Source organism: Listeria valentina, assembly GCF_011800755.1.
Taxonomy (GTDB): Bacteria; Bacillota; Bacilli; order Lactobacillales; family Listeriaceae; genus Listeria; species Listeria valentina.
This window is the reverse complement of the sequence record NZ_JAATJW010000001.1, coordinates 1-115,343: the sequence shown is the minus strand read 5'-3', so window position 1 is coordinate 115,343 and position 115,343 is coordinate 1. Positions and strand designations below refer to the sequence as shown.

Here is a 115,343-nt window from a genome sequence, read left to right as displayed (position 1 = left end):
AGAGAACTGGACAAATTTACCAGTAGCTGAACAGCTTGAGTTCTTGCAAAAAATTAGGTTTGAATCGATCGAACCTTTTTTGGACAGCTTTCATGCAGTTTTGGCAGATAAATCAGCTTCGCCGTTTGTTCAGTCCATCATATTTGAATTATTGCAAGAACATGAAGTAAACCAACCTTTTAAAGTATGTAAACTAGGGATGGAGGAGGAGTTTAACCCTGTTGATGTTTCCTTCTTAGGAGAAGATGCGTTTGTCAATGTGATTTTGGATTTGTTGAAGGAACGCCTCGAGAATGAAAATCCAACGCTCCTCGATCAACTTCTCCAAACTGTTCAACATCATGCGTTCATGTTATATCCTTTTACGTTTAAGCCAGGGGAAGCGAGTCTTTGGAAAGATGCCTATTTACTTTTTGCAAGCGACCTTTATGGGGCTTTTTTGGAGATCGAACCAACGGCAGAACTTGAAAAGGCTCTTTCATTTATTCAGAATTTAGAGGAACATCAACAAAATTATTTGCTCTAAATCGGCTTTCCTGTTTTCATCATGTGGGTTTTATGTTAAAATATACGGGTATGGCTGAAACTTGTCATGAACTTATTTACATTTAATTAAATAGATGATGGAGGGAATAGAACCATGTCAGTAAAATGGGAAAAAAAAGAAGGCAACGTAGGAACCCTTTCTTTTGAAATTAATCAAGAAGAAATTAAAACAGGTCTTGACCGAGCTTTCCAAAAAGTTCGTAAAACTTTAAATGTACCTGGATTCCGTAAAGGAAAAGTGCCACGTCAAATTTTTAATCAACGTTTTGGAGAAGAAGCGCTTTATCAAGATGCACTCGATATCATTCTTCCAGAAGTTTACACACGGGCTATAGAAGAAGCAGGAATCGATCCAGTTGATACACCACAAGTAAATGTGGAATCAATGGAAAAAGGTGAAAACTGGAAGCTAACAGCTGAAGTAACTGTAAAACCTGAGGTGAAACTTGGCGATTACAAAGGACTAGAAGTTGCGAAACAAGATGCTGAGCTTAAAGACGAAGAAGTAGAAGAAGAACTTAAAAATCTAACTGAGCGTCAAGCTGATCTTGTTGTAAAAGAAGACGAACCAGCTGCAAATGGCGATACTGTAGTGATTGATTTTGAAGGATTTAAAGACGGGGAACCATTTGAAGGCGGACAAGCTGACAACTATTCTCTTGAACTTGGATCTGGTCAATTCATTCCTGGCTTTGAAGAACAATTAGTTGGCACAAAAGCTGGTGAAGAAAAAGAAGTAGCGATCACTTTCCCTGAAGAATATCATGCGGAAGATCTAGCTGGACAACCAGCCACTTTCAAAGTGAAAGTTCATGAAATCAAAACAAAAGAAGTTCCTGAACTAGATGATGAGCTTGCAAAAGACATCGATTCCGAAGTGGAAACAGTGGCAGAACTTAAAGAAAAAACAACAAAACGTCTAAAAGAAGCAAAAGAAGATACTGCTAGTCAAGCAAAACAAGATGAAGTGATTGAAAAAGCGGTGGCAAATGCAGAAGTGGATATTCCACATGCAATGATCCATCATGAAGCAGATCATTTGATGAGCCATTTTGCTCAAGACTTGCAAGCTCAAGGTTTGACACCAGAACTTTACTATCAATTTACTGGACAAACTGAAGAAAAAATGCACGAACAAATGGAAAAAGACGCTGAAAAACGCGTGAAAATGAATTTAGTTCTTGAAGCGATTGCTGATGCTGAAAACATCGAACCGGCAGAAGCTGAAATCGATGAAGAAGTAAGCTCGCTTGCAGAAAAATACGGAATGGAAAAAGAAGCAGTTCGTCAAGCACTTGGTGATTTGAGTGAACTTAAAGCAGATCTTAAAATCCGTAAAGCGATTGATCTTTTAGTAGACAGTGCTGTCGAAAAATAAAAGGACACATCGGTTTTTGTAACAGAAGGACACGAGAATGCTCTCATGTCCTTTCTTTTTTATAAATCAGATGAGTAGTATTTTTTGAGTGGTGGTGCTATGATTAGTATCACAAGGAATTGAAAAACCTCGATTCCATTGATATGAAGGGGTGAAATGAATTTGTTCAAATTTAATGATGAAAAAGGTCAACTTAAGTGCTCCTTTTGTGGAAAAACTCAAGACCAAGTTAGAAAACTTGTTGCTGGCCCAGGCGTATATATTTGTGATGAATGCATCGAACTTTGCAACGAGATCATTGAAGAAGAACTGAACGTATCGGAAGCGGTTGATTTTGGCGAGGTTCCAAAACCACATGAAATCCGTTCGATTTTAAGTGATTATGTCATTGGTCAGGAGCGTGCGAAAAAGGCGCTTTCTGTTGCTGTATATAACCATTATAAACGTATTAATTCCAATGAATCGGCAGAAGATGATGTAGAACTTTCAAAGAGTAACATTTGTATTATCGGTCCAACAGGAAGCGGGAAGACACTTCTTGCACAAACTCTTGCACGCATTTTAAATGTTCCGTTTGCAATTGCTGATGCCACTTCACTTACCGAAGCTGGATATGTTGGAGAAGATGTTGAAAATATCTTGCTTAAGTTGATTCAAGCGGCGGATTTTGATGTAGAAAAAGCTGAAAAAGGCATTATTTACATTGATGAAATTGATAAGGTTGCCCGCAAGTCTGAAAATCCTTCGATTACTCGAGATGTTTCAGGGGAAGGGGTTCAACAAGCCTTGCTTAAAATTCTAGAAGGTACTGTTGCAAGTGTTCCTCCGCAAGGGGGCAGAAAGCATCCGCATCAAGAATTTATTCAAATTGATACAAGCAACATTTTATTTATCGTCGGCGGTGCTTTTGACGGGATCGAACAAATCGTCAAAAACCGTATGGGAGAGAAGGTAATCGGATTCGGCACTGAAAACGAAGTGCTTGATGAAGATGAAACTTATTTGTCTAAAGTGGTACCGGAAGATTTGCTTAAATTCGGTTTGATTCCTGAATTTATCGGACGTTTGCCGGTTATTGCAACACTTGAACAACTTGACGAAGAAACACTAGTTTCTATCCTGACACAACCTAAAAATGCGCTTGTTAAGCAATATCAAAAAATGTTAGAACTTGATGATGTAGAACTTGAATTTACGGACGGAGCACTTCTTGAAATTGCGAAAGAAGCGATCCACCGGAAGACAGGTGCGCGTGGTCTTCGTTCGATCATTGAACGCATTATGCTTGATGTGATGTTTGAAATTCCATCTCGAGATGATATCGCTAAGTGTATCATTACGAAAGAAGCCGTTACGGGAGAAGAATATCCACAGATGCAGTTAGACGACGGCTCTGTAATCCCGACGAAAACTTCAGCATGAGGAAAAGCCAGCATCTTTTTAAGGTGTTGGCTTTTTTAGCTTCCAAAGCATTTCTTGGACACACTGATTTTTCATGCTATACTTTAATAAATTCATTTAGAGAGGAATTGAAGGGATGAAAAAAGAACAAGGAAAAGGTACTTTTTTTTCGTCTATCTTCGGTTGGCTGAAAGTCATTCTGATCGCTTTAGTTGTGGCTTTTGCGATTCGTTATTTTTTGATTTCACCGGTAACGGTTTACGGGGATTCAATGGATCCAACGCTTCATGATGGTGAGCACTTATTTATCAATAAACTTTCAACGCCGAAAAGGTTTGACATTATTGTATTCCCTGCACCTGATGAAAAAGGAGCAGAGTATATTAAACGAGTGATTGGACTTCCTGGAGATACAGTGAAGTATAAAAAAGATACGCTATATATTAATGGCAAGAAGTATGATGAACCGTATTTAGATGGTGAAAAAGAAAAAATTGCAAATGGCTATTTAACAAATAATTTTAAACTTGAAGATTTGCCTGCAGTTAAAAATGCGAAAGTCGTACCGAAAAATCACTTATTTGTTTTAGGCGATAATCGGCGAATTAGTAAAGACAGCCGCTATATCGGATTTATTAGTGAAGATGATGTGATTGGCAAAGTCATTTCATTTGGAAGCTCACTGAAAAGGTGAGGGTTAGAATATAGACTTGTTTTCTTTACAATCAAAATAATTAATGGGATTATGAGAAAAAATATCTGACTAGAAGCAGGCTTATTCGAGAGGAAGTAGAAATTTTATGACAGAAGAAGTAAAGAAAAAATCCGTTTGGCGACAAATACTGAGCTGGATCCTTGTCATTTTGGTAGCAGTTGGGATTGCAATGCTCGTACGTACTTTTGTATTTGCTCCAGTAAAAGTTGATGGCATGTCAATGTATCCTACTTATGAAGATGGCAATCGGATTTTTATTGAAAAAATAACCAAACCAGATCGGTTTGATAAAATTGTTTTTGATGCTCCGGTATCGACAGGCGACGAAGGGAAATATTTCATCAAACGTGTAATCGGAGTTCCAGGTGATAAAATTGAATTTAAGAACGGCGAACTTTATGTGAATGGTAAAAAGCATAATGAGTCTTACTTGGCGGATGGTATGAAGACTTACCGGGAACCGGGAGATGGTGATGGAGACTTTACCCTGAAAGACATCACGGGTTCCAAAACTGTCCCTGATGGCAAGCTTTTCGTACTTGGAGATAATCGCGAAGGAAGCATGGACAGTCGAATATTTGGTTTTATTAATGCATCCGCTGTGGATGGCGTTGTCATGAACTTTGGTAAGAAATAAAATGAAAAGTAAAATCCGTGAAGCTGCTTCACGGATTTTTGGCTATTCAGCGAGCTTTTTTTCGTTTATAATACGGATAGAGGTTTGGAAGTTTGATTGAGGCGGTGCAGAACGTGAAAGAGAAAAATTTGAAAATGCTTTGGGCGTGGATTTGGGCGCTTGTCGTGGCCGTTGTTTTGGCGATGATTATCCGCTTCTATTTATTCATTCCAATCATGGTAGACGGTGTTTCTATGATGCCGACCTTGCGTGATGGGGACCGAGTAATCATTAATCGCTTTGATAAAATTGAACGATTTGATGTGATTGTGTTTCGAGAAGGGAAGACAGATTATATTAAACGTGTGATTGGACTTCCCGGCGATGAAGTTGAATATAGATCTGATGTGCTCTATGTAAATGGAAAAAGATATGAGGAGCCGTATTTAGATACGTATCGTAAGAAAATGAAGGAAGGCTATTTGACAGAAAACTATAGCACGAAAGAAATGCTGAAAGATGGTAAAGTTCCAAAAGATACTTATTTTGTATTAGGGGATAACAGGCGAGCTAGTCGTGATAGTCGCATTGTTGGTCCAATCTCAAAAAGTAAAGTGCTAGGAACAGCCCCGCTAAGTTACTGGCCAATTGATAATGCCAAAATTATAAAGTAGGAGTATAAATAGATGACAATTCAGTGGTTTCCTGGTCACATGGCGAAAGCTCGCCGTGAAGTGACGGAAAAATTAAAATTAGTAGATGTGATTTTTGAATTGGTTGATGCGCGCATTCCTGTTTCATCTTCCAATCCTATGCTTGAAGAAATTATTCATCAGAAAAAAAGAGTGATTATCTTGAATAAAGCTGATATGGCAGACGAAAAGACAACGCAAGCTTGGATTCGACATTTTAAGGAAAAAGGGCTCATGGCTGTTGCGGTGAACGCGCAGCAGGGAAAGAATATGCATGCGATTGAAAAAGCAGCTGAGGCGCTTATGGCTGAAAAATTTGCGCGCTTAAGAGAACGTGGAATGAGACCGCGTGCGATTCGAGCAATGATTTTAGGGATTCCGAATGTGGGGAAATCCACGCTCATTAACCGGCTTGCTAAGAAAAATATTGCCAAAACAGGAAACAAACCGGGTGTAACGAAAGCCCAACAATGGATAAAAGTGGGGAAAGCGCTTGAACTACTTGATACGCCTGGTATTCTTTGGCCAAAATTTGAAGACCAAGAGGTAGGCTATAAATTAGCTTTAACGGGCGCTATAAAAGATGACTTGCTGAATATGGAAGATATCGCAGTTTTTGGGTTAACGTTTATTCATACTCACTACCCAAGTCAATTTCACAAATGGCATCAAGTAGAGTCGGAAAATGAAACGGGAATTGAATGGTTGAAAGAAATTGCGGAAAGAAGAGGATTCTTGGACAGATACGGTGATGCCGATTATGGGCGTGCTGCAGAATTTGTTGTACGTGAAATTCGCACACAAAAATTAGGAAGACTCTCCTTTGACTTTCCAGAAAAAGAGGACGCGGAAGATGCAGAAACTATCGATAGCTGACGTGAAAAGCTTGCTCGAGAAGGTGCAGACTGAGGACGAATTGCTCTTATTTCGAGAGGATTCCAGAAAAGGGGTAGCCAAACTAGTTGTTGCTGCTGAAAGGCGTTTAGAAAAGCAAAAAAAACTACAGGAACAATTTCAAGAAATGAAAGCCTATGAGTTGTTTTACCGGGAGCAAGGCTATCTGCAAATTGCAGGTGTGGACGAAGTGGGAAGAGGCCCACTTGCCGGTCCAGTGGTTGCTGCAGCTGTGATTTTAAAAGAGGATTTTGAATTACTCGGAATGAATGATTCCAAACAGCTTAGTGAAGCAAAGCGTCTTTTTTATAGTGAAGAGATTAAAAAACAAGCTGTTTCATATGGAATTGGTGTAGTTTCGCACGAAGTGATTGATGAAATTAACATTTATGAAGCGACAAAATGCGCGATGAAAGAGGCTTTGGATCAACTTTCTGTTACGCCTGATTATACGTTAATTGATGCGATGCCACTTGGTCACTTTGAAAATGAATGCTCAATCATTAAAGGAGATGCGAAAAGTATTTCGATCGCAGCGGCTTCCATCTTGGCTAAAGTAGAACGAGACCGAATGATGTGTGAATTTGAAGAGCTCTATCCAGGTTATGATTTTCAAAATAACATGGGCTATGGAACGAAAAAGCATCTTGAAGGCTTAGAAAAACTTGGACCATGCCCGATTCACCGAGTAAGCTTTGCTCCCGTAAAATCGTTTTTTGCTTGAAAAATTGGGTGTAGAAAACTAAATAAAAGTCTGATAATGAGCTGTCTGTTTGCAGGCAGCTTTTTTGCTTGCTTGAAAAACTTATTTTGTGGATTTTACCTTGATGATAACTTTCAGTAAGATAGCTAAAAAGGAGGTTGAATTAATGGGTTTTAAAATGGATCATTCTGAATGGAGGCGGCTGGCTAGGTTACCTGCTAGGAGGCGCGCAGAACTATTTGATCAGTATCGTAATCAAAAAACGAGCAAAGGAATTTTGACGTGCTTATCTAGGGAGGAACGAAAGTGCGTGGAGAGCGAAACGATAGGCTTTCCCATTTTTTTTGAGGAAGGTGGGCGACTCGTTTTTTATGATGAAGATTGCTATCCTTATCTGTTACGCGAGATTGCTTATCCACCTCCGTTTCTGTTTGCGAAAGGAGACTTTTCATTGTTAACAAAGGACTTGATTACGGTGATTGGAGCACATCAGATGCGCCCTTACGGAAAGGCAGTGGCTCGTTTTTTTACAAGAGGCTTGATGAAATCGAAATTTGGAGTGCTGACTGGTACTTTGAACGGAAGAAACTGTTTTGAGAACGTCAGTTGGACTAGGTGGCCACGTAGTGTGTGTATTAGCGTCAGGGCATCACTCCATTTTCCCGAAAAACAGTCGGTCTTTGCTTGAAAAAGTTGAGCAGAAAGGGGTAACAATTTCTGAATATGCGCCAGACACTGTGTTTGACTCTAAATTTTTGGAGGAACGAAGCAGGCTGCTAAGCGGACTTGCGAGAGGAATACTGCTTACGGAGGAAAAATTGCGAGGAGGGTCACTTCTTACTATTCAGTATGCAGTTGAACAAAATCGGGAAGTTTTTGTGGTTCCTGGAAATATTTTTTCAGATGGCTCAGCGGGCGCACATTCACTGATTATGGAAGGGGCAAGGCTTGTGACAAACCCTAAGCAGGTTGTGGAAAGTTTCATATTTTGACTCAAAGAATTAAATTTTCATGAGAAACAGGGGATTTAGCTTGCATTTCTAAAATTTTTAAGATAAGTTTGCTAAGGGACGGCATAAACCTTCTATATTAAGTGCGTAAAATTTAGTTTGAGAAATATATGGATTGACAAACTATTTTTTACGGGCTATGATTGACTACTGAATCAAGTTGTTCGAACACTTTGGATAATTTGAACAGTACAACGAGGCAAAAAATAAAAGCTTCATCATTTATTTAGCCCGTTTATTTGACCCAATTAGGGAGGAAATGAATACATGGCAGACTATCTTGTTATTGTAGAATCACCAGCAAAAGCTAAAACAATTGAAAAATATCTCGGAAAAAAATATCAAGTTAAAGCTTCAATGGGACATGTTCGCGATTTACCGAAGAGCCAGATGGGCGTTGATTTTGAACATGACTTTGAACCTAAATATATTACGATCCGTGGTAAAGGACCTGTTTTAAAAGAATTGAAACAAGCGGCTAAAAAAGCTAAAAAAGTTTATCTCGCAGCTGACCCCGACAGAGAAGGAGAAGCAATCGCTTGGCATTTAGCGAATAGCTTAGAACTTGATCAATCAGACGATCTGCGGGTCGTTTTTAATGAAATCACGAAAGATGCTGTTAAGGAATCTTTTAAACATCCGCGTAAGATTGATATGGATCTTGTTGATGCCCAGCAAGCTCGGCGTGTACTTGACAGACTTGTAGGTTACAACATCAGCCCCATTCTTTGGAAAAAAATTAAAAAAGGTTTGAGTGCAGGACGTGTACAGTCGATTGCACTTCGTTTGATTATTGATCGTGAAAAAGAAATCAATAACTTTAAACCTGAGGAATACTGGACGATTGATGGCAACTTCAAAAAGGGTCGTAAGGCTTTTCAAGCTAATTTTTATGGCGTAGATGGCAAAAAGAAAAAATTACAAAATGCTGCAGATGTTAAAGAAGTTATGGCCAAAATCAAAGGTAAAGAATATGAAGTGGTAGAAGTTACGAAAAAAGAACGGCTTCGTAATCCAGCTGCACCATTCACAACTTCTTCGCTTCAACAAGAAGCTGCGCGTAAACTGAACTTTAGAACGCGTAAAACAATGATGCTTGCGCAACAACTTTATGAAGGAATAAAACTGGGGAGACAAGGAACGGTTGGTTTAATTACCTATATGCGTACGGACTCAACTCGAATTTCCGACACAGCAACAAATGAAGCTTACAACTATATTGAAGAAAATTATGGGACTGATTTTGCACGCAAGAAAAAGCGGCAAGATAAGAATCAAAAGGGTTCACAAGATGCCCATGAAGCGATTCGGCCAACGAGTGTTTTACGTTCACCACAAGAAATGAAAGAATACTTAAGTCGCGATCAACTTCGACTTTATCGTTTGATTTGGGAACGCTTTGTTGCAAGCCAGATGACACCTGCTGTTCTTGATACGATGCGTGTGGATATGGAAAATAACGGGGTTCGCTTCCGAGCAAATGGTTCGAAAATCAAATTTGCTGGTTTCATGAAAGTTTATGTTGAAAGTAACGACGATAATAAAGAAGAAAAAGAAAACATTTTACCAGAGTTAAAACAAGGCGATAAAGTGACCTCGGAGTCGCTTGAACAGCGTCAACATTTCACACAGCCACCTCCACGCTATACAGAAGCGAGACTTGTGCGGACACTTGAAGAGATTGGTGTGGGTAGACCTTCTACTTATTCACCAACGATTGATACCATTCAACGTCGTAATTACGTTTCACTAACTAATAAACGTTTTGCGCCAACTGAACTGGGAGAAATCGTCAACGAAATGATCGCTGAATACTTCCCGGAAATTTTAGATGTTAGCTTTACGGCGGACATGGAAAACGATCTGGATGAGATTGAACATGGGAAAATGCAATGGATCAAAGTAATTGATGAGTTTTATAAGCAATTTGAACCGCATGTGAAACGCGCGGATGAAGAAATGGAAAAAATTGAAATTAAAGATGAGCCTGCAGGGATTGATTGTGATGTTTGTGGTGCTCCTATGGTATATAAAATGGGAAAATACGGGAAGTTCTTAGCTTGCAGTCGTTTTCCTGAATGTCGCAACACAAAGGCGATTGTAAAAGAAATTGGCGTTACTTGTCCGAAATGTCGTGAAGGGCAAGTTATCGAAAGAAAAAGCAAGAAAAACCGTATTTTTTATGGCTGTAATCGGTACCCAGATTGTGATTATGTATCTTGGGATAAACCGGTTGAACGTCCTTGTCCGAAATGTGGTGAGCACGCACTTGTTGAGAAGAAATTGAAAAAAGGTGTTCAAGTGCAGTGTACGAACTGTGATTACAAAGAAGAAGCACAAAAATAAGTTGGAAGTCGTTTTGAAGGAGGAAGGTTAGTTGGAGAAAACAGTCAATGTAATTGGAGCAGGACTAGCAGGAAGTGAAGCTGCTTGGCAATTAGCAAAGCGTGGCATAAAGGTACATTTGTACGAAATGCGCCCTGTTAAGCAAACCCCTGCGCATCACACCGATAAATTTGCCGAGCTAGTTTGTACGAACTCACTTCGTGCAAATGGCTTAACAAATGCTGTTGGTGTGATCAAAGAAGAAATGCGAATGCTCGATTCGATTATTATCAAAGCAGCTGACCTTGCTTCTGTCCCTGCGGGAGGAGCGCTTGCGGTTGATCGCCATGAATTTTCTGGATATGTAACGGAACAAGTGAAAAATCATCCGCTTGTTACAGTCTTTAACGAAGAAGTAACAGAAATTCCAGAAGGTCCAACGATTATTGCTACTGGACCGCTCACAAGTGAGGCTTTGGCTGAAGAAATTCGCAAAGTGACCGGAGAAGATTATCTGTATTTTTACGATGCAGCAGCACCAATCATCGAAAAAGATAGCATTGACATGGATAAAGTTTATTTGAAATCGCGTTATGACAAAGGGGAAGCAGCTTATCTCAACTGTCCAATGACACAAGAGGAGTTTACTGCCTTCTATGAAGCTTTGATCAGTGCGGAAACAGCTGAATTAAAAAGCTTTGAAAAAGAAATTTTCTTTGAAGGCTGTATGCCGATTGAAGTGATGGCAAAACGGGGAATCAAAACCATGTTGTTTGGTCCTCTTAAACCAGTCGGATTGGAAGATCCGAAAACAGGCAAGCGTCCTTATGCGGTACTCCAACTTCGTCAAGATGATGCAGCTGGGACGCTCTACAATATGGTAGGTTTCCAAACGCATTTAAAATGGGGCGAACAAAAACGTGTTTTCCAAATGATTCCTGGTTTAGAGAATGCTGAAATCATTCGTTATGGTGTGATGCACCGAAACACCTTTATCAATTCCCCAAAGGCGATGCAAAATACGTATCAACTAAAAACGCGAAAAGATTTGTTCTTTGCCGGTCAAATGACAGGCGTAGAAGGCTACGTGGAATCAGCTGCTAGCGGTCTTGCTGCTGGAATTAATGCAGCACGTTTTGTTTCAGGAGAAGAGCCAGTTGTATTTCCAAGAGAAAGTGCGATAGGCAGCATGGCGAGTTATATCACTTCGACGAATACGAAAACTTTCCAACCAATGAACGTCAACTTTGGATTGTTCCTGGAACTTCCTGAAAAAATCCGTGCAAAACAAGAACGAAATGCTAAATTAGCTGAAAGAGCATTAGAGGCTATAAAAAGTGTTGCAGAAGAATTGTAAAACGACTATAATGGATAAGGGCTAGTCTGCTTCTGCTAGCCTTTATTCTCTTTTGATTTCATTTGTTTGAATAGTCCAACTTTTATACAGTAGCTTTGACAGTTTGGCTATAGCTTTTCAAACCCTTGAATTGATGCGGATTCTAATTTAATTGGAAATGTTGTGAAAAATGCGTAAAATTATTGCAACTCGCTTTCCCTTGTGTTACGATGGAATTGTTTGAGAGGTGGATTTATCATGAAAGAAGAGCAATTTTTACCAAAGTTTATGGATTATCTTCGAGTAGAAAGAAACTATTCGGATAATACGGAAATTGCCTATTTTGAAGATATTCATGATTTTCAAACTTTTTTAAATCAACAAGCAATTGAAAGCTTCACAGAAGTAGACTATATGGTAGTCCGTTTGTATCTAACGATGTTAAATGAACGACAATTTTCACGCACGTCTGTGGCACGAAAGATTTCGAGTTTGCGCAGTTTTTATCATTTTTTGATTCGTGAGAGTGTACTTTCCGATAATCCATTTACATATGTCTCACACGCAAAAAAAGATCTTAGGCTTCCAAAGTTTTTCTACAATGAAGAAATGGAAGCTTTATTTCAGGTCGTTTATCAAAATGATGAACCGCTTACGCTTCGTGATCGCGTTATTTTAGAACTTCTTTATGGAACTGGAATACGTGTTTCTGAAGCTGCGCAAATACAGCTTTCTGACATTGATAATGCCTATCAAGCTATTTTGATAAAAGGAAAAGGAAACAAAGAAAGATATGTTCCATTTGGCTCTTTTTTGGAGGATGCACTGCAAACGTATCTAGAAAATGGCCGGAGCATTCTCTCAAACAAATATCATAAACATCATGATGCTTTACTTATAAATCATTACGCTGACCCGCTATCAACTCGCGGAATTCGCTATTGTTTAACGAAGATTATTGAAAAAGCAGCTTTAACTAGAAAAATTCATCCACATATGTTGCGACATACTTTTGCAACGGATCTTTTAAACAACGGAGCGGATATGCGTACGGTTCAAGAGCTTCTAGGCCATGCGAGTTTATCTTCTACACAAATCTATACCCATGTGACTAAAGAGCATCTTAAAACTACTTACATGAAGCATCATCCTCGGGCATGAAAAATAGGAGGTAGTTGACTAATGGAATTGCATGCAACGACAATTTTCGCTGTTAAGCATAATAGAAAAGGTGCGATGGCAGGAGACGGGCAAGTAACACTTGGTGAATCAGTGGTTATGAAACACACAGCACGAAAAGTAAGACGTTTGTTTCACGACCGTGTCATTGCTGGATTTGCTGGATCAGTTGCCGACGCATTTACATTGTTTGAAAAATTTGAAAGTAAACTAAATGAATATAATGGAAATTTAGAACGTGCAGCGGTGGAACTTGCTAAAGAGTGGCGTAGTGATAATGCGCTTCGAAAACTAGAGGCGATGTTAATTGTAATGGATGAAGAAACACTGTTACTCGTTTCCGGAACTGGGGAAGTGATTGAGCCTGATGATGGGATACTCGCGATTGGTTCTGGCGGAAATTATGCACTGGCTGCTGGTCGAGCGTTGATGCGTCATAATGGAAACGACATGGAAGCAAAAGAGATTGCTAAACATGCGCTTGAGATCGCTTCAGAAATTTGTGTTTTCACAAACGGCAATATTATCGTAGAAGAATTATAAAGAGGTGATAGAGGTGGAAAACGGAGCAACTTTAGAGTTAACGCCACGTCAAATTGTTGAAAAGCTAGATCAATATATTATTGGTCAAACGGGTGCTAAGAAATCAGTCGCCGTAGCCCTTAGAAATCGCTATCGCCGAATGATGATGGAAGAAGCGATGCGCGATGAAATCGTTCCGAAAAACATTTTAATGATCGGACCAACTGGTGTTGGGAAAACGGAAATTGCACGTCGAATTGCAAAAATAGTAAAAGCTCCTTTTACAAAAGTAGAAGCTACGAAATTTACAGAAGTCGGTTATGTTGGACGTGATGTCGAATCGATGGTTCGTGATTTAGTAGAAGTTTCTGTTCGTCTTGTAAAAGAAGAAAAAATGCAATCAGTACGTTTTAAAGCTGAAAAAAATGCTGAGAAGAAAATTATTAAATTGCTAGCACCAGCAGAAAAGAAAAAACAAACAACTTCGCAAAACCCATTTGAAGCACTCTTTCAAAACGCTTCTCGTTCGGCAGAAGAAGAAAATGAGCCCGTTGATGAAACGCTGAAGCAAAAACGGAATCAACTTGAGTATCGGCTAGAACGAGGCGAGCTAGATGATGAAATGGTGACAGTTGAAGTGACCGAACAACAAACCCCAATGTTTGACATGATGCGCGGTGGGGGAATGGATCAATTAGCAGGGATGCAGGAAGCTTTTTCCAGTCTCTTACCAAAAAATAAAAAGAAACGCCGAGTGACGGTAAAAGAAGCGAAGCAAATCTTGTTTGAGGATGAAGCTTCAAAATTAATTGATCAAGAAGAAGTAGCAGCATTAGCTGTGAGAAGAGCTGAACAGACGGGAATTATCTTTATAGATGAAATAGATAAGGTAGCGGCAAAAGAAGGCGGAAACGGCGCCCAAGTTTCACGAGAAGGCGTGCAAAGGGACATCCTTCCGATTGTTGAAGGCTCCCAAGTGGCAACGAAATACGGACTTGTTAATACAGAATTTATTTTATTTATTGCCGCTGGAGCGTTTCATATGTCTAAGCCATCTGATTTGATTCCTGAACTTCAAGGTCGCTTTCCGATTCGGATTGAACTGGATAAATTGTCGCAAGAGGACTTTGTCAAGATCTTAACTGAGCCGGATAACGCACTAATCAAGCAATATAAGGCATTACTTCGCTCAGAAGGCATTGAACTTATTTTCACCAAAGAAGCTGTTGCAAGACTCGCTGAAATTGCTTTTCAAGTTAACCAAGAAACAGACAATATTGGTGCAAGACGACTCCATACGATTCTTGAAAAACTGCTTGAAGATCTGCTTTTCGAAGCACCTGATATCAACTTAGACCAAGTAACGATCACAGAAAAATATGTGAATGAAAAGCTTGATTCGATTATGCAAAGTAAAGATTTAACTCAATTTATTTTATAAAACTTTAGGAGGAGCTAATTATGAGCTTATTAGAAAAAACAAGAAAGATTAATGCAATGTTACAAAACACGTCAGGGAAAACTGTAAACTTCAAAGAAATGGCTGATACACTGAGTGATGTTATTGAAGCCAATACTTATATTGTTAGTCGTAAAGGAAAACTTCTTGGTTATTCCGAAATTTTACCGATTGAAAATGAACGGATGAAGCAAATGCTTTCTGAACGTCAATTTCCAGAAGAGTACACACAAAGTTTATTTAATGTTAATGAAACTTCTGCAAACCTGGAAGTTTCCAGCCAATACACAGCTTTTCCAATTGAAAATAGCGATTTATTTACAAAAGGCTTAACGACAATTGTTCCTGTTGTTGGTGGCGGAGAACGTCTTGGAACTTTGATTTTGTCCCGTATGGAAAGCAACTTTACAGATGATGATCTTTTACTTGCTGAATACGGAAGTACAGTAGTGGGTATGGAAATCCTTCACGAAAAAGCAGAAGAAATCGAAGAAGAAGCGCGTAGCCGTGCGGTTGTACAAATGGCGATTAGCTCGCTTTCATACAGTGAACTGGAAGCAATTGAACATATCTTTGATGAATTAAATGGAAAAGAAGGTTTGCTAGTTGCTTCTAAAATTGCTGACCGTGTCGGAATTACTCGTTCTGTCATCGTCAATGCACTTCGTAAATTAGAAAGTGCCGGCGTTATTGATTCACGTTCACTTGGAATGAAAGGGACATTCATTCGTGTCTTAAATGACAAATTCTTAGTTGAACTTGAAAAGCTAAAAAATAACTAAATGTAAAATATCGGCCTCTTGTTTTTTAGAATTGCTTCTGGTAATTAGAAAACAAGAGGCTTTTTATTATACTTAGATTTCTTTTTTTAGTGATAATTTGCTAAAATAGAGAAGGATACTGTTTTTTGGAGGGACGATTGGATGTCATACACAGAAACCAAAATAGAAGTTCGTTACGCAGAAACGGATCAAATGGGCGTTGTTTACCACGCGAATTACCTCGTATGGATGGAGCTCGCGCGAAATCACTTTATCGAAGAAAGCTTAGGACTCCGCTACTACGACATGGAACAGCGCGGCTTTTTATCACCGGTGATTGACGTTTCGGTTCATTACGGAAAACCACTGCGTTACGGGCAAGAAGCAATAGTTAAGACTTGGTTAGTCGCTTACGACGGATTACGCGTCACATACGGCTATGAAATTCGTTATGCAGATAGTGGCGAAATTGCCATTACCGGAGAAACAAAACATGTTTGTGTCACTAAAGAAGATTTTAAACCGGTTGCGCTAAAGCGAGAATTAAAAGATTGGCATGAAAAATACTTGCAAGCACTCGAGGAAGGGTGAGCGAGATGGCCTTTGGGGTAAAGCGTGATGAATTAATGGCGTTTAAAAAAAAGGCAGAACGAGGCGAAATTGCACTTTTAACGCATTACTGGATTGATGAACGGTTCCCAAATTCTAAAACAGTTACAAAAGCGGCGAGCGCTGATGTTGAGGCCTTAAAAAAATGGGGACGAAGCTATCACTTGCCAGAAAACTATATTGATTATGGACATAAGAATTTACCGCATTATGATTTATTTGGAGATATTCAACTAGAAATTCTAGAAAAAGAAGGAAAATGGGATCAAATTGAACGATTTCATTTGAAGGGAGACAAGGAATGATTAAATTAGAAAATGAGGCGCTACTGGTTGAGTTAACCGAGCAAGGAGCAGAACTCACGAAGATTTATCACAAGAAAACGGAGCTTGATTACTTGTGGGATGCCGATCAAGCGTTTTGGGGGAGACACGCTCCTATTTTATTTCCAACAGTAGGTCGCTTAGTGGATGATACATACTACGTAGATGGTGAGGCATTTCATTTAACGCAACATGGCTTTGCGCGAGATAAAGTGTTTACCGTAGTCAAATTAGTTGAAAATCAAGTTGTTCTTGAGTTGCTCGCTGATGACAAATCAAAAATTATCTACCCTTTTTCGTTTCGCTTAAGAGTCACTTATACTTTACTTGATGATCAAATCCGAGTGGAATATCAAGTTGAGAATACAGATAATCGTCGCATTTATTTTTCAATTGGGGCACACCCTGCCTTTAACGTTCCACTTACTGAAGGAACAAAATTTGAAGATTACTATCTTGACTTTGGTCAAAAAGAAAAACTGGATACGCTTTTACTTGAAGGCCCGTATCGTAGCGGAGAGTTGAAAGCTCTCTCTACTGAAAAAACGGATACGCTCGATTTAGATTATTCTTTATTTGAAAATGATGCCTTGATTTTTGAGGGGCTAAGCGGGAATGAAATCGCGATTCGCTCGAAAAAACATCCTCATTTTGTTAAAGTCTCCTTCCCACATTTTCCTTTTGTAGGCATCTGGACACCAGGGAATGACGCACCATTTTTATGTATTGAACCATGGTTTGGAATTGCAGATGGCGTTGGGAATTCCGTTGAGCTTCGAGATAAAGCAGGCATCGAGCAGCTTGATCCAGAAGCCATTTTCACGTCTGAATATCGCATTCAAATTGGATAAAAAAAGGAATTCAGCGTACAATGAGTACGCTGAATTCCTTCGCTTTACATCCAAGTGATTTTAGGTTCCTCACCATTTCGAATTCGATTAATATTGGCACGGTGTCGCCAAATGATAAATAGGGCTAAGCAAGTGATGAGCACAATTAAAATTAGATCGCCCATAAAAAGAGAGATTATAAATGCGGCCACAGCTGCAACCATCGAACTTAATGATACATATTTGCTGATTTTCAGCGTTAAAAGAAAAACAAGAATCGCTGCGATGAATAAAAGCGGTGCATAAGCAAGGACGACCCCTGCCGACGTGGCAACAGCTTTACCACCTCTGAAGCCAGCAAAGATGGGAAAACTATGCCCAATGATTGCAAAAACCCCCACGAGTAGCATAAAATGTCCATCAAGTTGCGGTAAAAAGAAGAAAGGAAGAAGCGTTGCAAGCGATCCTTTTAAAATGTCAAGGACAGTCACAACAGAGCCTGCCTTTACGCCAAGAACGCGAAACGAGTTTGTCGCGCCTAAATTTCCGCTACCAAATTCGCGAATGTCTTTTTTGTAAAATATTTTCCCGATCCAAAGACCGGATGGAATCGATCCAATGATGTATGCAGCAAGGCACAATAAAACCAATTTGGCAATCATATTAAAACCCCTTTTGTAACGGTATTTTCTGTTATGAATTATAGCATAGTTTACGCATAAATGGTGAAAAAGCGTGGAATTTGGTTTCTCTTTTTAGTCAACTCTTGGCTAGTGGCTTTACAATGAGGAGTTTAAACGATAAAATAGTATTTTGAATGAAACGTTAAACAACGAACGAACTTCTTGTTAGAACGAAAGGAGTAAATGGCGTGCAAAATCCGAGTAAACAACAAATTGATACAATTCTAAAATCTGCTAAAACGATTGCAGTTGTTGGTTTGAGTGATAAACCAGAACGAACGAGTTACCAAGTTGCAAAAGTCATGCAGGAAGCGGGGTACCGAATAATTCCCGTCAATCCGAATGCGTCAGAAATTCTTTCGGAGAAAACGGTAGCGAGCCTTGACGAAATTGACGAGCATGTAGATATTGTCAACGTTTTCAGGCGTTCTGAGTTTTTGCCAGAAGTTGCACGCGATTTTCTAAAAATGGATGCTGATGTTTTCTGGGCACAACTGGGCCTTTTTAACGAGGAAGCCTATGAGCTTTTAAAAGATAGCCATCCCGTAATCATGGATAAGTGTATCAAAGTGGCTTACCGCGAAATGGAACATTAACAGGTGAACAGGTTCTTTCCGGGCCTGTTTTTTCACGGCTTTCTAGAGCAGCTTAAGAAAATACGACTTACTTGGAATTGAAAGGAGTTATGGATAGATGAAAAAAAGTGAATACAATGATGATTCTATTCAGGTGTTAGAAGGACTGGAAGCAGTTCGAAAAAGACCTGCCATGTATATCGGCTCAACCGACGTACGCGGACTTCATCATTTAGTATATGAAATTGTCGATAATTCGGTCGACGAAGCTTTAAATGGATATGGAAAAGAAATCAAAGTTATTTTACATGAAGATGGTAGTGTCAGTGTAACAGACCACGGTCGGGGAATGCCAATCGGTATGCATAAAACGGGGAAATCAACTGTCGAAGTCATTTTGACCGTTCTTCATGCTGGTGGTAAATTTGGCCAAGAAGGCGGCTATAAAACAAGTGGTGGATTGCACGGTGTGGGTTCATCGGTTGTTAATGCGCTTTCAGAATGGCTAACAGTCACGATTCACCGGGATCAAGCTGTTTATGAACAACGCTTTGAACATGGCGGGAAACCGGCCAGCAAGCTCACTAAAATCGGCAAGGCAAAAGATACAGGAACGACACTCCGGTTTAAGCCCGATCCAGAGATTTTCCCAGTTACATCGTTTAACTATGAAGTCTTGTCAGAACGTCTGCGCGAATCCGCGTTCTTGCTTAAAGGTTTACGTATTGAACTGATTGACGAACGTGTTGGCATGGGCGAAGTGTTTTATTTTGAAGAAGGCGTTAAAAACTTTGTTGAGTATATCAACGAAGGAAAAGACGTTTTACATCCAGTTGTAGCTTTTGAAGGCGAAAGCAATGATATCGAAATCGAAATGGCTTTTCAGTTCAATGACGGCTACTCGGAAACCGTTCTTAGCTTTGTTAACAACGTCCGCACCCCTAATGCAGGGACGCACGAAGCAGGAATGCGCTCAGCTATGACACGTGTGTTTAATGAATATGCCAAACGTGTTGGGCTGTTAAAAGAAAAAGATAAAAATCTTGAAGGAAGCGATATTCGTGAAGGCTTAGCTGCTGTTTTGTCTGTTCGCGTACCAGAACGCATGCTTCAATTTGAAGGACAAACGAAAGAAAAATTAGGAACGACCGAAGCCCGTGCGGCAACGGATGCTGTGGTTGCGGAGCATATTGCTTATTTTCTTGCAGAAAATCCTGATACAAGCAGTTTGCTCATTAAAAAAGCAATCAAAGCGCGTGAAGCACGTGAAGCCGCTCGAAAAGCGCGTGAAGAGACACGGAATGGCAAGAAGCGGAAACGTTCAGAAACACTTCTTTCTGGGAAATTGACGCCCGCACAATCGCGTAATGCAAGTCGGAACGAACTTTACTTGGTGGAGGGGGATTCGGCCGGTGGTTCGGCTAAGCAAGGTCGAGATCGGCATTTTCAAGCGATTTTGCCACTTCGAGGAAAAGTGATTAACGCCGAAAAAGCGAAACTTCAAGATATCTTGAAAAATGAAGAAATCAATACCATTATTCATACAGTAGGCGCTGGTGTTGGACCAGAATTTGAAGTCGATGATTGCAATTACGATAAAGTGATCATTATGACGGATGCGGATACGGACGGAGCGCACATTCAAGTGCTGCTCTTAACTTTCTTCTACCGGTATATGAGGCCGCTTGTTGAAGCTGGGAAAGTGTATATTGCTTTACCTCCACTTTACAAAGTGAGTAAGGGCAGCGGTAAAAAAGAAGTAATTGAATATGCTTGGACGGATGACGAACTAGATGGAGCTATCCAAAAAATTGGGAAAGGCTACATGATCCAACGCTACAAAGGTCTTGGGGAAATGAATGCCGATCAACTTTGGGAAACAACTATGAATCCAGAAACGCGGACTTTGATTCGTGTTCGGATGGAAGATGTGGCAAGAGCTGAACGCCGCGTTGCAACCCTTATGGGAGACAAAGTAGAACCGCGCCGGAAGTGGATTGAATCTCACGTGGAATTTAGCTTGGAAGATGATTCCAATATCCTAGATAACGAAAATATGGTAGAGGGGGCGGATGAATCTTGAGTAATACACCTGGACAACAAATTCAAGATTTAGCGCTTGAAGAGGTAATGGGCGACCGTTTTGGACGCTATAGTAAATACATTATTCAAGAACGTGCGCTTCCAGATGCGCGTGATGGCCTGAAACCCGTTCAAAGACGGATTTTATTCGCGATGAATGAAGAGGGCAATACAGCTGAAAAAGGATTTCGTAAGTCGGCCAAAACGGTCGGAAACGTAATCGGGAATTACCATCCGCATGGGGATACGTCTGTTTATGATGCGATGGTTCGGATGAGTCAAGACTGGAAAGTGCGCAATGTGCTGATTGAAATGCACGGAAATAACGGGAGTGTGGATGGAGATCCGGCTGCTGCGATGCGTTATACGGAAGCAAGGCTTGCTCCGATTGCTGCGGAACTTTTACGTGATATTGAGAAGGAAACGGTTGATTTTGTACCGAACTTTGATGATACATCAAGCGAACCAACTGTGCTTCCAGCTCGCTTTCCTAATTTGCTAGTTAATGGCTCGACTGGGATTTCTGCTGGTTATGCGACAGATATTCCGCCGCATAATCTGAGCGAAATCATTGATGCGGTCATTAAACGACTTGATGCTCCTGATTGTGATCTTTCGGCGTTGCTTAAAATCGTGAAAGGCCCGGATTTCCCAACTGGTGGGATTATCCAAGGTGCTGATGGCATCCGGAAAGCTTATGAAACCGGGAAAGGTCGCGTTGTCGTTCGTTCAAAAACAGCAATTGAAGATATCCGTGGGGGTAGAAAGCAAATTTCGGTTTATGAAATTCCGTATGAAGTGAATAAAGCAAATCTTGTCAAACGGATTGATGAACTAAGACTGGATAAAAAAATTGAAGGGATTTCAGAAGTTCGTGATGAAACAGACCGGACGGGCTTAAGAATTGCAATTGAACTGAAAAAAGAAGCCAATGCAGAAGGTGTCTTGAATTACTTATTCAAAAATACGGATCTGCAAGTGAGCTATAATTTCAACATGGTAGCCATTTTCAATAAGCGACCTGTTTTGATGGGGCTAATTGGGTTGCTAGACGCTTATATTGCGCATCAAAAAGAAATTATCACAAAGCGTTCGGAGTTTGATATTCGGAAAGCACGTGCGCGTGAGCATATCTTAGCTGGGCTGATAAAAGCTCTCTCGATTCTTGATGAAGTCATTCGCTTGATTCGTGAATCGAAAGATAAGCGTGATGCAAAACTAAATTTACAAGATCGCTATGATTTTAGTGAAAAGCAAGCAGAAGCGATTGTTTCGTTACAACTTTATCGTTTAACTAATACAGATATTACAGAACTGAAAGAAGAAGCGAAGGAATTGCAAGAAAAAATCAGTCGCCTAGAGAAAATTTTACAGAATCCAAGCGAACTTATCGCTGTTTTAAAAGATGAGCTAAAAGAAATCAAGAAGAAATATAAAACAGCTCGCTTGACTGAAATCCAAGCTGAAATTGAAGAAATTAAAATTGATACAGAAGTGCTTGTCGCAAGTGAAGATGTGGTTGTTTCGGTGACGAAAGAAGGCTATGTCAAACGTACGAGTATGCGTTCTTATAGCGCTTCAAATGGTCAAGATTTGGCGATGAAGGATTTAGATCACCCGATTTTTATCGAAAAACTGAATACGATGGACTCGCTTCTAATGTTTACAAGTCGCGGAAACTTCATTTATCGACCGGTGCATGAGCTTCCAGAAATGCGCTGGAAAAACTTGGGTGACCATATTAGTCACTTAGCAGGTGATTTAGCTCAAGGAGAAGAAATTATTGCTGCAAAAGGCATTTCGAAATTCGACGATGCGCATTACTTCCTGTTTGTGACGCGAAATGGGATGATCAAAACCTCGCTTATTTCAAATTACAAGCCGCAGCGCTACTCTAAATCCATGATGGCGATTAAACTCAAAGCGGACGATGAGCTTTTAAGCGTTGATGTGATCGATCAGTCAGAAGATGTGTTCCTTGCAAGCAAATTTGGTTATGGCTTACGTTATGCTGTCAGCGAAGTACCTGATTCTGGCACAAGAACGGCGGGTGTCAAGGCGATCAATTTGAAGAGCGGTGACGAGGTAAGTGGAGCCGTTGTTATTCCAAAAGAGGAGACGAAAAAACTCTTCTTGCTTACGCAGCGTGGCTCACTGAAAAAAATGAAGCTTGCTGAATTTGAACCAATTTCACGTGCTAAGCGTGGTTTGATTATGCTTCGCGAATTGAAAAACAGCCCGCATCGCGTTTTCGATGTTTTCCTTGCGGCCGATGATGAATTGTTGATGATTGAAACGGATAAGGAACAGTTTGTCGAAGTCGAGCTGAAAAATGTGCGGACGGCTGATCGCTATTCGAATGGCTCGTTTGTTGTCGATGAGGCACTGGAAGGGAAACCAGCCGATGCTTGGTTAGAGATTCCTGAGATTAAAGAAGAACCTAGTGAAACAAATTCGTAACAGCTAAAAATCAGCTATTCTAGCAAAAGATTGTGGAGAGGAGCTTTTTTATGAGTGAAAAAATGAATGTAGAAAGTTTTAATTTAGATCACACGAAGGTGAAGGCGCCCTACGTGAGGCTTGCTGGGGTGAAAAAGGGTCTCAACGGAGATGAAATTTATAAATATGACGTGCGTTTCAAGCAACCCAACAAAGCGCATATGGAAATGCCGGCACTTCATTCACTTGAGCATTTGATGGCAGAGCTTTCGAGGAACCACTCGGATAAAGTGGTAGATATTAGTCCGATGGGATGTCAGACAGGATTTTACGTTTCCATGATTAATCATGACAATTATGAGGACTTTCTCCGAATTTTAGAAGCGACACTTAAGGACTGTCTTGTGCAAAATGAAGTACCAGCATGTAATGAAGTGCAGTGCGGATTTGCGGCAAGTCATAGTTTAGAAGGTGCAAAAGAACTAGCCCGTGAATTTTTAGATGAACGAGAAAATTGGCAGCATATCTTTGCGTAAAAAAACGCTTTTCCAGCAACGAGCTGGAAAAGCGTTTTTTATTTTTTGATTGTTTGCATGAGCAAATTCACATAAGCTTGCGCGCCTTCTTTTTTCAAATGTACACCGTCTGGTTCAAAGTAGCTGCTGTTGACTTTAGCAAGCGAGTACCAATTGACGACAGTTAAATTTGGATAATTTTCAGCTGCAGCATTAATCGCTGCATTAACTTCTTGTTCCCAACCACGTGGAACACGAGAGTTTACAAAGTAGATATTTGCCTGATCGAACTGATCTAATAAACGATTTAATTGTTTTTCAGTAAATGGTCCATTGGTTCCAAGCTCGATAATTACTGCGCTATCACTCGTGTTATATTTTTTATAACTTGATGCAAGGTCGATCGCATCAGATAATTGTCTACCAATTTTTCCGTCAATTGTTACATTTGGAACGGTTTCTTTTAAATAGGGTTCAATGTCAATCATAATCGAATCGCCTAGAGCTAGTGTTTGCTTATAAGGATAAGGCTGCTCTTTTTTTGGAGGGACAGTTGCTTGATTAGGTTTGTTTTCTGGTTTGTTTTGCTGCGCTCCATTATTGGATGTTTCCGATTTGTTTTTTGTATCTTGTTTTTCCTTCTTCGGAGGGACTTTTGTTTGCTCGCCATGATTGGAACTTTTCACTTCTGTTTTTTTCGTTTCGGCTTTTGTTTCGGTAGATAAAATGCCAGTCATTCCGAGTGCAAAAGTGCCGATTGAGAGGACGAGGACGAAAATGGATGCCCAAAGTCCAACGGGTTTATTTTTAAAGACAAAATAATTTTTGTAGCGGAATGAACGAATAAAATTGAAAAAGCCATGTTTGCGAATAGGCGTTTCCAAATAACGATACGAAAGTTCAGCAATAATGAAAGTTGCTGCAACTTGTAAGATCGGTCGAATGATACTTAGTTGGCCGATTTCAGTTACAGGCGTAGTGAGCGTAATAATGGGATAGTGCCATAAGTATATACCGTAAGAACGTGTTCCGATCCAGCGAAGTGGCTTAAGACTAAATACACGGCTTAAGTAACAAGATGGATGCGAAATCGTTGCTATCATCACTACTCCGAGAAGAGCGACTAAAAAGAGGCCGCCACGATAGAGAAAAGTTTGATATTCATTTAAAGCATAAACAAAGACAAAGAATAAGATAACGCTGATAGTTCCTGCAATATTCAGTGTGAGCCGACTTTTAGCCGGTATTTTAGGACTGAGTCGATTGAAAGGCCATAAAAAAGCAAGGGCACAACCACTGAGTAAATCAAATAAGCGAGTGTCGGTGCCATAGTAGACGCGGCTTGGATCGCTACCAGGTGTGTAAAGAATACCCATTAAGATCGCAGATAGCAGGGCAAGGATAATAATAGTTCGTAATAGCCATTTTGGATTCTTGATGAAACGGAGGAATCCATATAGGAAAAGCGGCCAGATTAAATAGAATTGCTCTTCAATCGCAAGAGACCACAAGTTTTTCAGTGGGGAGGGAACTCCGAATGAATCAAAATAAGAAACATTGTGGAAGATAAACCACCAATTGCTCACATAGAAAAAAGAAGCAATGCTATCTCCGCGAAGGTTATGCAGTAAATCACGATTGAATAGAACTGCAAAAATAACAACGCAGATGATCATAAAATAAGCGGCCGGAAATAATCGTCGAAAGCGTCTAAGCCAGAATTGTTTCAAATCAATGGTATTTTTAGTTTCCCATTGTGTCAGCAAAATATTTGTAATTAAATAACCAGATAATACGAAAAATATGTCAACGCCAATAAAACCACCCTTGGCCCAAGAAAAATTCAAATGGTAAGCAATGACTGCTAGAACGGCCAATGCGCGAAGCCCGTCAATACTCGGCACGTATTTCCTACTGTAACGAGCAGTTCTTTTCAAAATAACATCTCCCAATCCAGTAATTTCAAATTAAGTAATTTTTAAGTCACAATCAATAATACCACAGAAGCGGGATACTGTAACGGATAAAGGTGTTATTTTTAACATTTTGAGACCTTAGATATAAAAAAGGAAAATCCACCTAAAATAAAGCGCTTTTAAACATTGCATTTGGGTTGTTTATTGCTATTCCGCGCCTTTTGCTAGTTCCATTTTACTATAAAATTTTACAGAAGATTTTTTCTAAGACAAAATACTTTCTCTTTCTTGGAAAATTGGTTATAATGGGTACAAGTTAATAGTTAAATTGTCTATTTGAGATTAGAGAGACTGCAAGCGACGAGTAATTCGTCTGTTTTGTGGTCTCTTTTTTTCTGTTCGCGTAAGCTTTACTTTGTTTTTGCGTTTCAAAAGGAGCATTTGGTGGAAAAAGGCGAATAGATCAGTAGATGCGTTAACAAGATATGAAGGGGGAAAAAACATGGTACAATTATTTTCAGCTTTTGACAGAGAAACGATCGAAAGAAAAATGCAAGATGAGAAATTTGATGTTGTAATCATCGGCGGAGGCATTACAGGAGCAGGGATCGCATTAGACGCCGTTTCACGTGGAATGACAGTTGCTCTTGTTGAGATGAATGACTTTGCTAGCGGAACATCAAGCCGTTCTACAAAGCTTGTACATGGCGGTTTGCGCTATCTACAACAGTTTGAAGTAAAAGAAGTTGCAGAACTTGGGAAAGAACGAGCGATCGTGTATGAAAATGGACCTCACGTCACGACTCCAGAATGGATGATGCTTCCATTCCATAAAGGCGGAAATATGGGGAAACTCACGGCTTCTGCTGGTATTCGGCTTTATGACTACTTAGCAGGTGTAAAAAAAAGCGAGCGACGTAAAATTTTGTCGAAAGCAGAAACGCTTTCTAAAAATCCGTTTGTAAAAAAAGATGGTTTGAAAGGATCCGGTTATTATGTAGAATATCGGACTGACGACGCGCGACTAACGATTGAAGTGATGAAAAAAGCTGTAGAGCTCGGTGCAAAAGCAATTAATTATACGAAAGCTGAACAATTTATTTATGATGATAAACGCCAAGTTTCTGGCGTGACGGTGACAGACCGACTTTCTGGAAAAGTGTATGATATTTATGGACATCGTGTGATTAATGCTGCCGGCCCATGGGTAGATAAAGTTCGTAAGCTTGACTATTCGCACAACAATAAACATTTGCGTTTAACTAAAGGGATTCACTTAGTTATTGATAAGAAAAAATTCCCAATGGAACAAGCTGTTTATTTTGATACACCAGACGGACGAATGGTGTTTGCGATTCCACGTGATAAAAAGGTATATGTCGGAACAACGGACACTTTTTATGATGAATCGCCAATCAATCCAAAAGCACTTGAATCCGATCACAATTATGTCATTAAAGCCATCAACTATATGTTCCCAGATGTACATGTGACGGAAAAAGATGTAGAATCGAGCTGGGCAGGTGTTAGACCGCTTATCTATGAAGAAGGAAAGGACCCATCTGAAATTTCTCGGAAGGATGAAGTTTGGTTTTCGGATAGCGGCTTGATCACAATGGCTGGTGGTAAATTGACAGGTTACCGGAAAATGGCTGAAAAACTTCTGGATGATATTTCGAAAGACTTAAGTAAAGAAACTGGGAAAACATTCAAAGCGGTGCAAACGAAACATTTACCAATTTCTGGCGGAGATATCGGTGGCTCAGAAAACTTGGAAAGCTTTATTGACAAGAAAGCTAAAGAAGCAATTAACCGTTTTGGATGGTCACTTGAAGAAGCGCGTGAAGTGGTAAAACGATTTGGAACAAATATCGACCAACTGTTTACTTATGCGCAAGAACATAAGGAAAAAGGAATGGATACACTACCAAATAGTTTATATGCTGAGCTGCACTACTCGATTTATCATGAATCGGTCATCGATCCAGTTGATTTCTTACTCAGAAGAACCGGCTATTTACTTTTCGATATGCCTTATCTACTAGAATGGAAAGACGAAGTATTTGAAGAAATGAATCGGTTATTCCATTGGGACGAGAAAACACGAGAAAAATTACAAGCAGAATTAGATACACAAATTAAAGATGCTCGTGAACCCGCAGATTGGCATGACCGAAAAAGCAAATAAATGACAAAAGACATAGAAAAGCGCGAGCACGTTCCCAAGTTGAATGAGGAACGTGCTTTTGCGTTAGACAAGCATTGTTAGGCAAAAAAGAGTTCCCAAGCCGTCGTTTTCATGATAAATTAGTAGTAGACGAAAAGGAGGTTTTTTCGTTTGGCTAAAATACCAGTCATTGTTCTTGTCGGTCCGACTGCTGTTGGAAAAACCGAACTGAGTGTATCACTTGCTGAAAATTGGCAAGGGGAGATCATTAGCGGTGATTCTATGCAAGTTTATAAGGGGCTTGATATCGGAACAGCCAAAATTACGGAAAACGAAATGCGTGGGATTCCTCATTATCTGATTGATGTTGTACAATCAAATGAATCTTTTTCAGCTTCAGCATTTCAAGATGAAACAAAAAAGAGAATTCGAATGATTCATTCAAAAGGCAAACTTCCTTTTGTCGTAGGTGGAACTGGCCTTTACATTCAATCGGTTTTTTACAATTATTCTTTTGGAAAAGCCTCTGAAGATCCTGAGTACCGGGCTCGGTTAGAAGAAATGGATGCGTCTAAGCTCCATAACTTATTGCTTGAGAAAGATCCGAAAAGTGCTGAGCAGATTCATTTGAATAATAAACGACGTGTAATTCGGGCGCTTGAAGTGATGGAACTCACTGGGAAACCTTTTAGTGAGTATCAAGTAGAAACGGAGCTGTCGGATGAATTTGAGCCTCTCTTTTTGGGACTTGAATTAGAGCGTTCTGTGCTTTACGACCGAATTAATCAACGTGTGGATCTGATGATGGACGCAGGATTAATCGAAGAAGCAAAAGCGTTATATGATCTGTCTTTGGGCGATGTACCTGCCACACGTGGGATCGGCTATAAAGAATTGTTTCAATATTTTGATGGAGAGCTTTCAAAAGAGGATGCGGCCGAATTGATCAAGAAAAATTCACGCCGTTTTGCAAAAAGGCAGATGACTTGGTTTAGGAACCGAATGAAGATTCACTGGATTCATGCACTAGAAGAATCAACTGAAAGACAAGCAAACGCTTGTATTAGTCGATTTTTAAAAGCAAATCTGTTTGATTCTTATAAATGAGGGTATAATTTTTAGAAATAGAAGACAATGTTCTTCTAGCAATCCTTTTTGTGTGATTGATTTTAAAGAGAGATAGGAGAGAGAAACATGAGCAAAGGTGGACAAGCGTTACAAGATCAATATTTAAATCAACTTCGTAAGGAGAAAATTCTAGCTACGGTATTCTTAACAAACGGCTTCCAACTACGTGGACGTGTCGTAAGCTTTGATAATTTTACGGTGCTTCTTGATGTTGAGGGCAAACAACAACTCGTTTTCAAACATGCGATTTCAACATTTTCGCCACAAAAAAACGTAACCCTTAGCCAAGAAGATTAAAAAATAAAGCTTAAAAGGCAGGTTTCTCCTGCCTTTTTTTGTGTTGAATCACAGAAAAAGCGAGAAAGGAAAACGAATGAACGAAAAAGTGAGAAAGCTAAAGCAACAAGCTGAAGAAATGATTCAAGAATGGAATGAAGAAACGGACCAAATTGCAGAAGAAAATCAAGCTAAAGTTCTCGCTGCATTTCGAGACAATAAAGTGAGCGATTTTCATTTTAATCCATCAACAGGTTATGGTTACGATGATGAAGGGCGCGATACACTTGAACGCGTTTATCGCTCCGTTTTTCATGCGGAAGCAGCGATTGTGCGTCCGCAGTTAATTTCAGGAACACATGCAATCAGTACAGCGCTATTTGGGGTGCTTCGCCCGGGTGATGAACTAATCTATATAACAGGGGCACCATACGACACATTAGAAGAAATTGTTGGTGTTCGCGGACAAACAGGAAATGGTTCGCTACGTGACTTCAACATTCATTATGAAGCGATCCTGCTTTCTAATAATCAAGTGGACTGGCAAATGGTGAAGCAAAAAATGTCGAATAAGACAAAAATGATCGGGATCCAGCGTTCGAAAGGCTATGCAGAGCGTGATTCTTTTTCAGTTGCTGAAATTGAGGAGATGATTCGTTTTGTGAAATCCCTTTATCCAGATGTGATTGTCTTTGTCGACAATTGCTACGGAGAGTTTGTAGAACCACTTGAGCCAACAGATGTTGGGGCTGATTTAATTGCAGGCTCTTTGATTAAAAATCCGGGAGGTGGACTTGCGAAAATTGGTGGTTACTTAGCCGGAAGGCAAGATTTGATTGATCTTTGTGGATACAGGTTAACAACCCCTGGTATTGGACTTGAAGCTGGGGCATCGCTTTATAGCCTGCTTGAAATGTATCAAGGTTTCTTTTTAGCTCCACATGTTGTTGCACAGGCCGTAAAAGGAGCACGCTTTACAGCTGCGCTTCTTGAACTTTGTGGAATTGAAACAAAGCCGAAATGGAATGTAAAACGAACGGATTTAATCCAAAGTGTATCTTTTAAGGAGCAAGCGCAAATGGTAACTTTTGCTCAAGCTATTCAAAAGTTTTCTCCAGTTAATGCGCATGTGCTTCCAGTAGGTGCTTATATGCCAGGTTATGAAAATGATGTGATCATGGCAGCAGGGACCTTTATTCAAGGCGCAAGTCTTGAACTTACAGCAGATGGGCCAATCCGTCCGCCTTATGAACTTTATGTTCAAGGCGGTTTAACCTATGAACATGTTAAAATTGCTGTTTCAGAAGCGGTGAATGAGCTATTTTCAGATGAACCTTACTAAGTTTAATGCGAGCAAATGTTGCTCGCATTTTTTATCGAAAAAACAATGTTAGATAATCTTACATAAATTTGACAAAAGAAATGACATCCTATATAATTCAACTATCCTAAAAAGATGGAGGGAATGATTGGCTATGGGTGAGAAGGAAATACGTAGATCTATGCCGCTTTTTCCGATCGGTCCAGTAATGAAACTAACCAACTTGACTGCCAGACAAATTCGCTATTATGAAGATCAAGGCTTAATACATCCAGCGAGGAATGAAGGAAATCACCGCCACTATTCTTTGCAGGATATTGATACACTACTTGAAATCAAAGATTACTTAAATGATGGATTAAACATTGCGGGAATCAAGAAAATGTACAAAATGAAAGAACAAGAAGCGAAGGTTCCGCTAACAGACGATGATGTTCGTAAAATCTTGCGAAAAGAAATGCAACAAGCGGGTCGCTTTGTAAAGGAAACTGATATTCGAAAGAGTCAATATCCAAAGCTTTAAGATTGTCGAAATCGGTATTTACTTTTTTAAAAAGTTGATATAAAAAATGATTCGGGAGGACTTACTATGGCAAAATATACAAAAGAAGACATTTTCCACTTCGCAGATGAACAAAATGTAAAATTTATTCGTCTACAATTCACTGACATTCTTGGAATAATCAAAAATGTAGAAATCCCAGTTAGCCAACTAGAGAAAGCGTTAGATAACAAAATGATGTTTGATGGATCATCGATTGAGGGATTTGTACGTATTGAAGAATCGGATATGTACCTATGCCCAGATTTAGATACATGGGTAGTATTCCCTTGGACAGCCGAAAAAGGAAAAGTTGCTCGTATGATTTGCGATATTTATAATCCAGATATGACACCTTTCTCAGGAGATCCTCGTGCGAATTTAAAGCGTGTTCTTGAAGAGATGCACGAGTTAGGTTTTACTGATTTTAATTTAGGGCCTGAACCAGAATTTTTCCTATTCAAATTGGATGAAAACCGTAAGCCTACGCTTGAACTCAACGATTCAGGTGGCTATTTTGATTTAGCACCAACAGATCTTGGCGAAAATTGTCGCCGTGATATTGTTCTTGAATTAGAAGAAATGGGATTTGAAATTGAAGCTTCTCACCATGAAGTGGCTCCTGGTCAACACGAAATTGATTTTAAATATGAAGATGCAATCACTGCTTGTGACAACATCCAAACTTTTAAACTCGTTGTCAAAACGATTGCTAGAAAACATGGCTTGCATGCAACCTTTATGCCGAAACCGTTATTTGGAGTAAATGGCTCAGGCATGCACTTTAATATGTCGCTTTTCAAAGGAAAAGAAAATGCTTTTTATGATAAAGATGGCGAGTTGCAATTAAGTGAGACAGCTTATCAATTCCTAGCGGGTATGATGAAGCACGCAAGGGGCTATACCGCAATTACGAATCCAACGATCAATTCATATAAACGCCTTGTTCCAGGTTATGAAGCGCCTTGCTATATCGCATGGAGTGGGAAAAACCGCAGTCCACTTATCCGAGTTCCAAACTCTCGCGGATTAAGCACACGTCTTGAACTTCGTAGTGTCGATCCTTCCGCAAATCCTTATCTTGCAATGGCTGTTCTTCTTAAAGCTGGACTTGATGGGATAAAAAATAATCTAACGCCAGTAGCTCCAGTTGATCGCAATATCTATGGAATGGATGAAGAGGAACGTCATCAAGCTGGAATTTATGACCTCCCGGAAAGCCTTTCTCTTGCGATGAAAGAACTTTCAAAGGATGAAGCCGTTCGTGACGGATTAGGAGAACATATTTTTGAACACTTCATTGAAGCAAAAGAAATTGAATGTGAAATGTTCCGAACAGCCGTTCACCCTTGGGAAAGAGATCAATACTTAGAAATTTATTAAAATAAAAGCAGCCATTCGTAAAGGGAATGGCTGCTTCTTTCTTTCAGATGAAAATAAAAAAAACGCCCATATTGCGGGCGTTTTTTTATCGTATGTCACGGAATAAACCAATAACTTTTCCAAGAATGGTTACATTATCCAAAATAATCGGCTCAAGACTGTCATTTTCAGGCTGCAAGCGGAAATGATTTTGTTCTTTAAAAAAACGTTTGCAAGTAGCTTCGTTTTCGTCAGTCATCGCAACAACAATTTCACCATTCGTTGCGTTGCTTTGTTTTCGAACAATAACACGGTCCCCATCAAGAATACCAGCATTGATCATACTCTCTCCATCTATTTCCAACATGAAAATATCTGTTTCGCTAGGCGCCATACTTTCAGGAAGCGGGAAATAATCTTCAATGTTTTCAACAGCAGTGATTGGCATCCCAGCAGTTACTTTACCAATTAATGGAATATTGACAACCGCAGGTGCAGGAATTTCGTCTTCCATTGAAAGAATTTCAATCGCACGTGGTTTCGTCGGATCTCGCCGAATCAAGCCTTTTGTTTCAAGTCTCGCTAGGTGTCCATGAACAGTTGAACTTGAAGCAAGTCCAACAGCTTCACCAATTTCACGGACGGATGGTGGATAGCCTTTTTCTTTCACTTCAGATTTAATAAATTCGTAAATGTCTTGTTGTCGTTTGGACAGTTTCATGGTCTCACCCCGTTATTTATAAATATTAACTAGGTTAAGTATAGCAAATCTTTTTGATAGATGCAAACAAAGGTTCGATTTTTTTATTGACAAAACCGAACAACTGTTCTATAATAATAAAAAAGCGAACATACATTCTTTCGGAGGGATAAAAATGACTGTTAAACAATTTTGGGATAAATATTATATTGCTGTTATTTTCGTTATTGTATCAATCGTGATGGGGGTTGTTTTTCTGTTTGTCACAAGTGCGACAGATCAGTCTAATTATTCAAAAGTGGATATTTTATCAGGGGATTCGCTTTGGCAATTAGCGGAGCGACATGCAGAAGAAGCTAAAATGGATAAAGCGAGCTTTGTTGCTTGGGTAGAAAAAAATAATAATCTAGATTCTAATGATATAAAGGCGGGGGAAAGTCTCGTTATTCCTGTAAAAGAAAAACAGATAAAAACGGATACAACTATTCAACTTGCAAATGAGTAATCCATAACAGACAAGAATGAATCATTCATGTATAATGAAGAAAGTAGTGAAAACTACTTTCTTTTTTGATGTTGTAGGGAGCTATTTTTTAAATAAAGGATGAGGATTATGCTAGAAAAAGCAAAAATTGATCGAATTAATGAACTTTCACGTAAAAAGAAATCGGAAGGGCTATCGGCAGAGGAAAAAATCGAGCAAGAAGCACTTCGAAAAGAATATGTGAAATCGTTTCGGTCACATATGCGTCAAACGATTGAAAATACGAAGATCATTGATCCAAATGGGAATGATATTACACCGCATAAAGTGAAAGAATTAAAACGCAAAAAGAAATAAATTTATCAAATGAGCAAAAACGCGCAAATGAACAAAAATAATGATCATTTACGCGTTTTTAGTTGAGTAATTCCTAGTTTAGGAATAAAATAAGATAGAGTTGATAATAAAACAAGAGAGGATGTTTCAATTGTTTGATAAAACAGATCAATTAGCGATTAACACAGTTCGTACTTTGTCAATTGATGCGATTCAAAAAGCCAACTCAGGTCATCCTGGTTTACCAATGGGAGCAGCACCAATGGCATACACATTATTTTCACGTGTTTTGAAAGCTAATCCAGCGAATTCGCATTGGTTTGACCGCGATCGTTTTGTACTTTCTGCAGGACACGGATCAATGCTATTATATAGCTTGCTTCATTTAAGTGGTTACAAGGTTAGTTTAGAAGACTTGAAAAATTTCCGCCAGTGGGGAAGTAAGACGCCTGGACATCCAGAGTTTGGTCATACTGATGGCGTCGATGCGACAACTGGACCGCTTGGACAAGGAATTGGGATGGCAGTTGGAATGGCGATGGCAGAACGCCACCTTGCTGGTCTATATAATAAAGATAACTTTAATATTGTTGACCATTATACGTTTGCTTTATGTGGTGATGGTGATTTAATGGAAGGTGTCTCTTCTGAAGCTTCTAGCTTTGCGGGACATCAAAAATTAGGTCGCTTGATTGTGCTCTATGATTCCAACAATATCTCGCTTGATGGTGATTTGGATCGTTCATTTTCTGAAAACGTCAAGGCGCGCTATGAAAGCTATGGTTGGGAACATCTTCTTGTTAAAGACGGAAATAATACCGATGAAATTCTTGCAGCGATCGAAAAAGCAAAAGAAAATACATCGCAACCTACTTTGATTGAAGTGAAAACGGTGATTGGTTTTGGAGCGCCGAATGCCGGAACAAATAAAGTACACGGTGCGCCACTTGGTGAAGAAGGTACTGAAGTGGCGAAGAAAGCTTACGGATGGGACTACAAAGAAACTTTCTATGTTCCGGATGAAGTATATGAACGCTTCGGTAAAACGATTGCGGATCGCGGTGCTAAAGCAGAAAAAGATTGGAGCGATTTATTCGTTTCTTACAAACAAGCATACCCTGAACTTGCGAAACAATTTGAACAAAGCGTGGATGGTGAATTGCCGAAAGACTTTGCTGCTGGATTTACGACTTATCATGAAGGTGATAAGGCGCTTGCAAGTCGTGCTTCGAGCGGAGAAGCAATCAATGCACTTGCTGAAAAAATTCCATACTTATTTGGAGGATCTGCTGATTTAGCAGGTTCGAACAATACAATGATTAAATCGGATGGCGAATTTACAATGGAACACCCAGAAAATCGTAATATATGGTTTGGTGTTCGCGAATTTGCTATGGGGACAATGCTAAACGGAATGGCTTTGCACCAAGGCTTAAAAGTTTATGGAGGGACATTCTTCGTGTTCTCGGACTACTTACGTGCTGCTATTCGGTTAGCTTCTCTTCAAAAACTACCGGTTACTTACGTGCTTACACATGACAGTGTGGCCGTTGGGGAAGATGGTCCAACACATGAACCGATTGAACAACTTGCTTCCTTGCGTGCGATGCCTGGCTTATCCGTGCTTCGTCCAGCTGATGGAAATGAAGTCAATGCGGCATGGAAAGTAGCGATTGAATCAAATGACAAACCACACGCACTCGTGCTTTCAAGACAAGGGCTTCCTGTTCTTAAAGGTAGCGATAAGCTTGCCGAAGAAGGAGTGAGAAAAGGAGCGTACGTGCTTTCAAAATCGAAGAAAGAAACTCCTGACGCGATTCTTTTAGCAAGTGGTTCAGAAGTTCATCTGGCAACAGAAGCGCAAGTGGCATTAGCTGATAAAGGAATTGATGTATCAGTGGTTTCTGTGCCTTCGTTCGATTTGTTTGAAGCACAATCTGCTGAATACAAAGAAAGCGTCTTACCAAACGGGGTTCGTAAACGTCTTGCTATCGAGATGGGGGCAAGCTTTGGTTGGGAACGTTATGTTGGTTTAGACGGAAAAGTGCTTGGAATTGATCGTTTTGGTGCTTCTGCTCCGGGCGAAACCGTTATTGAAAATTATGGTTTCACAGTAGAAAATATCGTAAAATTAGTCGAAACTCTTTAATTGGAAAAGTGGAAGTTAGGCTTGTACGGCTTAACTTCTGCTTTTTTGTTTGTAAAAAAAGAGTTGTTTGTTCAAGTTAAATCAAGTACAATAGAATAGGTATATTCGTTCAAGGAGGAGAAAGAAACTATGTGGATTTACATTCTTGTTGGTCTTGTGTGCTTGCTTGCTGGACTAGCTGGTGGCTTTTTTATTGCAAGACGCTACATGATGAACTATTTGAAAAATAATCCGCCCGTCAATGAGCAAATGCTTCAAATGATGATGGCGCAAATGGGACAAAAACCGTCTCAAAAGAAAATCAATCAAATGATGAATGCGATGAACAAACAATCTGAAAAAGAATTAAGCGGGAAGAAAAAGAAAAAATAAGCGACTAGTTATAGGGAGTTTGAGGTCTAGCACTTCGCGAACTGATATTATTTATTTTTCGTTGAACCTTTCTTGATTGTTTATTTAAGTATGAATCTGTGACACCGTTAGTTGTTGTAGTTAAACTACGACAACTAACGGTGTTTTTATGTTCTATAAGAGAAATTTTAAGTTTAGTTGTTGCTCTCTTTCTAATTTCTTAATTTTTAACCATTAAAATGAAGTTGAGAAGGAGGCAAAAGACAATGGAGGAGTTGGATTGGTATTTGTTTACCGGTTGTGGAGCGATTCTGTTACTACTTTTTGGGAATGCTGTTTTCCATTTTGGCATTCGTTCGAAGTATGGTTTTATCATGGTTGCCGGGAGCTGTATGATTTTTTTAGCGAGTCTAATAACACTTTTAATGCTTATTCATAATATTTGGGAACGAAACTTATTCATGTAAGATGAAAATCTAGGTGTTTCCCTAATGGTATTTTCATACATAAAAATTTATGATCAAACTTGAAAAAGAGGTGTCAAGATGGCAAAAACGGGTATTTTATTCGTGGCTCACGGGAGCAGGTCCCCGGAAAATAATCAAGCAATGAAAAATTTTGTCAAAGAAATAGCCAGTGAAGTTCCTTGTTATAAACAAAAATTGGCTTTTCTAGAAGGAAATGAAAAAACAATAGCTGACGGTGTTTGTGATTTAAAAGAAGCGGGCGTCAAACGAATTTTTGTAGCACCACTTTTACTCTTTACAGGAGTGCACGTCGATCAAGATATCCCCCGTGCAATTGATGCTATTAAGCAAAACGAGACAGAGTTAACTTTTCAAATTTTACCACCTCTTGCTGAAGCCAATGACGGACTCTTATCCATTCTTGAAAGTCGTATTCCTCAAGCTAATTCTAAAGAGCGAATGGTTGTTTTTCTAGTCGTTCATGGTTCTCTAAAATATCCAGCGATTGTTCAGCGTATGCATGAAATCACGGAAAAGTTAATTCAACAAACGAAAAAACAGGTAGAGTTTGGCTTTTTGCATGATGAGGAGACCTATTTAGAAAAATTAGTGCAAATGGATTTTTCAAAGATAGATCGACTTGTTATTTGCCCGTTTTTCTTAATGGAAAGTAGCTTTTTAGTCGGAAAAATTCGGCGTGAAGTACCAAAAGTGTTAGATACTCAGAGCGTTAACTATGAAATCACAAAGAGTCTTGCACTCGATTCGCGAATTGCGAAAGGAATTAGTTCGGAAATTCGAAAGGAGATTGAAAATGAGTTATTTGGTTAATTTGAGCTTAGCCGACAAGAAAGTTGTCGTTATTGGTGGCGGCAGGATTGCTGCACGAAAAGTTCGGCGCTTAACAGAACTTGATGATATACCAGATATTTTAGTTATTTCTCCTTGTTTTTGTTCGGATTTCCCAGAGCATTTCAAAATTGAAAAGAAACAGCGCGACTACCAAAAAAATGATTTGAAGGGGGCTCACCTAATATTTGCTTGTACTAACGATCAAGAAATCAACCAGAGAATTACGAACGATGCCGAATATTATCAATGGGTAAATGATGTCAGTTCGCCTGCAAACAGTGATTTTACTAATACCGGTTTGGTGAAAACGGGAGATTTTACTTTAGGCATTTCGCACCGCTTGAAAGATCCACGTGCGACTAAAACATTTTGTGAAGACTTAGAAAAACACTTCCTTTCGAAATAGGCATTTCCCTAATGTATCTGCTATTTCATTCGTGCTATTCTTTTGTTGCGAAGTTATCGAAGTGAATGTTCACTTTATCACAATAGGAGGATGACAGATGGAAAAAGAAAAGTTAGTACTAGTCGGTAATGGAATGGCAGGAGTCCGGACGATTGAAGAGATCCTTGAGCGAGATCCAGAGCGATATCAAATGACAATTATCGGTGAAGAAAAATATCCGAATTATAATCGAATTATGCTTTCCAATATTTTACAGAAAAAAACAACCATTGAAGAAATCATCACGAATCCATTTGACTGGTATGAAGAAATGGGAATCGAGCTTTTTATAAATAACCCAGCTACTCGGCTCGATACCAAAAAGAAAGAAATCGAGCTTCAAAACGGGGAAAAAATTTCTTATGATAAATGTATTTTGGCTACAGGCTCACGTGCATTCATTTTACCAATTTCTGGTTCCAACTTGGAAGGCGTTGCAGCTTTCAGAATCATTGAAGATACGGAAAAAATACTTGCTGCTACAAATACATATAAAAAAGCAGCGGTTATTGGTGGCGGTTTGCTCGGCCTCGAAGCTGCTAAAGGACTTGTCGATCAGGGAATGGATGTTACTGTCATCCATCTTGAAAATTGGTTGATGGAAACTCAATTGAATGAAAAAGCGGGCGCACTTTTGAAAGAAGATTTAGAGAAACAAGGCTTGAAGTTCCGCATGGGCGCTAAAACGGAAGAAATCCTTGGAGAAAAGCGTGTCACAGGTCTTCGTTTTGCGGATGGAACCGAGCTTGAGACAGATCTTGTCATCATGTCCATTGGGATTCGTCCAGAAACAACGCTTGCAAAAGATGCGGGACTTGACGTAAGACGAGGGATTTGCGTAGATGATTATTTGGCTACTAGTGATCCTTTTATTTTTTCTGTTGGGGAATGTGTCGAACATCGCGGGACTTGTTACGGCCTTGTGGCACCACTTTATGAACAAGCTAAGGTGCTTGCGGATTGGCTAACAGATCGCGAAACAAGTGGCTACGAAGGGAGCATGACTTATACAGCGCTGAAAGTTTCTGGATGTGATTTGTTTTCTGCCGGCTGTATCCAAGCTGGTGAAGATATTAAAACGATTGAAGCCTATGATGAGTGGAATCATTGCTATAAAAAAGTTTTCATCCAAGATAACCAAGTCATAGGGACAATCTTGTACGGGGATACGACAGAAGAAAATCGCTTTTTGAAATTGATTACGCAAAAACTAGATATCTCGGATTTGAATCCAATTGCTTTACTTGCTGCTGCAAATGGAGAAGAGGATGCGTCAAACGATGTGACCAGTTGGGATGATTCAGAAACCGTTTGTGGATGTAATGGTGTCTCAAAAGGGACGATTTTGCACGCAATTCAAGATAAAGAACTAACGAGCGTTGCCGATGTCACAAAGCATACCAAAGCAGGTGGCTCTTGCGGGAAATGTAAAGACAAAATTGCAGATTTACTAGGCTATGCACTCGGTGGAGAAGCGCCAGTGTCTTCTAAAGGAATTTGCGGCTGTACAGATTTAACACGTGATGAGATTGTGCTTAAAATCCATCAAAACGGTTTGAAATCTGTTGCGGAAGTCTATCAAGCATTGCACTTTAAAAATCCAGAAGGCTGCTCAAAATGTCGGCCGGCCATCAATTTTTACTTAAATGTTGCTTTTCCGAAGGAACATCAAGATGAAAAAGCCTCGAGATATGTCAATGAGCGTCTTTATGCGAATATCCAAAATGATGGTACTTATTCTGTGATTCCGCGCATGCGTGGTGGGAAAACGGATCCACAACAATTGCTTTTGATTGCGAAAGCAGCGGAGAAATATGATGTTCCCCTTGTTAAAATTACAGGGAGCCAGCGAATTGGCTTGTATGGGGTTAAAAAGCAAGATTTACCGAAGATTTGGAAGGATTTAGATATGAGTGCAGCAGAAGCCTATGCAAAAGCAGTTCGATCGGTCAAAACCTGTGTGGGCAAGAATTTTTGCCGATTTGGGACTCAAGATTCCATGGGCTTAGGTATCAAATTAGAGGAGCGCTATGAATTCATTGATACGCCACATAAATTTAAAATGGGTGTTTCAGCTTGCCCTCGGAGTTGTGCGGAAAGTTGCGTGAAAGATTTCGGCGTTATTGGTGTCGAAAATGGCTTCCAGATTTATATTGGTGGAAATGGCGGAACGACTGTGCAAGAAAGCCGCTTCCTTGCGACAGTAGAAACGGAAGAAGAAGTGATTGAGATTTGCGGTGCTTTTCTTGAATACTATAGAGAAACAGGGATTTATGCAGAGCGAACGGCACCTTGGATTGACCGGCTTGGGTTTGACCATGTGAAGGACGTTCTTTTAGACGAAGCAAAGCGAGCTGAATTGCTTGCGGATTTAGAACAAGCAGGAAAACGCGATGAGCCTTGGCGTCAAACGGTTCAAGACAAAGAGTTGCAACAAAAACTGTACACGGTGGGAAGCGGGGAATCCAAATGACGAAACAGAAAAAATTTATAGCAAATTTTGATGATTTACCTGAAAAGATGGGCTATGAATGTTTGATTGATGGAGAAAAATTGGCTGTATTCAGGTTAAACAATCAAGAAGTTCGTGTTATTAGTAATGTTTGTCCGCATAAGCAAGGCCCACTTGCTGAAGGAACGGTATCCGGAGAATTTGTTTTTTGTCCGCTACATGACTATAAAATTTCGCTGATAGACGGACAAGTTCAAGAACCAGATGAAGGCTGCGTTAAAACATATGATACTCAAATTGAAGATAAGAAAGTTTATGTATGGGTGTAAACGAGATGGGAAAAGTTTATCTTGTTGGTGCGGGTTCTGGAGATCCAGAATTACTCACGTTAAAGGCTTTACGGGTACTACAACAAGCGGATGTAGTCTTATATGACCGATTAGTTAATCCACTTTTGCTTTATCATACGAAACGAGATGCGAAACTTGTTTTTTGCGGGAAATCGCCTGATTGTCATGCGATGCGTCAAGAAATGATTGGAAAGAGGCTTGTCATGGAGGCGGAAGGAAATCGTGTCGTTGTGCGTTTGAAAGGGGGAGACCCAGGGATCTTTGGAAGGGTAGCGGAAGAAATTACACAACTTGAAAAAGCAGAAATGGCCTATGAAGTTGTTCCTGGAATCACAGCCGCATCTGCTGCTTCCACATACGCAGGTATTTCGCTGACGGACCGGGAAGCAAGTAGTCACGTTACTTTGTCAACAGCACACCGGAAGTCGGGGACGCTCATGGAAGACGATTTTGCTTCTTTTGTAAAACATGGCACGGCTTGTTTTTATATGGGAATGGAAAATTTGTCACATATTGTCCGCCAACTGCTCGCTGGCGGAATTTCAAGTGAGATGCCGATCGCTGTAATTTCGTGGGGGAGTTACGGGAGGCAGAAAATGATAAAAAGCACACTTGCAAGAATTGAAGCGGAAGTGGCGTCTAGCGATTTAAGCAATCCAGCTTTAATTCTAGTAGGTGAAGTGGTGGACCGGTCTAGTGCTGCCAGTTGGTTTATGAAGCTGCCATTATTTGGCAAGCGTTATCTGCTGATTTCAAAGAATCCAGTTGATTTTGAGGTCATTACTCGTTTTACTGGGCAAGGGGCGGACGTGTGGTTCGTGCAAGTAGGAGAAAATCGTGATCTGCGCTTCGATGAAATCACTAAACGTTACTTAAATGAGCAATGCTATCCCGAGCTATTATTTTTAGAACCCGATGCCAAAATGCTCTGGGAGTTTCAGACTGAACTTAAGAAGCAACGTCTCTAAACAAGAGTAAAAATGAAAATTTACTGATTGTGACTATTCAAAGAGACTCCATTTCGATATAATGTGTGTATGACATTTAGAAAGAGGTAGACAAAATGAATAATCGAAAACCGGAATTTGTAATGACAATCATTGGAGCGAGTTTAGCAGCGTTTGGTATTTTGATAACTGGACCACTTTTGATTTTCTTTCTTTTTGCGGCTACTGCTAGCAGCGTGGATCATATGATGATGTCAAATGATGATATAATTGGCTTTACATTTGGCATTGGCTTCATCGCTCTTTCATTAATACTTGCAATTGCAGCCTGTGTATTTGGATTTATTGCTGCTTTTAAGATGAAGAAAGGAACAATGGCCATCAAAGGTTGGTCGATCGCACTTATTGTAGTGGGAGCGCTTTGCATTTTCAGCTACGGCTGGATTACCGGGATTTTGTTCTTGATCTCAGGAATTATGTCGCTTGTTAAAGCTTCTAATGAAAAAAATCAATTCGACTCTTTTTGATAGGCGTTCAATGAAAAAACACTCGTGTGAATGAAACGGGTGTTTTTTCATGGCATTTTGTTGTTTTGGTTGACAAACAAAAAGGTTTCTTTTAAACTGGTAGTAACCAGTTAAGGATGCGAGGAAAACTATGATAAATAAAAACGATAAACGACCATTATATGATCAGCTTGTAAATGTATTAAAAGAAAAAATTGAAAATGAGATGCAGGCAAACGATAAAATGCTATCTGAAAGAGAAATTTCAGAACGTTATGGCGTTAGTCGGACGACTGTGCGTCTTGCGATGGCTGAGCTTGAAAATATGGGATATATCTACAAACGACACGGTAAAGGAACGTTTGTTTCGGCTCTTCAAAGTCAAAAGCAAAATTTGATGGACAGCTATAGTTTCACTGATCATATGCGTGAACTGGGCAAGAAACCAAAAACAAAGGTTTTATCGTTTGAAATGATTTCGAGCAGCCAATTTTTCGCAGATAAACTTGGGATAAAAGAAGGTGAAAGCTTAATCAAAATTAAACGTTTGCGTTTGGCTGATGATTTGCCGATGATGCTCGAACGTTCTTATTTGCCTTTTAACGAATTTGCGACATTGACGAAAGAAATGGTAAAAACGAAGCCGCTTTATGAAATTTTTAAAGAAGACTTTAATGAAGTGGTGAAAGTGGCAGATGAGGAATTTTCTGCTGGAATTGTTTCGGATTATGAAGCTGATCAATTAGAAGTTCTTCGCGATTCGCCTTGCTTAAGACTGGTTCGAACAACGTATAACACTGAAAACAAAGTGATTGAATACACACTGAGTATTGCAAGAAGTGACCAGTTTGTGTATCGTGTGAGACATGAGAGATAGGAGGTAGGTATTTTGCTTGGATTGTTAATTTGTGGACATGGTTTGTTTGGATCAGGCGTTTTTTCAAGCCTGCAATTGATTGCGGGAGAACAGGAACGCCTTGATTTTCTGGATTTTAAAGAAGGGATGAGTGCCGAAGAGCTGGCCGAAAGTTTAGAGTTTAAAATGAAAGCGCTAACTACTTCAACTGGAATGGTAATTTTGACTGATATCCCAGGAGGGACACCTTTTAACGAGGCGGTGAAAAAGTCGCTAAACAAAGAGAAGGTTCGAGTTGTAGCAGGAGTGAATCTACCAATGATTTTAGACGGCTTATTTAAGCGAGATCTGCCATTAGATGAATTTGTGGAGGCGATTTTGAAAAGTGGTAAGACGGGTATCCAAGAATTTTGTTTAAAGCAATAAACGTTTAACTGGTAGTAACATCATTACCATAAAGAAATGAGGGAAGACAATGTTCCAATTAAAAGAATCAGATTTGAAAAAACGAGGAGCTGAAATAACAACCCGAGAAATCAAGCAACAGCCAAGTTTATGGCAAGAAACATGGCGGAATTTTGAAAAAAGAGCAGAAGAAAGTAAGGCTTTTTTAGAGCGACTAGAAAAAAAGCATGCTGCTCTACGCATTATTTTTACAGGAGCTGGGACTTCTGCATATGTGGGCGATATGATTTTACCACATCTAAAAGGCGAAAATGAGATGAAGGAACGGATTTTTGAAGCCATTCCAACAACGAATCTAGTATCAAATCCAGCTCAATATTTTCAAGCAGATTTTCCGACGCTTCTTGTTTCATTTGCGAGAAGTGGAAATAGCCCGGAAAGTATTGCTGCCGTGGAACTTGGGAAAAAATGCGTACAGGATTTTTATCAAATTACGATCACTTGTGCAAAAGATGGAAAGCTAGCGCGAAGTGCGGAGGAAGATGAAAATCATTTGCTACTGTTAATGCCAGAAAAGGCAAATGACCAAGGTTTTGCGATGACGGGAAGCTTCACCTGTATGGCTTTAACGGCTTTACTTTTGTTTGACACTTTTTCTAGCAAAAACCACGCAAAATGGGTGAGGGAAATCGTAGAAATGGGCGAGCAAGTCATTCAAAAAGAATCTTTCTTACAAGAGTTGGTGGATTTAGACTTTGAACGAATTGTTTACCTTGGATCCGGGAGTCTTGCTGGACTCGCAAGGGAAGCGCAGCTTAAAATTTTAGAGCTTACGGCTGGGAAAATTGCGACGCTGTTTGATTCTTCGATGGGATTCAGACATGGACCAAAATCATTTGTGAATCAAGATACACTCGTGATTGACTTTGTATCGAACGATGCGTATACAAAGCAATATGATGTGGATATAATTTCAGAATTAAGAGAGGATGAGGTTGCTAAAGGAGTTTGCGCAATTAGCGCTTCAAAACTTCAAGATGCTCATCGAACGGATTTTGATTTTGGAGGCTTAGGGAATGATTTGCCGGATGCATACTTAGCGCTGCCTTTTGTGATGATTGCACAAACACTTGCCTTACTCACGGCTGTTAGAGTTTCTAATCTACCGGATACCCCTTCACCATCTGGAACGGTCAATCGAGTGGTCAAGGGAGTCACTATTCATTCATTTAATTAAAGGAGGAAAACAAAATGGGAACACCTAATATTTTGCTTACGCGGATTGATAATCGGTTAGTTCACGGCCAGGTAGGAATGACTTGGGTGAATACGCTTGGAGCTAATTTAGTGATTGTTGCAAACGATGAAGTTGCAAACGACGAAGTTCAGCAAAATTTAATGGACATGGTTTTGCCCGAAACCGCAGAAAGTCGCTTTTTTACGATTGAAAAGACGATTCGAATTATTGGGAAGGCCGCTCCGCATCAAAAAATTTTACTTGTGATAAAAAATCCAGAAGATGCGTTAAAGCTTGTCCACGGAGGTATACCAATTCAAAAAATCAATGTAGGGAATTTGCATTACGCTGAAGGAAAAAAGCAATTATCTGCAACCGTTTCAGTTGATGAAGCCGATATCCAAGTTTTTCAAAAATTACATGATTTAGGTGTTGAACTAGAAGTACAAGGTATTCCAAATGAGCGAGCACGTGATTTAATGGAGCTATTAAAACAAGATTAAAGGAGGGAGCAATATGCTAATACAGGCAATACTCATTGGTTTATGGGCGGGGATAGCTGGCATTGATTTATACAACGGTTTGACACATATTCATCGTCCAATTGTTACAGGAGCAGTGATTGGTTTGATTTTAGGAGATTTTCAAACAGGGTTAATTGCTGGTGGAACGCTTGAGTTAGTTTGGGCAGGAATGGTACCGCTTGCAGGAGCACAGCCGCCTAATGTGGTGATCGGGGGTGTGATTGGAACGGCTTTTGCTATTTTGTCCCATCAAGATCCTAAAATTGCGGTTGGGATTGCCGTGCCGTTTGCGGTAGCAGTGCAAGGACTTATTACCTTACTTTTCACAGTATATTCCCCAATCATGCATAAAATGGATGCGCTTGCATCGAGAAGTGATACGCGAGGGATTGATCGGCTCAATTATATGGGACCGCTTGTCCTTTTTGTATTTAACTTTATTATTGCTTTTTTACCGATTTATTTTGGCGCAGAACAAGCACAAACGATTGTCCAAGCTCTTCCAGAATGGATTTTAAATGGTCTCAGTGTAGCTGGTGGAATCATGCCAGCAGTTGGATTTGCGATGTTATTAAAAATCATGTGGAAAATGCCTTATGCGCCGTTTTTTGCAATTGGCTTTGTAGCGGCAGCGTATTTAAAAATGCCGGTTTTGGCGGTTGCAATTGTCGGTGTTTCAATTGCCGCCTATGACTTCTTTGTTTCTAAAAACAATGACCGAGATGGTGGAAATGGGGATGCACTTTTAGCGACAAATAAAAATTCTCAAGTCGAGGAAGAAGAGGAGGATTACAGCAATGGCATCTGAAGAAAAAGTTTATGAAATCCAAGATGAATATAATGACCCAAGTGTTGAAAAAGTGATAACAAAGAAAGATTTGAATAAAATGACTTGGCGTTCGCTTTTGCTACAAGCATCCTTCAACTATGAGAGAATGCAAGGTGGCGGCTGGACGTATAGTTTAATACCGGGACTTAAGAAAATTCATAAAGATAAAAAGGATTTATCGAGCTCACTTTTAGATCACTTGCAGTTCTTCAATACGCATCCATTTCTCGTTACTTTTATTCAAGGAATTATTCTTGCAATGGAAGAAAATAAAGAAAACCGGACAACGATTCGCGGGATAAAAATCGCTCTAATGGGTCCGCTTGGCGGAATTGGTGATGCCATGTTCTGGCTTACTTTGCTTCCGATCACGGCCGGGATAGGGGCTTCGCTTTCTATGCATGGAAATGTAGCCGGGCCAATTCTTTTTCTTGTTATCTTTAATGCAGTCCATTTTTCACTTTTGTTTTGGTTGATGCATTATGGCTATAACACTGGGACGCGTGCCATTAGTGGATTAAAGGAAAATACGAAGAAAATTTCGCGTGCAGCAACGATTGTTGGGTTAACGGTTATTGGAGCGTTAATTGCTACTTACGTCAACTTCAATTTAGACTGGACGATTCACGCTGGAAAAGTTAATTTGGATATTCAAAAAGGCGTTCTTAATCAAATTATGCCGAAACTGTTGCCTTTACTCTATACTTTCTTTTGTTATTGGATGCTTAAGAAAGGGCGCTCGCCCATCACGCTTATCGGCATTACAGTTTTGATTGGACTTGTTGGAAGTTTCTTTAAAATTTTCTAAGAAAGCGGGATTTTGATCGTGAAAAAATATATTTTAGCAGATCGATTTTTCTTGAAAAATCAAACAGAAAATCGGGGCTATTTAGCTATTGAAAACGGAAAGTTTGAACTTTTTTACCGCGAAAAACCTGCGGATGCAGATGAAACCAATACTTTAAATTATGAAGGAAAATGGATCGCACCCGGGCTTGTTGATACGCATATTCATGGGCTTTTAGGACAGGACGTCATGGATAATAGTGTGGAGGGACTTGAAAGGATTTCGGACGGGCTTTTAGCTTGTGGAGTTACCTCTTTTTTGCCGACGACTTTAACAGCTTCTACAGAGACTTTGAATGCCGTTGTGAAAACGATTGGGGAAAACTATCACAAAGTAACGGGCGCTAAAATTCAAGGGATTTTCTTAGAAGGCCCTTTTTTCACTGAAAAGCATAAAGGTGCACAAAATACGGCTTATTTTTCAGATCCAGAAATCGAGGCACTTAAAAAGTGGCAAGAGCTTTCAGGCGGACTTATCAAAAAAATTGCCATTGCTGCGGAACGAGAAGGCGTTCCAAAGTTTACAGAACAAGCTACTGCTTCTGGAATTAAAGTCGCGCTAGGGCATAGTGATGCGACTTATGAAGAGGCCAAAAAAGCTACCGAAGCAGGTGCAACTATTTTTGTTCATACTTATAATGGCATGAGTCCGCTTCATCACCGTGAACCAGGGATGGTAGGGGCGGCTCTCACGCTTGACCAAGTTTTCGCTGAATTAATTTGTGATGGGCACCATGTCCATCCAGCAGCAGCTAAAGTTTTGATGCAAGCGAAAGGTAGTAATCACGTTGCACTCATCACAGATTGTATGCGAGCAGGAGCGATGCCTGATGGAGAATATTCACTAGGCGAATTCCCAGTTAGAGTTCAAGATGGAATGGCAAAACTGCATTCGGGTAGTCTTGCGGGTAGTATTTTAAAGCTGAACGAAGCGGTTAAAAATGTCGTCGAATGGGAAATTGCTTCTCCTGAAGAGGCAATTCGGATGGCAAGCTTTACGCCTGCAATGAGCACTGGGATTGAAATAAAATGCGGCTCGATTTCACCAGGTTTAGATGCAGATTTCATTGTGCTTACACCTGAACTGGATTTACTTGAAACCTATCTAGATGGGGAAAAACGTTTCTGCTCGAAGGCGAAAAAATCATGATTTTGACAGTGACGCTAAATCCATCTGTCGATATTCGCTATCAAATTCCTCATTTTAAAGAAAATAGTACCAACCGAGTGCCTGCCGTTCAAATTGGAAAAACGGCAGGCGGAAAAGGTTTGAATGTTAGCCGTGTGATTCACGCGTTTGGTGAACCACTGCTTGCAACGGGTCTTCTCGGCGGTTCATTAGGTGCTTTCATAGTGAAGCAACTTTCTGACCAAGGAATTCCTTATGATTTTACAAATACCGAAGCAGAATCACGGAATTGCATTGCCATTTTACACGACGGGAAGCAAACTGAAATTCTTGAAGCCGGTCCCGCTATTCTTGCAAAAGAAAAAATGACTTTTCTACAACATTTCCAGGCATTACTAGAAACAACAAGTGTTGTGACGCTTTCCGGGAGTTTGCCAAACGGCTTGCCGCAATCTTTCTACGCACAATTAATTGCCCTTGCTGCTGAAAAAGAGATTCCTGTTTTGCTAGATACATCGGGTCCCAGTTTACGTGAAAGTTTGTCAGTAAAAGAAAAGCCTTATTTGATTAAACCGAATCAGGAAGAGTTGATCGAGTTAACTCATAGCGACGGAGAAAATCTTGAAGAAGCGCTCCAAAATCCAATTTTTAACGGGATTCCAGTCGTTTTAGTTTCGCTTGGAAAAGATGGCGCACTTGTGAAGGCAGAAGATCACATTTTTCGAGTTCGAATTCCTCGAGTCGAGGTACAAAATCCTGTAGGTTCAGGAGATGCAACGCTTGCTGGTTTTGCAGTTGCTTTAAATCGTCAGCTTTCTTTCATAGATCAGCTCCGCTATGCCATGACGGCTGGGGTTTTGAATGCGATGCAAGTGGAAACGGGTGCTGTAGATCTGGAAAAGGTTTCTTTGATTTTGGAACAAGTGAACGTAGAAAAATAAAAATGAGGTGAAAAAAGTTGAATTTAAGTACAAAAAAACGCAAAGCTCTTGAAAGGATGTCTAATGAAGTGGGGGTCATTGCTGCGCTTGCAATTGATCAGCGCGGTTCGCTTCAAAAAATGATGGCTAAAGAAAAGAAAAACGTAAGTGATGAAGACATTATAACGTTTAAAGAGCTTGTTTCTGAGGAGCTAACTCCCTTTTCTTCTGCTATTTTATTAGATCCCGAATATGGCTTACCGGCATCTCGGCGACGTGATTCAAATGCAGGGTTACTTATTGCTTATGAGAAAACAGGTTACGATCAATTGGCGCCAGGACGTTTGCCAGATCTCTTGCAAGACTGGTCGGCAGAACGAATCCAAAAAGCAGGAGCAGACGCTGTAAAATTTTTGCTGTATTATGATGTGGATGAAGATGAGGCAATTAATCATTTGAAACATGTTTTCGTTGAACGAGTGGGAACAGAATGTCTAGCACTTGATATGCCCTTTTTTCTCGAGCTAGTTTCGTATGATGCACGGCAGAGTGATGTCCATTCTAAAGAATATGCTAAACAAAAGCCGCATAAAGTAATTGAAATGATGAAAGAATTTTCTAAACCCACTTATTTTGTTGATGTACTGAAGGTTGAAGTTCCTGTAAATATGTCTTTTATTGAAGGTTTTGGAAAAGACTTTGTTTTTACAGAAAAACAAGCGCTGGATTTTTATAAAGAACAGAGTGAAGCAACTGACCTTCCGTTTATTTTTTTAAGCGGCGGCGTTACGGCGGAACAATTTCAAGAAACACTTCGTTTTGCCAAAAAAGCGGGTTCTACTTTTAATGGGGTCCTTTGCGGGCGTGCAACTTGGAAAGATGGTGTCGAGCCGTTTGCAGAAAAAGGAATAGATGCTGCTCGTAACTGGCTTAGGTCGGTAGGGAAAGAGAATTTAGAAGCACTTAATCGTGTCCTTGAAGTTACAGCAAGTAGTTGGTTTGATAAAGTGAAATAAAATAAGAAAAAATCGCTGGCTTTTGGTCGAGCGGTTTTTTCTTATTTCAAAGAAACGCAGCATGTGTGTTATACAAGGCTTGCTGCTTGTGTTAAAATAGCAATGAATCTTTTAAGCGACATGAATTTCGTGCGCATCTTTTTTTAGAAAGGAATTTAGCGATGGCTGAAATAAAACATTCTCGCAGTAAAAATACTGCGGTTTACATTCATATTCCATTTTGTGAGCATATTTGCTATTATTGCGATTTTAATAAGGTATTTTTAGAAGGACAACCAGTCGATGAGTACGTAGATCTTTTGATTCGTGAAATGGAACTGCGAACAGAAGGGCAAGATCTAGAGACGATTGAAACCGTTTTTGTAGGTGGGGGAACGCCGACAACTTTAACACCTAAACAAATTGAAAAGCTTTGTGAAGCGGTGCGACGCATTTTCCCGCTTTCAGAAGACGTTGAATTTACGTTTGAGTCAAATCCAGGGGATCTCTCTGTCGAAAAACTGCGGGTTATGAAGGAAAGTGGTGTCAATCGTCTGAGCATGGGCGTGCAAAGCTTTAATCAAGAGTTGCTGAAAAAAATCGGTCGAATTCATACGGTTGAGGACGTGTATGAGTCTATTCGAAACGCTGAAACGGTAGGGCTTGAAAATTTGAGTATTGATTTGATTTTTAGCTTGCCTGGGCAGACGGAAGCGGATTTTAAGGATACGCTTAGCAAGGCTCTTGCGCTTGACTTACCTCATTATTCCGCTTATTCACTCATTGTTGAGCCAAAAACCATTTTTTATAATTTAATGCAAAAAGGTGAGCTCATTTTGCCAAGTCAAGACGCAGAAGCCAACATGTATGATTATTTAATGTCAGAAATGGAAAAAGCTGGTAAAAAACAGTATGAAATCAGTAATTTCGCTAAGCCTTGTTTTCAATCGCGTCATAATCTAGTATATTGGAGTAATGATCATTATTTTGGATTTGGTGCCGGGGCACACGGGTATTTACAGGATACGCGTTACAGTAATTTTGGTCCATTAAAGCAATATATGACTCCTCTTGAACAAGGGAATCTCCCCGTTTTTCAAACCAAAGAGCTATCACTAAAAGAAGAAATGGAAGAAGAAATGTTTTTAGGGTTGCGAAAAGTCTCGGGGGTAAGCAAAGCGCGCTTCTTAGAAAAATTTGGTAAGGAGTTAGAAATAACTTTTGAACAAGCGATTGCAGTGACAAGTGAAAAAGGCTGGTTAGATGCTCAAACAGATTTTGTGAAATTAACAAGAGCTGGACGTTTTTTAGGAAATAATGTTTTCCGTGAGTTTCTCTAAATCGCATGGTTGACCAATTTTGACCAAATAAGTCGGTCTTCGGTCTGAAAATAAGTGTTTTCAGTTGACGAGCGCCGATTTGTTTGGTAAATTTATACTTGTATTTAGCACTTAAGTTATTCGAGTGCTAAAAAGAGGTGATAGATTTGTTGACGGAAAGGCAATTACAAATTTTTCGGGCAATCATCGATCATTTCACTTGGACCGTCCAACCAGTTGGTTCAAAAAATTTGATAAAAGAAAGCGAGTTGCCCTATAGTTCGGCAACAATCCGCAATGAAATGAGTGTGCTTGAAGATTATGGCTTTATTGAGAAGACACATTCTTCTTCTGGACGCATTCCTTCCGAAAAAGGCTATCGTTTCTATGTGGATTATTTATTGCAACCTAAAGCATTATCGAAAGAAGATAAGCGGTCGATTCGTTCACTTTTCGCTGCTGATCACTACGAGGCTGAGCAATTAATCCAAAATTCAGCTTCGATGCTTTCGGAACTTTCGAATTACACTTCGATTGTTCTTGGTCCTGAAACAGCGAAAAATAGACTGAGCGGATTTCGGTTTGTCCCTATCAGTGATTCACAAGCAATGCTAATTTTGATCACAGATCAGGGTCATGTTGATAATCACTTAGTGAACTTACCGGCGGAGGTCACACTTTCTGATGTCGAACGAACAGTTAACATCTTAAATGACCGTTTAGTCGGGGTCCCGCTGAATGAGCTTTCGAACCGAATTTTGACAGAGGTTAAGGGACTTTTAAGCTGGCATGTTGAAAACTCGGAACGCCTAGGTGAAATCGTGTTTGAGACTTTAAGCAATGTTAGTCCTTCAAAAATTTATTTTGGAGGAAAAACCAATATTTTAGATCAGCCAGAATTTCACGATGTTGCAAAAATCCGCGATTTTTTACGATTAGTTGAGGAAGAAGAGGGAATACATGAATTGTTCCGCGACATTCCGGATGGGATTCAAGTGAAAATTGGTCGTGAATGGAATAATGACTTGCTGAATGATTTCAGTATCATCACAGCGACTTATCATATTGCAGACGAACGAGTTGGCGGGATTGTTTTACTTGGACCAACGCGGATGGAGTATGCTCGAATGATGGGACTTGTGGATGTTTTCAGCAAAGATTTGACATCGGTTTTAACCAAATTATATCGAGATAACCAAAAATAGAAAGGATTAGAAAACGATGGTTTTTCTAAGAGGTGATTTCTGTGTCTGAACCAAAAGATAAGCAAACTAAAATTGAAGAAGAAATCGAAAAAGAAGCAACGCAAGAAACAGAAGAAACAGTTGAAGAATTAGATGAGCAAAATCAAGCAGCAGAACTTGATAAGAAAGTGGCTGACTTAGAAACAAAACTTGAAGAAGCAGAAAATCGCTATTTACGTTTACAAGCTGATTTTGAAAATGTAAAAAAACGAAATATCCTTGATCGCGAAGCGGCAATCAAGTATCGCTCTGAAAGCCTTGCGATGGATTTGCTTCCTGCGTTGGATAGCTTTGAAAAGGCACTTGCGACAAGCTCTGATAGCGAAGAAGTAACAGCGCTTTTGAAGGGGATGGAGATGGTGCATAACCAAATCTTGACTGCTCTTCAAAAAGAAGGAATTGAACCAATCACAGCACTTGGTGAACAGTTTGATCCCAATTTCCATCAAGCGGTGATTCAAGACCAAGATGAAACAAAGCCAAGCAATGAAGTAACGGCTGAGCTTCAAAAAGGTTATAAAATTAAAGATCGAGTTATTCGCCCTTCAATGGTGAAAGTAAACGAGTAAAATCAGAATTTGAATTTTCAGGAGGAAAAGAATTATGAGCAAAATTATTGGTATTGACTTAGGAACAACAAACTCTGCTGTTGCAGTCTTAGAAGGTGGAGAAGCAAAAATCATCCCAAATCCAGAAGGTGCGCGTACGACACCATCTGTTGTTGGATTTAAAAATGGTGAACGTCAAGTCGGCGAAGTTGCTAAACGCGCAGCGATTACAAATCCAAATACAGTTATTTCAATTAAACGTCACATGGGAACAGATTACAAAGAGACGATTGAAGGTAAAGACTATTCACCACAAGAAATCAGTGCGATTATCTTGCAATATCTAAAAGGATACGCAGAAGATTATTTAGGTGAAAAAGTGGATAAAGCTGTTATTACAGTTCCAGCTTATTTCAATGATGCACAGCGTCAAGCAACAAAAGATGCTGGTAAAATTGCTGGTTTAGAAGTAGAACGGATCATTAATGAACCAACAGCAGCAGCGCTTGCTTATGGTATGGATAAAACTGATAAAGATCAAACCATTTTAGTATTTGACCTTGGTGGTGGTACTTTTGACGTTTCAATCCTTGAACTTGGTGATGGCGTATTTGAAGTACATTCCACTGCTGGTGACAACCACTTAGGTGGCGATGACTTCGACCAAAAAATCATTGATTATTTAGTTGCTGAGTTTAAAAAAGAAAATGGCATTGATCTTTCACAAGACAAAATGGCTTTACAACGACTTAAAGACGCTGCTGAAAAAGCGAAAAAAGACCTTTCAGGTGTCATGAGCACGCAAATTTCCCTTCCATTTATTACGGCTGGAGAAGCTGGACCACTTCACCTTGAAGTGAACTTAACACGTGCTAAATTCGATGAACTTACAAGCGATCTTGTAGAACGGACAGTTGGTCCAACTCGTCAAGCACTTAAAGATGCTGGTCTTTCAGCAAGTGATATCGATCAAGTTATTCTTGTTGGGGGTTCTACACGTATTCCTGCTGTTCAAGAAGCAATCACTAAAGAACTTGGCAAAGAACCTCACCGCGGGGTAAACCCTGATGAAGTAGTAGCAATGGGTGCTGCTATTCAAGGTGGTGTAATTACAGGTGATGTGAAAGACGTTGTTTTGCTTGACGTTACTCCGCTATCTCTTGGGATTGAAACTATGGGTGGCGTGATGACACCGCTAATTGAGCGGAATACAACGATTCCAACTTCGAAATCTCAAACATTCTCGACGGCTGCTGATAATCAACCAGCTGTAGATATTCACGTTCTTCAAGGGGAACGTCCAATGGCGAAAGATAACAAAACGCTTGGTCGATTCCAATTAGCTGATATTCCAGCTGCACCACGTGGCGTGCCTCAAATCGAAGTTTCATTTGATATTGATAAAAATGGTATTGTAACGGTTCGTGCGAAAGACCTTGGAACAGGTAAAGAACAAAATATCGTGATCAAATCTTCTTCAGGCTTAACAGATGATGAAATCGATCGCATGGTGAAAGATGCGGAAGCGAATGCAGAAGAAGATCAAAAAAATAAAGAAAACGTGGAAACACGTAACAACGCGGATCAATTGATCTTTACAGTTGATAAAACTCTTAAAGAGCTTGAAGGAAAAGTGGATGCTGAGGAAGTGAAAAAAGCTGAAACTGCACGTGATGAACTTCAAGAAGCCTTGAAGGGTGAAGATTTTGATGCAATTAAAGAAAAATCGGATGCGCTAAACGAAATCGTTCAAAGCTTGTCGGTTAAACTTTATGAACAAGCGGCTGCAGCGCAACAAGCTCAAGGTGAAAACCCGGAAGCAAGTGCAGCTGATGGTAGTGATGACGTAGTGGATGCTGACTTTGAAGAAATCAACGATGATGATAAAAAAGAAGACAAATAAGTAAATAGTATGCTCGAAATCGGATGAAGAGTCAAAGTCTACTATGGCTTTGGCTTTTTATCTGAGATGCGCTATATTTATTTAAATATCTATGGTACAATACCCTAGGATTAAAACAAAGAACAGGAGTGATGGCGGATGGCGAAACGCGATTATTATGATGTGCTTGGTGTTTCGAAAAGTGCAACTGCGGATGAAATAAAAAAAGCCTACCGGAAACTTTCGAAAAAATACCATCCGGATATCAATAAAGAAGAAGGCGCGGATGAGAAATTTAAAGAAATCTCGGAAGCTTATGAAGTGCTTAGTGACGAAAACAAACGGGCACAATATGATCAATATGGTCACGTCGATCCTAACCAAGGTTTTGGTGGAGGAGCAGGCGGCTTTGGTGGTGGATTCTCATCGGCTGGCGGCTTTTCTGGATTTGAAGATATCTTTGATACATTCTTTGGCGGGGGCGGCGGAAGACAACGCGATCCAAATGCACCGCGTCAAGGAAATGATTTACAATATACGATGCAATTGAAGTTTAAAGAAGCTGTCTTTGGAACGGAAACGGAAATTGAAATTCCACGTGAAGAAAACTGTGAAACTTGCCACGGGTCTGGTGCAAAACCGGGAACACATCCAGAGAAGTGTTCACACTGTGATGGCAAGGGAAGCATTAATGTCGAGCAAAACACACCATTTGGTCGGGTTGTTAACAAGCAAACTTGTCCTTATTGTCATGGCACTGGAAAAGAAATCAAGGAAAAATGTCCAACTTGTCATGGTTCAGGCCGTGTAACGAAGAAAAAGAAAATCAAATTGAAAGTTCCTGCAGGTGTGAACGACGGGCAACAAATGCGTGTTGCTGGTGAAGGCGAAGCAGGGATCAATGGTGGACCAAATGGAGACTTGTTTGTCGTCTTTGTGATTGCACCAGATGACTTCTATGAACGAGAAGGCGACGATATTTTTGTTGAAGTGCCACTTACTTTTGTGCAAGCAGCACTTGGTGATGAAATTGATGTGCCAACTGTTCATGGTAAAGTACGCTTGAAAATTCCTGCTGGTACGCAAACGGGTACAACATTCAGACTCAGGGGCAAAGGTGTGCCGCATTTACGTGGAAGTGGAACAGGAGATCAGCATGTAGCTGTGAAAATCATTGTGCCGAAGAAACTGGATGATAAGCAAAAAGAAATCTTGCGTGAATTTGCTGGAGCAACTGGAAGCAAAGTAGATGAACAAAATGCTGGTTTTTTTGATAAAATGAAAAAAGCTTTTAAAGGCGAGTAAAAAAATGAAAAGCGGACGTTGAAAAAGGTTGTTCAACATCCGCTTTTTTATCCGAGGAGGCTGGTTCGTGATGGAGTGGGCAGAAGTGGAAGTACATACATTAAACGATGCGGTGGAACCAATTGCTAATTTATTGAATGAACACGGGGCAAGTGGTGTTTCAATTGAAGATGTGGCAGATTTTTTCAAGGAAAGAGAAAATCAATTTGGTGAAATTTATGCATTAAATCGGGCTGATTACCCTGATGATGGTGTGATTATCAAGGCCTGTTTTTTGAAAACAGAGGACTTTGTTGCTGGGATTCCTGCGCTTGAAAAAGCACTATTTGACCTTGCGAAATTTGATATTCCACTTGGAGAAATCAAGTTTTTTGTAAATGATGTTAACGATGATGACTGGGCGACTGCTTGGAAAAAATATTATCATCCAGTTGCGATCACGGATTCGATTACGGTGGCCCCAACATGGGAAGACTACCGGCCGCGAGAAGATGAACTGGTAATTGAACTGGATCCTGGCATGGCTTTTGGTACAGGAACGCACCCGACAACGCAGCTTTCGATGCGTGCCATTAGCGAGTTTGTAAAGCCAGATGATCGCGTAATTGATGTTGGAACGGGGTCTGGCGTGCTTGCAATTTTGTGTGCTAAGCTTGGAGCAGAATCAGTTTTAGCTCTTGATTTGGATGAAGTGGCAGTTCGCGCTGCAAGAGAAAATGTGTTGCAAAATCATGTCGAAGCTAAAGTAGAATTGCGCCAAAATGATTTGTTAAATGGCATTGAAGAAGAAGCAGATATGATTGTCGCGAATATTCTAGCAGAAGTGATTTTGTTATTCCCACATGACGTTTATCGTTTGCTTAAGCCGGGTGGTTATTTTATCGCGTCTGGAATTATCGAAAACAAGGCGGAGCAAGTTCGCGAAGCCCTTATTGAAGCTTCTCTTGTTGTGCTTGAAACAAGGCAGCAAGGTGATTGGGTAGCCATTATTACTAAGCGGAGTGAGGATTAAGCGATGCAACGGTATTTTATCGACCAAGTAATGGAGAAGGGGATTCCGGTCCAAGTGTCTGGCGCGGATTTTCATCATATGGTCCGTGTTATGCGAATGAAAGCGGGCGACCAAGTTTGGCTTGTGGATTTAAATGAAAAGGTTGCACAGGCTATCATACAGGAAGTTTTGGAAGACAAAGTGATACTGGCTGTTTCTAGCTTTCAGGAAAAAACGAGTGAGATGCCGGTTGAAATAACGGTGGCAAGTGGGCTTCCAAAGGGGGACAAGCTCGATCTTGTGGTGCAAAAAGGGACGGAACTCGGCGCGACTGAATTTTTACCGTTTCAAGCGGAACGATCGGTTTCGAAATGGGATGCTAAAAAAGTGCATAAAAAGATAGAACGACTGGAGCGGATTGCAAAGGAAGCGGCCGAGCAATCACATCGCGGACGAATTCCTTCTCTTCGCCATTATTTGAGTTTGAAGGCGTTGCTTGCATCTGTGGGGCAATCGTATGACTTTATAGTTTGTGCATATGAAGAAAGTGCGAAGCAAGGCGAGCGCTCGAGTCTTGCGCAAGTGTTTCAGAACATGCCAAGCGGTTCGCGGTTACTTGTCATCTTTGGACCTGAAGGCGGCGTTTCGGAACAAGAAGTAGCGGAACTTAAAGGTTTAGGAGCGATATTTGCTGGACTAGGGCCACGAATTTTGCGGACAGAAACGGCTCCGCTCTATCTTTTATCTGCAGCTTCGTTTTATTTTGAACTCAGCGGGAAAAATGAAAATGAATAATCTAGAATAAAAATGCATAAAGTTAGTGATTTCATGTTGACGCACTTTTGAGTTTCCGCTATAATTTTAGATGAGTGAATGCTATTTCTGTTAAGCTTTAAAAGCCTGCTAACAGCTTGTTGGCATTCTGAAGCCTTATATGGATCCTGTTTTGGGGTCTACGTAAGTGTCGGAGGGAGGGAAAGAGAGATGTCAAAAACAGTAGTTCGCAAAAACGAATCGCTTGACGATGCTCTTCGTCGCTTTAAACGTACTGTTTCTAAAAGCGGAACTTTGCAAGAATCGAGAAAGCGCGAATTTTATGAAAAGCCAAGCGTAAAACGCAAGAAAAAATCAGAAGCAGCTAGAAAACGCAAATTCTAATAGTTAAAGGCGATGATTTCATTGGCACTGCTTGACAAGTTAAATGAAGATATGAAGCAAGCTATGCGTGATAAAGAGAAAGAGAAACTTTCTGTTATCCGGATGTTAAAGTCTGCTTTACAAAATGAAGCAATCAATCAAGGCGGAGAGCTTTCCCCTGATGATGAAATCACTGTTCTTGCACGCGAAATGAAGCAGCGCAGAGATTCTCTTTCTGAGTTTGAAAAAGCTGGCAGGGATGATCTAGCTGAAAAAGTTCGTTCTGAAATCGAGATTGTTGAGGCATATTCGCCAAAACAGCTTTCGGATGATGAGCTTGAAGAGATTGTAAAAGCAACAATTGCAGAAGTTGGAGCAACGTCTAAGGCTGACTTTGGGAAAGTCATGGGCGCTGTTATGCCGAAAGTAAAAGGCAAGGCCGACGGGAATGCAGTGAATAAATTTGTAAAACAGTATCTTTCATAAAACTTTAAAGACTAGCTTCGGCTAGTCTTTTTTATGCGAAAAATGAGGAGGCTCAACTTTTACAGGTAGATGCGGTTTTAATTCTTTCTTCTTTTCGTGTATAATGGGGAGGACTAAGGAAGTTAAAAGACAAAGGGGTTAGAGAATGCAAAACGGATCTTATAAAGAAACCGTCGAATTAAACGAAGGCATTGATGTGCGTGATTTATTTGGAAACCAAGATGCTCACTTAAATGTGCTTGAAGAAAGTTTAGAAGTGAGCCTTGTTTCACGTGGCGGCGAAATTTTAATTAGTGGAGAAGAGGAAAACGTCAAACAGGCAAAACACGTTATTGCGGCTCTTCTTGCTGCGCTAAAGCGAGGCAATCATCTTGATGGTAGGGATGTCGCGCAAGCAGTTAAAATGGAAAAAGGCGGTACGCTTGAATATTTTGGTACGCTTTTTGAGGATGAAATTACAAAAAATGCGCACGGAAAACCCGTTCGTCCGAAGACGTTTGGACAACGTGAATACATGCAAATGGTACGTCGCTTTGACATTGTGTTTGGGATCGGACCTGCTGGAACTGGGAAGACGTATCTTGCCGTTGTTATGGCAATTGATGCGTGGAAAAAAGGTAAAGTTAGCAAGATCATTTTAACGCGTCCCGCTGTTGAAGCAGGAGAGAGCCTTGGCTTTTTACCGGGGGATTTAAAAGAAAAAGTAGATCCTTATTTACGACCTGTTTACGATGCGCTTTACGACATTTTAGGTTTAGAACATACGACGCGTCTCATGGAACGTGGTGTGATTGAAATTGCTCCACTTGCCTATATGCGTGGTCGAACGCTAGACAATGCCTTTGTAATTTTGGATGAAGCGCAAAACACAACCATTGCCCAAATGAAAATGTTTTTAACACGTCTTGGCTATGACTCTAAGATGATTGTAAACGGGGATATGACACAAATTGATTTACCGAAAGGAACGGTGAGCGGTCTTGTCAACGCGGAACAAGTTTTAAGTCAGGTGAAAAATATTGGATTTGTTTATTTTGAACATCATGATGTTGTGCGTCACCCGCTCGTTGCTGAGATTATTAAAGCATATGAACGAAACTAAAGGAGCAAGATTTGTATGATGCAAAAATGGAACCATTTTTATGAAAAATATGGACAGAAATTCATCATCCCAGCTATTCTTGTGATTTTGATGGTTGTTTCTTATGTTTTAATGATCCAAATGACCAAACCAGAATCTTTTAATGCTAAGTTATTTTCTGTTGCGGAGCGCACCATTCGTTCGCCGCAAACGGTAATTGATACGAAAAAAACCGATGAAGAGAAAACAACTGCAAAAGACTCGGTCGAAGATGTATACACTTTTAACCGTGAAACAGCTCAAAATCGGGTTTCGTTGATTAATTCTTTTTTTGCTTATGTCAGTGAAGTAAAAGGCGAAATTGCGGAAAAAACGGACAAAAAAGAATCAGTTTCTAATTCTGATAAATTAAAAATGCTGAAAGATAAACTTTCAAGCAATGTTTCTGAAAAAGTGACTTCAAGCGTTTCTGACGAGGTTCTGCTACGCTTTCTAAATGCGGATCAAAAGGATTTAAACACTGCGAAAGAAACACTTTCAAGTGAAATTGAAAGCATTATGGCTGAAAGTGTCCGCGAGGCTAATTTAAATACCAAAAAAGTACAAGCGCGGGATGACATCGAACTTTCAAGTATTCCTAGCTCGCTTAAATCGGCTGCCAAGACACTTGTATCTTATGCAATTGTTCCCAATGAAACATACAATAAAAAAGAAACCAATATTCGGAAACGAGAAGCGGCCGCGAGTGTTATTCCTGAGAAGATTTTACAAGGCCAGGTCATCGTTCAAGAGGGGCAAATTATTGACCGGGAAACTTACCGACAACTTGGTTTGCTCAACCTTTTAGATCAAAAAATGCCTATTAAACAATATGCAGGCTATGCTTTACTTATTTTAGTCCTTGCTTCTATTTTATATTTCTTTACAACGAAGACGAAAATGACGCGCAAGAAACGGCAGCAAACGCTACTGATTTTTGGAGTGGCTTTTGTTTTGACACTCATTTTGCTTTTTATTATTCGGCTGCTCGAGTCTGCTAATTTGAATAATATTTCGTTCTTGTTTCCTGCCGCGTTTCTTCCAGTTATTTTAAAGATTTTACTGCGAGAGCGCTACGCTTTTCTCGGGCTTTTATTTATTTCGATTACAAGTTTATTTGTTTTTCAATCTCATGAAACGAGCGTTGTGAGCAGTCTGATTACGCCGTTTATTTTACTAAGCGGTTTTGCTGCGATCATTTCGTTACGTGATTATTCGAAACGGATTGCAATTTTTCGGTCGGGGATGATTGTCGGGGTATTTAATCTTTTTTGTGTATTTTTCTTATTGCTCATTAACAATTCAATGATTTTGAGTGAAAGCACTCTTGAGTCACTATTTTATGCGTTTGCTGGGGGTGTTGGAGCCTTTATTTTGGCGCTTGGTCTGATTCCATTGTTCGAATTTTTGTTTGGGGTGTTAACAACAAGCAGACTCGTGGAACTTGCTAATCCGAACCATCCACTGCTAAAACGTATTTTGATGCGGGCGCCTGGAACGTATCATCACAGCATGATGGTTGCAAACCTTGCAGAAACTTGCGCGGATAAAATTGGAGCAAATGGCTTGCTTACACGTGTCGGTTGCTTTTATCATGATATAGGGAAGACGCTTCGCCCGCCTTATTTTGTTGAAAACCAGTTGCAAGGCATTAATCCGCATGATCGTTTGACACCTAAACAAAGTCGAGATATCATCTTGGCGCATACCGTTGATGGGGCAGAAATTTTGCGAGAAAATCATATGCCTCAGCCCGTGATTGACATTGCGCTTGAACATCATGGGACGACTTTGTTAAAATATTTCTATTTGAAGGAAAAAGAAACAAATCCAGATACGGAAGAAGCTGAATTTCGCTATGCGGGTCCAAAACCGCAAACTAAAGAAGCTGCGATTATCAATATTTCAGATAGTGTTGAAGCGGCTGTGCGTGCGGCGGTTGATCCGACGAAAGAAAAAATCAAACAAATCATTGATGGTATTATTCGCGATCGTTTGCTAGATGGGCAATTTTCGGAGTGTGATATTTCTCTAAAGGAAATCGAACAAATTCGAGAAACGTTGAATCAAACACTGAATGGAATTTACCATCAACGAATCCAATATCCAGATGAGAAGAAAGGAGAAAATTAATGGCGATACTTGAGCTTGATTTAATGGATGAGACAGAACAACTTCCAGAAAAAGAGCGGCAGTTAGTTGCAGATGTTTTAGAATTTGCTGCCCAGTATTTGAAGCTAGATGGAGGAACAGAGATGTCTGTGACCTTTATGGATAATGCCGGAATTCGTGAAATCAACCGTGAATACCGGTCAAAAGATGCCGCGACCGATGTGATTTCTTTTGCGCTAGAAGAGCTAGGGGAAGACGAGTTGCCAATCATTTTTGAAGAAGATCAGTTGCCAAGAAACTTGGGGGATATCATTATTTCAACCGAACGTGCGAATGAGCAGGCCGCCGAATATGGCCATTCATTTGATCGGGAACTTGGCTTTCTAGCGGTTCATGGCTTGTTGCACTTGCTTGGCTATGACCACATGGAAAAAGCAGATGAAGAAAAAATGTTTGGCTTACAAAAAGAAGTGTTGGATGCTTATGGTCTCAAACGATAGAAAATATAAACGCAGTCGTAGCTACGTAGCTTCTTTTAAACATGCTTTTTGTGGGATCAAGACCACTTTAAAAGAAGAGCGAAATATGAAGATCCATGTCGCTTCAGCAGTTCTCGTTCTCCTGTTTGCAGCTTTGTTTCAAGTGAAAATGGTGGAATGGCTTATCTTGCTTCTTTGCATTGGCCTTGTGATTGCACTTGAAACGGTCAATACGGCCATTGAGCGAACGATTGACACAATCACAGAAGAGTTCCTCCCAGAAGCAAAAAAAGCGAAGGATGCGGCCGCTGGGGCTGTTTTAATCATAGCGACGATTTCAGCGATTATTGGACTCATTATTTTTATCCCTTATTTTTGGCAATTATTCCATTTATAGATAGGAGTTTCCTAGTATGAGAGAAACTAATTTTATTGATCTCGCAAAAAAAGCACGCGAGTTTGCGTATGTGCCGTATTCCAACTTTCCTGTTGGAGCAGCACTTGTAACAAAAGATGATGAAGTGATTCTTGGTGCAAATATCGAAAATGCTTCTTACGGGTTATCCAATTGCGCGGAACGGACAGCGATTTTTAAGGCGGTTTCTGAAGGAAAGCACGAATTTGAAAAGCTTGTTGTGGTAGCAGATACGGACGGGCCGGTTTCACCTTGTGGAGCTTGCAGACAAGTAATCAGTGAATTTTGCAAACCGGATATGCCGGTTGTTTTAACAAATTTAAAGGGCGACGTGGCAGAGGTAACGGTAGCGGATCTTCTTCCAGGAGCATTTATGGCGGGGGATATGGATCATGAGCGATACATTTAAATCTGGCTTTGTAGCCATTGTAGGACGACCGAACGTTGGGAAATCGACATTGCTTAACCGAATTATTGGACAAAAAATTGCGATTATGAGCGACAAAGCACAAACGACTCGGAATAAAATCCAAGGGGTTTATACGACGGATGACGCACAAGTTGTATTTATTGATACGCCGGGCATCCATAAGCCGAAGCATAAACTAGGCGATTTCATGGTAAAAGTTGCACTAAATACTTTCCGAGAGGTTGACTTGATTTATTTTGTTATTGACGCTGACGCTGGCTTTGGTCGAGGTGACGAATTTATTATTCAAAAACTGGAACAAGTAGAAACGCCTGTTTTTCTATTGATTAATAAAATTGACCTTGTGACGCCAGAGGAGCTCGTTCAACTGATCGAATTGTATAAAGAAAAACTTGATTTTGCGGAAATCATTCCTATTTCTGCGCTTGAAGGAAATAATGTGCCAAACATGCTTGAAGAAACAGTGGCTCACTTGGAAGAAGGTCCCATGTACTATCCCGAAGATCAAATCACTGACCATCCGGAGCGTTTCATTATCTCAGAACTGATCCGCGAACAAGTTTTAAAATTAACACGTGAAGAAGTTCCGCATTCAGTGGCTGTTGTGATTGAAGGCATTGAAAAAAATCCCAAAACGGAAAAGCTCACAATTATGGCAACTATCATTGTGGAGCGCAGTACGCAAAAAGGGATTATCATTGGTAAACAAGGGCAGATGCTAAAACAAATTGGCATGCGTGCAAGGAAAGAAATTGAATTGTTACTTGGATCCAAAGTATTTCTTGAAGTCTGGGTCAAAGTTCAAAAAAATTGGCGAGATAAAGAGCATTATCTACAAGATTACGGCTTTGATCAAGATGAGTATTAAAAAAGACGCGCTGATTTGCGCGTCTTTTGTCTCATTCATGCCAAATTAGATTGTCGTATTCGACTTCTAATTCGCCTTTGCCGAGATACTTATAATAAATGTTAAAATTTACAGTTTTACCTGCTTCAATTTTTTCATGGAAGTAATCTTTCTTTAAAACGGTGGGGTAGTCATCTTTTCCATAGTTATAAAGATAGAAGTCTTTGGCAGAAACATAGATGGGTTCGGAATTTTTATTTTGTATGGTCACTTCAATTTGATAAGCTTTATCTAAACCACGTTCGTCTATTTTTTGAACATGCGGCTTTGAAACTTGTATGGTTGCTTGTTCACTTGACTGCCCTTTCATGCCAAATGTGAGCTCATCATATTCATCTTCGTAGTCTTCATAAAATTCATCGGCTGATGAGGCGTTCGTTTCTTCTTTTACTTGAGCCTCAGCACTTGTTTCTTGACTAATGTAGTAAAGGAAAGCGCCACTAAAGATAAATAAGCTGATTAAAAGAACGGCTCCCCCAGCACTTACAAACCAGATAGCGGTTACTTTTCTGATCTTTAAAAATAAAAAAACGATTCCCATGATTAGAAGTACAAATGCAAAGAAAGCAATAATGCCTAAAATACCAATGATAACCATCCGACAAACTCCTTTTTCACTCAATAACGGTATTGTATCATTTTTAACGAACAAGGGAAATAAAAAAAGAAATTTTCTGTTATAATATGACAGAAGAACAAAAGGAGGTGTGCAGTGTGGAGAAAGCTGAGGGAATCGTATTGCGACAAACGAACTACCGGGAGTCGGATAAAATCATCGTCGTTTTCACGCGAGAATTTGGTAAAATTGGGATGGTTGCTCGTGGAGCCAAGAAAGGAAAAAGTCGCTTGGCGGCAGTTACCCAACCGTTTACAAAAGGAATGTTCTCTTTTTTTGGTGGTCAAGGGCTCGTCACGCTGCAGCAAGGAGATGTCATCCAAAATTTTTCGAGCATCCAACAAGACATTTTTTTAACTGCATATGCTTCGTTTGTTTGCGAGTTGCTTGATAAAGCGACAGAAGAAAGACAAAAAAATGAATATTTATTTGAACTCGCTTATGCGATTTTACGTGATATAGATGAAGGCTATGATGCCCAAATTTTAACGCAAATCTTTGAAATGAAAATGTTGAATGTGCTTGGACTTTATCCTGTTATGGACCGATGCGCGATTTGTTCTGAAACTGAAGGTCACTTTGATTTTTCTAGTGCAAGTGATGGACTGGTTTGCCACCGTTGTTTCGAGAAAGATCCCTACCGGATGCACTTACCTGAAAATGTAGTAAAATTGCTGCGCCTGTTTTATATGTTCCGGATTGAACGGCTCGGTGAGATTCATGTTAAGCCGGAAACGAAAGCGTGGCTTGAAAAAGCGATTGATACGTACTACGATGAAAAATCTGGGCTATACTTGAAAAGTAAGAAATTTTTGCGGGATATGTCCAAATGGAGTGGAATACTTGAGGACAAGGATAAGGATTGACAAAATGGCTTCAATCCTTTATCTTTAGAGTTAAGAAGAATAATACATGCGGAGATGAAAAGGAGTAGAAACGAGCGCTGATCGATTAGCGAAATCGGGATAGTGAGAGCCGATGATCAACTGGTTTTGAAGGGCATTTCGGAGCGTGATTAAAGAAGGTGGAATCTTTCATTTGAAAAGATTCAAATAGGGTGGAACCGCGAGTATCTCTCGTCCCTATATGCAAAAGAGGCATATAGAGGCGAGAGTTTTTATGTGCTTTTGATCTAATCGGAGGTGGGAAAATGAATTTACAAACAATGATTCGAACGTTGCAAGATTACTGGTCGGAGCAAGGCTGTATTATGTTGCAATCCTATGATGTTGAAAAAGGCGCGGGGACGATGAGTCCGTATACATTTTTAAAGGCGATTGGCCCTGAACCCTGGAAGGCAGCTTATGTGGAGCCGTCACGTCGACCTGCAGATGGCAGATATGGTGAAAATCCGAATCGGCTTTTCCAGCATCATCAATTCCAAGTAGTGATGAAGCCTTCACCGGATAATATTCAGGAATTGTACCTTGGTTCGCTAGAAAAAATTGGGATTGATCCTTTGAAACACGATATTCGTTTTGTGGAAGATAACTGGGAAAATCCATCACTTGGCTGTGCAGGGCTCGGCTGGGAGGTTTGGCTAGACGGAATGGAAATCACCCAATTTACTTATTTCCAGCAAGTAGGAGGGCTTGAGTGTTTCCCTGTAACATCAGAAATTACGTATGGTGTTGAGCGGCTTGCGAGCTATATTCAAGATAAAGAAAATGTTTTTGACCTTGAGTGGACGGAAGGAATCACGTACCGAGACATTTTTTATCAAGCGGAATACGAAAACTCAAAATACGCGTTTGAAACTTCGAATGCGGATATGCTCCTTCAATTGTTTGATACTTATGAGCAAGAAGCCAGTAATCAAATGGAAGAAGGGCTTGTATTCCCGGCTTATGACTATGTTTTAAAATGTTCGCATACGTTTAATTTGCTTGATGCAAGAGGGGTTGTTTCTGTAACGGAAAGAGCTCAATATATCGGTCGTATTCGTCGGCTCGCGCGGCGAATTGCAAAAACTTTCTACGAAGAACGAGAAAAGCTAGGATTCCCCTTAATAAAGGAGGAGAAAACACATGAGTAAAGATTTCTTACTGGAAATTGGTTTAGAAGAAATGCCGGCGAAATATATTTCGGATTCAGCTAAACAACTTGAAAAACGAGCGGTTGAGTGGTTTGAAGAGAAAAAAATTGAGCACGGTGAAGTGATTTCTTTTCAGTCTCCTCGAAGACTTGCAGTGCTTGTGAAAGAAGTTTCCGAAAAGCAAGCTGACCGTATTGAAGAAGCAAAAGGGCCGGCGAAAAAAATCGCGTTTGATGAAGATGGAAACTGGTCAAAAGCAGCGCAAGGATTTGCTCGGGGGCACGGAGTTTCGCCTGAAGAATTTACCTTTCGTGAAATAAAAGGTGTGGAATACATCTATCTTGAGAAAAAAGTAACGGGTATCGAAACGGAAACGCTTCTACCGGAAATCAAAAAAATCATTATAGACATGACTTTCCCAGTTAGTATGCACTGGGGAGCAAATGAAATGCGCTATATTCGTCCGATCAAATGGCTTGTTGCATTATTTGGCCAAGAAATCGTTCCGTTCGAAGTAGCTTACGTGAAAACTGGGAATGTGAGTCGTGGACATCGCTTCCTTGGACACGAAACAGTGATACCTGAACCGAAAGAGTATGAAATGAAACTGCTTGAAGAGTTTGTTGTGGTTGATGCATTCAAACGAAAAGATGCGATCTGGGGACAAATTGAAGAAGTTTGTATTGACAAAGGCTGGAGCGTTCCAAAAGATGAAGATTTACTTGAAGAAGTGAACAATCTTGTAGAATATCCAACTGTCCTCGAAGGAGGGTTTGAAGAAAGTTTCTTAGATCTTCCCGAAGAAATTTTAATTACTTCGATGAAAGAACATCAACGTTATTTCCCTGTGTTTAATAAAGAAGGAGAGCTTTTGCCACACTTTATTACAGTTCGAAATGGCAATCATGAACATGCTGAAACAGTAGTTCGAGGAAATGAAAAAGTACTGCGCGCTCGTCTTTCTGATGGAGAGTTTTTCTATAAAGAAGACCTGAAAATGAAGATTGATGATGCGGTGGCGAAACTTTCTCACATTGTGTTCCATGAAAAACTGGGCACACTTTCTGAAAAAATGAAACGTGTGGAACAAGTTGCGTTACTTCTTGCAGATTTCCTATCATGGAGTGATAGCGATAAAAAAGAGGTTGCCCGTGCTGCTGAGATTTATAAATTTGATTTAGTAACAAATGTGGTTGGCGAGTTTCCTGAACTTCAAGGAATTATGGGCGAGAAATACGCTCGCCTCCAAGGGGAAAAACCTGAGGTTGCGACTGCAATCCGTGAACATTATATGCCAACATCTGCAGAAGGCGCACTTCCAGAAACCGATCTAGGGAGTTTGCTTGCAGTTTCTGATAAATTAGAAACATTGGTGAGCTTTTTCTGTGTGGGAATGATTCCAACGGGCTCACAAGATCCATTTAGCTTGAGACGCAGCGCTTTCGGCGTGATGCGAATTCTTTTGAATACGGGTTGGAATTTGCCGCTTGCCGAGTTGCTAAAAGAAATTGTCACGATTGAGCGAAATGCAGGAATTGCTACGCTTTCCGATGATGAAATCTATGCAGAAGTTCAAACTTTCTTGAAAAATCGTTTACGCGTGATTTTACAGGATCAAAAAGTTCGACTAGATATCATTGATTCTGTTACAAGCGAAGATGCTAACTTTGTACCTAATATCTTGGAGCGAGCGAAGCTATTAAATGAAAGTGCTCAAAAAGACTGGTTTAGACCAACGATTGAAGCTTTGTCACGAGTCGCCAACATTGCGAAGAAACATGAAGAAGACGTGGAAATTAACGATCAGTTATTTGAAAATGAAGCGGAGAAAAGATTGTTTGATGAACTGAGTTCCATGAAACGTGATTTTGCTGGCTTAACAAGTGAAGAACGTCTTGAACGCTTCCGCGAAATGCGTGGTGCAATTGACCAGTATTTTGATACGACACTTGTCATGAGCGAAGATAAAGAGCGCCGCAATAATCGTTTAGAACTGTTATTTGAACTAGCTGAATTCATCAAAGAATTTGCGGAAATGGATGCTATTCATGTAAAATAGAAGAAGAGCAAAAAGCAGGAACTTTATTTTGAAAAGGTTCCTGCTTTTAAACGAAAAGGAGCGTAAAAAATGACCCAACCAGCAGTTTATGTCGTTTCCGATTCGACGGGTGAAACCGCGGAACTGGTCACAAGAGCAGCACTTTCACAATTTGGACAAACGCCAAAGTTTATTCATCGTTTTCATCATATTGATTCAAAAGATTTAATCGAAGAAATTGTCGATCTCGTTGCGGTTAATCACGGGATTATTGTGCACACCGTCGTGTTAGAAGAAATTCGAACGGAGTTAAATAAACAAGCAGAAGCTTACGGTGTCCCAATTATTGATATTTTTGGCCCGCTACTGGCTCAGCTTGAGAAAACGTATAAAATTAAGCCACTTTCAGAGCCAGGACGCGTTCGTTCACTCGATGAAGCGTATTTTAACAAAGTCGCAGCGATTGAGTTTGCCGTTGAAAATGATGATGGCAGGAATCCTCGGGGGATTCTTCAAGCTGACTATGTGTTAATTGGCGTTTCACGAACTTCTAAAACGCCCTTGTCACAGTATTTGGCTCTCAAAGGACTTAAAATCTGTAATATCCCGATCGTGCCTGAAGCCGAGATCCCAGAAGAACTCTTTGAAATCGATCCGAAAAAAATCATCGGTTTGAAAATTAGTCGTACGAAACTTAATCAAATTCGTTCCAAGCGACTCATTTCAATGGGATTAAGTGGTGCGGGGATGTATTCAAGTGACGACCGAATTACTGAAGAACTAAAATTCTTTAAAATTTTAACGGATAAATTGGGTTGTTTTGTACTAGATGTCACGAATAAAGCCATCGAAGAGACTGCAAATGATATTTTGATGCATATTGGTGAAATTGCTGACGAAAATTTAGAACTTTAAGAAGGACTTTTTGATTTTATGTCGAATATATATATTATACGGGGATTATACGCTTGAAAAAAGTAGGTTAATCTCGTATAATTCATTTTTGCGGATTCTTTTCTGCAATGTATGTTGAGAGATGAAAAACGGGTTTACGGCTCGTTTTTTGATTTGTTTATAGCAAGTAAAGGAGGGACGTTTTTGCCTAAAATTATTGTCGATGCAGATGCTTGCCCAGTCAAAGAAGAAATCAAATCGCTTGCTCAAATTTTTCATTTAGAAGTGACCTACGTAGCTTCCTATAATCATTTTGGCGCGAATCGTGAGGATGAAAACTGGATCTATGTGGATACTGAAAAAGAAGCAGCGGACCTCCGGATAGTCAACCTATCGAAGAAAGGCGACATCATCATTACACAAGATATTGGACTTGCCAGTATGTTGCTTTCGAAATGCACGGTTTTTTCAAATCGTGGTGAAATTTATCAGGATGATATGATGCCGCTAATGCTAGAACAGCGTGAATCACGTGCGAAAGCAAGACGAAGAGGTGAGTACGGGAAAGGTCCAAAAGCCATGACGGATCAAGATCGACAAACTTTTAAGCAAAATCTGGAACAGTTTTTAACGAAATTGAAATTCTTAGGAGTTGACGATAAATGACACAAAGAATTCCTGAGGAAACGATTGAACAAATTCGAAATCAAGCAGATATTGTTGATGTCATAGGAAATTACGTCCAGCTCAAGAAACAAGGACGAAACTATATCGGATTATGTCCATTTCACGGCGAGAAAACACCTTCATTCTCTGTGTCTCCTGAAAAACAAATTTTTCATTGCTTTGGTTGTGGGAAAGGTGGAAATGTTTTTTCATTTTTAATGGAACACGATCACCTTTCCTTTGTAGAGTCTGTGAAAAAAACTGCTGACCTTGCACATGTAGATGTAACGCTTCCAGAAAATGTTATAGAAGCAGAGGGTAGCACGCCTCGCGTTACAAGTGAAGCGCAAAAAATGATCGAACTGAATCAACTTGCTGCTAAGCTGTATCATTACTTGTTAATGGAAACAGAGGAAGGCTACAAAGCGCTACAATATTTAAAGGAACGTGGTATGACGGAAGCGAGTATGACAGAATTTCAAATTGGATTTGCCCCGAATCACCACGCAACGTTGTCATCGTTTTTAGAAAAGCGGGGCGCCGATTTAGATTTAGCGGTAGAAGCTGGACTTTTGACTGAACGAGAAGATGGCTCAATCGTAGACCGCTTTCGGAGTCGCATCATGTTTCCCATTACTGATGATCGCGGGCAGCTCGTCGGATTTTCAGGGCGCTTAATTGATCAAGAAAATGGACCCAAATATCTAAATACGCCTGAAACGCCTTTATTTAACAAAAGACGCTTGCTTTATCATTTTTCAGAAGGTAGAACCGAGATTAGAAGACGAGAAGAAGTACTTTTGCTTGAAGGATTTATGGATGTGATTTCTGCGTCGGATGCAGGTCTAGCAAATGGAATTGCTTCGATGGGGACGAGCTTAACAGAAGAGCATATTGGGCTTGTTCGTCGGATTGCGAATCGAGCAGTGATTAGCTATGATGGTGACCGAGCTGGAATCGAAGCGGCTTATAAAGCGGGTCTCTTATTAGAAGAAAAAAGTCGAATGGAAATTTTTGTTTTAGCGATTCCTGGCGGGAAAGACCCCGATGAATTTATTAAAGAATATGGGGCTGAACGTTTTTTGGAAGTCTATTTGCACGAACGAATGACTTGGACGGCCTACAAACTCTTTTATTTACGAAAGCAGCGAAACTTGCAAAACGATTCTGAACGACTTCAGTATATGGATGAGGCGTTAACTGAGATTGGTAAGCTAAGTCAAGCGGTGGAACGAGAGCTTTATTTGAAGCAATTAGCAGATGAATTTGAAATCTCTATTCCGGCATTAAAAGAACAATTGCAGCAAAAAATTGTGGAACAAAAGAGCGTGCCAAACAGAGTGCCATCTGAAGATGATTTTTTACTCGATTTAGCGCCGCCACCTGATGATTTTTATGGTGGCTTAGTAGGCACTCAACCGGTTAGACAAACGCTTCAAGCCTATCACGCTTCTGAATATTTACTGATGAAAGCGATGATTGGAAGTGAAGAAGCTTTTTCTGCGATTCATCAGCTCCTTGATGGACTTAATTTTCAACATGATGAGTTTCAAGCTTTATATACGCATTTAATGGCGTATTATTTAGATGGAAATACAGCGGATCCAAATCGCTTTATGGATTATTTGACGGATCCAGCACTGAAAAATTTAATTTCTGAACTCGTGATGCTTGAAACACCGGAAGAAGCCACCACGGAGGAATATCTGGATTATATTAACAGTTTAAAAAAACAAATTTTACTAGATCGAATCAAGCAAAAAGAAGCAGAAGCTAGTGAAAAAGACCGATTAGGGGATCATGACGCTGCTAAACAAGCGCTTGCGGAATTTATTTCTCTGCGCCAGAAGTTAGCAAAAGGAGATTATGAACTTTAAAATGGTGTGAAACGTTTTAAAACTGCCAAATAATGGTATGGAATAAATGAATATCCATGCGCGGGCAGTATTTTTGAGAGGAGGAAGCAGCAGTATGAGCGAAAAACAAGAAAATGTCAAACAAAGTACTGAAACAGTAGAACAAGTTAAAGAAACCCTAATTGGAGAAGGGAAAAAAGTAGGAATTTTAACCTACAGTAATATTGCTGCGAAATTAGCTCCTTTTGCACTTGATTCTGATCAAATGGATGAGTTTTTAGAGCATTTAACACAAGTGGGGATTGAAGTGGCGGATGATGATGACGATGCTGATCCAGATGAGAAAGAGCTTGTAAAAGAAGAAAGCGAAGAATTTGATTTAACGGATATGAGCGTGCCGCCAGGTGTTAAAATCAATGATCCTGTTAGAATGTATTTGAAAGAAATTGGTCGTGTTGATTTGCTTTCTGCTGACGAGGAAATTGCACTTGCCAAGCGAATTGAAAAAGGGGATATTGAAGCTAAGGGGCGTCTTGCAGAAGCCAACTTACGTCTAGTTGTCAGCATTGCTAAGCGTTATGTTGGGCGTGGTATGTTGTTTCTTGACTTAATTCAAGAAGGAAACATGGGACTTATGAAAGCCGTTGAAAAGTTTGATTTTAACAAAGGCTTTAAATTCAGTACGTATGCAACGTGGTGGATTCGTCAGGCGATTACAAGAGCGATTGCCGACCAAGCGCGTACAATTCGGATTCCTGTTCATATGGTGGAAACGATCAACAAATTGATTCGGGTACAGCGCTCACTTCTGCAAGATCTTGGTCGTGACCCTTCACCGGAAGAAATCGGAGAAGAAATGGATTTACCTACTGAAAAAGTTCGTGAAATTCTTAAGATTGCTCAAGAGCCAGTTTCACTTGAAACGCCAATCGGGGAAGAAGACGATTCGCATTTGGGAGATTTTATTGAGGATCAGGAAGCGACTTCACCATCTGACCATGCAGCTTATGAATTACTCAAAGAGCAGCTTGAAGATGTTCTTGATACTCTGACGGACCGTGAGGAAAATGTTCTGCGTCTTCGCTTTGGCTTAGATGATGGAAGAACACGTACACTCGAAGAAGTTGGTCGTGTATTTGGAGTAACTCGTGAACGGATTCGACAAATTGAAGCGAAGGCACTCCGCAAACTTCGTCATCCAAGCAGAAGTAAACAATTGAAAGACTTTTTAGAGTAAGAATTTATGTACGCCACATTCTGGATTCAGATGTGGCGTTTACTTAAAGATCATGATGCTTGAGGTGACAAAATGAATGAACAAAAATTATCGAAACGCTTGGAAAAAGTAGCGCATTTTATTAAACCACAAAGTCGTATTGCGGATATCGGTAGCGATCATGCTTATTTGCCTTGTTATGCAGTTCTTCAAGGTTTTGCAAGTTTTGCCATTGCAGGGGAAATCGCTGATGGCCCCTTTCATTCGGCACAAGATCAAGTAGAAAAAACCGGACTTCTTGCTCAAATTTCTGTTCGAAAAGGAGACGGGCTTCAGGTACTCGAGCGGTCAGATGAAATTGATACGGTGGTTATTGCCGGAATGGGTGGACCGCTTATTGCGAGTATTTTAGAAAGCGATGGAGAGAAACTTGCGGGTGTTTCGCGCTTGATTTTGCAGCCGAACATTGCTGCAAACCGGATTCGTGAATGGGGTGTGCGTCACCAATTTAAAATTGTCGCAGAAGAAATCCTGGAAGAAGATCGAAAAATCTATGAAATTTTGGTGCTTGAACGTTCACAAGCACCTGTTAGTTATTCAGAAGATGAGCTTTTTTTTGGTCCTTTTTTATTGAAAGAGAAAAACGCGGCATTTCGTTCTAAATGGCAGCATGAACAAGATACGTGGAAAAAAATTACGGAAAACATCGAAAAACAGGGAAAAACATCGGAAAATGAATTGAAACTTACAGAACTTCGTGCTCAAATAAAACGAGTAGAGGATGTGTTGAAATGAAAACAGCAAATGGTCATGAATTTGTGGCGATGCTTGAAAAAATTGCTCCGCGGAAACTGGCGATGGAAGATGATCCGATTGGCTTACAGCTCGGGGATCTTTCAAAAAAGGTTCGCAAAATCATGTTTACTTTAGACGTGCTTGAAGAAGTAGTGGATGAAGCGATCGAACAAGGCGTGGATATGATCGTTGCGCATCATCCGTTTTTATTCCGTCCTGTACATAAAATTGATATGGAAACTGCACAAGGGCGAATGATTCGCAAATTGATCAAACACGATATTATTGTTTTTGCGGCGCATACTAACTTAGATATTGCAAGAGGCGGTGTGAATGATATACTGGCGGACTTGTTTGAACTGAAAGATACTGAAGTGATTGTGCCTACGCGTGTTGAAAAATATTTGAAACTGGTTGTTTTTGTACCTGAGGAATCGAGCGAAACGGTCCGTCAAATTTTGATGAATAGTGGTGCTGGCGAAATTGGAACTGAGTATGAATCGTGTAGCTTTGAAGTGAGCGGGATTGGAAAATTTAAGCCAAGTGAAAACGCCAAGCCTGCAAAAGGAAAAAATGGTGAACTGGCGAGTGTTAAAGAAGTGCGACTCGAAACGATTATTCGTGAAGATTTAGCTGATCAAGCTGTTAAAGCGGTGAAAGCCGGTCATCCTTATGAGGAACCCGCTGTTGACTTATATCCACTTGAAGGGCTTAAACAGGTAGAAGGACTCGGACGAGTTGGAAAACTCGCTAAAGAAATGCCACTTGAGGTTTTCATTGATATTGTGAAAGGGGTTTTATCAATTGAACATGTTCGGTTGATTGGAGATCCAAATGCAAAAGTGAGAAAGGTTGCAGTACTGGGTGGAGACGGGAATAAATTTATTCATGCTGCAAAAAGAAGTGGCGCCGACGTGCTGATTACAGGAGACATTTATTATCACACGGGGCATGACTTGCTCGCAATGGGACTGCCGACGATTGATGCCGGACATAACATTGAAAAAGTGATGAAGAGTTATTTGAAAACAGAGTTTGAAGAGCGTTCTAAGAATCTTGGCATTGAGGTTGAACTTATTGTTTCCGAAAAAAATACCGATCCATTTACTTTTTTATAAATGCATTGAAAAGGCCGCTTTCTGAGTAGGAAAGCGGCTTTACTTATATTATCGACCACCATTTTTTAAGTGTTCAAGACGAGCTCGTCGTTTTTCTTCCATGTTTTTCTTTTTAGCTCGGGGTAAGATGGCATCAGCACTCAGCTCATGATGTTTTTCCCAAGTTGTCTCGTCATTTGGATCAAATTGATCGAGGTAAACAAGGACTTCTCGGATCACTTGTGTAGGGGTGCTTGCACCAGCTGTAATTGCTACTTTTTGGGCGCTTTTTAGCCAGTCCAAGTCGATTTCTGTAACATCGGCGACTCGGTAAGCTTTAACGCCAGCTTTTTCTTCTGAAACTTGTGCCAAACGATTGGTATTGTTGCTCCTAGGATCTCCCACTACAATCGTTAAATCAGCACCTTTTGCTTGTTCTGCAACGGCTTCTTGGCGGACTTGTGTGGCCATGCAAATTTCTTTGTGATTTTCAGCTTGTGGATAGCGCTCATGGATATAATCCATCAAATCAAGCACATCCCACTGGCTCATCGTGGTTTGATTGGTGACAAAAATTTTGTCATTGGCTGAAAAATGTAAGGCATCAATATCTGCTACTGTTTCAACCAGATGGACAACATCAGGAGCTGTTCCATATGCACCCTCAGGTTCAGGATGCCCTTTTTTTCCGATATAAATAATTTGAAAGCCAGCTGTTTTTTTTTCTAAAATCAAATCGTAAGTCCGCATGACATCTGGACAAGTCGCATCAATCGTTACAAGGCCTTTTGCTTTGGCAAGTTCTTTAACTCGCGGTGAAATGCCATGTGCTGTGAAGATGACTGTGCCAGAATCAATTTGTTCAAGGATTTCCTCGCGGTTTTCACCATCAACGGTATGAATCCCGATTTCTTCAAACGCATCGGTTACGTGTTTATTATGAACAATCATTCCCAAAATGTGAATGGGTCTTGGTAAGTTTGGATCAAGTGAAGCATTTTTAGCGATGACCATTGCATCAACAACGCCGTAACAATAGCCACGTGGGCTGATTTTAATAATCTCCATCCGTGTTATTTTCCTCCTAAGTAGGCAGTTTACAGTTTTCATTATATAAGAGAAATGACTTTTTGGCTAGATTTTCTCGTTTTTTGTCGCAGGAAACGCTCTCGAGTGGTATAATGGCACAAGAAACTGAAACGGAGTGAAGTGAATTTATGAAGAAAACAAGGTTCGACCAGTTTGGTTTTAAGCCTTTTATTAATACAGCGATCAACTCGCTTGGGTTTTATGAGCCAACCCCTGTGCAGCAAAAGTTAATTCCAGGAGTTTTGCGCGGGGAAAGCATTATCGGACAGTCTAAAACTGGAACAGGAAAAACACATACTTTTCTATTACCAATTTTAGAAAAGCTAGATCCGAAAAGAGAAGGCGTGTTTGCAGTCATCACAGCGCCTAGTCGTGAGCTTGCAACCCAGATTTATCATGAAATTAAAAAAATCACGAAACATAGTCCAGATGAAATCTCGACGCAACTTTTAATTGGTGGAACAGATAAACAACGGACGATCGAAAAATTGAAAAATCAACCGCAAATTGTTGTCGGAACACCCGGACGGATCAATGACATGATTCGTGAAAAAGCGCTTTTTGTTTACACAGCAGAAATTTTAGTGATCGATGAAGCAGATATGACGCTTGATATGGGTTTTTTAAACGATGTTGACCAAATTGCTGGGAAAATGCCACCTCATTTGCAAATGCTTGTTTTTTCAGCGACTATACCAGAAAAATTAAAACCGTTTTTGAAAAAATATATGGAAAACCCTCGCTTTGAACATATCGCACCTGAAGCTGTCTCTGCACAGACGATTGAGCACTGGTTACTTCCGCTTAAAAGTCGGAACAAACTTGAGGTGCTAAAGGATTCGCTGTTAACGTTCCAGCCATTCCTCGCCATTGTTTTTGCGAATACGAAGCAAACAGCGGACCAAGTGCATGATTATTTGGTGAGTGAAGGACTTAAAGTTGCCAAGGTGCATGGCGATGTGCCCCCACGTGAACGTAAACGGACAATGAAACAAATTGAAAATATGGATTTCGAGTACATCGTTGCAACTGATTTAGTGGCACGGGGAATTGATGTACAAGGTATCAGTCACGTTATTAACTTTGAGCTCCCTGAGGATAATGACTTTTATATCCACCGGACTGGACGGACGGGAAGAGCAGGGCACAGTGGAATCGCACTCACCATTTTTGAAGCTCGTGATGAAGATCAACTGAACCAACTTGAAAAACGGGGAATTACGTTTAAACACGTTGAACTAAAACAAGGGGAATTTGTTGAAACTTTTGACCGAAATAAACGTGCAAAACGTGAAGCAAAACGTGAAGCAGCTGACCCACGTGAAATTGGAATGCGGAAAAAAGCGCAGAAAAAACGCAAACCAGGTTATAAAAAGAAAATCAATTATAAAATGGCGGAGATCAAACGTCGTGAAAATCGCAAAAAGAATCGGGGGAAAAAATAATTATGTTGAGAATTGGTTCACATGTATCAATGAGCGGCAAAAAAATGCTACTCGGGGCAAGTGAAGAAGCTCTTTCATATGATGCTAATACGTTCATGATATACACAGGAGCGCCACAAAATACTCGTCGTAAACCCATTGATGAACTGAATATTGAGGCTGGGCTTACGCATATGAAAGAAAACGGAATGGACGACATTGTCGTTCATGCTCCTTATATTATCAACATCGGAAATACCGTTAAACCAGAAACTTACGAACTCGGTGTGAGCTTTTTACAGCAAGAAATTGAACGAACAGCTGCTCTTTCTGCTAAGCAAATTGTGCTTCATCCTGGAGCTCATGTTGGGGAAGGGGCTGAAGTTGGTATTAAGCAAATCATCAAAGGGCTAAATGAAGCGCTTGATCCTAAACATGACGTTCAAATCGCACTTGAAACGATGGCTGGAAAAGGAACGGAAATCGGTAGGACTTTTGAAGAACTAGCACAGATCATCGATGGTGTGACTCACAATGAACTTTTATCGGTTACATTCGATACTTGTCACGTTCATGATGCGGGTTACGATATTGTGAATGATTTTGATGGTGTGCTAAATGAATTTGATAAAATTATCGGTCTTGATCGGCTTAAAGTACTTCATATAAATGATAGTAAAAATGAACGTGCGGCGCATAAAGACCGTCATGCTAACATTGGCTTTGGTCACATCGGTTTTGACGCTTTGCATTATGTGGTTCATCATCCGCAGTTAATGGATCGTCCTAAAATTTTAGAGACCCCTTATGTCGGAGAGGATAAGAAAAACAAAAAACCTCCATATAAATTTGAAATTGCTATGTTACGAGATGGAACTTTTGATCCAGAATTACTTTCGAAAATTCTTGCGCAATGATAAAATGATAGAGGTTAAAGGAGAGATGCGAAACTATGGAAAAAATGTTAGTCTTTGGGCATAAAAACCCGGATACTGATGCGATTTGTTCGGCAATTGCATTCAGTGAATTAAAAAAAACAGAGGGCGCTCAAGTAGAGCCCGTTCGACTTGGTGAAGTGAACTCGGAGACGGCTTTTGTTTTAGCGGAAGCTGGTATCGAAGCACCTCGACTAGTCGAAACGGTTGCAAACGAAGTGAATACTGTTTGCCTTGTTGATCATAATGAAGCACAACAAAGTGCTGATGATATCGCAAAAGTAACAGTACATAGCGTTGTCGATCATCACCGAATCGCAAACTTTGAAACGGCTGACCCGCTTTATTACAGAGCGGAACCAGTTGGTTGCACAGCAACGATTCTTGTAAAATTATTTCATGAAAAAGAAATTGCTATTCCAAAAGTGACGGCGCAATTGATGGTTTCAGCGATTATTTCTGATACGTTATTGTTTAAATCGCCAACATGTACGGAAGAAGATAAGAAAGCAGCGGCTGAACTTGCTCGTATTGCGGACCTTGATCTTGAAGCGTATGGAATGAAAATGCTTCGTGCAGGAGCGGATGTAAGCACAAAAACTGTTGCTGAACTTTTACTAGATGCGAAAGAATTTAACATGGGCGGTGCAAAAGTAGAGATCGCACAAATCAATGTGGTAGATGAAAATGATGTGCTTTCGCGAATGGAAGAAGTAGAACCGGTGATTACGAAAACCGTTGCTGATAAAGGGCTTGATCTTTATCTGTTTGTTGTTACAAACATCTTGACGAACGACTCTATTGGTATTGCTTATGGTGAAAAAACACAAGCTGTCGAACAAGCATATAACGTGACACTTACCGATCATAAAGCACCGCTTCTTGGCGTTGTTTCTCGGAAAAAGCAAGTCGTTCCCGTTCTTACAGAAATCTTTACCAAATAAAAAGAAAGGGCCAGCAGGAAACTTCTGTTGGCTCTTTCTTTTTTAGTGTACTTTCGGTCGTCTGAAAAAATAAGTAAGAATTAATAAGAATGCGAAAAAAATAGCGGTATAAGCGGTGCTAGGATGGGGACTTAGCTGTCCGAAAAAGATGCTTAAGTAAAGCCAGATGACGCTGAGCGGATAGGCGAAATTTTGCTCTCTGTAGCGGATCGTGAAAGCTAACAAAAAGCCGATGATTAAAAGCAAAATCGGGAGTATATTTCCCAGTTCTGCGTGAATTTTGGCTAGGTAAATATCTAGGACAATGAAGAAAGAAATTGAAAGTCCGCCAAAATAAAGCGATAGCGGGAAACGCGCGATTTTGTTTCGGCGATCGATTTCTTGGTACAAACGCTGAACTGTAACGACCCAAATGAGTAGAAGAATAACTGAAAGAAAAATCCAATTATAATGCCAGCTAATCGTGAAGAAAATGCTTAAAAAGTTACTGACAATAAATCTGGAAATCCACTTGGGACTGACTTGACTTTTTCTGCTTGCGACGCTTACCATGCTAATGAATAAAGCAAGACAAATCACGCCCCAAATAATAAAGCCAAAATCAGCGGGTAAGAGTGAGGCTTGATACTCTTTGCTTATTTCATTTGCTGTCATTCCATTTAAAGGTAGCCATTCTGCTACAACATGGAAGGCGAGCATGGCTAAATAAGTTAAAAACATCCAAATAATTTGCATATGTAATTGATTCCTCTCCTTCCTGTAAGGCTATTCCTCAAAATGAGGAAAAATAATCGTCTTCTTTCTTAATCGAAATCATTTCGATTTACATTCCGTCAAAAGTCAGTTATAATGTAAAATGCGAACAAGGCATTAAAGGAGTGGAACAAATTGAAAGAAGCAGTGCTGCAGGTTTCAAACCTATCTTTTCATTACGACCGAGATGAGGTTTTAGAAAATATCTCGATGAATATTGAAAAGGGAAGTTTTACTGGGCTGATTGGGCCGAATGGTTCGGGAAAGTCGACATTATTGAAATTAATCTTGGGTTTACTCAAAATCCAGAAGGGAACGATCACGCTTTTTGGGGAAGACAGTAGCGCATTCAAAGAGCGGGAAAAGGTCAGTTTTGTTTCACAAAAAGCCAATTCTTTTAACTCCGCATTTCCTGCAACTGTAAAAGAAGTGGTTGCAAGTGGTTTAACCAAGAAAAAGGGGTTATTTTCATTACTCAATAAACAAGATCAACGCGAGATCGAGGAAGCTCTTGAACGGGTTTCGATGACGGCGTTTTTAAATCGTAATATCGGGGAGCTTTCAGGTGGACAACAGCAACGTGTTTTTATCGCACGCTCGCTTGTGAGTAAACCTGAGTTACTTATTTTAGATGAACCTACAGTGGGCGTTGATGCTCGTAATGTTCAGTCCTTTTATGAATTGCTTAGAAAACTTAATCAAGAAGAAGGAATGACACTTCTTTTAGTGACGCACGATCTTTTAGCTGTTAGTCAATATGTCGATCATGTTGTGAGCTTGAATCAAAGAGTTCTGTTTGACGGGTCAGCACGTGACTACGGGCTTTATCTTGAAGAACGCGAAATGGAAGCAACTGGGAACCATTACATGGAACAGGAGGGGACAAATTGTGATTGCCACCCTGTTTCAGTTTGATTTTATTCGTAACACGTTTATTGTTGGGCTTGTGATCGGAATCGTTGCACCGCTACTTGGTAGTTTTATTGTCGTACGGAGACTATCGTTAATGGCGGATGCCTTGAGTCATGTTAGCCTTGCGGGGATTGCGGTTAGCTTGTTTTTAAGCAAAACTTACGGACCGCTTGCAGGGCTAAATCCGCTTTATCTCGGTTTCGGCTTTGCAACAGGTGGATCCCTTTTAATGGAAAAACTCCGGTCTGTCTACCGTCACTTTGAAGAGCTTGCGATACCGATCATTATGTCGGCCGGAATGGGTTTTTCGGTGATTTTCATTTCCATGGCGAATGGCTTTAATACGGATTTGTTCAGCTACTTATTCGGAAGTGTTAGTGCGGTTAGTCGCACGGATATGTGGACGATTACGGGTATTTCGATTTTTGTTTTCATCGTCATTTTACTTCTTTATAAAGAACTATTTTTATTATCTTTTGATGAAGAATATGCCAAAGTTTCAGGTATTCGTGCTAAAGTATTTGATATGATTTTTATGGTGTTAGTCGCACTCGTAATTGCAAGCTCAATGCGAATCGTTGGCATTTTACTGGTGTCTTCGCTAATGACGCTTCCGGTTGCAGCAGCCATTCGAATTGCACGTGGGTTTAAACAAACGATCGTCATTGCTGTGATTTTTGGGGAGATTGCCGTTTTAGGCGGTTTAATCAGTGCTTATTATCTTGATTTGGCACCGGGTGGAACGATTGTGATTTTGTCTGTTTTGATTTTGATCTTGACGATGATTTATCAAAAAATACGAATCAAGTGGATACTTTCTAAACGAGGTGAGGAAAATGGCATTATCAGTGAATGAAGCTTTGGATAAAATGAAAACTTCGGGCTACAAACATACCGATAAACGTGAATTTTTGATTGAACTTTTTGTGCGGAAAAATCGGTATTTAACGGCAAAAGAAGTGCAAGAAAATATGAAGGATGATTTTCCGGGGATTAGCTTTGATACGATTTACCGGAACTTGGCGTTATTTGTTGAACTTGGAATCTTTGAAGAAACGGAGCTTTCCGGTGAACGGAATTTTCGGTTAGCTTGCTCTCATGAACATCACCATCATCATTTTATTTGTTTGAGTTGCGGGAAAACAAGAGAAATTTTACTTTGCCCGATGGATTTTCTGACGGATGCTCTTCCTGGATACGAAATTGATGGACATAAATTTGAGATTTACGGGAAATGCCCGGAATGTTTGGCAAAAGAAAAAACAGCGTAAAGCGAGCTCGCTTTACGCTGTTTTTAAATGAGGAGCCGGAGGAGTGCCATAGAAAGTACGCCGATAATGACAATCGCGATCAAGCTTTTAGTGAGGATGGCGGTCAAAATGGTTGGCAGGGAAGCAAGAAATGGTAACAGCTTGATGCTCGGAAACTGCCCAGCTTCTTTTTGTAGTAAGCTCTGTACAAAGAGGGCTGTCAAAATAGCAAGCGGAACATAAGACAAGTATCGTAGCAAAAACTCTGGCAGCTTCATTTTCCTGACTAAAAGAAACGGCAGAATACGCGGAATGAGTGTGACAAGTGCACAGCCGAGAATTGTTAAAAGAGTATACTCATGAACGGTCATTTTTCAGTCACCACTCCAATCAAACACCCGATGAGGGTTGCGAGTAAAACAGCCAGTTCTGGACTCAAAAAGCGCATCAACAAGATCACGAGAACAGCAACACTTGCCATCACAAGAAGTGAGTGGAGTATTTTTTTTGATTTATCGCTGATCAGTTGGAGATAAAGTAAGCCGATAAACATGGCTGTTAAGGCAAAATCTAGACCGAAGCTTTCTGGATTTGGCAAGAAAGCGCCAAGCAGTGCTCCGAAAAAACAGGCTAAAATCCAAGTGAGATAAGCAGTTAAATTTAAACCGTGCATCCACTGAGCAGAAATTTGATCGCTTCGACTGATTTTGTTCATTGCCACCGCGAAAGATTCATCGGTCAAAAGTGCTCCAATGCCAAGGTTATGTACCAAAGACTCCTTTTTGAAACTCGGGGCTGTCGCCATACTCATCAAAAAGTGTCGTGAATTAATCAAAAAAGCCGTAAAAACGATAGCGGAAATCGGAGTGTGGAGAACGAGCATGCCACAAATTATAAATTGAGAAGCTCCGGCGTAAACAAGCATTGCAAGGAGAGTGACTTCGAGAATCGAAAGTTGTGAGGCTTTTCCGACAACTCCAGCCGCAATTCCAATGCCAGCGTACCCGAGAACAGTTGGCAAGCAGGCTTTCACTCCGCCAAGAAAGTTTTGCTGTTGATTCATTGCTTCATGCTCCTTTTTTATTTTTTGCTAATCGTAACATAAAAAGGCAAGAAAAAACAGACCGCCTCGGCGATCTGTTTCGTTTTCCTAGGATAAATTTAATTGGCTGCTTGTTCTTCAGCTGCCTTTTTAGCAAAATATTCTTCAGCTAAAATATCAATTTCCTTTTTCAGTTCGTCTACCATAGTCTCTTCAGGGACTTTTCGAACAATTTTCCCGTGACGGAAAAGAAGTCCCTCACCGCGAGCCCCCGCGATTCCGATGTCCGCTTCCCGAGCTTCCCCAGGACCATTCACTGCGCATCCAAGCACAGCAACTTTAATCGGCGCTTTAATGCTTGAAATGTATTCTTCCACTTCATTAGCAATGCTGATCAAATCAATTTCGATCCGACCACAAGTTGGGCAAGAGATAAGTGTTGCCGCGTTAGACGAAAGTCCAAATGATTTGAGCAATTCACGAGCTACTTTTACTTCTTCAACAGGATCGGCACTAAGCGAAACGCGAAGTGTATTTCCGATGCCGCGACTTAAAATAGCGCCCAGCCCGGCAGCGCTTTTTATTCCACCAGCAAATTGAGTTCCAGATTCTGTAATCCCAAGGTGGAGGGGATAATTAAAAGCGCGACTTGCTTTATCGTAGGCTTCAATCGCTAAATTCACATCCGAAGCTTTAAGGGACACGATGATGTCATGGAAATCCAAGTCTTCCAAAATTTTGATGTGATGTAGCGCACTTTCCACCATGCCATCCGCCGTTGGATAGCCATATTTTTGGATGATTTTCTTTTCAAGGCTTCCAGCATTGACTCCAATACGAATTGGGATGCCTTTTGCTTTAGCTGCAGTTACCACTTTTTCGACGCGTTCCCGGCGACCAATATTTCCGGGATTGATTCGAATTTTGTCAACTCCTGCTTCGATAGCTTTTAAAGCAAGACGATAATCAAAATGAATATCTGCCACAAGCGGAATGTGGATGCGTTTCTTTATATCGCTTAAAGCATTTGCTGCACGTTCATCCGGACAAGCCACACGAACAATTTGACATCCAGCTTCTTCAAGTCGCAAAATTTCAGCAACTGTAGCTTCAACGTCATGTGTTTTCGTTGTTGCCATACTTTGAATAAATAATTCGTTGCTCCCGCCAATTGTTAAATTACCGACCTTAACCGGACGGGTTTCAGTTCGTAAAGTTCTTTCGTTCAAGGAAATTCTCTCCTTTTACATTCACTATTCAGAATTTGTTTTCTTTAGTATCATATCACTTTTTTTAGAGGAAAGCACTAACTCTTAGATTAAATTTTTCTAAGAAAAAAGGAAGAGGCCACCGAATAAGGGTGACCTCTTCAAATTTCTATTCAGGTTTGTTTTGCGGAATCGTCCGAATCGCAAGGAAAATAACGATCAAGCTAACCGCCATGTTGATTTCCATTCCAAAGGGAACTTGAATTTGGAGCCATTCCATCACCATGCTGAAGACCGTTGCAAGCGTGATTCCGTAGGTCGCAATCATCCAGTTTTCCCGGTAGCTCACGCCGCCTCGTCCGAATCCAGTCAAGATAAAGCCAAATAGACCGTAAATCGCAACGCGGAAAAACATCATGCCGAGCATAAATATGAATAAGAAAAGTAGGATCAAAGGAATTACATACTTAGTCGTGTCTGTCACCGATCCATACATTGTTAAAAGATCGTCTTTATCAGAAATCCCAAGCGTCTTATAGCTGAAGGACTGGGAGAAGCCACTAGCCGTGATGTAGACGCCATTCGATAAGAAAGCAAAAGCACTTTCGTAGGATCCAATTTTGTTATCTACATCGTCTTTATCAAGAGTTCCGCTTGCATCATAATAAATATGTAAGCTTCCTTCATCAATTGAAATGGGAAGATTGTCTGCAGATTGATCTTTCGTTACGAGTTTTCCATCTTGAACGCTAAAATCTGGAATTTGATTTTGTAAGGATTCTTTGCTCAGTTTAAGTACATTTTGAGTTGTCGTCGTGGTGTAGTAAGCGAGCGGTAAAAAGGCAAGAAACCCTAGCACGATAAGATAAGTGATACTTTTACTTATTTTATCTTTTCGGAAGGTTGCAATATCTTTCGGGGAATAAATACTTCTCCAAAAACGCTTAAAGATATTCATTTTCGTAGTCAGCACCTCACAATATTTGTTTGAAAATTTTTGAAGAGGGAAGAGAAAGAACGCATAGCGATTTTCAAAGCCCTGTCTGTTTTTAATGATAGCTTGAATTTAGCTTAAAAGCAAAGAGAAATTGCTGGAAGCAGAAAAATTGCAACAGTAGTTTAATCGTGTTAGGCTAAAAGATGTAAACGATGGGACTAGAAAGGACTTTTCCACGTGTTCATGGTTAGTACTATGGATGTGGATGCTGAGCCAATAGATACAGTCTTAGTTTCGCTTGCGACAATCAAAATTATTTTCGAGGAGGAATTGACAGTGGCATACGAATTACCAAAACTACCATATACGTATGATGCGCTTGAACCAAATTTTGACAAGGAAACAATGGAAATCCATTATACGAAGCACCACAATACTTATGTAACAAAATTAAATGATGCGGTGAAAGATTATCCGGAACTTGCAAGTAAATCTGTCGAAGATCTTGTAGCTGATTTAAACAGCGTTCCTGAAAGCATCCGCACAGCGGTTCGTAATAATGGTGGAGGTCACGCTAACCACAGCTTATTCTGGACTATCTTAAGTCCAAACGGTGGTGGGGAACCTGCTGGCGCTTTGAAAGAAGCAATTGACAGTACTTTCGGAAGCTTTGATGGATTTAAAGAAAAATTTGCAGCAGCAGCAGCGGCTCGTTTCGGATCAGGCTGGGCTTGGCTTGTTTTGAAAGATGGCAAACTTGAAATCATCAGCTTGCCAAACCAAGATTCACCACTTACTGAAGGCTATACACCAGTTCTTGGTCTTGATGTTTGGGAACATGCTTACTATTTGAAATTCCAAAATCGTCGTCCAGAATACATTGATACTTTCTGGAATGTTGTAAACTGGGATGAAGTAGCACGTCGTTTCGAAGCTGCTAAATAAAATAGATGTAAGTAGAAAACCGTAAGAGAGGGAATATCTCCTTTCTTACGGTTTTCTTTTACTTTTTTTAATGAAATTCTTATCAGGATAAAGTGGAAAAGTTGTTGGTTTTCAGATACAATAGGAAGAGGCATTAAACAAAGAGAGGGTTTGTGATACGTGAAACTGAATTTTAGAAAAAAGAAAGATCCAATCAAAAAGAAAAAACGTGCCGTGATTCCACTCCGTCTCAATATTTTATTTTTTGTTATCTTCATTTTGTTTTCTGTTTTAATCTTACGACTTGGAATTGTTCAAATTGTTCAAGGCGATACGTATAAACGTCAACTCGAGGAAACGGATAATGTAACGGTTTCAAAAAATGTACCTCGGGGTGTTATTTTTGACCGAAATTATAACCTCTTAGTTGGTAATACAGCTGTAAAAACGATTACGTATACACGCAGTGAGAAAACGAAAACATCTGAGATTTTACAGGTTGCTAAAAAACTCGATAAAATGATTAAAGTCGAACCTGAAAAATTAACGGAACGGGATTTACAAGATTACTGGATTTTAACGCATGAAAAAGAATCGCTTAATCGTCTTTCTGCAAAAGAGAAAAACTTAGATTCTTCTGCGATGTACAAGAAACAAGTCAATGATGTGACGAAAAAAGATTTGGATGATTTATCAACTGATGATAAACGAATCGCTACGATTTATAAAAAAATGACAAGTGGTTATGCGATGACAGAATCCATTGTTAAAGGAAAAGATGTAACGGATGAAGAAATCGCTCGTGTGAGTGAAAACTTGGAAAAATTACCGGGTGTCGATACGACAACTGACTGGAATCGCTTCTACACGTATGATGAAACCCTTCGCTCGATTCTTGGATCCGTTTCTTCTGCGAAAGAAGGGCTACCGAAAGAAAAAGCAGAATACTACCTTTCACAAGGTTATAGCCGAAACGACCGTGTTGGTAAAAGCTATCTTGAATCCGAATACCAAAGTATTTTGGCTGGGCAAAAATCTCAGTCTGAAAGTGTAATGGATGCGCAAGGAAATATCATTGAAACTGTACAAAAAACAGAAGGCTCGAAAGGAAAAGATCTCGTTTTATCTGTTGATCTAGACTTTCAACGTGCTGTAGAAGAAATCCTTCGTAATAATATTAAAAGAGGGAAAGCAGCAAGCGGATCTGACTTACTAGATCGTGCGTTTGTTGTCGCAATGGATCCTTATAGTGGGGAAATTCTTTCACTGGCTGGTCAAAAACTAAATAGTGATGGATCGTTTGAAGATTATTCACTTGGAAGTTTTACAACAGCTTATAACATGGGTTCTGCTGTTAAAGGAGCAACCGTTCTTGGTGGGATCATGAGTGATTCGATTACAAGAAATACTTACTTTACAGATAAACCCATTAAATTTAAGGGAACAAAAGCCAAAAGTTCTTGGTTTAACCGGAACGGAGAAGGAACGCGTACACTTAGTCCAGTTGGAGCGCTTGAAATTTCATCAAACTCGTATATGTATCAAGTTTCAATGAAAATGGCTGGCGCGAAATACGTCTATGATGGACCGCTTCGTGCACCGCTTACAACTTTTGATAAGATGCGTTATTATTACAACCAATTTGGTCTTGGCGTTCAAACTGGGATTGACTTACCTGGAGAGCAAATCGGATATAAAGGGTCGGATGACACGGTTGGTAAGATTCTCGATTTTGCAATCGGACAATACGATTCTTATACACCGCTTCAACTTGCGCAATACTCTTCTGTTATCGCAAATGGTGGTTCACGGATCGCACCAACGATGTTAAAAGAAATTCGTAACCCAAGTACAAGCGGAGACACAGTTGGCTCACTTGCAACAAGTACGCAACCGAAAGTAATGAACCGACTAGGAGTATCTGAAGCTGATATTGAAACCATTCAAAAAGGCTTCTATGCAGTAACTCATGGTTCTAGCGGAACGGCTCGTTCGGTGTTTACGTCCTCTGACTATGATGTAGCCGGAAAAACAGGGACGGCTCAGGCTTTCTATGATGGACCAAAAGAAGGCAATAATATGGCTGCTGTGTGGAATACTACTTTTGTTGGCTATGCACCGGTTAAAAAACCAGAAATTTCAATTGCAGTCGTTGTCCCTTGGGAATATCGTGATGGATATAGCGATTCGAAAATCAACATGAGCATCGCTAAAGAAGTATATGATAAATACTTTGAGCTCAAAAAACAACGTGCTGAACAAAAGAAAGAAACCTCACATGTGAATCAACCTGTTAACAACGTCGCACAAGCACGCGAAGCGCAGTCGAAACAAACTGAGAAGTAAAAAGAATCCTGTCCGTTACGGGCGGGATTCTTTTTTTGGAATAGGCACTAAAAGAACTGCGAAACAAGAGCTTTTATGGTATGATAAGAAGAGTTTAAAGTGAACGAATCACTTTTTCCGAAGAGGAGGAGGAAATAGATCATGGCAAAAAACTATCATGTGGCGGTTGTCGGGGCAACAGGAGCGGTTGGAACACAAATGATCGAATTATTAGAGCAAGTTACTTCGTTTGAAATTGGGAAGGTTTCGTTTCTTTCGTCAGCTCGTTCAGCGGGCAAGAAAAAAACTTTCCGCGGAGAAGAAATCACAATTGAAGAAGCTAAACCTGAGAGTTTCTCGGGCGTAGATATTGCGCTTTTCAGTGCGGGTGGATCGGTCTCTAAAGCTTTAGCGAAAGAAGCTGTTCAAAGAGGCGCAATCGTGATCGACAATACGAGTGCTTTTCGGATGGATCCAGCTGTTCCGCTTGTTGTTCCAGAGGTGAATGAAGAAGCGCTCAAAAAGCATGTGGGCATTATCGCCAATCCAAATTGTTCAACGATCCAAATGGTTGCGGCGCTTGAACCAATTCGTGAAAAATTTGGGCTGAACCGAATTATTGTTTCGACCTATCAAGCAGTTTCGGGCTCAGGAATTTCAGCGATTCAAGAGTTAAAGAATCAATCTCGTGCTATTTTAGATGGGGAAGATTTTACACCGGAGTATTTACCGGTTAAAGGTGACAAGAAACACTATCAAATCGCGTTTAATGCGCTTCCTCAAATCGATGTATTTACAGATAACGATTATACATATGAAGAGATGAAGATGATCAATGAAACGCGCAAAATCATGGAAGATGACACGATGAAAGTAGCGGCGACATGCGTGCGCATTCCAGTTGTAACGGGGCACTCGGAGTCTGTTTATATTGAAGTGGAAGAAGCAGGAGTTTCGGCTCAAGCGATTCAAGAAGCTTTGAAAGATGCGCCAGGAATTGTTTTGGAAGATGATCCAGCCAATCAAATCTATCCGCAAGCGGCTCTTTCTGAAAATAAAAAAGAAGTATTTGTGGGGCGCGTGCGGCACGATCTTGACGATCCTAAAGGTTTCCACATGTGGATTGTTTCAGATAACTTGCTAAAAGGAGCTGCCTGGAATTCGATTCAAATTGCTGAAAGTCTTGTGAAATTAGAAATTATTTAGAGGTGTTCTTAAAAATGAATTTGATCGTGCAAAAATTCGGCGGAACTTCCGTCCAAAGTGAAGAAACGCGAAAAATGGCTTTTGGTCATATCAAACGAGCAACAGAAGCTGGTTATAAAGTGGTCGTTGTTGTTTCGGCTATTGGTCGTCTTGGTGATCCTTACGCAACGGATACACTGCTTGAACTTATCGGCGCCAAAGGGACAAAGCTTTCAAATCGCGAAGAAGACATGCTTCTTTCTGTTGGTGAGACGATTTCTTGCGCGGTATTTACGAACATGTTGAAAGAAGCTCGCGTGAATGCTGTTGGCTTTTCTGGCGGGCAAGCAGGCATTTTGACAACAAGTGAACACTTAAATGCAAAAATTCTTGAAGTGGATCCAAAACGAATTCGTGCAGCTTTCGATCAAGTGGATGTCGTCGTCGTAGCTGGGTTCCAAGGTGTAGACGAACATGGCGATGTCACGACTTTAGGTCGAGGTGGAAGTGATACTTCTGCAGCGGCTCTTGGTGTTGCGCTCCAAGCGGATTTTGTGGATATTTTTACTGATGTTGACGGGATGATGACGGCGGATCCACGGATTGTCGAACATGCGCGTAGCCTTCCTCGCGTTAGTTATAACGAGGTGAGCAATATGGCTTATCAAGGTGCAAAAGTCATTCATCCACGTGCGGTTGAAATTGCGATGACGGCGAAGATTCCCATGCGAATTCGTTCTACCTATCTGGACGGTGAAGGGACACTTGTTACGGCGCTTTCAAATGAAGAAAGTCACTTTGATATTAAAGAACGCCTTGTAACAGGAATCGCTCATGTCACGAATTTAACGCAAATCAATGTGCGAATCGAAACACCAGACAAGCAACAAGATGCTTTTAGTCTTTTAGCGGAACATGGGATCAGTCTTGACTTTATCAGCATTGGGACTGAAAATATTGCGTTTACTGTTCCAGAAGAAAAAAGAACGCAGACAGTCGAACTACTTGAAAAGCAAGGATTTTCAGTGCTTGTTACGGAACACTGCGCGAAAGTATCAATCGTTGGGGCAGGAATTACTGGTGTTCCAGGTGTTACGGCTAAAATTGTCAGTGCTCTAGCAGCACGCGGGATTCAGATTTTACAGTCTGCAGATAGCCATACCACGATTTGGGTGCTGATTAGTGAAGAAGACTTAATTCAAGCAGTCAATGCTTTGCATGATACTTTTTGTTTAGAAGTAGAATAAAAATGCGAATCAGGAGGGATTAAATATGGATTTTGGAAAAGTAATTACAGCCATGGTGACCCCAATTCATCCGGAGAAAGATGTTGTTTGTCGTAAACGAATTCATCGACTTGTCAATCATTTGATTGAAACAGGATCAGACGGATTAGTTGTTTCTGGAACGACAGGAGAATCACCAACGCTGTCTCATGATGAAAAAATCAAATTAATGACGGAAGTTGTCAAAGTAAATGATGGCAGAGCAAAATTAATTGCTGGAACGGGATCAAATAATACGGCAGAAACGATTGCGTTTACAAAAGAAGTTGCAGACTTAGGGGGCTATGATGCAGCCCTTGTTGTCACACCTTACTACAACAAACCAAACCAACGAGGAATCTATGAACATTTTAAAGCGGTAGCAGAAAATAGTCCGCTACCAATTATGATTTATAACATTCCTGGGCGTTCTGTTGTTAATATCGAGCCAGAAACCATTATTGCATTATCCAAATTGGAGAACATTGTTTCCGTCAAAGAATCAAGCGGAAATTTAGAAAACATTTCGCAAATCGTGGAAGAAACAGCAGATGACTTTACCGTCTATAGCGGAGATGATAGCTTAACCCTCCCTATTTTGTCAGTCGGCGGTCGTGGTGTCGTTTCTGTACTGAGCCATGTGGCGGGAAATGAAACGAAAGAAATGATTGAAGCTTACGAGAACGGGGAAGTGAAGAAAGCATCTGAAATCCACAGAAGACTGCTTCCACTTATGCGTGGTTTGTTTAGTTCACCAAATCCTGCTCCGACGAAATTTTTGCTAAACGATAGGGGCGTTGATGTTGGTCACGTTCGCTTGCCACTTGTTGATTTAGACGAGGAACAAGGCAAGAAACTTAAAGCGATTTATGAAGAGTCGCAAAAAAGCTAAAGGAGGTTTACGCTTTGACACTAAAAAAAGCGAAACAGATTAAAATTATTCCGCTGGGCGGGGTAGATGAAAGCGGGAAAAATATGTATGTCGTCGAAGTAGACGATGAAATTTTTGTCTTAGATGCTGGGCTGATGTTCCCAGAAGATGAACTTCTAGGCATTGATGTTGTTATTCCCGATTTCAAGTATTTAGAAGAAAATAAAGACCGTGTGAAAGCGATTATTCTTTCTCATGGACATGAAGATGCGATTGGAGCTTTGCCTTATTTGCTTCAGAAGGTCAAAGCGCCTGTGTACGGGACTGAATTAACGATTTCACTCGCTAAAAATTCTGTTAAAGAATACCGGAAAGTGCGGTTTAAAAATTTCCATGTGATTGATGAAGATAGCATCATCAAGTTTAATAAAGTCAATGTCCAATTTTTCCGGACAACACATACGATTCCTGACTCGGTTGGGATTGTGATTAATACGAGCGAAGGTTCAATCGTTTATTCGGGTGATTTTAAATTTGATCAATCCGCAAATGAAGGCTACGAAACGAGTCTTAGTGCTATTGCAGATGTTGGAGAAGCTGGCGTTCTAGCCTTGCTATCAGATAGCTCAGAAGCCGAGCATCCGGGAACAACTTCGAGCGATAGTGACATCGAACAAGAAGTGCGTCACGCGTTTCGAACGGCTGAGGGTCGAATTATCGTTGCTTGTGTAGCTTCGAATGTTATTCGTTTGCAACAAGTGTTAGATGCTTCTGCGGCAACGAAACGGAAAGTCGTTATTGTTGGGAAAGAACTAGAACGTGTTGTTGAAATTACAAGCAGCTTAGATAAGCTCAAAATGGACGATGATTTGATTATTCCATTTAAAGAAATGAAAAAATACCCAGATGATGAAATTACTATCATTGAAACTGGAAATCTTGGTGAGCCGATTCAGTCGCTTCAATTAATGACAAAAGGGAATCATCCAAAGGTTAATATTAAAGCGGGGGATACCGTTTACATCACAACAACACCAAGCCCTTCTTTAGAAACAATGATGGCAAAAACAATCGATATGCTGTACCGAGCTGGTGCACGTGTTCTCACGATGAGCCGCGATTTGTTTGTGTCTGGCCATGCAAGCCAAGACGACTTGAAACTATTGCTCAACTTACTGAAACCGACTTACTTTGTACCCGTTCACGGCGAATATCGGATGCTTATTGCACATGCTAAACTAGCAAATAGTGTGGGCATTCCAAAATCCAATGTTTTTGTAGTTGGAAAAGGAGAAGTCGTGGAATATAAAGCAGGGCGCATGTCCGTTGGAAACCGCGTTTATGCTGGGAATACGCTGATTGACGGCTTAGGTGTTGGCGATGTTGGGAACATTGTCTTAAGAGACCGGAAACTTCTTTCGGAAGACGGTATTTTCATCGTTGTTGTTACGCTTAGTCGGCGCCATAAAAAAATCATTTCAGGCCCTGAAATGATTTCAAGAGGTTTTGTATATGTACGTGAATCGGAACGCTTAATTGAAGACTCGCAAAAACTTGTAAGTAAAATCGTTGAGAAAAACTTGCAAGATAGTGAGTTTGAATGGTCGAAGTTGAAGCAGGATATTCGCGATCAACTAAATCGTTTCTTGTTTGAACAAACAAAACGCCGTCCGATGATTTTACCAATTATTATGGAAGTCTAGAAGTTTTAGGCTAGCTTTTTAGCTAGCCTAAAACTTCTTTGTTTTTATCTAGAGAAATTCGGGAAAAGAGTTAGAGGATAATTGGAGAGGATGAACAATATGGATTACAAGTTTGATGCCATTGTGATTGGAAGTGGTGTGACCGGGACTTCCGCCGCTTATGCACTTAATGAAGCGGGAAAGAAAGTGGCAATTATTGAAGAACGGGATTGGGGCGGCACGTGTGTGCTTCGTGGATGCGATCCTAAAAAGGTATTAGCTGGTGCGATGGAAGCACATAATTTTTCGGAGCGGTTACGAGGCAAGGGAATCAAGCAAGTCGCGGAGATTGATTGGAAAGATTTGCAAGACTTCAAGAAAAGCTTTGTTGAGTCTGTTCCAGAAAGTCGCTTAGAAGGTTTTCAAGAAGCAAAAATTGAAACGTTCAAAGGAAGCGCCGCTTTTCTGGATGCTCATAAGTTGCAAGTTGGCGAAGATACACTTTCTGCTGAAGACATTATTATCGCGACAGGAGCACGACCAAACATTCCGGATATCGAAGGAAAAGAAATTTTTCTTACGAGTGATGATTTTTTGGATTTGGAGACTCTTCCGAAACGGATCGCTTTTGTTGGAGGTGGCTATATTGCCTTTGAGTTTGCAGCAATTGCACATGCGGCGGGAAGTGAAGTACATTTGATCCATCATAATAGTCGGCCGTTAAAAGGGTTTGATGAGGACCACGTGGCGATGCTTGTGAGTTCGCTCAAATCAGATGGCGTTCATTTTCACTTTGATACGGATGTGGAGCAACTTGCAAAAAGAGATGCTGGGATTTTGCTTTCTGCTCAAAATTGGACGCTTGAAGTCGATGCCGTTTTTGCGACGGCGGGTCGGAAACCAAATATCGAGCGGCTAAACCTTGAAAAAGCAGGAATTCAGTCGAACCGGCACGGTATTCTTGTTAATCAATCGCTTGAAGCCGTCCCCCATGTTCTAGCAGTAGGAGATGTTTCAATTACTCCGGGTCTTCCACTTACACCCGTGGACAGCTTTGAGGCGGATTTTGCGGTTTCGTATATTTTAGGCAAGAAACAAGAGATTCAGTATCCGGCGATTCCAAGTGCTATGTTCTCGAGTCCTAAAATGGCTCAGGTCGGATTGACGGCAAGAGAAGCGCTTCAAGAAAAGGATCGCTATCATGTAAATGAAATTGATATGAAAAACTGGTATACGTACCGGCGAACCAATGAGTATCTCAGTCATGCTAAAGTTATAACGGAAAAAGAAACCGGGAAGATTGCTGGCGCATCTTTTATCAATGAAGAAGCAGATGTCATGATCAATTATATCGTGCTTTTGATGAAAGCGGGGCTAACAATCGATGCGCTTGACTCGCTCATTTTTGCTTATCCATCTCCAGCATCGGATTTACCTTCGTTGCGCTAGCCTCTGACAAATGGTATGATTAAACCAGTTATTAGCAAGAAGAAGGAGTATTTTACATGTTACTATGGATTATTTTAGGTGGCATCCTAGCCTTTATTCTGTTTGTGATTGGACTGATCATTTTATTTTTCCCGAAACAAAGAAAAGTAGGGGCCATTTTAGTTGGCGTGGGAATGGTATTAATGATTGCTTCGATTGTGGGTGTCTTTTTACACTTTAAACAATTAGATGATGTGAATAATAAAGTATTGAATTATTCGGCTGGAAAATCGACAAGTGAATCTGGGAAAAAAGAAGCGAAAACCTACCAAGTAAATCATAAAGTAAATGAAAATAATATTGAATTGACGGTTAAAACAATCAAAGTGGAGAAAAAACCCGTTTATTCTACGATGGAACAAAAAGAAGTGCCGGGCAGTATTTCGCTTGTATTGGCTGTGAAAAATAACGGGAAAGAGAAGCTTACGACTTATCCGAACCAAGGGACACTAGAAGCTTCTAAAATGGAAGTAGATGGTGGAGATGTCTTGCTTTCTGAATTTGATGCAAGCACTGTGGAACCTGGAAAAACAATTGAAGGTACTCTAGTATTTCCACTGGAAAAACTGAAATCAGTTGCTTCCATTCATTCTGTATCGCTTTCTTGGCTCAGCTATTTTGGCTCTGAGTCTGATCCAGTTGGAACGGAAACGGGAACAATTAAATTAACGAAATAAAAGAAATCCGCTCAAACTTTGAGCGGATTTCTTTTATTCTGCGACGTCTAGAACTTCTGCTAGATAGCCGTCATAACTGATTTCTTTATTGTAGAAGTTTTCTTTTGAAAGGTTGAGGACACGTGTCGCCAAACTTTGTAATAGTTGATGGTCATGACTAGAAAAGATCATTGCTCCATCAAAAGCTGCTAAACCGTTGTTTAAAGCCGTGATGGATTCTAAATCCAAGTGGTTGGTTGGCTCATCCAGTAGAAGAACATTGGATCCAGAGAGCATCATTTTTGAAAGCATACAACGTACTTTTTCGCCACCAGATAAGACTTTTACTTTTTTAAGCACTTCATCCCCACTAAAGAGCATGCGACCAAGGAAGCCGCGTAAGAAAGCTTCAGAATCATCTTGTGGAGAGAATTGGCGTAACCATTCCACAAGGTTTAAGTTGTTGTCTTCGAAAAACTCCGAGTTATCTTTCGGGAAGTAACTTTGACTCGTTGTGACACCCCAGCGGAATGATCCTGCGTCAGGTTCCATTTCACCAGCTAAAATTTGCAGAAGAGCAGTTTTGGCTACTTCATCATCACCTACAAGCGCCACTTTATCATTGCGATTAATTGTGAAGGAAACATTGTCGAGCACTTTGACACCGTCAATTTCTTTTGTCAGATTTTCAACGGTTAGTAAGTCGTTTCCAACTTCGCGATCGGGCTTGAATTGAATGAATGGATAACGTCTGCTAGAAGGCTGGATGTCCTCAAGTGTAATTTTATCAAGCATTTTCTTCCGACTTGTCGCTTGTTTCGATTTAGAAGCATTGGCGCTAAACCGTGCAATAAAATCTTGCAATTCTTTAATTTTTTCTTCTTTTTTCTTGTTGCGGTCACCCATCATTTGCTGTGCTAGCTGACTCGATTCATACCAGAAATCATAGTTTCCGACATACAGTTGAATTTTGCTAAAATCAAGGTCGGCAATGTGCGTACAAACTTTATTTAAGAAGTGACGATCATGAGAAACCACAATGACTGTGTTTTCAAAGTTGATTAAAAATTCTTCAAGCCAGTGAATCGCACGAATGTCTAAGTGGTTGGTCGGTTCATCTAGAAGTAAAATATCCGGTTTCCCAAAAAGAGCTTGTGCGAGTAAAACTTTGACTTTTTCACTTCCGGTTAAGTCTTTCATATATTTATCGTGCAAATCTTGTGAAATGCCAAGACCGTTTAGTAGTACGGCTGCATCAGCTTCAGCTTCCCAGCCGCCAAGTTCACCAAATTCACCTTCCAGTTCTGCAGCACGAATACCGTCTTCATCACTAAAATCAGGTTTCATATAGATGGCGTTTTTCTCAGCCATAATTTCATAAAGCTTCTGGTGCCCCATGATGACCGTATTTAAAACGAGTTCATCATCATATTGGAAGTGATCTTGTTGTAAAACAGCAAGTCGTTCACCGGGTGTGATATGAACGCTTCCAGATTGCGAATCCACTTCTCCAGAGAGTACTTTCAAAAACGTAGATTTACCCGCCCCGTTTGCTCCGATTAAACCGTAACAGTTGCCGGGTGTGAATTTGATGGAAACATCTTCGAATAATTTTTTATCGCCATAGCGTAGTCCAACATTACTAACAGTTAACATTTTTTTCCTCCTAAAAAGCACATTATCTCTATCATAACACGCTATGAATTGTAAATAAAGTTTTTCTCATGTTAAAATGAGGGAAATGAAAGGGTGAGAAACTGGTGGTAAAAAATGATCCACTTAATTTAGCAAAGCGTGTAGCTTTTTGTTTAACGCTTGATGGCGCAGTTGAGACTTTTCCGTTTGGAGAGCATTTTCATGTGATGCGTATTTACGAAAAAATGTTTGCGCTTATTCACTATAAAGATGGCAAGCTATACGTAAGTGCCAAGTGTGAACCTGAAAAAGGAGAACATCTTCGTGAGGAATATCAAGCTATCATACCAGGTTATCATCTTAATAAAACACATTGGGTTTCGGTGGTTATAACGGAAGAAGAGCAAATGGATTTTGAACTGGAAAAAGCCATTTTGACGAACAGTTATCAGCTGGTTCTATCGAAGCTTTCCAAAAAGAAACAAGCCGAAATTCGTGGTTTCTAGCAAAAAGGTTTACTTTCAGGCTCATTCACTTTATAATAAATGTGTTCAAACTACATAAACGTTACCACAGGGGGAGCTTCTAGCTGAGATTGAGTCTTCAAGACTCTGACCCTTTGAACCTGTTCGTTAAGACGAGCGTAGGGATTGTGGCGATTGCACTTTTCTTGTTAATTCGGAAAACTGCTTTCTTCTGGGGTACGTTTTTGACCAAAAGGAAGAAAGGAGTTTATTTTTTATGGTAAGTAAACGATTGCTAATTTTGATTGAATGTGCTATTTTTGCGGCAATCGCGATGGTACTGAGTTTTATCCCAATGGATTTAGGCTCTAGTTTTTCGATTTCTCTTGGGATGATTCCGATGTATGTGATTGCTTTGCGCCGAGGCTTTTTCGCAGCTGGATTTTCCGGACTTTTATGGGGGTTGCTTCATTTTTTGACAGGAAAAGCCTACATTTTAACGTGGAATCAAGCTTTAATTGAGTATATCTTGGCTTTTGTGTTTATTGCTTTTGCAGGGATTTTTGCTAAAAAAGTACGTGCCGCCCTGAAAGAAAAAAATATGAAACAAGCTCAGGCTTATGCGTGGAGCTCGATGTTTATTGGTGGCGTCACGCGTTACTTTTGGCATTATGTAGCAGGAGTCGTGTTCTGGGGAGCCTATGCATTTAAAGGATGGAGTGCGCAACTTTTTTCACTAGTTATGAATGGTGCAAGTGGTTTAGCGACTATTCTTGTTGCTGGAGCAGTTGTTTCGATTATCCTTCAAATCAAGCCACAACTGTTTTTGCCTAAAAATTAAAGGTGAAAGAACGCTCTGAAATTTGGGGCGTTTTTTTTGCGTAATAGTTGAAAATCTAACGAGAAGGCATAGAATAGGAGTTATGAAAAGGGTTTTCTGAGGAGGAAAAGCGATGCATGAAGAGATTTCAATTTTAGGCGCCAAAACAAATAATTTGAAGAATATTTCTGTACATATTCCGAAAGGCAAAATCACGGTTGTGACAGGTCTTTCGGGTTCAGGTAAGTCTTCACTTGTTTTTGACACCTTGGCTGCTGAGTCACAGCGTTTATTGAATGAAACTTATTCGAGTTATATTCAGCAGATTCTGCCACATTATGAGGAGCCAGTTGTCGATCAAATTGAAAATTTGCCTGTTTCGATTGTTATTGATCAAAAAAAAGTGGGTGGAAATGCACGTTCAACGGTGGGGACGATGACAGATATCTATACAGGACTACGCTTACTTTTTTCAAGGATTGCAAAACCATTTATTGGCTATTCGATGGTCTATTCGTTTAATAATCCTCAAGGGATGTGCAAAAGGTGCCAAGGGATTGGTGAAGTCACAGATTTCAATGTAGCTTCTATCGTTGACTATAGCAAATCCCTAAACGAAGGGGCTATTCAATTTCCAACTTTTCAACCTGGCGGGTGGCGTCTGACTCGCTATACGGAATCAGGTTATTTTGATAATGATAAAAAAATTGCGGATTACTCGGAACAAGAACTACAAAAACTTCTTTATGATAAAGGAGGGAGTAAACCGGAAAACCCAACGAGTCAATTTCCAAAAACAGCGGAATACGTGGGTGTTCTTGAACGGATTCGAAAGTCTTTGCTAGAAAAAAATGATAAAAAATATCAAACTGATTTAAAGAGAATCACCAATACGGTTGAGTGCCCAGATTGTCATGGAACGCGTGTCAATGAAACAGTACGTTCGGCAAAAATTTCAGGTTATTCGATTGGGGATTGCGTCAAAATGTCTGCAGAAAGCTTACTTGCTTTTATAAACAGCATTCAGGATCAACAGACTGAGATTGTGTTAAAAGATTTACGGAATCGATTAACAAGTATGCTCGCAGTTGGACTTGGCTATTTGACCATTGATAGAAAAACAGTGAGTTTATCTGGCGGAGAATCACAGCGACTTAAGATGACTAAGCACTTAAATAGTGCGCTATCCGACGTGCTTTATATATTTGATGAACCGAGTGTTGGACTTCACCCAGAGGACTTAGCAGGACTTGGAAGAGTTCTAAAACGGCTCAAGCAAAAAGGAAATACACTAGTTTTGGTAGATCACGATCCCGACATCATTGCACTTGCTGATATGGTCATTGAAGTTGGACCGGGCGCAGGGAAAAATGGAGGTGAAATAACTTTTTCTGGAAATTTTAGCGAGTTTATGAGTTCGAATTCAACGACGGCTCAAGCGCTCGCGAAGAAACCCACTTTAAATGCGAAAAAGACGCCTTTTACACAGTTTTATACACTTGAAGGAGTCAGCGCTTTCAATATTCAAAATGAGTCGGCTAGCTTTCCTAAAAATGGAATGACTGTGGTTACGGGACTTGCAGGTTCTGGGAAAAGTACCCTTATAAGAAAATTATTTACAACGAAATATCCCGAGGCTGTTGTCTTTGACCAATCGAGTATTCGCGGAAGCAATCGGTCCAATTTACTCACGTATTTGGGCGTTTTTGATTCGCTTAGAAATAAATTTGCAAGTGTTTCCGGGAAAAGTGCGTCTTTGTTCAGTTTTAACGGGAAAGGAGCCTGTCCTGAATGCAAGGGAAAAGGTGTGATCAAATATGATCTTGCTTATATGGGAAATGTGACGGAACGTTGTGAAAAATGTCACGGGAAACGGTATAACGAAGAGGCACTAAGTGTTAAGTGGCAAGGAAAAAATATGGATGAGGTTTTATGCTTGACGGTAGAAGAAGCGCTTTTGATAATTGATATTCCGGAAGTGCATCAAGCTTTAGTGGCACTTCGTGATGCCAATTTAAACTACATTCAACTGGGACAAAGTTTGGATACTCTTTCTGGTGGTGAGATGCAGCGCCTCAAAATTGCAACGAAGCTGCTTGAAGATACGGAAAAGCAGTTTGATTTATTTATACTAGATGAACCGAGCACAGGGCTTCACGAGAAAGATGTTTTTCACCTCCTTGAATTACTCCAAAAACTTAAAAACGAAGGGAAAACGTTAATTGTTTTGGAGCATAATTTATCGATCATTAGCCAAGCGGACTGGATTGTAGATATGGGACCAAGAGGAGGGAGCCTTGGAGGCAGAGTTTTGTTTCAGGGTTACCCAGTGGATTTATTCCAAGAAGCGAATTCTTTTACAGCAAGCCACTTAAAAAATTTTTTACGGCAGGAATGAAAAGGTAAAAAGGGATGGAATCTGAGTGACTAGAAGGATTAAGAAGGGGACTTTTTCAATAAACATTACTTATTAAAAAAAATATATTTGATAAGTTTTTCCTTGAAAATGTTTCATGCCAACGCAACTAGGGAAAAAACAAGATAGAGTTTCATCAAAAATGACTAACGGAGGTGCTTTTAAGTGTTACGATTTGAACACGTTTCGAAAACCTATAAAGGTGGAAAAAAGGCAGTTGATGATCTCAATTTAGATATCGATAAAGGCGAATTTATTTGTTTTATCGGTCCGAGTGGCTGCGGAAAAACAACAACCATGAAGATGATTAATCGATTAATCGATCCAACAGAAGGTAAAATACTTATTGATGATAAGGACATTTCACAAGAAGATCCAGTCAAACTAAGACGTTCTATCGGTTATGTGATTCAGCAAATTGGCTTAATGCCTCACATGACTATTCGTGATAACATTGTGCTCGTTCCTAAGCTATTAAAATGGTCAGACGAGAAAAAGCAAGAGCGTGCGAAAGAGTTAATCAAGCTGGTGGATTTACCAGAAGAATATCTTGATCGTTATCCCTATGAATTAAGTGGCGGACAGCAACAGCGTATAGGCGTTTTACGTGCGCTAGCAGCTGAACAAAACTTGATTTTAATGGATGAACCTTTTGGTGCACTTGACCCAATCACGCGGGATTCTTTGCAAGAAGAATTTAAAAATTTGCAACAAGAACTTGGGAAAACCATTATTTTCGTTACCCACGATATGGACGAAGCACTTAAGCTTGCTGATCGGATCGTGATCATGCAAGCAGGAAAAGTCGTTCAGTTTGATACGCCAGATGAAATTTTGCGGCATCCAGCAAATTCATTTGTCGAAGAATTTATCGGAAAAGATCGGCTTATTGAAGCGCAACCAGATGTGACTCAAGTTCGACAAATCATGAACACGAACCCGGTTTCCATTACCGCAGATAAATCTCTTCAAGCGGCGATTCAACTCATGAAACAAAAACGAGTGGATACACTTTTAGTAGTGGACGAAAAACAAGTTCTAAAAGGTTACATTGATGTCGAACAAATTGATTCACAACGCAAGCGCGCAACTTCAGTGGTCGATATTCTTGAACGAGATGTTTTCTATGTAAAAGAAGATGCTTTACTGAGAGATACGATTCAACGGATTTTAAAACGCGGCTATAAATATGTGCCAGTTGTTGATGATGATAAACGTCTCGTCGGAATTGTGACACGCGCAAGCTTAGTTGATATGGTGTACGATTCCATTTGGGGAGAAGAACAAGATACGGACTCAAACGACGAAAAAGAAACCGTCGCCACTTCTGAAGGAGGCGAATAACGAATGGAAGCTTTACAAAACTTTTTTCAAGAAAACGGGCATAATTTGCTTGTTCAAACTTGGCAGCACTTATACATATCGCTAGCTGCAGTTATTCTAGGAATTGTTGTAGCCGTTCCACTCGGAATTGCGCTTACACGCTCTCCTAAAATTGCTAACTTTGTCATTGGTGTAGTTGGAGTTTTGCAAACGGTTCCGTCGCTAGCCATCTTGGCTTTTATTATTCCAATCCTGGGCGTCGGGACTTTCCCGGCGATCATCGCTTTATTCATCTACGCATTACTTCCCATCTTACGTAATACCTTTATTGGCGTAAGAGGCGTTGATCCCAATTTAATTGAATCAGGAAAAGGAATGGGTATGACGAATTGGCAACTCATCACGAATGTCGAAATCCCGAATTCCATTTCTGTCATTATGGCCGGAATCAGGCTTTCAACCGTTTATATCATTGCTTGGGCGACACTTGCTTCTTATATCGGCGCTGGTGGCCTTGGGGACTTTATTTTTAACGGGCTGAACCTTTACCGTCCGGACTTGATTCTAGGCGGGGCGATCCCGGTTACCATCCTTGCTCTTATCGTTGAATTTTTCTTAGGCAAACTTGAAAATGCGATGACACCAAAACCACTTCGTGACGCAAGAAATAATGGATAGGAGGAAAATAGAATGAAGAAAAAAATACTCGCTTTGTTTGCTGTGATTCTGTTATCCTTCGGTACCTTGCTTTCTGGCTGTTCGTTACCTGGACTTGGTGGAGGAGCGGAAGGGACGATTCGCGTTGGCTCTCTTTCTACAACAGAATCTCAGATCGTATCAAATATCGTGAAACAAATGATTGAACATGATACAGACTTAAAAGTAGAACTCGTTAATAATCTCGGTTCATCCGTTGTGCAACATCAGGCAATGGTAAATGGAGATGTGGATATCACAGCGACACGCTACACGGGGACAGATCTCGTTGGACCACTTGGTGAAGAACCGATTAAAGATCCGAAAAAAGCGCTTGTTGCGGTTAAAAAAGGCTTTGAAGAAAAGTTTCATCAAACTTGGTTTGATTCCTATGGATTTGCGAATACTTATGCCTTTATGGTTCGAGCAGATACTGCTAAAAAGTATAACTTAAAAACTGTAAGTGATATGCGACCCGTTCAAGATCAGCTCACAGCAGGCGTTGATAACTCGTGGATGGAGCGGAAAGGAGACGGGTATAAAGCCTTCTCGAAAGATTACAACATTGAGTTCAAAAAAATCTTTCCTATGCAAATCGGTTTGATTTATACGGCTTTGAAAGATAAACAAATGGATGTAGCCCTTGGCTATTCAACAGATGGTCGGATTCCAACTTATAAATTGAAAGTGCTTAAAGACGATAAAAAATTCTTCCCGCCTTACGATGCTTCACCGCTTGCAACAGATAAAATTTTAAAAGAGCATCCAGAATTAAAAACGACATTAAATAAATTGGTCGGAACGATTTCAACTGAAGAAATGCAGCGGCTGAATTATGAAGCGGATGGGAAACTAAAAGAACCATCTGTCGTTGCGAAAGAATTTTTGGAGAAGCACAATTACTTTGAGGATAAAAAATAAGGAGGGAACGGACCAGTGGAAACTCTGAAACAATTGATCGACTATTACGCAACCAATGGAAGCTATGTCATGGAAGAGTTTTGGCGTCACTTTCTGATGAGTATTTACGGCGTACTCTTTGCAAGTATTGTAGCGATTCCACTTGGGATTTATATTGCAAGAAAAAAAAGGCTGGCGAATTGGGTGATTCAAATTGCTAATATCATCCAAACGATTCCTGCCCTTGCTATGCTTGCTGTTTTAATGCTTGTATTAGGTCTTGGAACCAATACAGTCGTCTTATCTCTTTTTCTATATTCATTACTTCCAATTTTAAAAAATACGTATACTGGCATTCAAAATGTCGATAGCGCACTATTAGAATCTGGTAAAGCAATGGGGATGACGAAATGGCAAGTGCTTCGCATGGTAGAATTACCACTTTCACTTTCCGTGATTATGGCAGGAATCCGGAATGCACTAGTTATTGCAATCGGTGTCGCTGCGATTGGGACATTCGTTGGTGCAGGAGGACTGGGGGATATCATTGTACGCGGAACGAACGCAACCAATGGGACCGCTATTATCTTAGCCGGGGCAATTCCCACTGCCCTAATGGCGATTATTACCGACTTATTACTCGGCTGGGTGGAAAGAGCGATCAATCCAGTGAAAAACAAAAAGAAAAAATTATCAGAAGCGCTATAATTGGGGCGGGCAGAGGAAAACTCTCGCCCGCTCTTTCAATTAGCTTGAGGAGGGAACAACGTGGTAAAGCATAAACGGGAAGCATGGCGAGCGGAAAAAGAAACTGAAAGCCTGAGTGAGGTCAATAATACAATAAAAGTACCCCAGAATGCCTCGTTTTTCCGCAAACTGCTTGCTTTTATGGGCCCAGGAGCTTTGATTGCCGTAGGTTACGTGGATCCAGGAAACTGGGCAACATCCATCGCCGGAGGCTCCGAATTCGGCTACACGCTACTTTCAGTCATTTTGATTTCCAATTTAATGGCGATTCTTTTGCAATCCCTGGCAGCTAAACTTGGCATTGCAACCGGCCGGGATTTAGCACAAGCCTCACGAGATAGTTTTTCTAAAAAAACATCATTTGCTTTGTGGGCTCTTGCTGAACTTGCGATTATTGCAACAGATTTAGCGGAAGTGATTGGGAGTGCGATCGCGTTAAACTTGCTTTTCGGTTTGCCACTTATTGTCGGAGTTGTCATTACAGCGCTTGATATTTTTCTCGTTCTGTTACTACAACATCGCGGATTTCGCTATATTGAAGTTATTGTTATTACCTTGATGGTGACAATCCTCGTTTGCTTTGGTGTCGAGTTATTCATGAGCCGTCCAGAAATAAAAGAAGTCCTGTATGGATTTATCCCACAAAAGGAAGTCGTAACGAACCCAACGATGCTCTATATTGCGCTTGGAATTTTGGGGGCAACAGTTATGCCGCATAATCTGTATTTACATTCTTCGATTGTCCAGACAAGGCAATATGAGCGTAGCTTAAAAGGGAAAAAAGAAGCCATTAAATTTGCTTTTATTGACTCTACCTTTTCACTTACAGTAGCGCTATTTATCAATGCGGCGATCCTTGTATTAGCTGCGTCTGCCTTTTATTATTCCGGGCATACTGAGGTGGCAGGAATTGAAGATGCCTACAAATTGTTGAATTCGGTTCTCGGAAGCGGAATTGCTAGTGTCATTTTCGCGGTAGCGTTACTTGCCTCAGGACAAAATTCAACTTTAACAGGCACGCTTGCCGGCCAAATTGTCATGGAAGGCTTTTTAAATATTCGTCTGAAGCCTTGGATCAGACGACTCATCACAAGGGTTCTCGCCATTATTCCTGCAGTGATCGTGACTGCACTTTATGGCGCAAAGGGAACCAATGAGCTTTTGATTTTGAGTCAAGTCGTGCTTTCCATGCAGCTATCATTTGCAGTTATTCCACTTGTTATGTTTACAAGCGATAAGCGAAAGATGGGCGTTTTTGTGAACCGCTTTTGGCTAAAAGGACTTGCTTGGTTAGTCGCTATTTTTATCGCGATTTTGAATATCTATTTACTGATCCACACGCTCTTTTAACGATAATATTATTATGTAAACTGTAAATGAAAAGATTTTTAATTATTTCCCTCGAATTTTTTATCTAGATTCGTTATAATTGAATTAGCGAATAACCGTAGTAAAGGTGTGGAGTAGGATGGAGGACAAAGCAGTAAAACAGCAAAAACGATTATTAGAGCAAGAGCATCTTTTGCCATACACAATTGAAGCTCACGATCAATCTTTTTACGTCATGATTTATACAAAGCTTGGAAAGATTTCTGGGATCACCGTGTTAAATGAAGACAAGAGTCTTGCTGCTAGGGAAATAGCTGAAGAAGTTGTACTAAAGCTGCAACGATACAATTTTTATTTTGAGTATCTTTCAAAGCGTTCAGACGTTGTAAAAGAACGTGACAGTGTGGTGGCTGAACGAATTGAGCAAACGCAGTTAATTTTAAATGATGGTGAATTATTTGATGAAAACATGCAACCCATTATCGACAAGCTTAGCTTGGCACTCGAAGTTTACAAACAACAACAACATAAAATGGATGTTTATCAGGAAGATATCAGTTTGTTAAATGAAAAAATTAAAGAACAAGGTCAAATTCAACCAGAGGACTGGAAATCTGCGGAAGATTTGTCTATTTTGTTTATGAGTGCTGCTTACGCGCAAACGATTTACTTAGAAGCAACCAGAAAAAATCGTCAAAAACTTGCCAAGTGGGTCCATGAACATCAAAAAGAACTACCTGCTGAAAAGCGGAAAGCCTTGTTAAAACTTGTTTCGCTTTTAAGTGATACAAGTGCTGGCCTTATTTTCGATCAAATTATTTCGCTACTGCCGCTGCTTGAAAAAGGCTTGCTAATCGATCATGATGAAGATCTACCAAAGCGTGCACAAGAATTCAATAAAGAATATGAAGCATTGTGTCGCTTCTACAAACCCAAACTTGAAAAAATGGTTAAATTAATCCGAAATTAAAAAATAGCTGCTGAAACGAGTCCGTTTCAGCAGCTATTTTTTATTTTTTGAGCAGTTTATGCTGAACAAGATAATTTTTAGCGACAGATTCTGCGGATTTACCATCTACATTGACTTGGTAATTCATCTTACGCATTTCCTCATCTGTAATTTTCCCAGCTAGTTTATTTAATGGGTCCTCTAACTCAGGATACTTTTGCAAGGTTTTAGTAAGCATCAAAGGAGCACCTTGGTAAGGAGGAAAGAGTTTACGATCATCTTTTAGTACTTTCAAATGGTATTGTTCGAGTTCGCTATCTGTTGAATAGGCATCTAAAACATCAATGTCGCCAGCCTTAATTGCCGTATAGCGAAGTTTAGGTTCCATTTTTTCAAGATGATTAAACGTAATCCCATATTTTTCTTGTAGTCCCTTGTAGCCATCTCCACGGTCTGCAAATTCGGCCGTGAAGCCAACCTTTACTTGCTCATCAATCGGACGAAGATCAGAAATTGTTTCCAGTCCGTATTCTTTAGCAAGTCGCTCGGAAACTGCAATCGCATAAGTATTATTATATTGCATTGGTTTTAAAAGCGTCATATCAAATTTAGAAGCTAAACCCGTTCGCGCTTGTTTATAGACTTCGTGAGCTGAATGGGATTTAGCAGGTTCTTTCGTGAACGTTTCAAGAACTGTTCCAGTAAATTCTGGATAGATATCAATATCGCCAGATTTCAGCGCATTGAAAAGGAAACTTGTTTTTCCCATGCTTGGCTTCAATTCCACCTTCAAGTCGGTTTCATCTTCAATAAGTAATTTATACATGTTAATCAGTATTTCAGGCTCTGCACCAAGTTTGCCTGCGATTGTAATATCTTTTTTATCACTTGTAAAATGTGGCACGATTAGTAGAGCTGCCGTTAGCAAGATCGCCGCAGATATCGTGATGACTGTACTTTTGAAGGAGGCTTTTTGGAAGAAACGCAATACAAAGTCAAACAAAATGGCAAGTAAGGCGGCAGGAATTGCGCCCAGTAAAATCAAGCTGTTGTCATTTCGGTCGATTCCAAGCAGAATCAAATCCCCAAGCCCACCTGCGCCGATTAATGCAGCAAGCGTTGCTGTTCCAATGATAAGGACCATCGCTGTTCGAATCCCTGCCATGATGACAGGAAGGGCAAGTGGTAACTGAATTTTATAAAGTCGTTTCCATTTATTCATCCCCATCGCCCGAGAAGCTTCAATCAATGCAGGATCCACTTCATCAATTCCGGTATATGTATTACGCAAAATGGGAAGTAGAGCATAGACAACGAGTGCGATGATCGCTGGCACGATTCCAATCCCAACAAGTGGAATCAGCAGCCCAAGTAAAGCCAGTGATGGAATCGTTTGGAAAATCGCAGCGACTTGGATGACAGGCTCTGCAATCCGCTTGTGGCGCGTTAAGTAAATACCAAGTGGTAGGGCAATTAAAACGGCGATGAAAAGCGAGATGAATGAAATTTGAATGTGCTCAATCAAAGCAGCAAGAAGGTCATCTTTTCGGTCTGTTAGTGTCTCGATGAATGTACTCATGAATGAACACCTTCTTTCAAGTTGCTCGATAAGAAGGCGAGCAAGTCGCTTGTCTCGATAATTGCCAGGCTTGTGCCGGATTCATCTTCGATCGTGACGCTTTTGACACTTGCGAGCGCGGTAACGAGTTTTTCGAGTGGATCAGTGGCTTTTAAATGTCGGCTCGTCTCACTCGAGTTTCCTGCAGCTGTTGGGGTAAAGAAGTTTCGGTTTAGCAGTTCGGAAATCGTGATGGAATGGTCAAATAGGGTTTTAGGTAGAAGATTACCAGATTCGAGAAAATTACGAACAAAGTCAGTTTCAGGATTTTTCAATATATTCTCTGGTGTATCACATTGTACGATTTTTCCATCTTGCATGAGGCAAATTCGATCCCCAAGCGCCAAAGCTTCTTGCATATCGTGCGTGACAAAAACGATGGTCTTTTTAATTTTCTTTTGCAGTTTAGAAATATCTTGCTGTAATTTTTGTCTAGAAATGGGATCTAACGCACTGAAGGGTTCATCCATTAAAATAATGCTTGGATCGGCTGCAAGAGCGCGAACAACACCAACACGCTGTTGTTCGCCGCCAGAAAGTTCTTTCGGTAGTCGGTCTCGGTATAAAGCCGGATCAAGTCCAACCATTTCCAGTAATTCGGTTGTTCGGTCATAGATTTTTTGCTTATCCCACTTTTTTAGCTCAGGAACAATCGCGATATTTTCAGCAATCGTCATATGTGGAAACAAAGCAATTTGTTGGAGTACATAGCCAATATCATAGCGCAATTCGTGAATATCATAATCACTAATGCGTTTTTCATCGATATAGATGGTCCCTGTTGAGAGTGGGATGAGACGATTGATCATTTTTAAAGTTGTTGTTTTGCCGCATCCGCTTGGCCCAATAAAAACGAAAAATTCACCGTCTTCAATATTGAGGTTGAGGTGATCAACAGCGACGGAATCATTGTCATATTTCTTTGTCACGTTTTCAAAGCGAATCATATTATCCTCCCAGTTTCTATTTATTAAAAGTAATGATCTCCGTTTATACCCTATAATTTACCATTTTTTAACGATAAATAGAAATTATAAAGATTTATTTTGTAAAATATTACTCTCGTGTTAGAATAGAAGGTGAGGTTTCAAACAATCCTAGAAGTAAGAACTAGAATGGAAAGGTTTTGAAAAGAGTGGAAAATCTAATGCAAGATTTAGGTATTCAAATACCAGGTCTTTTGATAAAACAAAATGAATCCCTAGCGAAGTACACGTATACAAAAACAGGTGGAGAAGCAGATCTGTTTGCTATGCCAAAAACGATTGATGAAGCTAAAAAACTTGTTCAGTATTGCCATGAAAATCAGATTACGCTAACTATTCTTGGGAATGGTTCGAATTTGATTGTAAAAGATGGGGGCATTCGAGGCGTTGTGATGCACCTTGATTTGCTGAATGAAATTGTAAGAGAGGAAACGCGAGTTATTGCAGGAAGTGGTGCAAAAATCATTGATGTTTCAAGGTTTGCACTTGAATCGCAACTTAGCGGGCTTGAATTTGCTTGTGGAATTCCAGGCTCTGTTGGCGGGGCACTTTATATGAATGCTGGTGCTTATGGTGGAGAAATCAGTGATGTACTTGATGCGGCAACCGTTTTAACACGCTCTGGTGCGTTGCTACATTTAAAGCGAGAAGAGCTAGCGGCTAAATACCGAAGAAGTACAATCGCTGATAAAGACTATATTGTGCTAAGTGCAGAGTTTGCGTTAGAACTTTCGGAACGGCAACCGATTGAAACTAAAATGGCTGAACTGACAGAAGCGCGCGAAGCGAAACAACCGCTTGAATACCCATCTTGCGGGAGCGTTTTCAAGCGACCACCAGGCCATTTTGCTGGGAAACTCATTCAAGATAGTGATTTACAAGGTTTCCAAATTGGTGGTGCACAGGTCTCTATGAAGCATGCGGGCTTTATTGTGAACGTGGGCGAGGCGACAGCAACGGATTACATGCAAGTGATCCACCATGTTCAGAAAACGGTGAAGCGTAATTTTGATGTGGATCTTGAGACGGAAGTGAAGATTATTGGTGAAGACAAGTAAATTCGATTGCTTGTCTTTTTATGTTTAAAAAAAGTAGGATTAGGAAATAATGGTTATTGAGAGATGTTTTATTTGAAAGGAAGTCGATAAAAAATGAAGGCTATAATCATGAATGAATATGGAGACAGCAATGTGCTTCAGTATGTGGATGACTTTCCAGAACCAGTACTGAGAGATGATGATGTATTGATTGAAGTGAAGGCGGCAGCCGTTAATCCCATTGATTGGAAATTGCGTCAAGGTTACTTAAAACAGATCGTCGATATTCCTTTTCCATTTATTCTTGGACTTGATGTTTCAGGCGTTGTGAAGGAAGTCGGGAAAGAAGTTACAATGTTCCATCCAGGTGATGAAGTTTATGCGCGCGCTGATACAAGCCGCAATGGTTCGTATGCAGAAAAAATTGCCGTGAATCAGCTATTTGTTTCAAAAAAACCTCAAAATTTAAATTTTGAGGAAGCAGCCTCTGTTCCGCTTGCTGCACTGACAGCCTATCAAGCGTTAAGGGATTTTGCAGGGCTCGGTGCAAACGAACGCGTCTTTATTTCTGCAGGATCTGGCGGTGTCGGAAGTTTTGCTATTCAAATCGCCAAAATATTAGGTGCTCATGTTGTAACAACAACAGGCCCTGATAACATTGATTACGTAAAAAGCTTAGGGGCAGATGAAGTCTTTGATTATACCAAAAATGGTAGCTTGGATACGGAACCAGTCGATGTTGTTTTCGATTTGATAGGAGGAAAAAGTCAAATTGAAAGTTTTGCGATTCTAAAAGAAGGAGGAAGAATTGGTTCAATTGCTGGAACACCTGATCCTAAACTAACGAAGGAAAAGCGTGCCGTTGCAAAGGGACTTTGGGTGAAATCGAGCGGGTCTGATTTGGATGAGCTTCGCAAATATATTGAATCAGGTGAAATAAAAACAGAAATTGCCGCAAGGTTCCCACTTGAAAAGGTGAAAGTCGCTCAGGAACTCAGTGAAACAGGGCATGTAAGAGGAAAAATTGTTATCAAAGTAGCTGAATAAAATAAGTGAAGCAAAATTCTCGGTTTCTTGCCGAGTTTTTTGTGTTTAAACATGCATCATAGTGGGTTATTTGGTACAATGAGATTAGGCATTTTAGAATGGGAGGATTTCACCTTGTGGATAGTTTGATACAGTTTTTTAAAAATAGAAGCGTGCGGCGTGTTGCTGTTTTTGTTCTTGTAGCTTTTGTATTGTATTTGCTTCGGAGCATGATGGATATTATTTTGCTGACTTTTATTTTTTCGTTTTTGATTACGCGACTCGAGGGTTTTATTTTACGGAGAATTTCGATTTATCGGCAGATTATTGTGCTCCTGCTTTACGCGGTGATAGCGCTAGGTCTTGTTTTTGTGGTCGTCAAATATGTACCACTTTTGACGGACCAAATTAAACAGTTAGTGAACTTTATCAATCAGTTTTTCACAACAGATGACAGTGACAATGAGTTTATTAATTACATTGTAAGTCTTGCCAATCAAGTCGATATCATGAAATATACCGAACAAGGTGTACAGATTATTGTCACTTACTTAACGAATATTGGGACCGTGCTGTTCAATGCGTTTATTGCTCTAATGTTGAGTCTGTTTTTCTCGTTAGGGAAAGACCAACTCATTCGCTTTACGAACCAATTTGCAACAAGTAAAGTTGCTTTCATATATGAAGAAGTAAAATATTTTGGTCAAAAATTTGTGGCCACTTTTGGTAAAGTAATCGAAGCACAGTTTTTAATCGCCATTGTTAACTGTGTACTTACAACACTAGCTTTATGGATGCTAGGCTTCCCACAACTGATGACACTTTCGATCATGGTCTTTTTACTAGGTTTAATTCCAGTTGCAGGTGTGATTATTTCGATGATCCCGCTCACAATCATTGCTTATACCATTGGCGGACTTCAATATCTGATCTACATTATTTTGATTGTGGTTGTGATTCATGCACTTGAATCTTATGTACTAAATCCAAAATTGATGTCTGCTAAAACAGACTTACCAGTTTTTTACACGTTTATCATTTTAATCTTCGGGGAACATTTCTTCGGCATTTGGGGACTAATAGTTGGAATTCCAGTCGTCATGTTCTTCCTAGATGTGCTCGGCGTTACTGATCAAGCCGAACACCTTTTAGAAAAAAAGCCAAAGAAAACACCTAAACAAGATCCAGAGAGCTAACTCTGGGTCTTGTTTTATGCTAAGAAAGAGAAGGAGGGGAGAATTAACATTTTTACAAGAAGATTTTTAAGTTTTCTTTCTTGCTATTTAAAACTTCTTTAACAAATTTGTTTTATAATGAAAACAATCATTAGTTAAAGGAGGAATTTAAATTGAAAAAAATACTTATATTCACAGTACTACCTGTAACCTCCGTTTTACTAGCTGTTTTCCTTTATTTTCATTTTTTCGAAGGCTGGATGTACTTTTATTTGAACCAGCTAATGCAAAATTATAGCTTTATTGATTATATAACTATTGCAATCACGGCAGCGCTTGTTTATTTCGCAGCGGTGCAAATAATGAGTTTAGAATTAAACTTAAAATTATTGGTCATTTCGTATTTGATATATTTCGGATGTTTAATCTTTTTATTATTTGCAAAAGATTCCCATGCACGCGGAGTATCCTTTGACACATTCAGTTTTATTGAACCATTTTTAGCAGGAAATCTACGGGTGATTACGATTGGTAATATCGTTGCATTTATTCCGATTGGATTCTTAATGTGGAAACTCAAAGGCTATCAAGCATTTGGACTTGCAGTAACATTAATTATTGGCGTTGAATCTACTCAATATTATTTAGCTGTTGGTTATTTTGATACTGGAGATATTTTCTTAAACGTATGCGGCATTATGACCGGTTATTTAATGATACGTTTAGCAAATTTCATTATCAGCAGTAAAAAGAACACAAACAAAAGCACATCCTAATGTTGGATGTGCTTTTGTTTGTGAGCATAAAGAGAGTTAGTCTTCTATATATTTACGAATTGTGAGCATTTGATCTTCCATTTTCGAAATATTTATAGCTGCATCTTCGAGCTTCTTGAAGGCTGCAGAAGGGACATCACCTTTATAACGTAAGGAATGCTCTAGGCTCGCCCAAAAGTCCATAGCAATCGTACGAATTTGTATTTCAACACGGAAAATCTCACTTTTTTCAGATAAAAAGATCGGGATTGCAACGATAATATGTAAACTTCTGTATCCGCTTTCTTTTGGGTTTTTAATATAATCTTTGGTACGAATCAATTCGACATCATCTTGAGAAACAAGCATGTTCACAATATCATAGACATCATCCACATAGGAACAAGTAACGCGAATTCCTGCGACATCATTAAGTTCATTTCGGATGTTATCAATTGAAATCGTTTTGCCACGTTTAATTAATTTTTCACCAATACTTTTAGGTTTTTTAATCCTGGACTCAATCGAATGGATTGGACTGCGTTTTTTCTGAAGTGAGAGCTCATCAGCAAGAATCTCCAGTTTGGTTTTAACTTCTTTAATTGAACTGCGATAACACATCATTAAATACTGGAAATCCTCCAAGAAGGCCATATTTTGTTCGAATTGAGGATTATCACCAAGCCAGCGTTGTAACTCACGCATAACTTCTTTATTTTCCATAAAAAATCGACTCCTTAGAAACAATGAGATGAACATATTATATCATTATATATGATTCCCGATATAAAAGCTGCTAAAACGTTATCTGCAACGCGAATAAATAGAAGGAATAAAACCTAGAATCTAAAATTAGTTATCATAAGTGCTATTCTTTTAGTTTTCTCTATTACTTCCTATAATAT

General features: G+C 40.1%; 114 protein-coding genes and 1 riboswitch (1 of these 115 running past the window's edge). Of the genes, 100 read left to right on the top strand and 14 right to left on the bottom strand.

The genetic code is table 11. The annotated features are described in order from the left end of the window. The 19 genes from HCK02_RS00570 to HCK02_RS00480 all read left to right on the top strand — a co-directional run. Positions 1-526, top strand: partial view of a tetratricopeptide repeat protein gene (locus HCK02_RS00570; RefSeq protein WP_167628084.1) — the 3' portion only. Its footprint begins 410 nt before the window's first position; only the last 526 of its 936 coding nucleotides appear in the window; its start codon lies off the left edge, out of view; it ends in the stop codon at positions 524-526. 114 nt (positions 527-640) lie between these two features. Further along, a complete protein-coding gene (tig, locus tag HCK02_RS00565; protein WP_167628082.1) occupies positions 641-1,924 on the top strand; it encodes a trigger factor in 1,284 nt (427 codons plus the stop codon). 162 nt (positions 1,925-2,086) lie between these two features. Continuing rightward, positions 2,087-3,346: an ATP-dependent protease ATP-binding subunit ClpX gene (clpX, locus tag HCK02_RS00560; protein ID WP_167628080.1), complete on the top strand. Its 1,260-nt coding sequence runs from the start codon at positions 2,087-2,089 to the stop codon at positions 3,344-3,346. Between the two features lie 115 nt (positions 3,347-3,461). After that, the gene (sipX, locus tag HCK02_RS00555) at positions 3,462-4,019 is read left to right on the top strand and encodes a type I signal peptidase SipX (RefSeq protein ID WP_167628078.1); all 558 of its coding nucleotides are present in this window, start codon (positions 3,462-3,464) and stop codon (positions 4,017-4,019) included. Between the two features lie 106 nt (positions 4,020-4,125). Then, positions 4,126-4,677: a type I signal peptidase SipY gene (gene sipY, locus HCK02_RS00550; RefSeq protein WP_167628076.1), complete on the top strand. Its 552-nt coding sequence runs from the start codon at positions 4,126-4,128 to the stop codon at positions 4,675-4,677. A 113-nt stretch (positions 4,678-4,790) separates the two neighbouring features. Next, the gene (gene sipZ, locus HCK02_RS00545) at positions 4,791-5,330 is read left to right on the top strand and encodes a type I signal peptidase SipZ (protein WP_167628074.1); all 540 of its coding nucleotides are present in this window, start codon (positions 4,791-4,793) and stop codon (positions 5,328-5,330) included. A 12-nt stretch (positions 5,331-5,342) separates the two neighbouring features. Further along, complete coding sequence (gene ylqF, locus HCK02_RS00540; RefSeq protein ID WP_167628072.1) at positions 5,343-6,224, top strand: ribosome biogenesis GTPase YlqF; 882 nt, start codon at positions 5,343-5,345, stop codon at positions 6,222-6,224. Then, entirely contained in the window at positions 6,202-6,966 is a 765-nt protein-coding gene (locus HCK02_RS00535) for a ribonuclease HII (RefSeq protein WP_167628070.1), read from the top strand. The genes ylqF and HCK02_RS00535 overlap by 23 nt, the downstream gene beginning before the upstream one ends. A 103-nt stretch (positions 6,967-7,069) precedes the next feature. Continuing rightward, positions 7,070-7,633: a DNA-processing protein DprA gene (locus HCK02_RS14250; protein WP_425482821.1), complete on the top strand. Its 564-nt coding sequence runs from the start codon at positions 7,070-7,072 to the stop codon at positions 7,631-7,633. Next, positions 7,539-7,937 (top strand): DNA-processing protein DprA, encoded by a 399-nt coding sequence (locus HCK02_RS14165; protein ID WP_281348861.1) that lies wholly within the window; start codon positions 7,539-7,541, stop codon positions 7,935-7,937. Before HCK02_RS14250 ends, HCK02_RS14165 begins: the two co-directional genes overlap by 95 nt. 285 nt (positions 7,938-8,222) lie before the next feature. Continuing rightward, positions 8,223-10,301: a type I DNA topoisomerase gene (topA, locus tag HCK02_RS00520; protein ID WP_115752306.1), complete on the top strand. Its 2,079-nt coding sequence runs from the start codon at positions 8,223-8,225 to the stop codon at positions 10,299-10,301. 31 nt (positions 10,302-10,332) lie between these two features. Continuing rightward, entirely contained in the window at positions 10,333-11,637 is a 1,305-nt protein-coding gene (gene trmFO / locus HCK02_RS00515) for an FADH(2)-oxidizing methylenetetrahydrofolate--tRNA-(uracil(54)-C(5))-methyltransferase TrmFO (protein ID WP_167628065.1), read from the top strand. A 237-nt stretch (positions 11,638-11,874) separates the two neighbouring features. Next, positions 11,875-12,777, top strand: coding sequence for a tyrosine recombinase XerC (gene xerC, locus HCK02_RS00510; RefSeq protein ID WP_167628063.1), 903 nt, complete (start codon positions 11,875-11,877; stop codon positions 12,775-12,777). A 21-nt stretch (positions 12,778-12,798) separates the two neighbouring features. Next, positions 12,799-13,338 (top strand): ATP-dependent protease subunit HslV, encoded by a 540-nt coding sequence (hslV, locus tag HCK02_RS00505; RefSeq protein ID WP_167628061.1) that lies wholly within the window; start codon positions 12,799-12,801, stop codon positions 13,336-13,338. Between the two features lie 13 nt (positions 13,339-13,351). Then, on the top strand, positions 13,352-14,758 hold the full coding sequence (hslU, locus tag HCK02_RS00500) for an ATP-dependent protease ATPase subunit HslU (protein ID WP_167628059.1): 1,407 nt from the start codon (positions 13,352-13,354) through the stop codon (positions 14,756-14,758). A 20-nt stretch (positions 14,759-14,778) separates the two neighbouring features. Continuing rightward, positions 14,779-15,558 (top strand): GTP-sensing pleiotropic transcriptional regulator CodY, encoded by a 780-nt coding sequence (codY, locus tag HCK02_RS00495; RefSeq protein ID WP_167628057.1) that lies wholly within the window; start codon positions 14,779-14,781, stop codon positions 15,556-15,558. Positions 15,559-15,699: 141 nt separating this feature from the next. Continuing rightward, positions 15,700-16,128: an acyl-CoA thioesterase gene (locus HCK02_RS00490; protein ID WP_167628055.1), complete on the top strand. Its 429-nt coding sequence runs from the start codon at positions 15,700-15,702 to the stop codon at positions 16,126-16,128. A gap of 5 nt (positions 16,129-16,133) precedes the next feature. Further along, on the top strand, positions 16,134-16,451 hold the full coding sequence (locus HCK02_RS00485; RefSeq protein WP_167628053.1) for a hypothetical protein: 318 nt from the start codon (positions 16,134-16,136) through the stop codon (positions 16,449-16,451). Further along, positions 16,448-17,320: an aldose 1-epimerase family protein gene (locus HCK02_RS00480; protein ID WP_167628051.1), complete on the top strand. Its 873-nt coding sequence runs from the start codon at positions 16,448-16,450 to the stop codon at positions 17,318-17,320. Before HCK02_RS00485 ends, HCK02_RS00480 begins: the two co-directional genes overlap by 4 nt. A 44-nt stretch (positions 17,321-17,364) precedes the next feature. Here the strand turns inward: HCK02_RS00480 and plsY are convergent, their stop codons facing one another. Continuing rightward, positions 17,365-17,961 (bottom strand): glycerol-3-phosphate 1-O-acyltransferase PlsY, encoded by a 597-nt coding sequence (gene plsY / locus HCK02_RS00475; protein ID WP_167628049.1) that lies wholly within the window; start codon positions 17,959-17,961, stop codon positions 17,365-17,367. A gap of 209 nt (positions 17,962-18,170) precedes the next feature. Between plsY and HCK02_RS00470 the strand changes: the two genes are divergently transcribed. The 4 genes from HCK02_RS00470 to HCK02_RS00455 all read left to right on the top strand — a co-directional run bounded on the left by HCK02_RS00470 (position 18,171) and on the right by HCK02_RS00455 (position 23,614). Then, the gene (locus tag HCK02_RS00470; protein ID WP_167628047.1) at positions 18,171-18,578 is read left to right on the top strand and encodes a CoA-binding protein; all 408 of its coding nucleotides are present in this window, start codon (positions 18,171-18,173) and stop codon (positions 18,576-18,578) included. Positions 18,579-18,675: 97 nt separating this feature from the next. Further along, positions 18,676-20,640 (top strand): DNA topoisomerase IV subunit B, encoded by a 1,965-nt coding sequence (gene parE, locus HCK02_RS00465; protein ID WP_167628045.1) that lies wholly within the window; start codon positions 18,676-18,678, stop codon positions 20,638-20,640. Further along, entirely contained in the window at positions 20,637-23,099 is a 2,463-nt protein-coding gene (gene parC, locus HCK02_RS00460) for a DNA topoisomerase IV subunit A (protein ID WP_167628043.1), read from the top strand. The genes parE and parC overlap by 4 nt, the downstream gene beginning before the upstream one ends. Positions 23,100-23,149: 50 nt before the next feature. Beyond that, positions 23,150-23,614: an S-ribosylhomocysteine lyase gene (locus HCK02_RS00455; RefSeq protein WP_167628041.1), complete on the top strand. Its 465-nt coding sequence runs from the start codon at positions 23,150-23,152 to the stop codon at positions 23,612-23,614. A 38-nt stretch (positions 23,615-23,652) separates the two neighbouring features. On the opposite strand, the gene HCK02_RS00450 is transcribed toward HCK02_RS00455, so the two are convergent. Continuing rightward, positions 23,653-25,530 carry an acyltransferase family protein gene (locus HCK02_RS00450; RefSeq protein WP_167628039.1) on the bottom strand — a complete coding sequence of 626 codons (1,878 nt, stop codon included), beginning with the start codon at positions 25,528-25,530 and terminating at the stop codon, positions 23,653-23,655. Between the two features lie 481 nt (positions 25,531-26,011). On the opposite strand from HCK02_RS00450, the gene HCK02_RS00445 reads away from it, so the two are divergent. The 6 genes from HCK02_RS00445 to glnA all read left to right on the top strand — a co-directional run bounded on the left by HCK02_RS00445 (position 26,012) and on the right by glnA (position 32,325). Next, entirely contained in the window at positions 26,012-27,697 is a 1,686-nt protein-coding gene (locus tag HCK02_RS00445; RefSeq protein WP_167628037.1) for a glycerol-3-phosphate dehydrogenase/oxidase, read from the top strand. Between the two features lie 150 nt (positions 27,698-27,847). Further along, the gene (gene miaA, locus HCK02_RS00440; RefSeq protein ID WP_167628035.1) at positions 27,848-28,783 is read left to right on the top strand and encodes a tRNA (adenosine(37)-N6)-dimethylallyltransferase MiaA; all 936 of its coding nucleotides are present in this window, start codon (positions 27,848-27,850) and stop codon (positions 28,781-28,783) included. An 87-nt stretch (positions 28,784-28,870) separates the two neighbouring features. Beyond that, a complete protein-coding gene (gene hfq / locus HCK02_RS00435) occupies positions 28,871-29,101 on the top strand; it encodes an RNA chaperone Hfq (protein ID WP_167628033.1) in 231 nt (76 codons plus the stop codon). A 118-nt stretch (positions 29,102-29,219) separates the two neighbouring features. Beyond that, complete coding sequence (locus tag HCK02_RS00430) at positions 29,220-30,422, top strand: methionine gamma-lyase family protein (protein ID WP_425482823.1); 1,203 nt, start codon at positions 29,220-29,222, stop codon at positions 30,420-30,422. Between the two features lie 133 nt (positions 30,423-30,555). Then, positions 30,556-30,924, top strand: a complete 369-nt coding sequence (locus tag HCK02_RS00425) for a MerR family transcriptional regulator (RefSeq protein ID WP_167628103.1) — start codon at positions 30,556-30,558, stop codon at positions 30,922-30,924. A gap of 66 nt (positions 30,925-30,990) precedes the next feature. Beyond that, positions 30,991-32,325: a type I glutamate--ammonia ligase gene (gene glnA, locus HCK02_RS00420; protein ID WP_167628029.1), complete on the top strand. Its 1,335-nt coding sequence runs from the start codon at positions 30,991-30,993 to the stop codon at positions 32,323-32,325. Between the two features lie 85 nt (positions 32,326-32,410). Here glnA and lexA read toward each other — a convergent pair whose 3' ends face one another. Beyond that, entirely contained in the window at positions 32,411-33,025 is a 615-nt protein-coding gene (gene lexA / locus HCK02_RS00415) for a transcriptional repressor LexA (RefSeq protein ID WP_115752326.1), read from the bottom strand. Positions 33,026-33,179: 154 nt separating this feature from the next. Here lexA and yneA point away from each other — a divergent pair, with 154 nt between their 5' ends. The 35 genes from yneA to era all read left to right on the top strand — a co-directional run bounded on the left by yneA (position 33,180) and on the right by era (position 64,420). Beyond that, entirely contained in the window at positions 33,180-33,509 is a 330-nt protein-coding gene (gene yneA, locus HCK02_RS00410; RefSeq protein ID WP_167628027.1) for a cell division suppressor protein YneA, read from the top strand. 108 nt (positions 33,510-33,617) lie between these two features. Beyond that, positions 33,618-33,845: a DUF896 domain-containing protein gene (locus HCK02_RS00405; protein ID WP_167628025.1), complete on the top strand. Its 228-nt coding sequence runs from the start codon at positions 33,618-33,620 to the stop codon at positions 33,843-33,845. Positions 33,846-33,975: 130 nt separating this feature from the next. After that, on the top strand, positions 33,976-35,973 hold the full coding sequence (tkt, locus tag HCK02_RS00400) for a transketolase (protein WP_167628023.1): 1,998 nt from the start codon (positions 33,976-33,978) through the stop codon (positions 35,971-35,973). 129 nt (positions 35,974-36,102) lie between these two features. Then, positions 36,103-36,345, top strand: a complete 243-nt coding sequence (locus HCK02_RS00395) for a YneF family protein (protein WP_115752330.1) — start codon at positions 36,103-36,105, stop codon at positions 36,343-36,345. A gap of 245 nt (positions 36,346-36,590) precedes the next feature. After that, positions 36,591-36,791: a hypothetical protein gene (locus HCK02_RS00390; protein ID WP_167628021.1), complete on the top strand. Its 201-nt coding sequence runs from the start codon at positions 36,591-36,593 to the stop codon at positions 36,789-36,791. 78 nt (positions 36,792-36,869) lie between these two features. Continuing rightward, positions 36,870-37,622 (top strand): sirohydrochlorin chelatase, encoded by a 753-nt coding sequence (locus tag HCK02_RS00385; RefSeq protein WP_167628019.1) that lies wholly within the window; start codon positions 36,870-36,872, stop codon positions 37,620-37,622. Next, complete coding sequence (locus HCK02_RS00380) at positions 37,606-38,049, top strand: precorrin-2 dehydrogenase/sirohydrochlorin ferrochelatase family protein (protein ID WP_167628017.1); 444 nt, start codon at positions 37,606-37,608, stop codon at positions 38,047-38,049. Before HCK02_RS00385 ends, HCK02_RS00380 begins: the two co-directional genes overlap by 17 nt. Positions 38,050-38,146: 97 nt before the next feature. After that, positions 38,147-40,561: a nitrite reductase large subunit NirB gene (nirB, locus tag HCK02_RS00375; protein ID WP_167628015.1), complete on the top strand. Its 2,415-nt coding sequence runs from the start codon at positions 38,147-38,149 to the stop codon at positions 40,559-40,561. After that, positions 40,552-40,869 carry a nitrite reductase small subunit NirD gene (gene nirD, locus HCK02_RS00370; protein ID WP_167628101.1) on the top strand — a complete coding sequence of 106 codons (318 nt, stop codon included), beginning with the start codon at positions 40,552-40,554 and terminating at the stop codon, positions 40,867-40,869. Before nirB ends, nirD begins: the two co-directional genes overlap by 10 nt. A 5-nt stretch (positions 40,870-40,874) precedes the next feature. Then, a complete protein-coding gene (cobA, locus tag HCK02_RS00365) occupies positions 40,875-41,858 on the top strand; it encodes a uroporphyrinogen-III C-methyltransferase (protein WP_167628013.1) in 984 nt (327 codons plus the stop codon). A gap of 95 nt (positions 41,859-41,953) precedes the next feature. Further along, positions 41,954-42,364, top strand: a complete 411-nt coding sequence (locus tag HCK02_RS00360) for a hypothetical protein (RefSeq protein ID WP_167628011.1) — start codon at positions 41,954-41,956, stop codon at positions 42,362-42,364. A 130-nt stretch (positions 42,365-42,494) separates the two neighbouring features. Then, complete coding sequence (locus HCK02_RS00355; RefSeq protein ID WP_167628009.1) at positions 42,495-43,220, top strand: GntR family transcriptional regulator; 726 nt, start codon at positions 42,495-42,497, stop codon at positions 43,218-43,220. Between the two features lie 12 nt (positions 43,221-43,232). Further along, positions 43,233-43,625, top strand: coding sequence for a PTS sugar transporter subunit IIA (locus HCK02_RS00350; RefSeq protein ID WP_167628007.1), 393 nt, complete (start codon positions 43,233-43,235; stop codon positions 43,623-43,625). Positions 43,626-43,674: 49 nt separating this feature from the next. Then, positions 43,675-44,841, top strand: a complete 1,167-nt coding sequence (locus HCK02_RS00345) for an SIS domain-containing protein (protein ID WP_167628005.1) — start codon at positions 43,675-43,677, stop codon at positions 44,839-44,841. Positions 44,842-44,855: 14 nt separating this feature from the next. Beyond that, entirely contained in the window at positions 44,856-45,344 is a 489-nt protein-coding gene (gene agaV, locus HCK02_RS00340) for a PTS N-acetylgalactosamine transporter subunit IIB (protein ID WP_167628003.1), read from the top strand. 13 nt (positions 45,345-45,357) lie between these two features. Next, on the top strand, positions 45,358-46,173 hold the full coding sequence (gene agaW, locus HCK02_RS00335; protein ID WP_167628001.1) for a PTS N-acetylgalactosamine transporter subunit IIC: 816 nt from the start codon (positions 45,358-45,360) through the stop codon (positions 46,171-46,173). Continuing rightward, positions 46,163-47,002 (top strand): PTS system mannose/fructose/sorbose family transporter subunit IID, encoded by an 840-nt coding sequence (locus HCK02_RS00330; RefSeq protein ID WP_167627999.1) that lies wholly within the window; start codon positions 46,163-46,165, stop codon positions 47,000-47,002. Before agaW ends, HCK02_RS00330 begins: the two co-directional genes overlap by 11 nt. A gap of 18 nt (positions 47,003-47,020) precedes the next feature. Next, positions 47,021-48,190, top strand: a complete 1,170-nt coding sequence (gene nagA / locus HCK02_RS00325) for an N-acetylglucosamine-6-phosphate deacetylase (protein ID WP_167627997.1) — start codon at positions 47,021-47,023, stop codon at positions 48,188-48,190. Beyond that, positions 48,187-49,110 carry a 1-phosphofructokinase family hexose kinase gene (locus HCK02_RS00320; RefSeq protein ID WP_167627995.1) on the top strand — a complete coding sequence of 308 codons (924 nt, stop codon included), beginning with the start codon at positions 48,187-48,189 and terminating at the stop codon, positions 49,108-49,110. Before nagA ends, HCK02_RS00320 begins: the two co-directional genes overlap by 4 nt. Positions 49,111-49,127: 17 nt before the next feature. After that, positions 49,128-50,105: a tagatose-bisphosphate aldolase gene (lacD, locus tag HCK02_RS00315; RefSeq protein ID WP_208970417.1), complete on the top strand. Its 978-nt coding sequence runs from the start codon at positions 49,128-49,130 to the stop codon at positions 50,103-50,105. 161 nt (positions 50,106-50,266) lie between these two features. After that, positions 50,267-51,424: a radical SAM family heme chaperone HemW gene (hemW, locus tag HCK02_RS00310; RefSeq protein WP_167627993.1), complete on the top strand. Its 1,158-nt coding sequence runs from the start codon at positions 50,267-50,269 to the stop codon at positions 51,422-51,424. Between the two features lie 146 nt (positions 51,425-51,570). After that, complete coding sequence (hrcA, locus tag HCK02_RS00305) at positions 51,571-52,608, top strand: heat-inducible transcriptional repressor HrcA (RefSeq protein ID WP_167627992.1); 1,038 nt, start codon at positions 51,571-51,573, stop codon at positions 52,606-52,608. 41 nt (positions 52,609-52,649) lie between these two features. Then, on the top strand, positions 52,650-53,216 hold the full coding sequence (grpE, locus tag HCK02_RS00300) for a nucleotide exchange factor GrpE (protein WP_167627990.1): 567 nt from the start codon (positions 52,650-52,652) through the stop codon (positions 53,214-53,216). A 34-nt stretch (positions 53,217-53,250) separates the two neighbouring features. Beyond that, on the top strand, positions 53,251-55,098 hold the full coding sequence (dnaK, locus tag HCK02_RS00295; protein ID WP_167627988.1) for a molecular chaperone DnaK: 1,848 nt from the start codon (positions 53,251-53,253) through the stop codon (positions 55,096-55,098). Between the two features lie 138 nt (positions 55,099-55,236). After that, a complete protein-coding gene (gene dnaJ / locus HCK02_RS00290; RefSeq protein WP_167627986.1) occupies positions 55,237-56,382 on the top strand; it encodes a molecular chaperone DnaJ in 1,146 nt (381 codons plus the stop codon). 70 nt (positions 56,383-56,452) lie between these two features. After that, on the top strand, positions 56,453-57,394 hold the full coding sequence (gene prmA / locus HCK02_RS00285; RefSeq protein WP_167628098.1) for a 50S ribosomal protein L11 methyltransferase: 942 nt from the start codon (positions 56,453-56,455) through the stop codon (positions 57,392-57,394). 3 nt (positions 57,395-57,397) lie between these two features. Next, positions 57,398-58,168: a 16S rRNA (uracil(1498)-N(3))-methyltransferase gene (locus HCK02_RS00280; protein ID WP_167627984.1), complete on the top strand. Its 771-nt coding sequence runs from the start codon at positions 57,398-57,400 to the stop codon at positions 58,166-58,168. Between the two features lie 189 nt (positions 58,169-58,357). Then, entirely contained in the window at positions 58,358-58,531 is a 174-nt protein-coding gene (rpsU, locus tag HCK02_RS00275; RefSeq protein ID WP_036074031.1) for a 30S ribosomal protein S21, read from the top strand. Positions 58,532-58,552: 21 nt separating this feature from the next. Beyond that, complete coding sequence (locus tag HCK02_RS00270; protein ID WP_115752344.1) at positions 58,553-58,996, top strand: GatB/YqeY domain-containing protein; 444 nt, start codon at positions 58,553-58,555, stop codon at positions 58,994-58,996. 145 nt (positions 58,997-59,141) lie between these two features. After that, the gene (locus tag HCK02_RS00265) at positions 59,142-60,098 is read left to right on the top strand and encodes a PhoH family protein (RefSeq protein ID WP_167627982.1); all 957 of its coding nucleotides are present in this window, start codon (positions 59,142-59,144) and stop codon (positions 60,096-60,098) included. Between the two features lie 15 nt (positions 60,099-60,113). Further along, the gene (locus HCK02_RS00260) at positions 60,114-62,249 is read left to right on the top strand and encodes an HD family phosphohydrolase (RefSeq protein ID WP_281348860.1); all 2,136 of its coding nucleotides are present in this window, start codon (positions 60,114-60,116) and stop codon (positions 62,247-62,249) included. Continuing rightward, on the top strand, positions 62,249-62,728 hold the full coding sequence (gene ybeY, locus HCK02_RS00255; protein WP_167627980.1) for an rRNA maturation RNase YbeY: 480 nt from the start codon (positions 62,249-62,251) through the stop codon (positions 62,726-62,728). The genes HCK02_RS00260 and ybeY overlap by 1 nt, the downstream gene beginning before the upstream one ends. Then, complete coding sequence (locus HCK02_RS00250; RefSeq protein ID WP_167627978.1) at positions 62,706-63,104, top strand: diacylglycerol kinase family protein; 399 nt, start codon at positions 62,706-62,708, stop codon at positions 63,102-63,104. Before ybeY ends, HCK02_RS00250 begins: the two co-directional genes overlap by 23 nt. A 16-nt stretch (positions 63,105-63,120) precedes the next feature. Beyond that, positions 63,121-63,531 carry a cytidine deaminase gene (locus tag HCK02_RS00245; protein ID WP_167627976.1) on the top strand — a complete coding sequence of 137 codons (411 nt, stop codon included), beginning with the start codon at positions 63,121-63,123 and terminating at the stop codon, positions 63,529-63,531. Beyond that, entirely contained in the window at positions 63,515-64,420 is a 906-nt protein-coding gene (gene era / locus HCK02_RS00240; protein WP_167627974.1) for a GTPase Era, read from the top strand. Before HCK02_RS00245 ends, era begins: the two co-directional genes overlap by 17 nt. A gap of 31 nt (positions 64,421-64,451) precedes the next feature. Here era and HCK02_RS00235 read toward each other — a convergent pair whose 3' ends face one another. Continuing rightward, on the bottom strand, positions 64,452-65,057 hold the full coding sequence (locus HCK02_RS00235) for a DUF4352 domain-containing protein (protein WP_167627972.1): 606 nt from the start codon (positions 65,055-65,057) through the stop codon (positions 64,452-64,454). A 116-nt stretch (positions 65,058-65,173) separates the two neighbouring features. Between HCK02_RS00235 and recO the strand changes: the two genes are divergently transcribed. From recO to HCK02_RS00190, 9 genes are all read left to right on the top strand, one after another. Continuing rightward, complete coding sequence (gene recO, locus HCK02_RS00230; RefSeq protein ID WP_167627970.1) at positions 65,174-65,941, top strand: DNA repair protein RecO; 768 nt, start codon at positions 65,174-65,176, stop codon at positions 65,939-65,941. Between the two features lie 284 nt (positions 65,942-66,225). Beyond that, positions 66,226-67,110, top strand: a complete 885-nt coding sequence (gene glyQ, locus HCK02_RS00225) for a glycine--tRNA ligase subunit alpha (protein WP_167627968.1) — start codon at positions 66,226-66,228, stop codon at positions 67,108-67,110. Then, a complete protein-coding gene (glyS, locus tag HCK02_RS00220; RefSeq protein ID WP_167627966.1) occupies positions 67,103-69,169 on the top strand; it encodes a glycine--tRNA ligase subunit beta in 2,067 nt (688 codons plus the stop codon). Before glyQ ends, glyS begins: the two co-directional genes overlap by 8 nt. 69 nt (positions 69,170-69,238) lie before the next feature. Further along, positions 69,239-70,063 (top strand): pyruvate, water dikinase regulatory protein, encoded by an 825-nt coding sequence (locus HCK02_RS00215; protein WP_167627964.1) that lies wholly within the window; start codon positions 69,239-69,241, stop codon positions 70,061-70,063. Between the two features lie 183 nt (positions 70,064-70,246). Next, complete coding sequence (locus HCK02_RS00210) at positions 70,247-70,708, top strand: YaiI/YqxD family protein (protein WP_167627962.1); 462 nt, start codon at positions 70,247-70,249, stop codon at positions 70,706-70,708. Continuing rightward, positions 70,705-72,585 (top strand): DNA primase, encoded by a 1,881-nt coding sequence (gene dnaG, locus HCK02_RS00205; RefSeq protein WP_167627960.1) that lies wholly within the window; start codon positions 70,705-70,707, stop codon positions 72,583-72,585. Before HCK02_RS00210 ends, dnaG begins: the two co-directional genes overlap by 4 nt. A 94-nt stretch (positions 72,586-72,679) precedes the next feature. Beyond that, positions 72,680-73,801 carry an RNA polymerase sigma factor RpoD gene (gene rpoD / locus HCK02_RS00200; RefSeq protein ID WP_167627958.1) on the top strand — a complete coding sequence of 374 codons (1,122 nt, stop codon included), beginning with the start codon at positions 72,680-72,682 and terminating at the stop codon, positions 73,799-73,801. 72 nt (positions 73,802-73,873) lie between these two features. After that, positions 73,874-74,575 carry a tRNA (adenine(22)-N(1))-methyltransferase gene (locus HCK02_RS00195; RefSeq protein ID WP_167627956.1) on the top strand — a complete coding sequence of 234 codons (702 nt, stop codon included), beginning with the start codon at positions 73,874-73,876 and terminating at the stop codon, positions 74,573-74,575. After that, positions 74,572-75,693 (top strand): Nif3-like dinuclear metal center hexameric protein, encoded by a 1,122-nt coding sequence (locus tag HCK02_RS00190; RefSeq protein ID WP_167627954.1) that lies wholly within the window; start codon positions 74,572-74,574, stop codon positions 75,691-75,693. Before HCK02_RS00195 ends, HCK02_RS00190 begins: the two co-directional genes overlap by 4 nt. 48 nt (positions 75,694-75,741) lie before the next feature. On the opposite strand, the gene HCK02_RS00185 is transcribed toward HCK02_RS00190, so the two are convergent. Further along, positions 75,742-76,740 (bottom strand): 4-hydroxy-3-methylbut-2-enyl diphosphate reductase, encoded by a 999-nt coding sequence (locus HCK02_RS00185; RefSeq protein ID WP_167627951.1) that lies wholly within the window; start codon positions 76,738-76,740, stop codon positions 75,742-75,744. Between the two features lie 149 nt (positions 76,741-76,889). On the opposite strand from HCK02_RS00185, the gene HCK02_RS00180 reads away from it, so the two are divergent. From HCK02_RS00180 to HCK02_RS00170, 3 genes are read left to right on the top strand one after another with little or no spacing between them, the layout of a single operon-like run. Further along, positions 76,890-78,206, top strand: coding sequence for a DEAD/DEAH box helicase (locus HCK02_RS00180; protein WP_167627949.1), 1,317 nt, complete (start codon positions 76,890-76,892; stop codon positions 78,204-78,206). A gap of 2 nt (positions 78,207-78,208) precedes the next feature. Further along, complete coding sequence (locus HCK02_RS00175; protein ID WP_167627947.1) at positions 78,209-79,102, top strand: deoxyribonuclease IV; 894 nt, start codon at positions 78,209-78,211, stop codon at positions 79,100-79,102. A gap of 35 nt (positions 79,103-79,137) precedes the next feature. After that, positions 79,138-80,064: a manganese-dependent inorganic pyrophosphatase gene (locus HCK02_RS00170; RefSeq protein ID WP_167627945.1), complete on the top strand. Its 927-nt coding sequence runs from the start codon at positions 79,138-79,140 to the stop codon at positions 80,062-80,064. 42 nt (positions 80,065-80,106) lie between these two features. On the opposite strand, the gene HCK02_RS00165 is transcribed toward HCK02_RS00170, so the two are convergent. Then, positions 80,107-80,799 carry a hypothetical protein gene (locus HCK02_RS00165; protein ID WP_167627943.1) on the bottom strand — a complete coding sequence of 231 codons (693 nt, stop codon included), beginning with the start codon at positions 80,797-80,799 and terminating at the stop codon, positions 80,107-80,109. A gap of 153 nt (positions 80,800-80,952) precedes the next feature. Between HCK02_RS00165 and HCK02_RS00160 the strand changes: the two genes are divergently transcribed. From HCK02_RS00160 to HCK02_RS00150, 3 genes are read left to right on the top strand one after another with little or no spacing between them, the layout of a single operon-like run. After that, a complete protein-coding gene (locus HCK02_RS00160; protein WP_246215496.1) occupies positions 80,953-81,732 on the top strand; it encodes a metal ABC transporter ATP-binding protein in 780 nt (259 codons plus the stop codon). Continuing rightward, positions 81,707-82,585, top strand: a complete 879-nt coding sequence (locus HCK02_RS00155; RefSeq protein ID WP_167627941.1) for a metal ABC transporter permease — start codon at positions 81,707-81,709, stop codon at positions 82,583-82,585. Before HCK02_RS00160 ends, HCK02_RS00155 begins: the two co-directional genes overlap by 26 nt. Further along, positions 82,566-83,000 (top strand): Fur family transcriptional regulator, encoded by a 435-nt coding sequence (locus tag HCK02_RS00150; protein WP_115752367.1) that lies wholly within the window; start codon positions 82,566-82,568, stop codon positions 82,998-83,000. The genes HCK02_RS00155 and HCK02_RS00150 overlap by 20 nt, the downstream gene beginning before the upstream one ends. Before the next feature lie 23 nt (positions 83,001-83,023). Here HCK02_RS00150 and HCK02_RS00145 read toward each other — a convergent pair whose 3' ends face one another. The 4 genes from HCK02_RS00145 to HCK02_RS00130 form a co-directional block, all read right to left on the bottom strand. Next, a complete protein-coding gene (locus HCK02_RS00145) occupies positions 83,024-83,350 on the bottom strand; it encodes an AzlD domain-containing protein (protein WP_167627939.1) in 327 nt (108 codons plus the stop codon). Then, positions 83,347-84,063 carry an AzlC family ABC transporter permease gene (locus HCK02_RS00140; RefSeq protein ID WP_246215497.1) on the bottom strand — a complete coding sequence of 239 codons (717 nt, stop codon included), beginning with the start codon at positions 84,061-84,063 and terminating at the stop codon, positions 83,347-83,349. Before HCK02_RS00140 ends, HCK02_RS00145 begins: the two co-directional genes overlap by 4 nt. Before the next feature lie 77 nt (positions 84,064-84,140). Continuing rightward, a complete protein-coding gene (gene ispG / locus HCK02_RS00135) occupies positions 84,141-85,250 on the bottom strand; it encodes a flavodoxin-dependent (E)-4-hydroxy-3-methylbut-2-enyl-diphosphate synthase (protein WP_167627935.1) in 1,110 nt (369 codons plus the stop codon). Between the two features lie 148 nt (positions 85,251-85,398). After that, positions 85,399-86,187, bottom strand: a complete 789-nt coding sequence (locus HCK02_RS00130; protein WP_167627933.1) for a DUF1189 domain-containing protein — start codon at positions 86,185-86,187, stop codon at positions 85,399-85,401. 315 nt (positions 86,188-86,502) lie between these two features. Here HCK02_RS00130 and HCK02_RS00125 point away from each other — a divergent pair, with 315 nt between their 5' ends. The 8 genes from HCK02_RS00125 to HCK02_RS00090 all read left to right on the top strand — a co-directional run bounded on the left by HCK02_RS00125 (position 86,503) and on the right by HCK02_RS00090 (position 96,583). Next, on the top strand, positions 86,503-87,111 hold the full coding sequence (locus HCK02_RS00125) for a superoxide dismutase (protein ID WP_167628092.1): 609 nt from the start codon (positions 86,503-86,505) through the stop codon (positions 87,109-87,111). Between the two features lie 159 nt (positions 87,112-87,270). Further along, positions 87,271-89,436 (top strand): peptidoglycan D,D-transpeptidase FtsI family protein, encoded by a 2,166-nt coding sequence (locus HCK02_RS00120; protein WP_167627931.1) that lies wholly within the window; start codon positions 87,271-87,273, stop codon positions 89,434-89,436. A gap of 141 nt (positions 89,437-89,577) precedes the next feature. Further along, positions 89,578-90,621: an aspartate-semialdehyde dehydrogenase gene (locus tag HCK02_RS00115; protein WP_167627929.1), complete on the top strand. Its 1,044-nt coding sequence runs from the start codon at positions 89,578-89,580 to the stop codon at positions 90,619-90,621. 14 nt (positions 90,622-90,635) lie between these two features. Further along, positions 90,636-91,847 carry an aspartate kinase gene (gene dapG / locus HCK02_RS00110; RefSeq protein WP_167627926.1) on the top strand — a complete coding sequence of 404 codons (1,212 nt, stop codon included), beginning with the start codon at positions 90,636-90,638 and terminating at the stop codon, positions 91,845-91,847. Positions 91,848-91,872: 25 nt separating this feature from the next. Then, positions 91,873-92,757, top strand: a complete 885-nt coding sequence (dapA, locus tag HCK02_RS00105) for a 4-hydroxy-tetrahydrodipicolinate synthase (protein WP_167627924.1) — start codon at positions 91,873-91,875, stop codon at positions 92,755-92,757. A 14-nt stretch (positions 92,758-92,771) separates the two neighbouring features. Next, a complete protein-coding gene (locus tag HCK02_RS00100) occupies positions 92,772-94,439 on the top strand; it encodes a ribonuclease J (RefSeq protein WP_167627922.1) in 1,668 nt (555 codons plus the stop codon). Between the two features lie 99 nt (positions 94,440-94,538). Continuing rightward, positions 94,539-95,867: a dihydrolipoyl dehydrogenase family protein gene (locus HCK02_RS00095; RefSeq protein ID WP_167627920.1), complete on the top strand. Its 1,329-nt coding sequence runs from the start codon at positions 94,539-94,541 to the stop codon at positions 95,865-95,867. A gap of 56 nt (positions 95,868-95,923) precedes the next feature. Beyond that, a complete protein-coding gene (locus HCK02_RS00090) occupies positions 95,924-96,583 on the top strand; it encodes a DUF4352 domain-containing protein (RefSeq protein WP_167627918.1) in 660 nt (219 codons plus the stop codon). A 33-nt stretch (positions 96,584-96,616) separates the two neighbouring features. Here the strand turns inward: HCK02_RS00090 and HCK02_RS00085 are convergent, their stop codons facing one another. Beyond that, positions 96,617-98,218 (bottom strand): ABC-F family ATP-binding cassette domain-containing protein, encoded by a 1,602-nt coding sequence (locus HCK02_RS00085; RefSeq protein WP_167627916.1) that lies wholly within the window; start codon positions 98,216-98,218, stop codon positions 96,617-96,619. A gap of 104 nt (positions 98,219-98,322) precedes the next feature. Between HCK02_RS00085 and HCK02_RS00080 the strand changes: the two genes are divergently transcribed. The 9 genes from HCK02_RS00080 to HCK02_RS00040 all read left to right on the top strand — a co-directional run bounded on the left by HCK02_RS00080 (position 98,323) and on the right by HCK02_RS00040 (position 107,862). Beyond that, on the top strand, positions 98,323-98,703 hold the full coding sequence (locus tag HCK02_RS00080; RefSeq protein ID WP_167627914.1) for an MmcQ/YjbR family DNA-binding protein: 381 nt from the start codon (positions 98,323-98,325) through the stop codon (positions 98,701-98,703). 59 nt (positions 98,704-98,762) lie between these two features. Next, a riboswitch (TPP riboswitch) is annotated at positions 98,763-98,865 on the top strand. Positions 98,866-98,938: 73 nt separating this feature from the next. Further along, positions 98,939-99,502: an energy-coupled thiamine transporter ThiT gene (gene thiT / locus HCK02_RS00075; protein WP_167627912.1), complete on the top strand. Its 564-nt coding sequence runs from the start codon at positions 98,939-98,941 to the stop codon at positions 99,500-99,502. Between the two features lie 112 nt (positions 99,503-99,614). Continuing rightward, a complete protein-coding gene (locus tag HCK02_RS00070; protein ID WP_167627910.1) occupies positions 99,615-101,879 on the top strand; it encodes an ATP-binding cassette domain-containing protein in 2,265 nt (754 codons plus the stop codon). Positions 101,880-102,062: 183 nt separating this feature from the next. Continuing rightward, on the top strand, positions 102,063-103,241 hold the full coding sequence (locus HCK02_RS00065; RefSeq protein ID WP_167627908.1) for a betaine/proline/choline family ABC transporter ATP-binding protein: 1,179 nt from the start codon (positions 102,063-102,065) through the stop codon (positions 103,239-103,241). Positions 103,242-103,244: 3 nt separating this feature from the next. Continuing rightward, entirely contained in the window at positions 103,245-103,898 is a 654-nt protein-coding gene (locus tag HCK02_RS00060; protein ID WP_115752383.1) for an ABC transporter permease, read from the top strand. A 12-nt stretch (positions 103,899-103,910) separates the two neighbouring features. Then, positions 103,911-104,837 (top strand): osmoprotectant ABC transporter substrate-binding protein, encoded by a 927-nt coding sequence (locus tag HCK02_RS00055; protein WP_167627906.1) that lies wholly within the window; start codon positions 103,911-103,913, stop codon positions 104,835-104,837. Between the two features lie 15 nt (positions 104,838-104,852). Next, positions 104,853-105,524: an ABC transporter permease gene (locus HCK02_RS00050; RefSeq protein ID WP_167627904.1), complete on the top strand. Its 672-nt coding sequence runs from the start codon at positions 104,853-104,855 to the stop codon at positions 105,522-105,524. A 60-nt stretch (positions 105,525-105,584) separates the two neighbouring features. Next, positions 105,585-106,913 carry an Nramp family divalent metal transporter gene (locus tag HCK02_RS00045; RefSeq protein WP_167627902.1) on the top strand — a complete coding sequence of 443 codons (1,329 nt, stop codon included), beginning with the start codon at positions 105,585-105,587 and terminating at the stop codon, positions 106,911-106,913. 118 nt (positions 106,914-107,031) lie between these two features. Then, on the top strand, positions 107,032-107,862 hold the full coding sequence (locus HCK02_RS00040; protein WP_167627898.1) for a hypothetical protein: 831 nt from the start codon (positions 107,032-107,034) through the stop codon (positions 107,860-107,862). Positions 107,863-107,902: 40 nt separating this feature from the next. Here the strand turns inward: HCK02_RS00040 and HCK02_RS00035 are convergent, their stop codons facing one another. Together HCK02_RS00035 and HCK02_RS00030 are read right to left on the bottom strand one after the other, a co-directional pair. Next, on the bottom strand, positions 107,903-109,420 hold the full coding sequence (locus HCK02_RS00035) for an ABC transporter permease/substrate-binding protein (protein WP_167627896.1): 1,518 nt from the start codon (positions 109,418-109,420) through the stop codon (positions 107,903-107,905). Beyond that, complete coding sequence (locus HCK02_RS00030; protein WP_167627894.1) at positions 109,417-110,406, bottom strand: ABC transporter ATP-binding protein; 990 nt, start codon at positions 110,404-110,406, stop codon at positions 109,417-109,419. The genes HCK02_RS00035 and HCK02_RS00030 overlap by 4 nt, the downstream gene beginning before the upstream one ends. 200 nt (positions 110,407-110,606) lie before the next feature. On the opposite strand from HCK02_RS00030, the gene murB reads away from it, so the two are divergent. The 4 genes from murB to HCK02_RS00010 all read left to right on the top strand — a co-directional run bounded on the left by murB (position 110,607) and on the right by HCK02_RS00010 (position 114,459). Then, the gene (murB, locus tag HCK02_RS00025; protein ID WP_208970416.1) at positions 110,607-111,503 is read left to right on the top strand and encodes a UDP-N-acetylmuramate dehydrogenase; all 897 of its coding nucleotides are present in this window, start codon (positions 110,607-110,609) and stop codon (positions 111,501-111,503) included. Positions 111,504-111,611: 108 nt separating this feature from the next. Further along, positions 111,612-112,529: an NADP-dependent oxidoreductase gene (locus HCK02_RS00020; RefSeq protein ID WP_246215495.1), complete on the top strand. Its 918-nt coding sequence runs from the start codon at positions 111,612-111,614 to the stop codon at positions 112,527-112,529. A gap of 116 nt (positions 112,530-112,645) precedes the next feature. Further along, a complete protein-coding gene (locus tag HCK02_RS00015) occupies positions 112,646-113,704 on the top strand; it encodes an AI-2E family transporter (protein ID WP_425482820.1) in 1,059 nt (352 codons plus the stop codon). A 152-nt stretch (positions 113,705-113,856) separates the two neighbouring features. Continuing rightward, positions 113,857-114,459: a VanZ family protein gene (locus HCK02_RS00010; RefSeq protein WP_167627886.1), complete on the top strand. Its 603-nt coding sequence runs from the start codon at positions 113,857-113,859 to the stop codon at positions 114,457-114,459. Positions 114,460-114,495: 36 nt separating this feature from the next. Here the strand turns inward: HCK02_RS00010 and HCK02_RS00005 are convergent, their stop codons facing one another. Next, complete coding sequence (locus HCK02_RS00005; protein ID WP_208970415.1) at positions 114,496-115,161, bottom strand: GTP pyrophosphokinase; 666 nt, start codon at positions 115,159-115,161, stop codon at positions 114,496-114,498. Positions 115,162-115,343 lie beyond the last annotated feature (182 nt).

Excerpts from the sequence above, each read along its gene's own strand:
- ybeY (WP_167627980.1), top strand. The coding sequence starts at position 62,249 with ATGGCGATACTTGAGCTTGATTTAATGGATGAGACAGAACAACTTCCA.
- HCK02_RS00250 (WP_167627978.1), top strand. The coding sequence starts at position 62,706 with ATGCTTATGGTCTCAAACGATAGAAAATATAAACGCAGTCGTAGCTAC.
- HCK02_RS00490 (WP_167628055.1), top strand. The coding sequence starts at position 15,700 with ATGTCATACACAGAAACCAAAATAGAAGTTCGTTACGCAGAAACGGAT.
- HCK02_RS00095 (WP_167627920.1), top strand. The coding sequence starts at position 94,539 with ATGGATTACAAGTTTGATGCCATTGTGATTGGAAGTGGTGTGACCGGG.
- HCK02_RS00405 (WP_167628025.1), top strand. The coding sequence starts at position 33,618 with ATGCTAGAAAAAGCAAAAATTGATCGAATTAATGAACTTTCACGTAAA.
- HCK02_RS00330 (WP_167627999.1), top strand. The coding sequence starts at position 46,163 with ATGGCATCTGAAGAAAAAGTTTATGAAATCCAAGATGAATATAATGAC.
- rpoD (WP_167627958.1), top strand. The coding sequence starts at position 72,680 with ATGAGCGAAAAACAAGAAAATGTCAAACAAAGTACTGAAACAGTAGAA.
- murB (WP_208970416.1), top strand. The coding sequence starts at position 110,607 with ATGCAAGATTTAGGTATTCAAATACCAGGTCTTTTGATAAAACAAAAT.
- tig (WP_167628082.1), top strand. The coding sequence starts at position 641 with ATGTCAGTAAAATGGGAAAAAAAAGAAGGCAACGTAGGAACCCTTTCT.
- HCK02_RS00245 (WP_167627976.1), top strand. The coding sequence starts at position 63,121 with ATGAGAGAAACTAATTTTATTGATCTCGCAAAAAAAGCACGCGAGTTT.
- HCK02_RS00430 (WP_425482823.1), top strand. The coding sequence starts at position 29,220 with ATGATTCAAGAATGGAATGAAGAAACGGACCAAATTGCAGAAGAAAAT.
- codY (WP_167628057.1), top strand. The coding sequence starts at position 14,779 with ATGAGCTTATTAGAAAAAACAAGAAAGATTAATGCAATGTTACAAAAC.
- HCK02_RS14250 (WP_425482821.1), top strand. The coding sequence starts at position 7,070 with ATGATAACTTTCAGTAAGATAGCTAAAAAGGAGGTTGAATTAATGGGT.
- dnaK (WP_167627988.1), top strand. The coding sequence starts at position 53,251 with ATGAGCAAAATTATTGGTATTGACTTAGGAACAACAAACTCTGCTGTT.
- thiT (WP_167627912.1), top strand. The coding sequence starts at position 98,939 with ATGGTAAGTAAACGATTGCTAATTTTGATTGAATGTGCTATTTTTGCG.
- HCK02_RS00040 (WP_167627898.1), top strand. The coding sequence starts at position 107,032 with ATGGAGGACAAAGCAGTAAAACAGCAAAAACGATTATTAGAGCAAGAG.
- HCK02_RS00265 (WP_167627982.1), top strand. The coding sequence starts at position 59,142 with ATGCAAAACGGATCTTATAAAGAAACCGTCGAATTAAACGAAGGCATT.
- agaW (WP_167628001.1), top strand. The coding sequence starts at position 45,358 with ATGCTAATACAGGCAATACTCATTGGTTTATGGGCGGGGATAGCTGGC.
- HCK02_RS00180 (WP_167627949.1), top strand. The coding sequence starts at position 76,890 with ATGAAGAAAACAAGGTTCGACCAGTTTGGTTTTAAGCCTTTTATTAAT.
- HCK02_RS00345 (WP_167628005.1), top strand. The coding sequence starts at position 43,675 with ATGTTCCAATTAAAAGAATCAGATTTGAAAAAACGAGGAGCTGAAATA.
- rpsU (WP_036074031.1), top strand. The coding sequence starts at position 58,358 with ATGTCAAAAACAGTAGTTCGCAAAAACGAATCGCTTGACGATGCTCTT.
- HCK02_RS00165 (WP_167627943.1), bottom strand. The coding sequence starts at position 80,799 with ATGCAAATTATTTGGATGTTTTTAACTTATTTAGCCATGCTCGCCTTC.
- HCK02_RS00005 (WP_208970415.1), bottom strand. The coding sequence starts at position 115,161 with ATGGAAAATAAAGAAGTTATGCGTGAGTTACAACGCTGGCTTGGTGAT.
- HCK02_RS00355 (WP_167628009.1), top strand. The coding sequence starts at position 42,495 with ATGATAAATAAAAACGATAAACGACCATTATATGATCAGCTTGTAAAT.
- HCK02_RS00445 (WP_167628037.1), top strand. The coding sequence starts at position 26,012 with ATGGTACAATTATTTTCAGCTTTTGACAGAGAAACGATCGAAAGAAAA.
- HCK02_RS00380 (WP_167628017.1), top strand. The coding sequence starts at position 37,606 with ATGAGTTATTTGGTTAATTTGAGCTTAGCCGACAAGAAAGTTGTCGTT.
- dapG (WP_167627926.1), top strand. The coding sequence starts at position 90,636 with ATGAATTTGATCGTGCAAAAATTCGGCGGAACTTCCGTCCAAAGTGAA.
- HCK02_RS00320 (WP_167627995.1), top strand. The coding sequence starts at position 48,187 with ATGATTTTGACAGTGACGCTAAATCCATCTGTCGATATTCGCTATCAA.
- HCK02_RS00070 (WP_167627910.1), top strand. The coding sequence starts at position 99,615 with ATGCATGAAGAGATTTCAATTTTAGGCGCCAAAACAAATAATTTGAAG.
- prmA (WP_167628098.1), top strand. The coding sequence starts at position 56,453 with ATGGAGTGGGCAGAAGTGGAAGTACATACATTAAACGATGCGGTGGAA.
- glnA (WP_167628029.1), top strand. The coding sequence starts at position 30,991 with ATGGCAAAATATACAAAAGAAGACATTTTCCACTTCGCAGATGAACAA.
- HCK02_RS00175 (WP_167627947.1), top strand. The coding sequence starts at position 78,209 with ATGTTGAGAATTGGTTCACATGTATCAATGAGCGGCAAAAAAATGCTA.
- topA (WP_115752306.1), top strand. The coding sequence starts at position 8,223 with ATGGCAGACTATCTTGTTATTGTAGAATCACCAGCAAAAGCTAAAACA.
- HCK02_RS00020 (WP_246215495.1), top strand. The coding sequence starts at position 111,612 with ATGAATGAATATGGAGACAGCAATGTGCTTCAGTATGTGGATGACTTT.
- xerC (WP_167628063.1), top strand. The coding sequence starts at position 11,875 with ATGAAAGAAGAGCAATTTTTACCAAAGTTTATGGATTATCTTCGAGTA.
- HCK02_RS00215 (WP_167627964.1), top strand. The coding sequence starts at position 69,239 with ATGACCCAACCAGCAGTTTATGTCGTTTCCGATTCGACGGGTGAAACC.
- HCK02_RS00150 (WP_115752367.1), top strand. The coding sequence starts at position 82,566 with ATGGCATTATCAGTGAATGAAGCTTTGGATAAAATGAAAACTTCGGGC.
- dapA (WP_167627924.1), top strand. The coding sequence starts at position 91,873 with ATGGATTTTGGAAAAGTAATTACAGCCATGGTGACCCCAATTCATCCG.
- cobA (WP_167628013.1), top strand. The coding sequence starts at position 40,875 with ATGGGAAAAGTTTATCTTGTTGGTGCGGGTTCTGGAGATCCAGAATTA.
- HCK02_RS00195 (WP_167627956.1), top strand. The coding sequence starts at position 73,874 with ATGAATGAACAAAAATTATCGAAACGCTTGGAAAAAGTAGCGCATTTT.
- dnaG (WP_167627960.1), top strand. The coding sequence starts at position 70,705 with ATGACACAAAGAATTCCTGAGGAAACGATTGAACAAATTCGAAATCAA.
- HCK02_RS00145 (WP_167627939.1), bottom strand. The coding sequence starts at position 83,350 with ATGACCGTTCATGAGTATACTCTTTTAACAATTCTCGGCTGTGCACTT.
- sipX (WP_167628078.1), top strand. The coding sequence starts at position 3,462 with ATGAAAAAAGAACAAGGAAAAGGTACTTTTTTTTCGTCTATCTTCGGT.
- HCK02_RS00395 (WP_115752330.1), top strand. The coding sequence starts at position 36,103 with ATGTGGATTTACATTCTTGTTGGTCTTGTGTGCTTGCTTGCTGGACTA.
- HCK02_RS00170 (WP_167627945.1), top strand. The coding sequence starts at position 79,138 with ATGGAAAAAATGTTAGTCTTTGGGCATAAAAACCCGGATACTGATGCG.
- nirB (WP_167628015.1), top strand. The coding sequence starts at position 38,147 with ATGGAAAAAGAAAAGTTAGTACTAGTCGGTAATGGAATGGCAGGAGTC.
- HCK02_RS00115 (WP_167627929.1), top strand. The coding sequence starts at position 89,578 with ATGGCAAAAAACTATCATGTGGCGGTTGTCGGGGCAACAGGAGCGGTT.
- HCK02_RS00280 (WP_167627984.1), top strand. The coding sequence starts at position 57,398 with ATGCAACGGTATTTTATCGACCAAGTAATGGAGAAGGGGATTCCGGTC.
- dnaJ (WP_167627986.1), top strand. The coding sequence starts at position 55,237 with ATGGCGAAACGCGATTATTATGATGTGCTTGGTGTTTCGAAAAGTGCA.
- agaV (WP_167628003.1), top strand. The coding sequence starts at position 44,856 with ATGGGAACACCTAATATTTTGCTTACGCGGATTGATAATCGGTTAGTT.
- HCK02_RS00085 (WP_167627916.1), bottom strand. The coding sequence starts at position 98,218 with ATGTTAACTGTTAGTAATGTTGGACTACGCTATGGCGATAAAAAATTA.
- HCK02_RS00130 (WP_167627933.1), bottom strand. The coding sequence starts at position 86,187 with ATGAATATCTTTAAGCGTTTTTGGAGAAGTATTTATTCCCCGAAAGAT.
- HCK02_RS00030 (WP_167627894.1), bottom strand. The coding sequence starts at position 110,406 with ATGATTCGCTTTGAAAACGTGACAAAGAAATATGACAATGATTCCGTC.
- HCK02_RS00055 (WP_167627906.1), top strand. The coding sequence starts at position 103,911 with ATGAAGAAAAAAATACTCGCTTTGTTTGCTGTGATTCTGTTATCCTTC.
- HCK02_RS00190 (WP_167627954.1), top strand. The coding sequence starts at position 74,572 with ATGAAAACAGCAAATGGTCATGAATTTGTGGCGATGCTTGAAAAAATT.
- ylqF (WP_167628072.1), top strand. The coding sequence starts at position 5,343 with ATGACAATTCAGTGGTTTCCTGGTCACATGGCGAAAGCTCGCCGTGAA.
- HCK02_RS00090 (WP_167627918.1), top strand. The coding sequence starts at position 95,924 with ATGTTACTATGGATTATTTTAGGTGGCATCCTAGCCTTTATTCTGTTT.
- sipY (WP_167628076.1), top strand. The coding sequence starts at position 4,126 with ATGACAGAAGAAGTAAAGAAAAAATCCGTTTGGCGACAAATACTGAGC.
- HCK02_RS00390 (WP_167628021.1), top strand. The coding sequence starts at position 36,591 with ATGGAGGAGTTGGATTGGTATTTGTTTACCGGTTGTGGAGCGATTCTG.
- glyS (WP_167627966.1), top strand. The coding sequence starts at position 67,103 with ATGAGTAAAGATTTCTTACTGGAAATTGGTTTAGAAGAAATGCCGGCG.
- parE (WP_167628045.1), top strand. The coding sequence starts at position 18,676 with ATGAAAAAAAGTGAATACAATGATGATTCTATTCAGGTGTTAGAAGGA.
- era (WP_167627974.1), top strand. The coding sequence starts at position 63,515 with ATGAGCGATACATTTAAATCTGGCTTTGTAGCCATTGTAGGACGACCG.
- glyQ (WP_167627968.1), top strand. The coding sequence starts at position 66,226 with ATGAATTTACAAACAATGATTCGAACGTTGCAAGATTACTGGTCGGAG.
- HCK02_RS00535 (WP_167628070.1), top strand. The coding sequence starts at position 6,202 with ATGCAGAAACTATCGATAGCTGACGTGAAAAGCTTGCTCGAGAAGGTG.
- HCK02_RS00485 (WP_167628053.1), top strand. The coding sequence starts at position 16,134 with ATGGCCTTTGGGGTAAAGCGTGATGAATTAATGGCGTTTAAAAAAAAG.
- HCK02_RS00385 (WP_167628019.1), top strand. The coding sequence starts at position 36,870 with ATGGCAAAAACGGGTATTTTATTCGTGGCTCACGGGAGCAGGTCCCCG.
- HCK02_RS00425 (WP_167628103.1), top strand. The coding sequence starts at position 30,556 with ATGGGTGAGAAGGAAATACGTAGATCTATGCCGCTTTTTCCGATCGGT.
- HCK02_RS00455 (WP_167628041.1), top strand. The coding sequence starts at position 23,150 with ATGAGTGAAAAAATGAATGTAGAAAGTTTTAATTTAGATCACACGAAG.
- HCK02_RS00060 (WP_115752383.1), top strand. The coding sequence starts at position 103,245 with ATGGAAGCTTTACAAAACTTTTTTCAAGAAAACGGGCATAATTTGCTT.
- HCK02_RS00185 (WP_167627951.1), bottom strand. The coding sequence starts at position 76,740 with ATGGAGATTATTAAAATCAGCCCACGTGGCTATTGTTACGGCGTTGTT.
- hfq (WP_167628033.1), top strand. The coding sequence starts at position 28,871 with ATGAGCAAAGGTGGACAAGCGTTACAAGATCAATATTTAAATCAACTT.
- HCK02_RS00035 (WP_167627896.1), bottom strand. The coding sequence starts at position 109,420 with ATGAGTACATTCATCGAGACACTAACAGACCGAAAAGATGACCTTCTT.
- lexA (WP_115752326.1), bottom strand. The coding sequence starts at position 33,025 with ATGAAACTGTCCAAACGACAACAAGACATTTACGAATTTATTAAATCT.
- yneA (WP_167628027.1), top strand. The coding sequence starts at position 33,180 with ATGACTGTTAAACAATTTTGGGATAAATATTATATTGCTGTTATTTTC.
- plsY (WP_167628049.1), bottom strand. The coding sequence starts at position 17,961 with ATGATTGCCAAATTGGTTTTATTGTGCCTTGCTGCATACATCATTGGA.
- HCK02_RS00360 (WP_167628011.1), top strand. The coding sequence starts at position 41,954 with ATGAATAATCGAAAACCGGAATTTGTAATGACAATCATTGGAGCGAGT.
- HCK02_RS00480 (WP_167628051.1), top strand. The coding sequence starts at position 16,448 with ATGATTAAATTAGAAAATGAGGCGCTACTGGTTGAGTTAACCGAGCAA.
- HCK02_RS00235 (WP_167627972.1), bottom strand. The coding sequence starts at position 65,057 with ATGGTTATCATTGGTATTTTAGGCATTATTGCTTTCTTTGCATTTGTA.
- HCK02_RS00260 (WP_281348860.1), top strand. The coding sequence starts at position 60,114 with ATGATGCAAAAATGGAACCATTTTTATGAAAAATATGGACAGAAATTC.
- hslV (WP_167628061.1), top strand. The coding sequence starts at position 12,799 with ATGGAATTGCATGCAACGACAATTTTCGCTGTTAAGCATAATAGAAAA.
- hemW (WP_167627993.1), top strand. The coding sequence starts at position 50,267 with ATGGCTGAAATAAAACATTCTCGCAGTAAAAATACTGCGGTTTACATT.